Origin of the sequence: Dyadobacter sp. CY345 (genome assembly GCF_021502725.1) — a bacterium.
Classification (GTDB): domain Bacteria; phylum Bacteroidota; class Bacteroidia; order Cytophagales; family Spirosomataceae; genus Dyadobacter.
Genome location: NZ_JAKFFS010000004.1, coordinates 287,179 through 402,521, shown reverse-complemented (window position 1 = coordinate 402,521; position 115,343 = coordinate 287,179). Strand labels below are relative to the sequence as shown.

At 40.9% G+C, this 115,343-nt stretch carries 99 protein-coding genes and 1 riboswitch (2 of these 100 only partly in view); of the genes, 53 read left to right on the top strand and 46 right to left on the bottom strand.

All coding sequences use genetic code 11. The annotated features are described in order from the left end of the window. Window positions 1–403, bottom strand: the 5' portion of a protein-coding gene (locus L0657_RS19025; protein WP_235152338.1) for a TonB-dependent receptor. 1,058 nt of this gene lie to the left of the window's left edge; only the first 403 of its 1,461 coding nucleotides appear in the window; it begins with the start codon at window positions 401–403; the stop codon falls past the left edge of the window. Between the two features lie 149 nt (window positions 404–552). Between L0657_RS19025 and L0657_RS19020 the strand changes: the two genes are divergently transcribed. Further along, window positions 553–960, top strand: a complete 408-nt coding sequence (locus L0657_RS19020; protein ID WP_235152337.1) for a gamma-glutamylcyclotransferase — start codon at window positions 553–555, stop codon at window positions 958–960. A 20-nt stretch (window positions 961–980) separates the two neighbouring features. Here the strand turns inward: L0657_RS19020 and L0657_RS19015 are convergent, their stop codons facing one another. After that, window positions 981–1,751 (bottom strand): type III pantothenate kinase, encoded by a 771-nt coding sequence (locus L0657_RS19015; RefSeq protein ID WP_235152336.1) that lies wholly within the window; start codon window positions 1,749–1,751, stop codon window positions 981–983. 182 nt (window positions 1,752–1,933) lie between these two features. Here L0657_RS19015 and L0657_RS19010 point away from each other — a divergent pair, with 182 nt between their 5' ends. After that, on the top strand, window positions 1,934–5,374 hold the full coding sequence (locus L0657_RS19010) for a glycoside hydrolase family 2 TIM barrel-domain containing protein (protein ID WP_235152335.1): 3,441 nt from the start codon (window positions 1,934–1,936) through the stop codon (window positions 5,372–5,374). Window positions 5,375–5,393: 19 nt separating this feature from the next. Here the strand turns inward: L0657_RS19010 and L0657_RS19005 are convergent, their stop codons facing one another. The 5 genes from L0657_RS19005 to L0657_RS18985 all read right to left on the bottom strand — a co-directional run bounded on the left by L0657_RS19005 (window position 5,394) and on the right by L0657_RS18985 (window position 9,579). Continuing rightward, entirely contained in the window at window positions 5,394–5,960 is a 567-nt protein-coding gene (locus tag L0657_RS19005) for a YceI family protein (RefSeq protein ID WP_235152334.1), read from the bottom strand. 15 nt (window positions 5,961–5,975) lie between these two features. After that, window positions 5,976–6,875: a DUF5777 family beta-barrel protein gene (locus tag L0657_RS19000; protein ID WP_235152333.1), complete on the bottom strand. Its 900-nt coding sequence runs from the start codon at window positions 6,873–6,875 to the stop codon at window positions 5,976–5,978. An 11-nt stretch (window positions 6,876–6,886) separates the two neighbouring features. After that, window positions 6,887–7,405 carry a ubiquinol-cytochrome c reductase iron-sulfur subunit gene (locus tag L0657_RS18995; RefSeq protein ID WP_235152332.1) on the bottom strand — a complete coding sequence of 173 codons (519 nt, stop codon included), beginning with the start codon at window positions 7,403–7,405 and terminating at the stop codon, window positions 6,887–6,889. A 94-nt stretch (window positions 7,406–7,499) separates the two neighbouring features. Continuing rightward, entirely contained in the window at window positions 7,500–9,029 is a 1,530-nt protein-coding gene (locus L0657_RS18990; protein WP_235152331.1) for a PorT family protein, read from the bottom strand. After that, a complete protein-coding gene (locus L0657_RS18985; RefSeq protein WP_235152330.1) occupies window positions 9,010–9,579 on the bottom strand; it encodes an RNA polymerase sigma factor in 570 nt (189 codons plus the stop codon). The genes L0657_RS18990 and L0657_RS18985 overlap by 20 nt, the downstream gene beginning before the upstream one ends. 217 nt (window positions 9,580–9,796) lie before the next feature. On the opposite strand from L0657_RS18985, the gene L0657_RS18980 reads away from it, so the two are divergent. The 8 genes from L0657_RS18980 to L0657_RS18945 all read left to right on the top strand — a co-directional run bounded on the left by L0657_RS18980 (window position 9,797) and on the right by L0657_RS18945 (window position 20,681). Then, complete coding sequence (locus L0657_RS18980; RefSeq protein WP_235152329.1) at window positions 9,797–10,207, top strand: nucleotidyltransferase substrate binding protein; 411 nt, start codon at window positions 9,797–9,799, stop codon at window positions 10,205–10,207. A 1-nt stretch (window position 10,208) separates the two neighbouring features. Then, window positions 10,209–10,478 (top strand): nucleotidyltransferase domain-containing protein, encoded by a 270-nt coding sequence (locus tag L0657_RS18975; protein ID WP_235152328.1) that lies wholly within the window; start codon window positions 10,209–10,211, stop codon window positions 10,476–10,478. Window positions 10,479–10,709: 231 nt separating this feature from the next. Continuing rightward, window positions 10,710–12,527: an ABC transporter ATP-binding protein gene (locus L0657_RS18970; protein WP_235152327.1), complete on the top strand. Its 1,818-nt coding sequence runs from the start codon at window positions 10,710–10,712 to the stop codon at window positions 12,525–12,527. Continuing rightward, window positions 12,527–14,332 (top strand): MutS family DNA mismatch repair protein, encoded by a 1,806-nt coding sequence (locus L0657_RS18965; protein ID WP_235152326.1) that lies wholly within the window; start codon window positions 12,527–12,529, stop codon window positions 14,330–14,332. The genes L0657_RS18970 and L0657_RS18965 overlap by 1 nt, the downstream gene beginning before the upstream one ends. Window positions 14,333–14,536: 204 nt before the next feature. Continuing rightward, window positions 14,537–15,853 (top strand): RIP metalloprotease RseP, encoded by a 1,317-nt coding sequence (gene rseP, locus L0657_RS18960; RefSeq protein ID WP_235152325.1) that lies wholly within the window; start codon window positions 14,537–14,539, stop codon window positions 15,851–15,853. Further along, window positions 15,831–16,418: a DUF6702 family protein gene (locus L0657_RS18955; RefSeq protein ID WP_235152324.1), complete on the top strand. Its 588-nt coding sequence runs from the start codon at window positions 15,831–15,833 to the stop codon at window positions 16,416–16,418. Before rseP ends, L0657_RS18955 begins: the two co-directional genes overlap by 23 nt. Before the next feature lie 169 nt (window positions 16,419–16,587). Next, on the top strand, window positions 16,588–19,065 hold the full coding sequence (lon, locus tag L0657_RS18950; protein WP_235152323.1) for an endopeptidase La: 2,478 nt from the start codon (window positions 16,588–16,590) through the stop codon (window positions 19,063–19,065). A 125-nt stretch (window positions 19,066–19,190) separates the two neighbouring features. Further along, entirely contained in the window at window positions 19,191–20,681 is a 1,491-nt protein-coding gene (locus tag L0657_RS18945) for a tagaturonate reductase (RefSeq protein WP_235152322.1), read from the top strand. Window positions 20,682–20,749: 68 nt separating this feature from the next. Here the strand turns inward: L0657_RS18945 and L0657_RS18940 are convergent, their stop codons facing one another. The 3 genes from L0657_RS18940 to L0657_RS18930 all read right to left on the bottom strand — a co-directional run bounded on the left by L0657_RS18940 (window position 20,750) and on the right by L0657_RS18930 (window position 23,353). Further along, window positions 20,750–21,046 carry a hypothetical protein gene (locus L0657_RS18940; RefSeq protein WP_235152321.1) on the bottom strand — a complete coding sequence of 99 codons (297 nt, stop codon included), beginning with the start codon at window positions 21,044–21,046 and terminating at the stop codon, window positions 20,750–20,752. Window positions 21,047–21,121: 75 nt separating this feature from the next. Continuing rightward, complete coding sequence (locus L0657_RS18935) at window positions 21,122–21,841, bottom strand: DUF3784 domain-containing protein (protein ID WP_235152320.1); 720 nt, start codon at window positions 21,839–21,841, stop codon at window positions 21,122–21,124. A 111-nt stretch (window positions 21,842–21,952) separates the two neighbouring features. Further along, window positions 21,953–23,353 (bottom strand): S9 family peptidase, encoded by a 1,401-nt coding sequence (locus L0657_RS18930; RefSeq protein ID WP_235152319.1) that lies wholly within the window; start codon window positions 23,351–23,353, stop codon window positions 21,953–21,955. Between the two features lie 167 nt (window positions 23,354–23,520). Here L0657_RS18930 and L0657_RS28000 point away from each other — a divergent pair, with 167 nt between their 5' ends. Continuing rightward, window positions 23,521–25,962, top strand: coding sequence for a helix-turn-helix domain-containing protein (locus L0657_RS28000; RefSeq protein ID WP_304488740.1), 2,442 nt, complete (start codon window positions 23,521–23,523; stop codon window positions 25,960–25,962). Between the two features lie 57 nt (window positions 25,963–26,019). Then, window positions 26,020–26,601 carry a Uma2 family endonuclease gene (locus L0657_RS18910; RefSeq protein WP_235152318.1) on the top strand — a complete coding sequence of 194 codons (582 nt, stop codon included), beginning with the start codon at window positions 26,020–26,022 and terminating at the stop codon, window positions 26,599–26,601. Between the two features lie 85 nt (window positions 26,602–26,686). Here the strand turns inward: L0657_RS18910 and L0657_RS18905 are convergent, their stop codons facing one another. The 5 genes from L0657_RS18905 to L0657_RS18885 all read right to left on the bottom strand — a co-directional run bounded on the left by L0657_RS18905 (window position 26,687) and on the right by L0657_RS18885 (window position 32,227). After that, entirely contained in the window at window positions 26,687–27,361 is a 675-nt protein-coding gene (locus L0657_RS18905) for a bifunctional 4-hydroxy-2-oxoglutarate aldolase/2-dehydro-3-deoxy-phosphogluconate aldolase (RefSeq protein ID WP_255717913.1), read from the bottom strand. Between the two features lie 183 nt (window positions 27,362–27,544). After that, on the bottom strand, window positions 27,545–28,540 hold the full coding sequence (locus tag L0657_RS18900; RefSeq protein ID WP_235152317.1) for a sugar kinase: 996 nt from the start codon (window positions 28,538–28,540) through the stop codon (window positions 27,545–27,547). 164 nt (window positions 28,541–28,704) lie between these two features. Beyond that, window positions 28,705–30,132 (bottom strand): glucuronate isomerase, encoded by a 1,428-nt coding sequence (gene uxaC, locus L0657_RS18895; protein ID WP_235152316.1) that lies wholly within the window; start codon window positions 30,130–30,132, stop codon window positions 28,705–28,707. Between the two features lie 54 nt (window positions 30,133–30,186). Next, the gene (gene uxuA, locus L0657_RS18890; protein WP_235152315.1) at window positions 30,187–31,377 is read right to left on the bottom strand and encodes a mannonate dehydratase; all 1,191 of its coding nucleotides are present in this window, start codon (window positions 31,375–31,377) and stop codon (window positions 30,187–30,189) included. 238 nt (window positions 31,378–31,615) lie between these two features. Then, entirely contained in the window at window positions 31,616–32,227 is a 612-nt protein-coding gene (locus tag L0657_RS18885) for an RNA polymerase sigma-70 factor (RefSeq protein WP_235152314.1), read from the bottom strand. A 283-nt stretch (window positions 32,228–32,510) separates the two neighbouring features. Here L0657_RS18885 and L0657_RS18880 point away from each other — a divergent pair, with 283 nt between their 5' ends. After that, window positions 32,511–33,545, top strand: a complete 1,035-nt coding sequence (locus L0657_RS18880) for a LacI family DNA-binding transcriptional regulator (RefSeq protein WP_235152313.1) — start codon at window positions 32,511–32,513, stop codon at window positions 33,543–33,545. Here the strand turns inward: L0657_RS18880 and L0657_RS18875 are convergent. Further along, a complete protein-coding gene (locus L0657_RS18875) occupies window positions 33,531–34,811 on the bottom strand; it encodes a DUF349 domain-containing protein (RefSeq protein WP_235152312.1) in 1,281 nt (426 codons plus the stop codon). The two genes, L0657_RS18880 and L0657_RS18875, sit on opposite strands and share 15 nt — an antisense overlap. A gap of 71 nt (window positions 34,812–34,882) precedes the next feature. On the opposite strand from L0657_RS18875, the gene ettA reads away from it, so the two are divergent. The 7 genes from ettA (at window position 34,883) to L0657_RS18840 (ending at window position 45,103) form a co-directional block, all read left to right on the top strand. Next, complete coding sequence (ettA, locus tag L0657_RS18870; protein WP_235152311.1) at window positions 34,883–36,550, top strand: energy-dependent translational throttle protein EttA; 1,668 nt, start codon at window positions 34,883–34,885, stop codon at window positions 36,548–36,550. 364 nt (window positions 36,551–36,914) lie between these two features. Further along, window positions 36,915–39,176 (top strand): T9SS type A sorting domain-containing protein, encoded by a 2,262-nt coding sequence (locus L0657_RS18865; protein WP_235152310.1) that lies wholly within the window; start codon window positions 36,915–36,917, stop codon window positions 39,174–39,176. Window positions 39,177–39,308: 132 nt separating this feature from the next. Next, window positions 39,309–40,691: a UDP-N-acetylmuramate--L-alanine ligase gene (murC, locus tag L0657_RS18860; protein WP_235152309.1), complete on the top strand. Its 1,383-nt coding sequence runs from the start codon at window positions 39,309–39,311 to the stop codon at window positions 40,689–40,691. A gap of 39 nt (window positions 40,692–40,730) precedes the next feature. After that, window positions 40,731–41,333 carry a TIGR00730 family Rossman fold protein gene (locus tag L0657_RS18855; RefSeq protein WP_235152308.1) on the top strand — a complete coding sequence of 201 codons (603 nt, stop codon included), beginning with the start codon at window positions 40,731–40,733 and terminating at the stop codon, window positions 41,331–41,333. Window positions 41,334–41,378: 45 nt separating this feature from the next. After that, window positions 41,379–42,956, top strand: coding sequence for an OmpA family protein (locus L0657_RS18850; RefSeq protein WP_235152307.1), 1,578 nt, complete (start codon window positions 41,379–41,381; stop codon window positions 42,954–42,956). Window positions 42,957–42,994: 38 nt separating this feature from the next. Beyond that, entirely contained in the window at window positions 42,995–43,786 is a 792-nt protein-coding gene (locus L0657_RS18845; protein ID WP_235152306.1) for a Fic family protein, read from the top strand. A 105-nt stretch (window positions 43,787–43,891) separates the two neighbouring features. After that, window positions 43,892–45,103, top strand: coding sequence for a TCR/Tet family MFS transporter (locus L0657_RS18840; RefSeq protein ID WP_235152305.1), 1,212 nt, complete (start codon window positions 43,892–43,894; stop codon window positions 45,101–45,103). Here the strand turns inward: L0657_RS18840 and L0657_RS18835 are convergent. Beyond that, on the bottom strand, window positions 45,100–45,726 hold the full coding sequence (locus L0657_RS18835) for a cytochrome c oxidase subunit 3 (RefSeq protein ID WP_235152304.1): 627 nt from the start codon (window positions 45,724–45,726) through the stop codon (window positions 45,100–45,102). The genes L0657_RS18840 and L0657_RS18835 overlap by 4 nt on opposite strands. Before the next feature lie 100 nt (window positions 45,727–45,826). Further along, the gene (gene ispE, locus L0657_RS18830) at window positions 45,827–46,636 is read right to left on the bottom strand and encodes a 4-(cytidine 5'-diphospho)-2-C-methyl-D-erythritol kinase (RefSeq protein WP_235152303.1); all 810 of its coding nucleotides are present in this window, start codon (window positions 46,634–46,636) and stop codon (window positions 45,827–45,829) included. 122 nt (window positions 46,637–46,758) lie between these two features. Here ispE and L0657_RS18825 point away from each other — a divergent pair, with 122 nt between their 5' ends. Both L0657_RS18825 and L0657_RS18820 read left to right on the top strand, forming a co-directional pair. Continuing rightward, on the top strand, window positions 46,759–47,322 hold the full coding sequence (locus L0657_RS18825; RefSeq protein ID WP_235152302.1) for a Crp/Fnr family transcriptional regulator: 564 nt from the start codon (window positions 46,759–46,761) through the stop codon (window positions 47,320–47,322). A gap of 118 nt (window positions 47,323–47,440) precedes the next feature. After that, complete coding sequence (locus L0657_RS18820; protein WP_235152654.1) at window positions 47,441–47,758, top strand: multidrug efflux SMR transporter; 318 nt, start codon at window positions 47,441–47,443, stop codon at window positions 47,756–47,758. 25 nt (window positions 47,759–47,783) lie between these two features. Here L0657_RS18820 and L0657_RS18815 read toward each other — a convergent pair whose 3' ends face one another. After that, window positions 47,784–49,253 (bottom strand): M20/M25/M40 family metallo-hydrolase, encoded by a 1,470-nt coding sequence (locus L0657_RS18815; protein WP_235152301.1) that lies wholly within the window; start codon window positions 49,251–49,253, stop codon window positions 47,784–47,786. Window positions 49,254–49,568: 315 nt separating this feature from the next. Here L0657_RS18815 and L0657_RS18810 point away from each other — a divergent pair, with 315 nt between their 5' ends. The 3 genes from L0657_RS18810 to L0657_RS18800 all read left to right on the top strand — a co-directional run bounded on the left by L0657_RS18810 (window position 49,569) and on the right by L0657_RS18800 (window position 53,516). Next, window positions 49,569–51,050, top strand: coding sequence for a xylulokinase (locus tag L0657_RS18810; RefSeq protein ID WP_235152300.1), 1,482 nt, complete (start codon window positions 49,569–49,571; stop codon window positions 51,048–51,050). A 256-nt stretch (window positions 51,051–51,306) separates the two neighbouring features. After that, entirely contained in the window at window positions 51,307–52,452 is a 1,146-nt protein-coding gene (locus L0657_RS18805) for a T9SS type A sorting domain-containing protein (RefSeq protein ID WP_235152299.1), read from the top strand. 176 nt (window positions 52,453–52,628) lie between these two features. Then, on the top strand, window positions 52,629–53,516 hold the full coding sequence (locus tag L0657_RS18800; protein ID WP_235152298.1) for an aldo/keto reductase family oxidoreductase: 888 nt from the start codon (window positions 52,629–52,631) through the stop codon (window positions 53,514–53,516). A gap of 3 nt (window positions 53,517–53,519) precedes the next feature. Here L0657_RS18800 and L0657_RS18795 read toward each other — a convergent pair whose 3' ends face one another. Continuing rightward, window positions 53,520–53,933 carry a hypothetical protein gene (locus L0657_RS18795; RefSeq protein ID WP_235152297.1) on the bottom strand — a complete coding sequence of 138 codons (414 nt, stop codon included), beginning with the start codon at window positions 53,931–53,933 and terminating at the stop codon, window positions 53,520–53,522. 56 nt (window positions 53,934–53,989) lie between these two features. Between L0657_RS18795 and L0657_RS18790 the strand changes: the two genes are divergently transcribed. After that, a complete protein-coding gene (locus L0657_RS18790) occupies window positions 53,990–54,343 on the top strand; it encodes a hypothetical protein (protein WP_235152296.1) in 354 nt (117 codons plus the stop codon). 70 nt (window positions 54,344–54,413) lie between these two features. Here the strand turns inward: L0657_RS18790 and L0657_RS18785 are convergent, their stop codons facing one another. Then, window positions 54,414–55,346, bottom strand: a complete 933-nt coding sequence (locus L0657_RS18785) for an S-adenosyl-l-methionine hydroxide adenosyltransferase family protein (RefSeq protein ID WP_235152295.1) — start codon at window positions 55,344–55,346, stop codon at window positions 54,414–54,416. 137 nt (window positions 55,347–55,483) lie between these two features. Between L0657_RS18785 and L0657_RS18780 the strand changes: the two genes are divergently transcribed. After that, the gene (locus L0657_RS18780; RefSeq protein WP_235152294.1) at window positions 55,484–57,004 is read left to right on the top strand and encodes a GH3 auxin-responsive promoter family protein; all 1,521 of its coding nucleotides are present in this window, start codon (window positions 55,484–55,486) and stop codon (window positions 57,002–57,004) included. On the opposite strand, the gene L0657_RS18775 is transcribed toward L0657_RS18780, so the two are convergent. Beyond that, window positions 56,999–57,604: a hypothetical protein gene (locus tag L0657_RS18775; RefSeq protein ID WP_235152293.1), complete on the bottom strand. Its 606-nt coding sequence runs from the start codon at window positions 57,602–57,604 to the stop codon at window positions 56,999–57,001. The genes L0657_RS18780 and L0657_RS18775 overlap by 6 nt on opposite strands. Window positions 57,605–57,652: 48 nt before the next feature. Beyond that, a complete protein-coding gene (locus L0657_RS18770; RefSeq protein ID WP_235152292.1) occupies window positions 57,653–58,225 on the bottom strand; it encodes a hypothetical protein in 573 nt (190 codons plus the stop codon). Between the two features lie 204 nt (window positions 58,226–58,429). Between L0657_RS18770 and prfA the strand changes: the two genes are divergently transcribed. After that, a complete protein-coding gene (gene prfA, locus L0657_RS18765; RefSeq protein ID WP_235152291.1) occupies window positions 58,430–59,503 on the top strand; it encodes a peptide chain release factor 1 in 1,074 nt (357 codons plus the stop codon). Between the two features lie 108 nt (window positions 59,504–59,611). Here the strand turns inward: prfA and L0657_RS18760 are convergent, their stop codons facing one another. Further along, the gene (locus L0657_RS18760) at window positions 59,612–60,172 is read right to left on the bottom strand and encodes a DUF255 domain-containing protein (protein ID WP_235152290.1); all 561 of its coding nucleotides are present in this window, start codon (window positions 60,170–60,172) and stop codon (window positions 59,612–59,614) included. 141 nt (window positions 60,173–60,313) lie between these two features. Between L0657_RS18760 and L0657_RS18755 the strand changes: the two genes are divergently transcribed. After that, entirely contained in the window at window positions 60,314–60,679 is a 366-nt protein-coding gene (locus L0657_RS18755; protein ID WP_235152289.1) for a glyoxalase superfamily protein, read from the top strand. A 30-nt stretch (window positions 60,680–60,709) separates the two neighbouring features. Here L0657_RS18755 and L0657_RS18750 read toward each other — a convergent pair whose 3' ends face one another. Then, window positions 60,710–61,672 (bottom strand): DMT family transporter, encoded by a 963-nt coding sequence (locus L0657_RS18750; protein WP_235152288.1) that lies wholly within the window; start codon window positions 61,670–61,672, stop codon window positions 60,710–60,712. Between the two features lie 93 nt (window positions 61,673–61,765). Further along, window positions 61,766–61,968: riboswitch (cobalamin riboswitch) on the top strand. 42 nt (window positions 61,969–62,010) lie between these two features. Here L0657_RS18750 and L0657_RS18745 point away from each other — a divergent pair. Further along, window positions 62,011–63,951 (top strand): TonB-dependent siderophore receptor, encoded by a 1,941-nt coding sequence (locus L0657_RS18745; RefSeq protein ID WP_235152287.1) that lies wholly within the window; start codon window positions 62,011–62,013, stop codon window positions 63,949–63,951. Window positions 63,952–64,022: 71 nt separating this feature from the next. Next, on the top strand, window positions 64,023–65,093 hold the full coding sequence (locus L0657_RS18740) for a DUF5074 domain-containing protein (protein WP_235152286.1): 1,071 nt from the start codon (window positions 64,023–64,025) through the stop codon (window positions 65,091–65,093). Window positions 65,094–65,182: 89 nt separating this feature from the next. Here the strand turns inward: L0657_RS18740 and L0657_RS18735 are convergent, their stop codons facing one another. From L0657_RS18735 to L0657_RS18715, 5 genes are all read right to left on the bottom strand, one after another. Continuing rightward, window positions 65,183–65,923, bottom strand: a complete 741-nt coding sequence (locus L0657_RS18735) for a M48 family metallopeptidase (protein WP_235152285.1) — start codon at window positions 65,921–65,923, stop codon at window positions 65,183–65,185. A gap of 73 nt (window positions 65,924–65,996) precedes the next feature. Then, window positions 65,997–67,337 (bottom strand): DEAD/DEAH box helicase, encoded by a 1,341-nt coding sequence (locus L0657_RS18730; RefSeq protein ID WP_235152284.1) that lies wholly within the window; start codon window positions 67,335–67,337, stop codon window positions 65,997–65,999. Between the two features lie 38 nt (window positions 67,338–67,375). Continuing rightward, entirely contained in the window at window positions 67,376–68,371 is a 996-nt protein-coding gene (gene fbp / locus L0657_RS18725; RefSeq protein ID WP_235152283.1) for a class 1 fructose-bisphosphatase, read from the bottom strand. A gap of 398 nt (window positions 68,372–68,769) precedes the next feature. Next, window positions 68,770–71,400: a valine--tRNA ligase gene (locus L0657_RS18720; protein WP_235152282.1), complete on the bottom strand. Its 2,631-nt coding sequence runs from the start codon at window positions 71,398–71,400 to the stop codon at window positions 68,770–68,772. Between the two features lie 119 nt (window positions 71,401–71,519). Next, entirely contained in the window at window positions 71,520–73,346 is a 1,827-nt protein-coding gene (locus L0657_RS18715; RefSeq protein WP_235152281.1) for a sensor histidine kinase KdpD, read from the bottom strand. Window positions 73,347–73,528: 182 nt separating this feature from the next. On the opposite strand from L0657_RS18715, the gene L0657_RS18710 reads away from it, so the two are divergent. From L0657_RS18710 to L0657_RS18630, 17 genes are all read left to right on the top strand, one after another. Beyond that, window positions 73,529–74,305, top strand: a complete 777-nt coding sequence (locus tag L0657_RS18710; protein ID WP_235152280.1) for a T9SS type A sorting domain-containing protein — start codon at window positions 73,529–73,531, stop codon at window positions 74,303–74,305. Between the two features lie 155 nt (window positions 74,306–74,460). Further along, window positions 74,461–75,033, top strand: a complete 573-nt coding sequence (locus tag L0657_RS18705) for an adenylate kinase (protein ID WP_235152279.1) — start codon at window positions 74,461–74,463, stop codon at window positions 75,031–75,033. Window positions 75,034–75,160: 127 nt separating this feature from the next. Then, a complete protein-coding gene (gene obgE, locus L0657_RS18700; RefSeq protein ID WP_235152278.1) occupies window positions 75,161–76,168 on the top strand; it encodes a GTPase ObgE in 1,008 nt (335 codons plus the stop codon). Window positions 76,169–76,279: 111 nt separating this feature from the next. Continuing rightward, entirely contained in the window at window positions 76,280–79,444 is a 3,165-nt protein-coding gene (locus tag L0657_RS18695; protein ID WP_235152277.1) for a T9SS type A sorting domain-containing protein, read from the top strand. A 69-nt stretch (window positions 79,445–79,513) separates the two neighbouring features. After that, complete coding sequence (locus tag L0657_RS18690) at window positions 79,514–81,148, top strand: hypothetical protein (RefSeq protein ID WP_235152276.1); 1,635 nt, start codon at window positions 79,514–79,516, stop codon at window positions 81,146–81,148. A 171-nt stretch (window positions 81,149–81,319) separates the two neighbouring features. Next, a complete protein-coding gene (locus tag L0657_RS18685; protein WP_235152275.1) occupies window positions 81,320–83,446 on the top strand; it encodes a T9SS type A sorting domain-containing protein in 2,127 nt (708 codons plus the stop codon). Window positions 83,447–83,642: 196 nt separating this feature from the next. Then, window positions 83,643–84,017 carry an NADH-quinone oxidoreductase subunit A gene (locus L0657_RS18680; protein WP_235152274.1) on the top strand — a complete coding sequence of 125 codons (375 nt, stop codon included), beginning with the start codon at window positions 83,643–83,645 and terminating at the stop codon, window positions 84,015–84,017. A 28-nt stretch (window positions 84,018–84,045) separates the two neighbouring features. Continuing rightward, the gene (locus tag L0657_RS18675) at window positions 84,046–84,588 is read left to right on the top strand and encodes an NADH-quinone oxidoreductase subunit B (protein ID WP_235152273.1); all 543 of its coding nucleotides are present in this window, start codon (window positions 84,046–84,048) and stop codon (window positions 84,586–84,588) included. A gap of 7 nt (window positions 84,589–84,595) precedes the next feature. Then, window positions 84,596–85,096, top strand: coding sequence for an NADH-quinone oxidoreductase subunit C (locus L0657_RS18670; RefSeq protein ID WP_235152272.1), 501 nt, complete (start codon window positions 84,596–84,598; stop codon window positions 85,094–85,096). Between the two features lie 23 nt (window positions 85,097–85,119). After that, window positions 85,120–86,346 carry an NADH dehydrogenase (quinone) subunit D gene (nuoD, locus tag L0657_RS18665; protein WP_235152271.1) on the top strand — a complete coding sequence of 409 codons (1,227 nt, stop codon included), beginning with the start codon at window positions 85,120–85,122 and terminating at the stop codon, window positions 86,344–86,346. Window positions 86,347–86,390: 44 nt separating this feature from the next. Continuing rightward, entirely contained in the window at window positions 86,391–86,888 is a 498-nt protein-coding gene (gene nuoE, locus L0657_RS18660) for an NAD(P)H-dependent oxidoreductase subunit E (RefSeq protein ID WP_090337181.1), read from the top strand. 24 nt (window positions 86,889–86,912) lie between these two features. Continuing rightward, a complete protein-coding gene (nuoF, locus tag L0657_RS18655; protein WP_235152270.1) occupies window positions 86,913–88,250 on the top strand; it encodes an NADH-quinone oxidoreductase subunit NuoF in 1,338 nt (445 codons plus the stop codon). Between the two features lie 197 nt (window positions 88,251–88,447). After that, window positions 88,448–89,881, top strand: coding sequence for a glycosyltransferase family 39 protein (locus L0657_RS18650; RefSeq protein ID WP_235152269.1), 1,434 nt, complete (start codon window positions 88,448–88,450; stop codon window positions 89,879–89,881). Window positions 89,882–89,907: 26 nt separating this feature from the next. After that, window positions 89,908–91,026: a 2Fe-2S iron-sulfur cluster-binding protein gene (locus L0657_RS18645; RefSeq protein WP_235152268.1), complete on the top strand. Its 1,119-nt coding sequence runs from the start codon at window positions 89,908–89,910 to the stop codon at window positions 91,024–91,026. Window positions 91,027–91,060: 34 nt separating this feature from the next. Next, window positions 91,061–92,140, top strand: a complete 1,080-nt coding sequence (gene nuoH / locus L0657_RS18640) for an NADH-quinone oxidoreductase subunit NuoH (RefSeq protein WP_235152267.1) — start codon at window positions 91,061–91,063, stop codon at window positions 92,138–92,140. Between the two features lie 22 nt (window positions 92,141–92,162). Further along, window positions 92,163–92,756: an NADH-quinone oxidoreductase subunit I gene (locus L0657_RS18635; protein WP_235152266.1), complete on the top strand. Its 594-nt coding sequence runs from the start codon at window positions 92,163–92,165 to the stop codon at window positions 92,754–92,756. A 30-nt stretch (window positions 92,757–92,786) separates the two neighbouring features. Then, the gene (locus L0657_RS18630; protein WP_235152265.1) at window positions 92,787–93,305 is read left to right on the top strand and encodes an NADH-quinone oxidoreductase subunit J; all 519 of its coding nucleotides are present in this window, start codon (window positions 92,787–92,789) and stop codon (window positions 93,303–93,305) included. A gap of 332 nt (window positions 93,306–93,637) precedes the next feature. Here L0657_RS18630 and gcvP read toward each other — a convergent pair whose 3' ends face one another. From gcvP to L0657_RS18615, 3 genes are all read right to left on the bottom strand, one after another. After that, a complete protein-coding gene (gcvP, locus tag L0657_RS18625) occupies window positions 93,638–96,526 on the bottom strand; it encodes an aminomethyl-transferring glycine dehydrogenase (RefSeq protein ID WP_235152264.1) in 2,889 nt (962 codons plus the stop codon). Window positions 96,527–96,655: 129 nt separating this feature from the next. Next, window positions 96,656–96,862: a hypothetical protein gene (locus L0657_RS18620; RefSeq protein WP_235152263.1), complete on the bottom strand. Its 207-nt coding sequence runs from the start codon at window positions 96,860–96,862 to the stop codon at window positions 96,656–96,658. 108 nt (window positions 96,863–96,970) lie between these two features. Continuing rightward, window positions 96,971–98,233: a metallophosphoesterase gene (locus tag L0657_RS18615; RefSeq protein WP_235152262.1), complete on the bottom strand. Its 1,263-nt coding sequence runs from the start codon at window positions 98,231–98,233 to the stop codon at window positions 96,971–96,973. 177 nt (window positions 98,234–98,410) lie between these two features. On the opposite strand from L0657_RS18615, the gene L0657_RS18610 reads away from it, so the two are divergent. Then, window positions 98,411–98,629, top strand: coding sequence for a hypothetical protein (locus L0657_RS18610; RefSeq protein ID WP_235152261.1), 219 nt, complete (start codon window positions 98,411–98,413; stop codon window positions 98,627–98,629). A gap of 12 nt (window positions 98,630–98,641) precedes the next feature. On the opposite strand, the gene L0657_RS18605 is transcribed toward L0657_RS18610, so the two are convergent. After that, entirely contained in the window at window positions 98,642–99,202 is a 561-nt protein-coding gene (locus L0657_RS18605) for a YqgE/AlgH family protein (RefSeq protein ID WP_235152260.1), read from the bottom strand. Window positions 99,203–99,335: 133 nt separating this feature from the next. Here L0657_RS18605 and L0657_RS18600 point away from each other — a divergent pair, with 133 nt between their 5' ends. Further along, the gene (locus L0657_RS18600) at window positions 99,336–99,854 is read left to right on the top strand and encodes a gamma carbonic anhydrase family protein (protein WP_235152259.1); all 519 of its coding nucleotides are present in this window, start codon (window positions 99,336–99,338) and stop codon (window positions 99,852–99,854) included. A 23-nt stretch (window positions 99,855–99,877) separates the two neighbouring features. On the opposite strand, the gene L0657_RS18595 is transcribed toward L0657_RS18600, so the two are convergent. The 3 genes from L0657_RS18595 to L0657_RS18585 all read right to left on the bottom strand — a co-directional run bounded on the left by L0657_RS18595 (window position 99,878) and on the right by L0657_RS18585 (window position 102,973). Further along, complete coding sequence (locus L0657_RS18595; protein WP_235152258.1) at window positions 99,878–100,513, bottom strand: DedA family protein; 636 nt, start codon at window positions 100,511–100,513, stop codon at window positions 99,878–99,880. Window positions 100,514–100,744: 231 nt separating this feature from the next. Then, the gene (locus tag L0657_RS18590) at window positions 100,745–101,062 is read right to left on the bottom strand and encodes a nucleotidyltransferase domain-containing protein (protein WP_235152257.1); all 318 of its coding nucleotides are present in this window, start codon (window positions 101,060–101,062) and stop codon (window positions 100,745–100,747) included. Window positions 101,063–101,089: 27 nt separating this feature from the next. Next, window positions 101,090–102,973 carry an ABC-F family ATP-binding cassette domain-containing protein gene (locus L0657_RS18585; protein ID WP_235152256.1) on the bottom strand — a complete coding sequence of 628 codons (1,884 nt, stop codon included), beginning with the start codon at window positions 102,971–102,973 and terminating at the stop codon, window positions 101,090–101,092. A gap of 142 nt (window positions 102,974–103,115) precedes the next feature. On the opposite strand from L0657_RS18585, the gene L0657_RS18580 reads away from it, so the two are divergent. After that, window positions 103,116–104,102, top strand: coding sequence for an SUMF1/EgtB/PvdO family nonheme iron enzyme (locus L0657_RS18580; RefSeq protein ID WP_235152255.1), 987 nt, complete (start codon window positions 103,116–103,118; stop codon window positions 104,100–104,102). Between the two features lie 27 nt (window positions 104,103–104,129). After that, on the top strand, window positions 104,130–105,473 hold the full coding sequence (locus L0657_RS18575; RefSeq protein ID WP_235152254.1) for a Gfo/Idh/MocA family protein: 1,344 nt from the start codon (window positions 104,130–104,132) through the stop codon (window positions 105,471–105,473). Window positions 105,474–105,535: 62 nt separating this feature from the next. Here the strand turns inward: L0657_RS18575 and L0657_RS18570 are convergent, their stop codons facing one another. The 3 genes from L0657_RS18570 to L0657_RS18560 form a co-directional block, all read right to left on the bottom strand. Continuing rightward, a complete protein-coding gene (locus L0657_RS18570) occupies window positions 105,536–106,420 on the bottom strand; it encodes an FAD:protein FMN transferase (protein ID WP_235152253.1) in 885 nt (294 codons plus the stop codon). 330 nt (window positions 106,421–106,750) lie between these two features. After that, entirely contained in the window at window positions 106,751–107,830 is a 1,080-nt protein-coding gene (aroC, locus tag L0657_RS18565) for a chorismate synthase (RefSeq protein WP_235152252.1), read from the bottom strand. A 7-nt stretch (window positions 107,831–107,837) separates the two neighbouring features. Then, the gene (locus L0657_RS18560; protein WP_235152251.1) at window positions 107,838–109,229 is read right to left on the bottom strand and encodes a BatD family protein; all 1,392 of its coding nucleotides are present in this window, start codon (window positions 109,227–109,229) and stop codon (window positions 107,838–107,840) included. A 103-nt stretch (window positions 109,230–109,332) separates the two neighbouring features. On the opposite strand from L0657_RS18560, the gene L0657_RS18555 reads away from it, so the two are divergent. Further along, on the top strand, window positions 109,333–109,539 hold the full coding sequence (locus tag L0657_RS18555; protein WP_235152250.1) for a hypothetical protein: 207 nt from the start codon (window positions 109,333–109,335) through the stop codon (window positions 109,537–109,539). Between the two features lie 94 nt (window positions 109,540–109,633). Here the strand turns inward: L0657_RS18555 and L0657_RS18550 are convergent, their stop codons facing one another. From L0657_RS18550 to L0657_RS18525, 6 genes are all read right to left on the bottom strand, one after another. Continuing rightward, window positions 109,634–111,379, bottom strand: coding sequence for a tetratricopeptide repeat protein (locus tag L0657_RS18550; protein ID WP_235152249.1), 1,746 nt, complete (start codon window positions 111,377–111,379; stop codon window positions 109,634–109,636). Between the two features lie 90 nt (window positions 111,380–111,469). Further along, window positions 111,470–112,429 (bottom strand): PstS family phosphate ABC transporter substrate-binding protein, encoded by a 960-nt coding sequence (locus tag L0657_RS18545; RefSeq protein ID WP_235152248.1) that lies wholly within the window; start codon window positions 112,427–112,429, stop codon window positions 111,470–111,472. 224 nt (window positions 112,430–112,653) lie between these two features. After that, window positions 112,654–113,478 (bottom strand): energy transducer TonB, encoded by an 825-nt coding sequence (locus L0657_RS18540; RefSeq protein ID WP_235152247.1) that lies wholly within the window; start codon window positions 113,476–113,478, stop codon window positions 112,654–112,656. A 57-nt stretch (window positions 113,479–113,535) separates the two neighbouring features. Beyond that, window positions 113,536–114,102 carry a biopolymer transporter ExbD gene (locus L0657_RS18535; RefSeq protein ID WP_235152246.1) on the bottom strand — a complete coding sequence of 189 codons (567 nt, stop codon included), beginning with the start codon at window positions 114,100–114,102 and terminating at the stop codon, window positions 113,536–113,538. A 27-nt stretch (window positions 114,103–114,129) separates the two neighbouring features. Further along, entirely contained in the window at window positions 114,130–114,744 is a 615-nt protein-coding gene (locus L0657_RS18530) for a biopolymer transporter ExbD (protein WP_235152245.1), read from the bottom strand. 64 nt (window positions 114,745–114,808) lie between these two features. Further along, a protein-coding gene (locus L0657_RS18525) for a MotA/TolQ/ExbB proton channel family protein (protein WP_235152244.1) crosses the window boundary here: on the bottom strand, window positions 114,809–115,343 show its 3' portion. The gene runs 305 nt beyond the window's last position; 535 of the gene's 840 nt are visible here — the last part of the coding sequence; its start codon lies off the right edge, out of view — the gene reads right to left on this strand; its stop codon occupies window positions 114,809–114,811.

The window sequence follows — 115,343 nt, the reverse complement described above, 5'->3', positions numbered from 1 at the left end:
CAAGTGGGGCTAATTGAAATTGTAAACCGATCCAGCCATGAGATTCATTGGTTTTTTGAAAATTAAGCGCAACAACTGTATTAGCAAAAGCAAAAAATTGACTCTCCTCGCCTCTTTTCTCCTGAAGACGTTTTTCAACCAGGTTGTATTCCCGGTTAAGCATCTTCATCAATCTTGATTCTACGACATACCGCCCGCCTTCTTCCGTTCCATATATTGCATCGCTGAAAGTCATATCATAAGCCGACATCGTCTTCGCGATTGTACCTGATGCACCGCCTGATTTGAAAAAGAACGCCGCCGTTTCCTGCCCCGCACCAATTTCAGCAAATGAGCCATAAATTCGGCGGTCAAGATTAATTCGTAACGCCTTTTGTTTCGTACCGAGATTCTTTTCGTACATATCAATTCTGGGTTAGATGAAGAGCTCTACTCGTAAATATAAGAAAAATCCCATTCTTAATAGTTATTAAGAATTACGGATTCTATATTAGAACCGAAAAATTCTATATAATATTATTTTTACCGGATAGATTTAAATTATTAATTTATATGGCAGCTGATACCAAGTTCTTGTTTACCTACGGCACTTTAATGCGTGGATTTCCGAATCCGTTCGCTCAGCGGCTGCATAGCCTATCAACATTCGAAGGCTCAGGAACATTCCCAGGATTGCTATATAAAATCAGCTGGTATCCGGGCGCTATTTATGACGAAGACGCTGACAGCCAGGTCTATGGAGAAATTTACAGACTTGAAGAGAAAGAAATTTTATTAAAAGAACTGGACGAATACGAAGATGTCCTTGAAGACGAGATACTAAGTTTATATGTAAGAAAAATAATCCCCATCCGAATGCAGGACGGAACGCTAATATCCTGCTGGGTTTATCTTTACAATCAGGATTTAAGTAGCCTGCTAAAAATTGAAAGTGGAAATTTCAGGGATGTCAGTCATTAAGATTTAAAATAAATATAATATCAATTCTCATTTACTTTCTCTCCAATAATCCGTAATCCGTCGAGTGTAAGCTTTCTGTCTATTTCAACAAACTCATCCCGGAGCGTATCAATAATGGAAGACAAACCGCCTGTCGCCACAGCAATACATTCCCCACCCATTTCGGAACGGATCCGATGAATCAATGATTTCACCAAACCTTCATATCCAAGCAAGATCCCGGCTTGTATAGACTGAACTGTATTTTTCCCAATCGCTGATTCCGGGAGCTTTAAGGGTACTTCGGGAAGCTGGGCTGTATTTGCAAATAATGCTTTTACGGCTGTTACTAAACCCGGCAAAATTGCCACACCTAAAATCTCCCCATTTTTTGAAACAGTTGTAAAAGTCAGTGCTGTACCGAAATCAACAACCACGCAGTTTTGCTGATAACGGTTCATCACCGCCACGGCGTTGGCAATCAGATCAGCTCCTAATTCATGAGGATGATCAATTGCAATGCTTAATCCTGGATAAGTATTTGGCCCCACGGTGATGGTTTCAACCTGAAAAAGCGAACGTAACATTTTTTGAATAACCGGCGTAAGATCAGGGACAACGCTGCTTAAAACTACCGTATTGACCGCGTCAAACGATATACCAGCTTCCAGAAAATGGAGCATCAACTTCGATGCATAATGGGATTCACTTTCCTGACTAAGGGAACGCTCACGCCAGATATGCGACCAGGCGCCCATTTGATATAGTCCAAAAACAGTATCCGTATTACCAACATCGACAGCAAGCAGCATATTCAGATTTTTATATTAAGAGAACAAATAAAAGCATTATCGAAATAAAACCGCAACGAAGGCTATTTTTAAGCTTAGTTTCTTTTTTGTTTGATACTACATTTAATACTTTTACAAACAGCCAAAACTTCGCTTTCCTGTTACTTTGTAATAAGAAAATTTCATCCCGATTTAGTAAAAACATGTATCACTTGAATGATTGCCGGTTTCTAACATTCTTTATACTTCTCTTTTTAAATACATTATCAACGACTGCACAAACTGTTCCGGAATGGAAAGATCCTGAAATTATTAGTGTCAATACGGAAAAAGGACGTGCAGATTTTGTGCCTTATGCCAATGAAAAAAGTGCACTTCAGACTGATAAAAAATCTCCTTTTGTTCGCTCATTAAATGGCAGCTGGAAGTTCAAATGGGCTTCCCATCCTTCCAAAGCTCCTTCTGATTTTTTCAAACCCAGTGTTTCAACGAGTAATTGGGATGATATTCCTGTTCCTTCCAACTGGCAGGTTGTAGGCGCAAGAGAAGGCAGAGCGTACGACAAACCGGTTTTTACCAACATCAAACATCCGTTTAAAGCAAATCCGCCGAGCATTGACGCCGACACAAACGCAACTGGACTTTACCGCACAACGTTTAATGTATCCGAAAGCGACAAAGGCAAAACGTTTTTCCTTCAGTTCCAGGGTGTTCAGTCGGCTTGTTATGTATGGTTGAACGGCGAGGCAATTGGTTATCATGAGGATAGTATGACGCCTTTTGAATTCAATGTCACAGAAGATATTAAATCCGGGAACAATGACCTGGCGGTTGAAGTAGTTAATTGGTCGGACGGAAGTTATCTGGAAGATCAGGATTTCTGGCGGTTATCCGGGATTTTTCGTGACGTCAACCTGATTATGGTTCCGGATATTCATATCAACGATTTTTCTGTACGTACGGATCTGGATGCAAATTACCAAAATGCAACATTGAAGGTCAGCACGTTTGTAAAGAATTTTTCCAAACTGGCGGCAGCCGGAAATCAGCTGGTATTGACTTTATATGACGACAAAAAATCAGTCGTTGTTGCTCCAATGAATCATCTGATTGGCAATCTTGAATCAGGCGGCGAACTTCCGGTCCGTATTGATATTCCGGTTAGTAATCCTAAAAAATGGAGCGCAGAAGAACCTAATCTTTACACGCTTACCATACAAATTCTAAATTCAAACGGCCAGAAGATCGAGGCTGTAAGCCAGCGGGTAGGGTTCAGGGATATTAAAATAATGGCCGGTCAACTTTTGGTGAACGGAAAGGCAATTACGATTAAAGGCGTTAACCGCCACGAATTTGATCCAGAAACTGGTCGGGTGATAAGCCGGGAGTCGATGATCAGAGATATCACGCTGATGAAACAGCATAATATCAATGCCGTCAGAACTTCACACTACCCGAATATTCCTGAATGGTATGATCTCTGTGATGAATACGGCTTGTATGTGATGGATGAAGCCAATATCGAGAGCCACGAACTATGGCAGAAAAATATCATCCTGGCTGACAAACCACAATGGAAAGCTGCATTTTTGGCAAGGGGAACTGCCATGCTGGAACGCGACAAAAACCATCCGTCAATCATCATCTGGTCATTAGGAAATGAATCAGGCATGGGCGCAAATTTCACGGCGATGGCTGATTATATCCGTTTGTCAGATCCTACACGCCCGATTCATTACGAAGGAAGAAGCAATTACAAACCAACGACATTAAGCAGTTTTGATATTATTTCAGTGATGTATCCGTCGGTCAATGATATGATCGAATTGGTAAAAAAAGATAAAAACCGGCCCTTGATTGTCTGCGAATATGCACATGGAATGGGAAACAGCATTGGAAATTTCAAGGAGTATTGGGACGTTATTGAGAAATATCCCACCATGCAGGGCGGCTTTATCTGGGATTGGGTTGATCAGGGCTTGCAGCTCAAAACATCTGAGGGAACAGCTTACTGGGATTATTTTAATTATATCGACGGAGCAAATGCGGGTGACGGGCTCGTAAACCCAGACCGCATTCCACAGCCGGAAATCAATGAAGTAAAAAAGGTTTATCAGTATGTAAAATTTGAAACGCCTGATACGCTTCGCGCCGGTCAGCAGCAAATTACAATCAAAAATAACTATGATTTTATATCGCTGAAAGATTATGAACTGGTCTGGTCTTTGCAGCAAAATGGCAAATCTGTTGATGATGGGAAGTTGGAAGATTTTTCTGTTCTGCCAAAACAATCTCAACAGCTGACCATACCTTACAAAATCCCTGTTAGTAAAAAATCAGTTTCTAATGGTGGTTATGAATATTTTTTAAACCTCAGCCTACGTCTTAAAAAGCAAAATTCCTGGGCGCCTGCGGGTCATGAAATTGCTTCATACCAAGTGCCGGTACAAGTTGAGAGTGACGAGCCGAAAGATGTTGCCTATACACGAAGCCCGGCGTTAAGATTATCCCTTGTTCGGGGAAAGGGAGTGACCGTCAGCGGCCAGAATTTCTCGGTCAGTTTCAACAAGAAAAGCGGAACAATTTCTTCATTTATGTACAAAAAAGAAGAATTGCTGGAATCCGGATTAAATGCCAATTTCTGGCGCGTTCCGACGGATAATGATGAGGGGGGCGGAAAACAAAGTTTTGCCGCACAGTGGAGAAAGGCAAATCTGGATTCTTTGAAACTAACAGGAACTGATCTGCGTGTGGAAAAACTTAATCCCCATGTTTATAAAGTTACGTTAAAGAAAAGTCTGAGAAGCAGAGCAGGCGCCATGATCGTTAGTTCAGTTTATACCGTTTTTGCCTCCGGTGATATCCATGTACAAAATACATTTACCCCAACCGGCGAATGGCCTTCTTTGGCAAAAGTGGGTATGCAGTTCCAAATGCCGGTGAGCTACAATCAGGTGGAATGGTACGGAAACGGCCCGTTAGAAACTTATGCAGACCGGAAGACCAGTGGACAGATTAGATTATATGCTGGAAACGTATCTGACCAGCATTTTCCATACATCAGTCCACAGGAAAACGGAAATAAAACAGACGTTCGCTGGGCAAAAGTTACAAATGAAGATGGACTTGGACTAATCGCGATCAGTGATTCAGTGTTTAATTTCAATGTACATGATTATACAGACAAAGAATTACTTGCGGCCAAAGAACGTGCTTCGGTTTTCGCCAGAGGTAATTCAACAACCGTTAATATCGATCTTGCACAAATGGGATTAGGCGGTGACGACAGCTGGTCGCCTCGTGTACATGAGCAGTACCGACTGCCAGCAAAACCTTACTCCTATTCTTTCAGACTGAAAGGGATTGATAATGCTTCGAATATTGATCAGATCACACACTCAAAATTACCTACTATTTCTCCAAAAATTATTGAGCCCGTTGCATCAGAAAATGATGGTCAGGTGGAAGAAGGAGATGCGGAAGCTGCCGATGAAGAAGAAGTTATAAAACCAACAGCAAGAAAATATTCTTCAAAATATTCAAAAATAAAAAAGAAGAAACCGACCCGTAAAAAAAGGTCGGTTTCCAGAAAAAAATCTAAAAAGAAATCTGCTTCCAAAAAGAAAAGAAGGAGAAGAAGATAATTTCCGGATATGCCCTCTCCTACTTTTTATAAGGCGAGAGGGTATATTCTACTTTCACTTTTATGGATTGGGCAATTTTCACAAAAACGATCTGCGGCACATCGATTTTATGGTCTACCAAAGCCACTTCAAAATCGGAAGTCAGGCTAATTTTCCCACCGTCGATTTTTAGTTTTCCTTTTATAGTTCGGTTTTTACCGACACCATGAATGGTAAAACTACCCGTTGCCGACACATCATAAGATCCGTTTTTAGAAAAATCGATCACCTGATCCAACTTCCCGCTGAACGTTCCGGTCGGATATTTATCAGACTCGATGTAGTTTTCATTAAAATGTTCCTGCATCAGTTTATTTGGAAAAACAAAGTCCCGCATATTCATTCTGATGGCAATTTCATTCTTCGCCGTATTAAGCAAAACTTGCGTTTTTTTGTTCTCAGCGTTGATATTTTCCATCGGTGTTTCGGATGAAAATTTTGTATTTCCTGCCGCAGTAGCAAACATGCCGCCCTGGGCAAAAGTTATCCCCGATACTCCTGAAAACGTAAAAAGAAGAATCACGCTCAGGACTATATGATGTTTCATAAATGATCTGTTTAGTTATCTGGTCTGCTTGCTTTTCTTGTCAAAACTGAAAGTTCTGGAAATATTAAATCCGTAATGAACATCCCCTTTCCCCCAGCTTCCGGTCGTTTCTCCGATGAACTGCTTCTCAATCATACCAAGCGAATTGGTAAAATGAAGCTGAAAAACGTGTCCGCCGGTATCAATATCGACGCCAAGCGCCATGGAATCATAATATGGAAGTGTCGAGTTCTTATCCCGTGCTGCCCAGAAATATTCCGCATTGACGGAGACTCGTTTGCTCAGTTTAAGCCGTCCGCCTAAACCCAGGGAGAAAAGTGCTCGCTTATCTCCCTGCAATTCGGGCAGATTTCGATATAGATAGGTTGGTGTAATTTGCAGAGAAAGTTTTTCGCTAAATTTTCGGGCAACAAGTGCCTGATACACATAGGTAAGCTTATTTTGAAAACTTCGGGTCAGTTCTTCTTCTGTCACCGGACGAACCGTCCGGATGGCGGCGCTTCCAAAAAGTGTTACAGAAACCGGGATTTGCTTCGCTCCGGTAGATTGTTTAATCAGCCGGTATTTTCCAAAAAAATCAAACGCTTTTTGTTCCGTACTTCGTCCCACACCGATCATCAAGTCGTCGGTCAGGCCATATTCAAAACCCAGTCGTAAGGTTGCCTGGTCTAATCCGTATAGTTCATAAGAACCGGAATTTAATCTTCCAAAACGGTGTGAAATACGAAAATCCATATGATTTTTCTTCACCGTTTCTACCGAATGCCCGTTAATAATCCTTGTGGATTTAAAGGTTGCCTGTACTGGTGAAGTGCTGTTACTATCCAGTTTACTTAGTTCTCCAAGAAGGTCATCCTGTGCATGAAGTGTTGTTGCTGCAAAAGTAAAAATGATTGCGAGGCGGAGTGCTTTCATTGTTTTCGAAATTAAGCTGTTACCGTTAATGTATTTCCGTCCGCTGAGATGACGGCTTTGTATGCTTTGAGCGCTGCTGTTGCCGGCCCTTTATCCACTGTTCCCGTCAGCGTGAATTCCGATCCGTGGTTATCACAATAAATGTCATTTTCCCCGGATCTGTATTGCACTGTTGTTCCGGCATGTGTACAGGCTTTCGAAAGTGCTACATAGGCCGAAGCTGTCGAGAAGGCCACGATCAGATCACCAATAATTGCGAATGAACCAGCGGTTTTCAACTTGGTATAAGTAGCGTTTGTGAGGTCAACGGAAAAACTAATCGCACCCGCAGAAGTCGTAGCATTTCCGGTCACGCCCGAAGAAGTACCCGGCGTGGTCGGTGTGGTCGGCGTAGAAACCGGATCCATTTCTCCTGTGCTGCATGAAGTCAGCGAGCCAAGGCAGTAAACGGCCATGAGTGTGGATGTTCCAAGGCTGAGACTTCTAAGAAATTCTCCCCTTTTCATTGTTTCTTTTTGCGTAACGTTCATGATAAAATAATTAGGAATGAAAAAAATTGACACAAAGACTTCCTGTCCCTGGATTTTCAGGGAATGGCCATGATGTAAAAAAAAATGGTATTACTTATTTAAAATTAGGGGTGTATCGTATTGAGAACCAGATACCGGTCGTGAACAAATTAACTTTTCCATAACCCACTTTCTTGATCGGAACCCTGACATAAGGTTCTGCCAAAAGCGAGAGTTTGTTTGAAAAACGATATTCATATCCCGCCGAAGCATTCAAGTGGCTAAGCCAGTACCAGCCTGTTGCTGCATTTTGTTCGTAATATTTTGCATTGTAAGTATGTGGTGCATAATTGTATTCATACTTTTCATCTTGCATATAGTAAGAAGATGTTCCAGCTCCTACAAACCAGCGAGACCGATCACTTTGGGATATGTCATAACGTAAATTCAAAGGAACTTCAATGACCTTACAAATCGCATCAACGCTAGTTGGCCGCGCTTTCTGATCGTTCCAGTAACTTGGCCATTCATATTCTCCCGGTTTGGCATTATACCCTTTCGAGCTTCTCATCAATCCGGTTTGGAAGTACAATTTTGGTAGAAATGAATACTCAATCAATAGCGAAACCGCCGTTCCTGGTTTTGTAAAGTTTTTCAGACCAACCGAACTCAAATCCGGAGAAAAACCAAACCGAACTGCAAATTTTGGTGTCAGTTCTCTTTCTTCCTCAACTGCTTTGGTTGGTTCCGTAATTTTGGGCGTTTCAACTTTTTCAATTTCCGGTAACTTGTTTGATTTCTTAGTAACCAATGCTCTCGATTTTAGCAGATTCGCATTTATCTGCGATCTACTCTGCACAGCTTCTGAATTGAATTCAGTTGATATTTCAGATGTATTCTCGCCGTTAGCAACCGGAGAAACTGGTAATTTATTCTCTTCATCTTTTGAAGTTTTCAGATTATCTGAATTGGTTTCAGTATTCAGTTTACTGTTCCCAACTATCACATTCTCCTCGCTCGAAGAACTTTCTTTCTGACTTCGCGAAGTTTCCGAAGACTTATTTTTAGAATAAAATGCCCCGTCAACCCTTCTCCCAATAGAACGGTCAGGTTCTAAGTACACTCCGCCTGTCTTAGACCAGCGACGGGGCAGTATCTTCTTGCTTTCAGCTTTCCTGATTAATTTTTTATCAGAAGATTTATTGGTCAAAAATTCTTCATTCTGCTGTTCCCGGTTATTTTTAAGTATCTGATTCTTGTTATCAATTTCCTCATTTTCTACATCTAACTTCGTTTCCGAGCCTGATTCATTTAAAACAGTTTCATTCGAATCTTGAACAATCTGCTCGTTATAAATCTGTCTCGTTTTTTCTGACATCTTTTTCTCAACAGGAATAAGGCTCATATTCACTTTTCCGGTTTCTTCGTCTTTTGTCAACAAATAGGTCGTCAACCCTGCAATAAAAAGCAAAGCCAGCAAACCAATCGGCCACCATTTTTTGAATAATGCGCCAGGGGTTTTTCCATCCTGTTCATCTAACTTTCTCTTCAACGCATTCCAGTCGTCGGGGTCGAAAGTGGAATCAAGCTCTTCGGAAGACTTTCTGAAGAGCTTGTCCAGTTCGTCATCTGGAAACTCTTTCATAATTGTCTATATTTATCTTGGATAGCATAATTCTCAATTTCTCCCGTGCCCGCGACAAGTTTGACTTTGAAGCTCCTACGGAAATATTCAATTGTTCGGCAATTTCTTCGTGTGTGTATCCATCAATCACAGCCAGACTGAACACTAGCCGGTAAGCGGGTGTCAGATCCTGAATAAGGCTGATTATTTCTTCATGCGCCATTTTGTTGATAACTGTTTCATCTACAACCACCTGATCCGCAGCTTCCACATCATCCAAAACTTCATGACGAATTTCATGGCGGTAATGATCCAGTGCGGTGTTGATCATTATCCTGCTCAACCAGTTTTTAAAAGAACGGCTTTGATCGAAACTATCCAGCTTTGTGAAAATTTTCAGAAAGCCATCATTCAGTATCTCTTTTGCCTCTTCCCGGCTTCGTGTATAGCGCAAACAGATGCTCATAGCGTAGCCATAAAACTGTTTATACAACAGCTCCTGACTTCGGCGGTTCTTTTTCAAACAGCCGTCGAGTAGTTCATGAAGAACGGCGGAGTTATACTCGGGCATGTCTTTCTTTTTCTTACTATTACGAGGTTATCAGCATAGGGGTTGCGTGGCTAGGAAATCTTTTTTAATAATTTGTTTATTATGTGATTTTAGGCAAACCGTCCCGGCCGTTCTGTGTTCCTGATAAGGAATTCACCTGACCGGTTTCGCAGAATTTTAACTAATTTTAAACAAAAATAAGTGAATGAAAATTAAGCTAAGTAGCTGATTTTAAATTATGGAGCAAGATATTCTGTGGGTTCAAAGATTTCAAAATTTTAATAAAGCATTTTCAAAACTTGAAAGTGCAATTCAAGTCCAACAAAAAGAAGGCTTGTCCGAACTTGAAAGAGAGGGACTCATACAAAGATTTGAATATACCCATGAATTGGCCTGGAACGTCATGAAGGATTTTTTTGAAATGGAAGGAGATGCCACGATCATGGGATCCAGAAGCGCAACGCTCGAAGCTTTCAAAAAAGGGCTGATTACTTACGGAGAAAACTGGATGGATATGATCAATAGCCGGAATTTGACAACGCATACCTACAATGAAGAGGTTGTTGATGAAATAACGAAAAAGATTATTGCCTCATATTATCCTGCCTTTAAAGAATTTCAAATTAAAATGACAGAGTTTCTAATTTGATATGGAATACGGTTTAAAAGAAAATATTATTCAACGCATTCAATCTGTTTTATCAAATTTTCCGGAAATTGAGGAAGTTACTCTTTATGGATCAAGAGCAAAAGGAAACTACAAAAATGGTTCTGACATTGATCTAACATTGAAAGGTAAAAATCTTACACTGCTCATTTTAGGAAAAGTAGATGAACAGCTCGACGATCTTTTACTGCCTTACACTTTTGACTTGTCCATTTACCATCAAATAAATAGCCGGAGCTGTTGGACCACATGAACAGAGTTGGCAAGTTATTTTTCAGTAAAAAACCTGAGAACTAATTTTTTCCCAAACCATGACAAATCTCAATTGTCTGACTTCTTATTCTTGCCACTTAATTATCAATTATTCCGTACTTTTGCCATTCTGAATATAGATAAATGGTAATCAGTTGTTTGAGGTTAAAATCTCATGTTGAAGAATATTCAGGAATAAATTAAGTAAACGCGTGTCGAATTCCTTTTTGTAATGGCCAAAAGAAGAAATAGTGATGAAGGAGAAGGAGAATCTCCTTTTGCGGTAAGAAAAATTAGTTGGGAAGGACTCAAAAAAACATTCGCCCTTTTTCGTTACATACTTCCATATAAATGGATTTTCATCGTCGGGATGGTATTCCTGACACTTTCAACTTTTACTTCCCTTGCTTTTCCGAAACTTGTCGGAAGCATTGTTGAAGTTATTGAAGGTAAATCCAACTACACGATTAACCAGATAACCGGATTTTTAATCCTTGTTCTGGTCTTTCAATCCATATTTTCTTTCCTGCGAATATTTCTCTTTACCCGCGTGAGCGAAAGAGCAATGGCCGATTTGCGCCGTGATACGTATAGCAAAATCATTACGCTTCCCCTTGGATTTCTGGAACAACGCCGTGTTGGTGAGCTGACAAGCCGCGTAACTTCCGATGTTTCGCAGCTGGAAGGAGTTTTGTCATTTACGATTGCCGAGTTTTTCCGTCAGGTTGCTACGCTGGTCGTTGGGATCGCGATTATATCATATACTTCCTGGAAGCTGACATTGTTCATGATGGGTACTTTCCCCATTTTGGTCATTGCTGCTATGTTTTTTGGAAGATACATTCGTCGTCTTTCCAAAAAGGCGCAGGATGAATTAGCTGCGGCGAACGTAATCGTTGAAGAAACGCTTCAATCTGTTAATGTCGTAAAAGCATTTACGAATGAACATCTGGAAGTTAACCGTTATGAAACGGCTTTGGGACGTGTTGTAAAACTTGCACTTCACGCGGCAACCTTTCGCGGAGGATTTGTGTCGTTCATCATCTTCGCCATCTTCGGAGGTATCGTGGGTGTGATCTGGTTTGGAGCCGGACTGGTTCAATCAGGCGATATGTCGCTGTCAGACTTGTTTACATTTATTTTATATACAACATTTATTGGCGCTTCCATCGGCGGCATGGGCGACTTGTATGCCCAGATTAATAAAACGGTTGGTGCATCCGAAAGAATTTTCGAGCTGCTTCAGGAAACTTCTGAGGTCTCGGTTGAAGAATCTGCAAAAACCTCGGCAGTGCATATGGCCGGAGACATTTCCTATCAGAACGTACAGTTTTCGTACCCGTCAAGAGCTGATCTTCCTGTGTTGAAAGGAATTTCCTTTCATGTCAAAGCAGGAGAAAAAATCGCTTTGGTTGGGTATAGCGGTGCTGGAAAATCGACGATCATTCAATTGCTTATGCGGTTCTATGATCATCAGTCAGGAGATATTCTGATTGATGGAAAGTCAATAAATAGTTACGGAATTTCTGAGTTAAGGAAAAATATTGCGATCGTCCCGCAGGAAGTTATGCTTTTTGGAGGAACGATTTATGAGAATATAGCTTACGGAAAGCCATCAGCGACAAGAGAGGAAATTTTAGAGGCCGCCAAAAAGGCTTATGCCACGGAATTTATTGACACATTCCCTGAAAAATTTGATACGGTGGTTGGTGAGCGTGGTATTAAATTATCAGGCGGACAGCGTCAAAGAATAGCCATCGCCAGAGCAATTCTGAAAGACCCGAAAATTTTGATACTGGATGAAGCGACAAGTTCTCTGGACGCAGAATCAGAAAAACTTGTTCAGATAGCATTGAATGATCTGATGAAAAACCGTACGACGATCGTGATCGCACACCGCTTAGCAACCATCCGAATGGTCGATTCAATATACGTGATCAAAGAAGGCCAGATTGCGGAATCGGGTACGCATCAGGAATTATCGTTATTGAATAACGGCTTATATGCGAGCCTGATTAAATTACAATTCGAAACCGCTGAAAGCCATTGATGGATAATCAAAAGGAAATTAGGAACCCACACACATTTTTTGAAACTGAACTTCAAAAAGCAAAATTAGCAGAAACCGTTGCGCAGAAGCGTTTCAACTTGCTCGCAATTGGACGAATTACTGCTTTCCTTAGCATCTTTGGGACAGCATGGCTTTGGAATAATACCGGACAATCCAGTTGGGGAATTGGAACGGCCATTGCTACGATACTATTTCTGGCTTTAATGCGCCTTCAGCAAGCTGCCAAAACAAAACGTAACTTCCAACGCAATCTTCAGACGATCAACGATGATGAAATTGAGCGCCTTGTTTTCCGTTTTAAAAGAAAAGATACCGGAATTCATTTTCAGGAAAAAAATCATTCGTTTGCAACGGATCTGGATATTTTTGGCGACTACTCTTTATACCGTTTACTAAACCGGACAAGAACTTCGGAAGGTGCAAGAAGACTTGCAAACTGGCTAAAAAATCACGCACCATTGGAAGAAATCCTGATGCGCCAGGAAGCCGTTGAAGAATTTAAGATCAATCCAGAGCTCCGGCAATCCTGGGAAGCGACGGCGCTTTTACATGAGCACGCTGCCCAACAGGTTACTGCTTTTCGCGACTGGTCCACAGAAATATTACCAGATTCTTTGAAAAAATCGCTGAACTGGCGCTTTTTCCCATTGGTTACCCTGGCTATCGGAGGCTTGGTTTATGCGGGATTAATTCCTGCATGGCTATTGATTGTGAGCCTTGTCTGGCATCTGGTGATCCTTAAACGTTACCAGGAAGTTTTGCAAGGTCTGGTAAATCGCACCACTGCGCTGGGTTTCACACTGGCTGCTTATGCCGACTTGCTGGATATTGCTGACGCCGCCCCTTACCGTTCAAGATGGTGGAAACAACGCCAGACATTGATTCGCGGTTCTGCGCATTCTCTCAGAAAAGCCGGTGTTTTATTTGAAAGACTTGATTATAGAAATCACCCGTTTTTTGCCATTTTTATCGGGATTACCACCATGTGGGATATGCATTGTCTTGCTGGTCTTGAAAAATGGAAAACTGAAAATAAAGATCATTTGAACAGCTGGCTGGATGTGCTTGCAGACACAGAAGCAATGAATAGTCTGGCTGGAAATGCTTTTGCTTATCCGGAGCATACCATGCCGCAGGTAACCTGGCAAAAAGATGTTTACATAGAAACAACCCAAATGGGACATCCGCTTATTCCGAAAGAAAAACGGGTGAGCAATAATTTTAATATGAACGGATTGGGCCATACCATTTTGGTAACAGGCTCAAACATGTCTGGAAAAAGTACATTTTTGAGAACTATCGGTCTCAATCTGGTTCTGGCACAAATGGGAGCTGTTGTTTCTGCTGCAAAATTTTCGTGTGCGCCCGTTCGCGTGTTCAGCAGTATGCGTACCCAGGATTCTCTGGAAGAAAGCACTTCCTCTTTTTATGCCGAACTTAAACGTTTGCGCCAACTATTGGAACTGGCGGACGAAAAAACTGAATCTCCTGTTTTTTATCTTTTAGACGAAATTTTAAAAGGAACAAATTCAGCGGACCGCCACAAAGGCGCAGAAGCGTTGATTCGCCAATTGCACCAGAAGAATGCTGCCGGGCTAGTTTCGACACATGATCTGGAATTGGGAGAATGGGGAGCAAATGAAAATTACGTGCAAAATTTCCATTTCCGTTCAGACGTAGAAAACGGCCAGCTCAAATTTGATTACCATCTGCACCACGGCATTTGTAAATCGTTCAACGCTTCCGAATTAATGCGTATGATGGGTATTGATATAGAAGTGTAAATATGTGCCTAAGTACCGTTTGTAAAAGGTTTTTAAATGAAATTATCCTATTTACGTAACTTTACTGTTTGAGATTACGTTTATTTGTATTAGCAAGAAAAGTAAAAGTTTAATATTTGAAATCGTAAGTTGTAGATCACATAAGGTAGGCAGTTTATTTTTTCAATTTTCCATTATTTATTTTCAATTATTTCAAAGACCTGAATGGAAATCTTAATTATGGCCGGACAACTCATTTTGGGTTTGTCTATTTTGGTGGGATTGCATGAGTGGGGGCATATGTTTGCCGCTAAAATGTTTGGTATGCGTGTGGAAAAGTACTTTATCGGATTTCCTCCGAAAATATGGAGTATACAAAAAGGTGAAACAGAATATGGAATTGGCGCTATTCCACTGGGTGGATTTGTGAAAATATCGGGTATGATTGACGAGTCAATGGATACCGAAGCTATGAACAAAGAGCCTCAGCCATGGGAATTCCGTTCGAAACCAGCCTGGCAGCGACTGATAGTAATGCTTGGCGGTATTATCGTAAACGTTATTGTCGGTGTATTTATCTTTATCGTTATTGCTTACAAGGACGGCGAAAAGGTTCTTTCGAAAGAAGAAGTGAATAAATACGGTATTGTGGCAGGTGATCTTGCGAAACAGATTGGTCTGAAAACAGGAGATAAAATTGTTAAGGTCAACGGAAAATCTTTTACAGATTTCAATGATGTTATTGGCTCAGATGTATTTTTAGGCAGTAATAGTTCGTACACCGTAAACCGTAATGGACAGGAAATTGATATCGATATACCTAACAACTTTATCGAAAAACTATCAGATCCGGAAGAGAAAGGAAATTTCATTGGACCTGCAAGACCTTTTAAAATTGCAGAATTAGCCCCAGGCGAGCCAGCTGAAAAAGCCGGACTGGAAGTAGGCGACAAGATCGTGGCTATCAATGGCGCTCCAATTAACTTTTATCACGAATTACAAGCTCAGCTCCCAAGCCTGAAAAACCAGACTGCAAAATTTGTTATACTAAGGGATGGCAAACAGGAAGATGTAAATGTCAAAGTTTCGGCGGAAGGTACTATTGGTATAGGCATTGAAAGTCTTCTTTCGTTCACAACCGTGAATTATACATTGGGCCAGGCAATGGCTAAAGGTACGGAAAATGCTTTCGCCGTAGTTTTCAATAATGTTAAAGGTTTTGGTAAAATATTCCGTGGTGAGGTTTCGGCTTCAAAAGCATTAAGCGGTCCGATTGGTATTGCGCGAATGTTTGGCGGAGTTTGGGATTGGAGCCGTTTCTGGTATTTGACAGGGCTTCTTTCCATGGTTTTGGCATTTATGAATGCTTTACCAATTCCGGCACTTGATGGAGGTCACGCTGTAATTCTTTCCTATGAAATTATTTCAGGCCGTAAACCGTCAGATGCTTTTCTTGAAAATGCCCAAAAAGTGGGAATGGTATTATTGCTTGGCCTAATGGCATTCGCAATTTTCAACGATGTTTGGAAAGCTGTTTTCTAAAAATATTCCTAACCGGTCTCTCAAACAGAGGCCGGTTGTTTTAACAAATTTTACATCTTCTTATACGTTTGCATTGAAGATATTTTTTCTGCCATTTCTGATTGTTATCTTTTGTTTGTCAAGCGCGTTTGCTCCAAAACATGAATATCATGTAAGCGTTACGCAAATGCAATACGACAAACCTGGAAAATCTTTTCAAATCAGTATCCGTATTTTTACAGACGATCTTGAAAAGGGAATTTCAGAAGACAACAACAAAAAGATCTTTACGATCAAGAATAACGATCTGAATAATCCATTCGTTGAGCGGTACATCCGCAAACATTTTATTCTGACCAACGCGCAGAAAAAAGCAGAAGTCCAGTATCTTGGCAAAGAAGAAGAAGCCGACGCAACCTGGGTATACCTGGAAATTCCTTTCACTGATAATCCTGTCGGATGGAAACTTCAGAACAGCATTTTAATGGATGTATTTGACGATCAAGTCAATATGACCAACGTAAAATCCCTGGCAGGCCCGAAAACTTTTTTATTTAAAAAAGGACAAACAGTACAATCACTTTAAGCGAGTTACTTGCAGAACGGCCTGACAATAATTACATTGGCACGGCTATTTTGTTTTTGTTTTCCCTTTCTTTTGAAAGTCATTATTTATAAATTAGGAAAAGATTATCTGTCATTATGACAGAATGCCTATGAAATTTGAACCTTCTGACCTCTATAGTCGGCTACTCATGTCCGATTCGGATTTAGATAGCCTTGAAATTGTCCCCCTTGGTGGTCCTGAGGGCTCCGATGAACCATTTGAAGTACCTAATGAGCTTGCCATTTTGCCAATCAGGCAAACTGTACTTTTCCCGGGTATGGTAATTCCGGTTACCGTAGTACGCCAGAAAGCTATTCGTCTAGTAAAGAAAATATATCGGAATTCGGATATCAACATGCGGATTCTGGGTGCTGTCACGCAGGCAAAACCTAATAAAGAAGATCCTACGGCGGATGATCTGCATAAGATCGGGACGGTTGCGCATATCCTCAAAATGATCACATTGCCAGATGGCAACGTTACAATCATCGTTCAGGGGCGTCAGCGTTTTGAGATCAAAAAGATTTTAAGCGAAGACCCATACCTGACTGCTGAGGTAGAAGCTATTGAAGACTCCTTCGTTGCTCCTACCAAAAAAGAATCGAAAGCGCTGTTACAATCGCTTCGCGACGGTGCGCACAAGATTATGCGCCTGAATCCGGAAATTCCTCAGGAGGCAAGAATTGCACTTGATAATATTGAAAGTCCGGTTTTTCTGATTCATTTCCTGTCTTCAAATATTAATGTTGAAGTAGCCGATAAACAAAGATTGCTGGAAGAAAGAAACGGGCATAAACAAGCGACACTTTTGCTTCAGTATATGATGCGGGAGATCGAAATGCTTGAATTGAAACGTGAAATTCAGTCGAAAGCAAGTTCTGATATCGATCAGCAACAACGTGATTATTATCTGCGTCAGCAAATTAAAGTTTTGCATGATGAGTTAGGAATCGATAGTCCGGAGCGCGATATGGATGATATCCGTGCGAAAGCCAGCCAGAAAAAATGGTCGGATACGGTCCGTTTACATTTTGACAAGGAACTTGCCAAATTGCAACGCATTAACCCGATGGCCCCAGAATATCCGGTAACCTTAAATTATCTGGAAACGCTGGTTGACTTGCCTTGGGGTGAGTATACAAAAGACAATTTTGATCTTGTCCGTGCGCAAAAAGTGCTGGATGCTGATCACTTCGGTTTAGAAAAAGTAAAGGAACGGATTATTGAATACCTGGCGGTTTTGAAACTGAAAGGTAATTTGAAAGCCCCAATTCTTTGTTTGTATGGTCCTCCCGGCGTAGGTAAAACTTCTTTGGGAAAATCCATTGCGAAATCTTTGAACCGTGAATATATCCGCATGGCGCTCGGTGGTGTGCATGATGAAGCTGAAATACGCGGACATCGTAAAACCTATATCGGCGCAATGCCAGGTAAAATTGTCCAGAATATCAAAAAAGCGGGTTCTGCAAATCCGGTTTTTATTCTTGATGAAATTGATAAAGTAAGCTCCGATTACCGCGGCGATCCTGCTTCTGCACTGCTGGAAGTTTTGGATCCGGAACAAAATTCTTCTTTCACAGATAATTATCTTGAAGTTGAATATGACCTTTCGCGCGTACTATTTGTAGCAACGGCCAATGCACTGGATACTATCCATCCGGCACTTCGCGACCGTATGGAAATTATCGAGATGACGGGTTATACAATTGAAGAAAAATTGCAGATCGCGAAACGTTATCTTGTGCCAAAACAGCGTAAGGATCACGGTTTGAAAGCAACGGACATTAAATTTGACGATGCGGCACTTCTTCGCGTGATCGAAGGATATACCCGGGAATCAGGTGTACGTAATCTTGAACAAAAAGTAGGAACGCTTGTCCGTAAAATTGCGAAATCAGTTGCGATGGATCAGGAATATCCTAAGACAATCAAGATTGAACACGTTGAAAAATTCCTTGGTGCCGAAATTTTTGATAAAGATCTGTATCAGGATAACGATTTTGCAGGTGTGGTTACGGGCCTTGCGTGGACATCCGTTGGTGGTGAAATTCTATTCATCGAAACAAGTTTAAGTCGCGGAAAAGGTGGTTTGACACTTTCAGGACAGCTTGGCGATGTGATGAAGGAATCGGCCATCACGGCACTTTCTTATCTGAAAGCGCATTCCGACGAATTGGATATCGATTACCGCATATTTAACCACTACGATTTGCACGTGCACGTTCCTGCCGGAGCGGTTCCGAAAGATGGTCCTTCGGCTGGTATCACGATGGTAACGTCGATGGCTTCTATTTTTACGCAGCGTCGTATCCGTCCGTTCCTGGCCATGACAGGTGAAATTACGCTTCGTGGAAAAGTACTTCCTGTTGGCGGGATTAAAGAAAAAATTCTTGCTGCGAGAAGAGCTGGTGTGAAAGAGATTATCATGTGCGTGAAAAACCGCAAGGATGTTGAAGAAGTACCGGCAAACTATATCCAGGATTTGAAATTCCATTATGTGGATAAAGTTGATGAAGTGCTGGCTATTGCGCTTCTACCGGAAAAAGTGAACAAAGCAACAACTTTCGTTTTTCCTGATGAAAAGAAAGAGAAAGAAGAAAGCGGCTTTGTAACATTGAATGCTTAAAACAACTTTTCGCGATCTTATAGTTCTGAAATTATATAGTAAAAGAGGCATCCAAACGGTGCCTCTTTTTTTAGGGGTTTAATTCAAGAAACAACGTCATACTAACGAACAAGAAACTTATAAAAATGACTGCACCACAGCTTTCTCCCGAACTGATTGAAATAAGACCTGAATTATATCCTGACCATAAAAAACTGCTCGCTTTACCTGAAAAGATCATCCAGTTTGGTACCGGCGTTTTATTACGCGGCCTCCCCGACTTTTTCGTGAATAAAGCGAATCAGCAGAATATATTTAATGGACGTATTGTTGTTGTAAAATCAACTTCACAGGGTGGCGTTGACGCTTTTGGAACTCAGAAAAATATTTTTTCCCACAGTATTCGTGGTATCGAAAATGGAAAGCAGGTTGATGAGACGGTTATAAACAGTGCGATCAGCAGGACGCTTTCCGCGAGCAATCACTGGGCTGAGATTCTTGAATGCGCTCATAATCCTGAAATGCAGATTGCGATTTCGAATACAACCGAAGTCGGAATTCAGTTTGTTGAAGATAATTTAGAAGCTTCTCCTCCCGTTTCTTTTCCTGGAAAACTTACCGCCTTTTTGTTTGAACGCTTCAAAGCATTTTCAGGCTCGGCAGAATCCGGAATGGTCATCGTTCCGACTGAACTGATTGTTGGCAACGGTACTAAACTTCGTGAAATCGTTCTGAAACAAGCTGAACAGCATGCTTTGGGTGCTGATTTTATTAGTTGGCTGGAAAAACATAACCATTTCTGTAATTCTCTGGTTGACCGTATTGTTCCGGGAAAACCGGACGCGGAAACGGTTACTGAATTAAGGGAAAAGTCCGGTTATAAAGATGATTTGTTGATCGTTTCAGAGGTTTATAGTTTATGGGCGATAGAAGGCGGCGACCAAGTAAAATCGGTATTAAGTTTTGCCCAGGCAGACAAAGGTGTGGTGATCGAACCAAACATTGATCTTTTCCGCGAATTAAAATTACGCCTGCTGAACGGTACGCATACTCTTGCTTCGGGTTTATGTTTTTTAAGCGGACTTAATACCGTCCGGGAAAGTATGGAAAACCCGGAAACCGCTGATTTCATTGCGGGTGTGATGTTGAAAGAATTAGCGCCTGCAATCCCTTATGATGTTGATCCGGCACGTGCGCAGGAATTCGGAAATCAGGTTTTGGACCGGTTCAGAAATCCATTCATTCGTCATCAATTAATTGATATCACCGTTCAGTATACTGCTAAAATGAAAATGCGTAATATTCCTACGCTGTTAAATCATTATCAACAATCCAGTGAAGTTCCGGCGCTTTTTGCCAAAGGATTCGCTGCATTTCTACTATTCATGAAGCCTGTGCAACTGGTTGAAGGAATTTATTCCGGTGATAGAAACGGTGAATTATATCCAATCCGCTGTGATTCTGCAGCTTATTTCGCAGAAAAATGGGAAAATGCAAAGTCTCCAACCGAGCTCGTTAACGCAGTATTAAGTGATCAAAATTTATGGGGAGCTGATCTTTCTGCACTCTCAGGATTTAACGATGCTGTTACCGAAAATTTAAAATTACTTTCAAAAAAAGAGACGATTATAAATTAAATTTTCTTTTTCTCAGATAAAACGATCCCGTCAATTATTCTGAAGGGGTCGTTTTTTGTTGGAGAACATTACGTTGTAGCTCTTGTCTGATATGCCTGATCTTTAATTAATTTCAGATGGTTTAGCTCAGGAACCGCAATCAAACAGTCGGATGGAATTACGCCGCGTGTGATCCAGTTATGTACTCTGGCGATTGCCAGGCCATTATTTTTTGCATAATCCGAAGTCGTGATCCATTCAGATAAATGATATTCTTTATCTGCGATAATGAGTTTACTTTTAGTAATCTCGGTCATCATTTTTTCAAGTTTGTCAAAACGTTCATCGAGTTCCGTTAATGACATTTTCTTTCGGTTAGTGCTCATATTGATCAGTGTGTGTTTAGCAAACATAACAACGGTGTAGTTTATACACAATATATTTTGCAAAATAATAATCAATTAAGGCTTCTTCCATTTCTCAATCCTGCCCATTAAATCCTCCGAAGACTGAATAGTTGAGCTAAAATATATTTCCCCTTCCCCGGTATTAAGCATAAGAAACGGCTTTTCAGTATTATTGACAATTAGTTTTACTGTTTTCCCGTCTTTCGTCCTGAAATCTCCTTTCCTGAAATCACCCGCAGAAAAGCCGTTTGACCGGATTTTTATTTCCGGTAATTCAGAAACCAGCTTTGTTCCAAGGATTTTATCCCGATCAATTTTCTCGCCATACATTCCCGTAATTTCGAGATTATCAGCGTTTAACTGAATTTCGCTATTCTTCAACCCATTGAAAAACAAGTATCCCACACCACCTACTGCAAAAATCAAAACAGCAACAACGATCACATTTCCAACTTTTTGATTTTTAACTTCTGAAAAATATTTTTGGCTTTTTACAATGAAATAGAGGTAGGCCAGCAACGGATACATACCAAGAAAAACCCCAGCCAGGTTTTTATCAACCATCTCCAACAGCAGCATCCCTGCTAAAACAGACAAACCTAAAAACAAATGGAATTGCTTATAAAATTTCAGATATGCGTCAATATCGACGAAAGCTCTCTGCGCTTCTGACATGGTATTGTAACCGGAAAGAATGAATTTGGCATTACTTTTTGTAACAATAAAAGCCATCGAGCTAAATACTACTGAAAGGATGAGGGCGGGAATCAGCATTTTTCTAGTATATCAATTAAAATTTCCAGAACATTTTGCCAACAGAAAAATACAAAAATCCCGGATTTTACACAAAATAAAATCCGGGATAAAATGTACGATCGGGAACAATTACTTAACACTCTGACCAATCCAGTTTGTTATTTCAGTCAAAGCGGCTGGTGAAAAAGTCTGCTCTATTGTTGCATACTCACTTGGCGCGCCGGTCTTGCTTTCCTGAAAAAGATGGTTCAAATTTGGTAATTCCTTTGTTGTGAAACTTTTGTTTCCCCCTTTTTCAAGTGCAATTTTAATGGCTTCAAGATTTTCTTGGGGTGGTACCTGTAAATCCTTTTCACCATTTAAAGCTAATACCGGGCATTTTACCTTTTCCAGCGCCTTGGCCGGGTCATAAGTCATGAAAAACTGAGTCCATGGAGATACAATTGAATTGACCATTCTGGAAATTACCGCCTCCATGTCACTATCAGAAAGTTTCTGGTCTGCTGGTGCATTGTTATGATCTTCTTCCAAAAGTACTTTAATCTGCTTTTTTGTCTCAGCAAGATCTAATTTTTGTTTTAAAACTGCATAAATCTTTTTGTTCATCTGCTCTGATTTATCCAGGGCTTGATCCGGCATACCACCAGCCTTTCCAAGCAGACGATTTTGTTTAGTCATTATCTGATCCCCGGGAATTCCTGGCCCTGCAAGCAAAATGATAAAAGCTACATCCTTAGAATCCGCTGCGACCATCGGGGCGATCAGTCCACCCTCACTATGGCCGATTAAGCCAATCTTTTTTAGATTAATTTCCTTTCTTGTTTTTAAATAAGATATGGCGGATTCTACGTCAGTCGCAAAGTTTTCGGAAGTCGCCACATTAAAATCTCCGGTCGACTGCCCTGCTCCACGGTCATCATATCTTAAAACAGCTATCCCGTTTTTGGTTAAATGATCTGCGATGACCAGAAATGGTTTATGCCCCGCAATTTCTTCGTCCCGGTTTTGAGGACCGCTGCCAGAAATTAGAATTACAACCGGAAAATTTCCCGTTTTTGAAGGCAAACTGAGCGTACCGGCCAGCGTAATTTTCTCCTTTTGATTTTCAAATTTAACGTCCTCAGTATAGTATGCATAAGGCTTAGCCGGCTCTTGCGGACGTAGAACTTTGGGACCTTCCAGAACTTCGCGGCCGAGCTCCAATGGGTATGTCATGCCATTTTGTTTGAACATACCTTTAATTCTATTTCCAGCGTCCAGTGTTCCCTGATATTCCGCATTGATATTGGAAAAAGTAGTAGTCAAAGTCATATTGGAATATTCCACGCCGCTGGCCGGAATTCCCTTTGCACCCTGATCCGGGCTGTCTAATGTTGCTGTGTAGGTATTGTTGTTTTTGGTTAAATTAAGTACCAGTCTCAGTTGAGCACCCGGAAGTATCAGGACTCCATACCACTGTCCGGAAATATCTTGAGCACGTGCGACAAAAGATATGAGTAAAAGGAATGTAAATAGTAATGTGTTTTTCATTGTGATATATTTGTGAAGCGTAAAATGATTTGTCACCGGGATACTACGGCATGCAAAAAACCAAAAAGATCGCGGAAAACAAATAAAAAATGGATGAGCGGAAAGTCTGTTTCCAACATTTACTTTATCAACCGAAAGCAAAATTCTGCGGTAAATAACCCACTGTCATGGAGCAAAACACACAACTGGAATTAGCGGCTCAATTCGTTCATTATACCAATAAAAATATTTTCCTGACTGGGAAAGCCGGAACTGGAAAAACCACTTTTTTACATAATCTCAAAAAGACTTTAAGTAAAAGAATGGCGATTGTGGCGCCGACCGGCGTGGCAGCCATAAACGCTGGCGGAGTTACCATCCATTCTTTTTTTCAACTTCCCTTCGGCCCGTATATTCCTGAAAGTAATACAAACGAACAACGATATAGCCGCTTCAATACTGAGAAAATCAACCTGATCAAAGGACTTGATCTGCTGGTAATTGATGAGATAAGTATGGTCCGGGCAGATACTTTGGATGGGATTGATGAGGTTTTAAGAAGATACAAAGACAGAGGAAAACCTTTTGGCGGTACACAACTACTGATGATTGGTGATTTACATCAGCTTTCGCCCGTTGTAAGAGATCAGGAATGGAGTATGCTTAAACCTTACTACGATACTTTTTATTTTTTTAGTAGTAATGCTTTAAAACAAACGGCACCGGTACGCATAGAATTAAAACATATTTACCGCCAGTCAGATACTTTTTTTATTGATATATTAAACCGAATCCGTGAAAATAATCTGGATAAGGCGACTTTGGAGGCTTTAAACCAGCGTTATATACCGAACTTCAAACCTGCTGATGACGAGGGATATATTACGCTTACTTCCCATAACCAGTCTGCCCAAGAGATTAATATCAGTAAACTTGCCGATCTGAAAGGAAAATCAAGATTTTTTGAGGCCAGGGTTGTTGATAACTTTGTCAAAGAAACATTTCCAACCGAACAAAGTCTGGAGCTGAAAATCGGTGCTCAGGTGATGTTTGTTAAAAATGATTCGTCGCGGGATAAGTTGTATTACAATGGGAAGATCGGAACGATTACACGTTTTGAAGATGATACGATTTATGTAAAATGCAAAGGAGATTATACCGAGATTGACGTCCATAAGGCTGAATGGCAGAATATTAAATATGCACTGAATCCACAGACGAAAGAAATTGATGAGCAGGTTATCGGCAGTTTCACTCAATATCCGCTTAAACTGGCCTGGGCGATAACCATTCATAAAAGTCAGGGATTAACTTTTGAAAAGGCGATTATCGACGCCAATAATTCATTTGCTCACGGCCAGGTTTACGTTGCACTTAGCCGCTGCAAAAGTTTTGAGGGAATGGTTTTGCGAACACCAATTTCTCTAAACAGTGTAAAAACCGACGGAACTGTCGCTGCTTATGTTAAAGAAGCGAGCGCAAACGAACCGGATACGGATCAACTAACCGACTCAAAAATTGTTTTCCAACGATCGCTACTGTTAGAATTATTTGATTTCAGCGAGGTGAAAAATGCCGCTTTCAGGCTCAATCGGGTGTTGGACGAGCATGAGAATATTATCAATAAATCGGCCAACACGACAATGAAACTGATTAAGGCTGCGGCGGATCAGGAAATCTTCAATGTTGCAGACAAATTCAGAAATCAGTTGAACCAGTTTTTTGCAGAGCCAGGTTTGCCGGAAGACAATGAAGTTTTATGCGATCGTGTACAAAAAGGGGCTGTCTACTTTTTTGATAAAATTGATCAGTCAATATATCAGGAAAGCAGATCTATTGATATTGAAACTGACAATACTGCCGTAAAAAAGATGGCGGATCAGGCGCTGGAAAACTTCCAGAAAGCTATTTTCATGAAACGTGCCGTGATGCTGGCAAGTAAGGAGACATTCAATACTTCTCATTATCTGAGAGCCAAGTCGAATGCTGAAATTGATTTTAAGGTAAGTACAAAAAGTCCTGTTGCGGCTAAAACAGCGACACCGGTTTCAAAAGACATTCCAAATCCTGAGCTTTATAAAACGATAAAAAACTGGCGGAACAATGTTGCTACGGAACATGATGTTTTTGTCTACATGATTTTACCTCAGAAAGCCATGGAGGAATTGGTTAAAAAGCTGCCAACTTCTTTGCCGGAACTTGAAAGTGTAAAAGGTATTGGTAAAGCAAAAGTGAAACAGTTCGGAAAAGAATTGGTCGAAATGGTTATTGCTTACTGCGAACAAAACCAGATTGATAAGGGAACCATAGAGATTCCGCTTAAAAAGGAAAAAGTTGAGAGCAGGAAAATCAGTTTTGATATGTTTCACGAAGGGAAGAATATTGAGGAAATTGCGGAAGAAAGAGGTTATGGAGTTGCAACAATTGAAATACACCTGGCACACTATATCGGAACGGGAGAGCTGGAAATTTTTGATATCTTCCCGAAAGAAAAAATAAATAAGGTCATCGATTATTTTATCGAAAATAAGCAAGTAACCCTGAATGAAGCAAAAGCAGCCTTACCGGATGACGTCACCTATGCAGAATTACGCGCGGCATTGAAACATCTGGAATTTTTGGGAGCCTAAGGATTTAGTGATAGTGAGGCACATTTATTATATTTGATAAAACAAAAAAAGACGGTTATGATCATTCCATTGAATATTCCGGCCCTTGGATCTTTTACAGATGATGAATTGGTTGCATTTAGCGTCGCCAATCCCGATCTGTTTGTAGAACGTGATGAACAAGGTCAATTATTCATAAATATGACACCAACTTTTGCGCTAAGCAGCTCTAACAACAGTGAGCTTATCACTGAATTAGGACTTTGGAATAGAAGAAAAAAACTTGGAAAAGTATTGGAATCGAACGGTGGTTTCTTTTTGTCAGATTCCTCGATGCGTGTTCCCGACGCTGCCTGGATCAGAATTGAACGCTGGAATGCACTTTCCATGTCTGAGAAAAAATCTTTCCCGTATCTAGTTCCCGACTTTATTATTGAGTTAAAATCAGAAACGGATAGCTTGATGGATCTGAAAGCGAAGATGCAAAAATGGATCGATAACGGGGTCAGACTTGCCTGGCTTGTTTCCACCGAAAAGCAGATTACATATGTTTATCAGCCTGGGAAGGAAATCATGACATATTCTTTCGACGAAGTTTTAACTGGTGATGATGTACTTGAAGATTTTTCGGTAAGATTGAGCGATATTCTTGAATACTAATCTGACCATTTCTTTGCTCCGCTCTAAAAACAAAAGCTCAACAGACGATATGGCCTATTGAGCTTTTTATCATGACAATCTAATCTTAAACATTTGCTCTAAACTCCTTAATTAAAGCAATACTTTCAGCAACTTTCGCTTCGATCCAGGCATAATTTCCTTCACTGATTACATTTTTCGGGAATAGATTTGACCCCATTCCGACACCATAAGCGCCGGCACCAAACCATTCTTCGATGCTTTCTTTTGTTGGAGAAACGCCGCCTGTTACCACGATTTTCACATGAGGCATTGGTCCCTTTACTGCTTTAACAAAAGCAGAACCAACCACTTCACCCGGAAAAAGTTTTACTACTTCTGCACCACCTTTTAGAGCGTGAAAAATTTCAGTTAACGTGGCAATTCCTGGTATCCAGGGAATATTTGCTTTTTTACAAACTTCTCCGACTTCCGGATTCGTGAAAGGCGCCACTACGAAATCTGCACCTGCATCAATGTATTTCTGCGCAGTTTCTCCGTCATATACTGTACCAATTCCCAAAGCCAACCCGGGTAGGTTGTCAAGCGCATAGGCGATAAGCTCAACAAAAACCTCATAAGCATTTGCACCGCGATTAGTAAACTCAAATGCTCTGGCACCGCCATTATAACTTGCGGTTAAAACCTTTTTTGCGATCTCAAAATCTGCATGGTAAAAAAGCGGTAATATTCCGGTTTCATTCAATAATATGATCGTGGTATCTTTATCTATTGTTGCCATAATTTATTTTCAAATTTTCGACATTCGTGTTTTATTACGGTGCGCTGCACCTAAATCACCAGATTTCCCTGACTATGGTGCTACAATTATTTTGGTGCGCTGCACCTTTTTCCAAAAATTTCCAGATCCTGTTTGGATCGTGCTGCAAACCATAATTGTTTTATTGCTATATACATTCAGTTATTATCTCCTGATTCGTCCGGAAGTTTCGCCCTGACGAATTGCTTCCACTTCCGCAACCGTTGAAATCAGCGCATCACCTTCGATCGTATGTTTCAATGCGGATGCAGCAACACCGAATTCAAGTGCCTTTTGTTCATCATTGAAAGAGATCAAACCGTGAATAAGGCCAGCGATGAAAGCATCTCCTCCCCCAACCCGGTCGACAATTGGATTAATATCAATGTCCGGCGTTTCCAAAACACTTGTTCCATTCCAAAGATATGCTCTGAGCAGATTATGCGTTGCACTCAACGAAGTCCGTTTGGTATCTACAACTCTGCTAACCTGCGGAAAAGCTTTCTTTAAATTGACACAGGATTCAATAAAATCGTTTCCGTCAATACCAAATATTTCCTTGATGTTTTCACGATTGGCAATGACAATATCCGTTCCGGCAGTCAGGACAGGAAGTATTTCAGAAGGCTTTTTACCATACTTCCATAAATTGGCACGGTAAAAAATATCTCCTGAAACTGTTATTCCTTTTCTGCGCGCAGCCTCAATCCCGGCAAGACAGGCGTCCGCAGCTCCCTGGGAAAGTGCCGGAGTTATACCAGCCCAGTGGAACCAGGTGGCATCTTTCAATATTTCATCCCAGTTTAGCTCATTCGGATCGATGGTCGCAAGCGATGAATTTACCCGGTCGTAAACGATCTGGCTAGCACGTAAAGCGGCACCTGTTTCTAAAAAATAAACGGCCATTCTAGGCCCTCCATACAAAATATTTGAAATGTCAACACCGTGAAAATGAAGATATTGAGCCGCTGCGCGACCAATTGGAGAATCAGGAAAGCGGGTGACGTGAGCGGTATGATGCCCCCAATATGCCAGTGCCGAGGCAACATTTGCTTCTCCGCCTGCATAGGTAACGTCAAGTTGTCGCGCCTGTTCGAAACGTGAAAAACCCGGCGTCGACAAACGCATTAATACTTCTCCGAATGTTACTATTTTAGACATAATTACTTATTCAATTTAATCTGAACTGGTTAAGATAGCATTCCTTTTTTTTAAATGCCGGAATAGGATTAAAGTACTAACTGCTAAGTTATACCAAAAGCCGGCCGATTTGCAAAATCAGACCGGCTTTCTACAAGAAGGTTTTCAAAAACAATTCGCAGCCATCAGAACCCGAAGTAATTTTTAGCGTTGTGGTAAGAAATATCCTGTACCATTTTCCCTAACCACGGAATATCTTTCGGCAGCTCGCCATTTTCAACGTCATTCCCAATCAGGTTACAAAGAATTCTGCGGAAATATTCGTGACGCGGATAAGAAAGAAAACTTCTCGAATCGGTAAGCATACCTACAAAACGGCTCAAAAGCCCCATATTAGAAAGAGCATTCATCTGTTTTTCCATACCGTCTTTCTGGTCAAGAAACCACCAGCCGGAGCCAAATTGCATTTTTCCGGGTATCGTTCCGTCGTTGAAATTTCCGGTCATTGTTGCCAAAACTTCGTTATCACCCGGATTCAGGTTATATAAAACTGTTTTGGCAAGCTGATCCGTTGAATCAAGTTTATTCAGAAATCTCGACAAGGCCTGCGACTGGCTGTAATCGCCAATAGAATCCCAGCCCGTATCAGGTCCCAGATTATTAAGCATCCGGGAATTATTGTTTCTCAGTGCACCAAGGTGAAACTGTTGCGCCCATTCTTTGCTATGATCCATCTTAGCAAGATCATAAAGCAGAACCGACTTGAAAGCGGTACGTAATTCAACTGAACTTGTCTTGCCCGACAAAGTTTCTGATAGTGCAGTACGTGCAGCAGATTCGTCAAATGAAGCATAAATATGTTCGAGGCCATGGTCAGACAAGCGGCCACCCATTTCCGCAAAAAAGTCGTGACGATTTTTAAGCGCAGCCTGCAAATCTTCGTAAGTACTGCCATTCGATACGCCTGCAACCTGAAATAATTTATTCAGATATTCCTGAAAATCAGCAGGAGAATCGATTAGTAACATCGCCTTATCCGGGCGGAAAGTTGGCAAAACCTTTATATCAAAACCGCTGTCCCTGATTTGCTTATGATATTGTAGTGAATCCGTAGGGTCATCGGTTGTACAGATTACTTTTACATTCATACGTTTTAACAAACCACGTACGCTGAAATCTTTCTGCTTCAACTTTGCAGAGCATTCATCGTAAATCTCGCGGGCCGTATCTTTATTCAGGATAATATCAATATCAAAATATCTTAGTAATTCCAGATGCGTCCAGTGATATAACGGGTTACGCATGGTATATGGAACTGTGGCCGCCCATTGCTCAAACTTTTCCCAGTCGTCCGCATTTCCGGTGCAATATTTTTCATTGATTCCATTCGCACGCATCGCACGCCATTTGTAATGGTCGCCATATAACCAGATCTGCGTCAGGTTTTCGAACTGCTTATCCTCTGCAATCTGATCTGGCGGAAGGTGGCAGTGATAATCGATAATTGGCATTTCCTTCGCATAGTCATGGTATAATATGCGTGCTGTTTCAGAGCGTAAGAGAAAATCCTCGTCAATAAACGTCTTCTGGGCGGTCGTGTTTGTATTGATCATTGCTGAATTTTTACGTCGGCTGTCGGCTTTCAGCTTTCAGTCTTTTTTGATATTTTATTCCAAACTTCTTTTGATTCCCATTTCCAAACCACGCAATTCTGCAAGTCCGCGTAACCGGCCAATGGCAGTATAACCGGGATTCATTCGCTTCGTTGCGGAAAGATCGTCCAGCATTCTGTGGCCATGATCCGGACGGAATGGCATTCTTAAATCTTTTCTTCCTTCGGAAATTCTTCTTTTTTGCTCAATGATCAGCGCATGCATAACACTGTACATATCAACATCTCCATTCAAATGATCCGCTTCGTAAAAACTTCCGTCCGGTTCACGTCTGGTTGCTCTTAAATGGATAAAATTAATTTTGTGTCCCAAACGGTTTACCATTCCCGAAAGATCATTATCAGCGCGAACGCCATAAGAACCAGTGCAAAAACACAATCCGTTTGATTTGCTGTCATATGCATCCAGCAAAAGAGTGGCATCATTTTCGGTGCTGACAACCCGCGGTAAACCTAAAATCGGATAAGGAGGATCGTCGGGATGAATAGCCAGATTTATACCTGCCTGCTCTGCAACTGGTGCGATGGCCTGAATAAATTGATACAGGTGCGTGCGTAATTCCAGATCACCGACATGCTTGTAAGTATCCAGAACCTTACGAAATTCTTCAATCGTAAAACTTTCTTCCGAACCTGGCAAACCGGCAATAATATTTCTGGTCAGCTTATTTACATCATCGCCGCTTGCCTTTTCCAGCCAGCTTAACGCAGCAGATTTTTGCTCTTCACTATATTGACTTCCTGCCTCGTCTCTCCTTAAAATATATAAGTCAAACGCAGCAAATTGCGTTGCATCAAATCTCAAACCTGTTGAACCGTCATGCATAGGAGCATCAAGGTCGGTTCTGGTCCAATCCAGAATCGGCATGAAATTGTAACAAACCGTGTCAATTCCACATTTTCCTAAATTGATCAATGATTGTTGATAATTTCGGATGTATTTTTCAAAATCACCCGTCCGCGTTTTTATTGCTTCATGTACGGGCACACTTTCTACAACAGACCAGGTCAACCCTGCCTCTTCTATTATATTTTTTCGATTCAAAATCTCGTCGATTTCCCAGACAACTCCGTTTGGGATATGGTGCAATGCGGATACAATACCCGTGGCTCCCGCCTGACGAATATCCTGTAACGAAACAGGATCATTTGGGCCAAACCAGCGCCAAGTTTGTTCTAATGACATATGTTAATGGCTGTCGGCAGTCGGCTTTCGGCAATCAACGCCGAGGCTTCCCGCTTTAACAGATTTAGTTATAACAATTAATTGAACTACATATACCTTAGTGTCTCACTTTCGGTATGCCAATATAGCCCCTACACTGCTATGTTCTACGATATTTCCTCAATTATAAACGTTGTTTTCTTATAGCAATTTTAAAAATCGACCAACTGAAAGCCGATAGCTGACAGCCGAAGTCAAACTACGCGACCAACCGATGTTCCGGAACTCTTTCACGCAATACTTTCAGTGCGCGGCTCATTTGCGTTTCGACTGTTTTCACAGAAATCTGTAAGCGCTCCGCGATATCGCGGTAGCGTAAACCTTCTTCACGGCTCAGCCTGAAAATAATCTGGCATTGTCTTGGTAAATCCTGTATGCAACCTTCAACACGCTCGTAGAATTCATTAAAAGCCATTTCTTCAACCGGCGTGTAATGATCGGCATGGGTAAGATTCCATTGAACCGAGTCAAGTGACTCCCGTTCATACTGGCGGTGGATACGTAATTTTAAATAATCAAGCGCCTGATTCCTTACTGCTCTGTATATGTATGCCTGGAAAGATGTATGGACTTCTATTTGCTCCCGGTTCTTCCAAAGTTTTACAAAAACATCTGAAACCACCTCCTCAGCAATTTCCCGGGTCACGACAACGCGCATGGCATAATTACAAAGGGATCTGTAATGATGTGTAAACAACTCACGAAAAGCATAATAATCTCCATTAGCGACAACTTTACCAAAAAGATTCTCCAAAATACTTTTCTGAGAATACGCAGCCGGCAGTGTATTAGTAAGTGATTTCGTTTCCATCAAACTTGGATAGGTTAATATAGAAAAATTCCTTGATTATCGCACGCACCAGTCAGTGCAACTCATGCAATCATTCGTCTAGTTTAATGATTGGTTCGTTGATATACAAAAATTAATCTTGAAAAAAATCAATATATTTACGCAACCGTTCCCGAAACCGTTCCCGTATAGGGAATTTTTCCCGGAACAGATCTAAATCAGGTTACTTAACTCTTTACTTTGGCATTAGTTCATTTCAATGAATTAATATCACGATTGCATTATTTTAATATAAACCCGGTTTATGAGAAAAGCTTCGATTACGATTAAAGAAATTGCGCGTCAACTGGATGTTTCGAAATCAACAGTGTCCCGGGCACTTCGCGATAGTTCTGAAATTAGTGAAGAGACTAAAAAAAGAGTAATCGAACTGGCAGAATCTTTAAATTATTCGCCTAATCCTATTGCGCTAAGTTTACTCAGAAATCGCACGCAAACATTAGGTATCATCGTCCCTGATATTGCGAATCCATTTTTTTCAACTGCTATTGGCGGAGTTGAAGATATTGCATACAGTCGCGGTTATCATACCATGATTTATCAAAGTCATGAATCCTATGAAAGAGAACTGGCCGACACCAGGCACATTGCCATGCGCCGCGTGGATGGGTTAATCGTTTCAATTTCCAGCCAGACCGAAAATCATGATCATTTTATAGCATTGCAGGAACAAGGAATCCCGGTTGTGTTTTTTGACCGCGTAAGTGAATCGACACCCAGCCATAAGGTTCGTGTAGACGATTACAAGGGAGCTTTCGAAGCAACGGAGCATTTAATTAGCCGCGGGTGCAGACGTATTGCACACATTGCCGGGCCAGCCAATCTTTCGATAAGCCGTAACAGATTGAGAGGTTATCAGGACGCATTAACAAAACATGGAATTGAATTTCATGATGAATGGGTAGTCAGCAGTGAGTACAATCAAGCTGGCGGCACCGAACGTGCTTATCAATTAATGGCTTTAAAAAACAGGCCCGATGCGATTTTCGCGGCAAGTGACAGAATTGCAATCGGCGTACACTGGGCTTTGCGCCAATTGGGATACCGTATGCCTGACGACATTGCCCTGGTCGGTTTTTCAGATCTTTCCATTTCCTCGCTTCTCGACCCGCCTTTGAGTTCAGTTGCACAGCCTTCTTTTGAAATGGGGCAATTGGCTGCTACCCTATTACTGGATCTTATTGAAAGCAAAAGCACCCCGATCGCTTTTGAGACCAGGGTGCTTACTTCGAACCTTATTATAAGACAATCTTCTATGAAAGAATTAGTTGGTAATTGACTTCAACTTTCTCTCAAACTCAGATAAAATTCTTTCTTTCATTGCCACTTTACGCTTCTGGATATTGATCCGTCCCTGCGCTTGTTTATCTTGCTCAGGGTCGCCGGTAGCTGTTCTGTCAAACTCAATAATAGCAAATTCAAGATCGCTTTTTTCACGTTTGGCAAGCCATTCCAGTTCTCTCAGTTTTGTGCGAAGCTGTTCTTCTTCGCTTTTCATTTCAAAAGCAGGGTATTTACGGCTGATCACACGAGCCAGATAACTTAACTCAAAAATCTTGTCACAAACAGAACGGAAACGTTCAGCAAGTTCTTTGTCGGCAAGTTTGAAAGGAATTTTAATTTCTTTCCATTTGCTCAACAACACTTTCGCTTCCTGCGATGCTTCTACAATATCCTTTTGTCTCAACAAAGTCTCAGCGCGGGCCAATAATGCCTGTTGTTCAACAATTCTTGGGTCAACGCGAACCTTTGGTTCAATCCCCTTAGCGAGATTATACTTATCATAAAATAATTTAAGGAAATGGCGGTAGGCCTTGTTAACCTTAAAGAATCTTTTTGGAGGAACTTCTCCCACATTATTCCAAGCCACACGTACTTCACGCGCTTTGTTGTAAGCGTCATCAAGATCCCGTGAGTAACTTAATGTTTTTGTAATTTTAATCAGGCGTTCATATTCATCGATACGTTCCTGATTAATCTTGTTTTGTTCGTCAAAATAATCGCGACGTCTTTGGAAGAAATTATCAAGAATTTCCTGGAAAGTAATTTCAACTTCATCCTGGAATTCCTTTTCAACCGGACCTGTGCGAATCCATTTTGCTTTGATCTCTTGAATTTGATCTGTTGCCACAGCATAATCCTCAATAGCTGCTGCTTCCTTCACATCTTCAATCAGTGCGCGTTTGATCTCAAGGTTCTTCAATTGATTAATTTCAATCAATCCTCTGAGATACTCTTCCTTTTCCTGGAGCCTTTCCAACAAGGGGACAAAATCCCCAAGTGCGTCAAAACTTACCAGCTTACGTTGCAACTGTATAAGTTTTGTTAAGTAAGAACCTTTGTTAAGCGCTTCATCAATTTCCGTTTCCAGTTGCTCTACTTTGTTCAAGACAATCGAAAATCGGTTTTTAAAGTAGTCAATCGCTTCCTGTTCTGTACGTTTTACTTCTCCAATTTGCCTGTCTGGGTACTCCAGATACCCTTTTAAAAATACTTTGCTGTCTTTAACATAGCCGTATTCATCATTCAATGTGGCATTTTCCATTCTTTCAAGTTTTTTATCTGCTAAGTGTAGGGATATATAACGATATTTGCTAAGCACAAATTAACTAAAAAATGAGTAACGAAACCATTATTTTCTCAATGTCGGGAGTTAACAAAATCATTCCCCCTAACCGACATATCATAAAAAATATTTATTTATCCTTTTTTTATGGAGCTAAAATTGGTGTACTAGGGTTAAATGGCTCTGGTAAATCTACACTTTTACGCGTCATTGCAGGTATAGATAAAGATATTCAGGGGGACGTTGTGTTTTCTCCTGGCTATTCTGTCGGTATGCTGGAACAGGAACCAAAGCTTGATCCGACCAAAACCGTTCGCGAAGTTGTTGAAGAAGGTGTTCAGGAAATTGTAGATCTTTTAAAAGAATACGACAAAATTAACGAAGCATTCGGCGATGAAGACGCAGATTTTGACAAATTATTAGCAAGACAAGGTGAAGTTCAGGAAAGACTGGACGCAACCGATGCCTGGAATCTTGATAACCGTCTAGAAATTGCCATGGATGCATTACGCTGTGCACCTTCGGATACATTGGTTTCTACTTTATCAGGTGGTGAAAAACGGCGTGTTGCCTTGTGCAGGTTATTGCTACGTCAGCCGGACGTCTTGTTACTGGATGAACCTACCAACCACTTGGATGCTGAATCGGTACTTTGGCTGGAAGAACATTTAAGACAATATAAAGGAACTGTAATCGCAGTTACCCACGACAGGTACTTCCTGGATAACGTAGCAGGCTGGATTCTTGAACTGGATCGCGGCGAGGGTATTCCGTTTAAAGGGAATTATTCATCGTGGCTGGAACAAAAACAAGAACGTCTGCAGAAGGAAGAAAAAACTGAATCTAAACGTCAGAAAACTTTACAGCGCGAACTTGAATGGGTTCGTATGGGCACAAAAGGCCGTCAGGCTAAATCCAAAGCACGATTGGGCGCTTATGAAAAATTATTAGGACAAGAAGGAAAAGAGAAAGAAGATAAATTGGAAATCTTCATCCCAGCCGGTCCGAGATTAGGAAATAAAGTGATTGAGGCGCATAATGTATCAATGGGATTTGGCGATCGTTTGCTTTATGAAAATCTGAATTTTGCCTTGCCGCCAAATGGAATTGTTGGTATTATCGGACCAAACGGTGCTGGTAAAACAACACTTTTCAAACTGATCACAGGAGAACTGAAACCGTTGAATGGACATTTCGACGTAGGAGATACGGTTCAACTGGCTTATGTGGATCAGGAACACGATAATCTTGACGCTAATAAAACGGTATATCAAAGTATCGCGGACGGAAATGACTGGATCATGATGGCTGGAAAACAGTCGAACGCCCGGGCATATGTAAGCAGGTTCAACTTTGGCGGAGGTGATCAGGAAAAGAAAGTCGGCACACTTTCGGGCGGGGAACGTAACCGTGTCCATTTAGCAATGACCTTGAAAGAAGGTGGAAACCTACTTTTATTAGATGAGCCGACCAACGATCTTGATATCAATACGCTTCGTGCATTAGAAGAAGGTCTGGAAAATTTTGCGGGTTGTGCCGTTATTATTTCCCACGACCGGTGGTTCCTTGACCGTGTTGCAACACATATCCTTGCCTTCGAAGGTGATTCACAGGTTTATTGGTTTGAAGGAAATTTCTCTGAATACGAAGAAAACCGTAAGAAGAGACTTGGCAACGAAGCTACACCAACCCGAATCAAGTACAAAAAACTGGCTTAGTTATTCTGATAAAATAGTTATTGAAAAAATGGCGGCTCACTAAAAGTGTAGTCGCCTTTTTTTATTACAGCAACTTTTTCAAAAAAATATTTCATAATAAAATTTCTATCAAAAATTTTACCGTTTAATAACATTTACTCTGTACAGCTCTACCAGCAGAAATAGAAATAATTTATTCAATAAACTATATAATTTTAACTATAAAACCTGACTATCTCAGCGCAAATACATTTTTAAAATCTCCCAAAATTAACCAATGCCTTTGCAACTGGTTACATGTTCTATAAGGACATAGTATTTATTCTACGATTATATAGTATGTTTAGAATTGAAACACAAATGATCAATACTAAACTCTTGCTATATGGACAGAAAAAAAAACTTCATAAAGCCACTTTCTACGTCCATATTTTTTAAGAAATATTATCTTATTCTTCTTTTTTTCATTTTGCTGGGAACAGATTTGTTCGCCCAAACGGAGCTTATCATCAACACGACAGGTTACGGTTTTAACAAAAGCGAAGCCAATGGAATTAATACAGAGCAATGGGATTACATTAAAAAATTTGTAAACATTTCCCACAACGGACAGGATGCAAGTGTTACCGCCGTTCGTCTGCATATAGAATGGCACCAATACGAACCGACTCCCGGAAATTATCAGCGAAAACAAATTGTTGAAGCCGTAAAAGCCATTATAGCTTTAAAACCCGGGATGAAATTTGCACTGCATTTTCCCTATCAACGGCCAGGATATTGGAATGACAGTTATTTTTCAACAAACGATATCGCCCAAACAAGATTGGGAGCTTTTGTCAGGAATGAAATTGCATATGCGTGCCCTTCCATGTATTCCGATTATGCCACGACCCGGTTTTATGCCTTCGTCGATGACGTTTTGACTCAGATTTCAGCATACTACCCACAGCTATTATATGTGCAAATGGGCAACAGTCCTGCTGAGGAATTTGCAATGCCTTTCAATAACGGAAATCCGGAGCCGGGTTTATATGAACAAGCAGCTGTAAAAGCCTGGCGGGAGAAGTTTCTTCCCTTACGTTTTCCAAACAAAACAACGGCGAAATGGGGAAACCAGGAGTATGTTATACAAAATGCACCTCAACCGATGGATGGAAACTGGACATCGGACATGGGAAAAGATCTTCACCGTTTTGCAGGTTGGGGGCTTTTAAAGAAATTTGAAGGCTTTTACCGGATTGTGAAAAACCACAGCCAATCCATTAAAGTTTTGTATTTTATTTCTGATTTCGGATCTCAGCAAGGAAACCTCAGACACCTTCACAACAGTACTATTCCGCTTGCGCTTCAGCTTGCTGATGGTATTTATAGCTCAGACGGGACAAATCCCTGGGACCTTTGGAGAAAAATTTCTGTGCCGGATATCATAAAAGGGACCGACCCGAATAAAATTGCCGCGGTTGAATTTGATCCGGAAGATTTAGGAGAGCCACGTGGAGGAAACGGAATAGAAGGAAACATTCCGATGGAGTGGTTCCCCCGAGCATACAAACACGGCACGAACTATGTGCATATTGCTATGCATTTTACAGATCTGGAAATTGCACAGCTTAAACCTGCGCTCGCAAAATGCCGTGCGGAGTTTGTAAATAATGCATATATAGCCCCAATCCGCACTACGACGACGCCTGTTAATATTTATCCGAATGTTTTCACAGAGGCCTATTTATTTGAAGAATGGCGAAATGGCGGACTGGATTGGGGAACGACGGATGTAAGACCGAAATCTATAAAAATGTCTGATGACGGTTATTGGGATAATCTTTGGGATTCGTATAATTTATTGCCTTGTACATTTACAATAAGCGCAACTATTGTTGATAATAAGCCAAAACCGGGAGCAAAAACCACCTTGTCCGTTTCGTGTGCGGGGAGAGAATGCGACGGAGCGAGATTTACATGGAATGGACAGGGTATTGTGAACGCAGCGGGAAGTTCAGTTGAAATTACAGCACCTTCTAATCCAGGCACTTATGCTTATACAGTAAAGTCCAGCCGTAGCGGATGTATGCCAAAAACTGCTACTGCTACTTTACTAAGCGAAAACCCGTTACCAGTTACATTGGTTAATTTTGCAGCAACCAAAGAAAATAAAGTTTCGCAATTAACATGGCAAACGACTTCTGAAACAAACAGCGACCGATTTGAAATCGAACGTAGCATGGATGGTAAAGTATGGAACAAGATTGGTTTCGTAAAATCAAATGGAGATACTTATCAATCCGTTTCCAATTACTCCTTTTCAGATAACAATCCAGTTAACGGGGAAAATCTTTACAGGTTAAAAATGATTGACAGAGACGAAACTTTTGCTTTCAGTGCTATTCGCAGTGTGACGTTTAAGAATGAAGCCTCCATTGCAGTATATCCAAATCCGGTGAGTAACAAATTGATGATAACCTCTGAAAACTGGCCGGATATTAAAAAAGTACAGATTATAGAGACGACAGGGAATTTGTTATATGATTCCGGAAATAAACCGGAGCCGGAAATTGACGTCACTTCATTCAACCAAGGCATTTATTTGATTCGACTAATCTCATCGGACGGCTCCTCTGAAACGCTGAAATTTGTAAAGAAAGGATAAAGCAGTCTCAAAATAAACTGACTGTCTTTATCTCGTCCGATTGACTACTTTTGTAAAAGCGATGTCCTCCACATTTGCCCAAAGATCAATTCTTGTTAACTTCGCTTCGAATCAGTCATTCCGATTAGCATAATGAGTCAAAATTCCCAATCCCGAAAAATACATTTTATATCCATAGGCGGCAGTGTAATGCACAACCTCGCCATCGAATTACAACAAAAAGGTTTCACAATAACGGGATCTGACGACGAAATTTACGAGCCATCGGTAAGTCGTTTAAAAAAGCATGGTCTGCTTCCAGACGAAATGGGCTGGTTTCCTGAAAAAGTTACGACGGATCTGGAAGCGGTTATTTTAGGTATGCATGCCAGGGAAGATAATCCGGAATTGAAAAAAGCACAGGAACTTGGCATCAAAGTTTATTCTTATCCCGAATATATTTTTGAACAAAGCGAAGACAAACAACGTGTGGTGATTGCCGGAAGTCATGGGAAAACTACGATTACTTCCATGGTTTTGCATGTGCTTAATTTCAACAAACGTGTTTTCAACTATCTCGTTGGTGCGCAGATTGAAGGATTTGAAAACATGGTAAAACTGTCAGATGAGGCTCCGGTAATCGTCATCGAAGGTGATGAATATTTCACATCTCCATTGGACAAAACACCAAAATTCATGCATTATCAACCACATATTGCGCTGATCAGCGGTATTGCCTGGGATCATTTTAACGTTTTCCCGACCTGGGAATCTTACGTTAAACAATTTGAATTACTGGCTGATTCTATTCCAAAAGCAGGCGCTATCATATTTGATCAGACGGATGACATGCTGGATGTTATTGGTCAAAAAGAACGTCCGGATGTTGTGAGCGTTCCTTACGAGGCTCATCCATATAAAATTGAAGATGGTAAAACATTGCTCATAACGGCAGAACAGGGCGAAGTACCGGTTCTGGTTTTTGGAGAGCATAATATGAAAAACATCAGTGGAGCCAAAGAGGTTTGCGAGCGATTGGGTATCATTGATGAAAATTTCTATGCTGCAATTCAAACGTTTAAAGGAGCTTCAAAACGTATGGAATTGCTTGGAAGCAACGATGAAATTAATATTTACCGTGATTTCGCACATGCTCCATCCAAAGTTGAAGCAACGACGTCCGCTGTTAAAGCGCAATTTCCGGACAGAACGCTGGTGGCCGTAGCAGAACTTCATACGTTCAGCAGCCTTAACAAGACTTTTCTGAAACAATATCGTCGTAAATTAAATGCTGCGGATGTTGCGGTGGTTTACTACAATCCATTGACGGTAGAACATAAAAGATTGGAACCGATTTCGGAATCGGATATTCGTGAAGCTTTCAAACGTGAAGATTTAAATGTTTTCACCGATAGCAACGAAATGCTTAATTTCCTAAAAAATCAGGATTGGAACCAGGCTAACTTGCTATTAATGAGCTCAGGAACTTTCGGAGATCTCAATTTGAAGGGATTGGTTGATGAAGTCATTAAATGAAAATTTCAAAATTCAGACGAAATAATTAATACATACTAAATGAAGTCCATCGTAGTTTATTGCGGATCAAATTTTGGATTCAAGCCGGTTTACAGCGAAGCGGCTTACGAATTAGGCGCTGCGTTAGCAAAAAACAATATCAAGCTCATATACGGCGGCGGCAATATGGGACTTATGGGCCGTGTATCCGACGGCGTTATGGAAAATAATGGTTCGGCGACCGGCATCATCACTAACTTCCTGGCGAAACTGGAAGTCGCGCAAAAAAATCTTACTGAGCTCCATTTTGTAGAAACCATGCATGAAAGAAAGGCCAAAATGGTTTCGCTTTCTGACGGCGTGATTGCTTTGCCTGGTGGATTTGGAACGCTGGATGAATTATTTGAAATTCTGACCTGGTCGCAACTCAAGATTTTTCACGGCCCAATCGGGCTGCTGAATATCAATGGTTTTTATGATCACCTGATCGCACATTTAGATAAGACCGTTGACGAAGGTTTTTTGCATATGGAAAAAAAAGATCTTTTGATCGTCTCAGATAACGTCACCGAACTTTTGGAAAAAATGCAGGCATATCACGTGAGCGAAAAAGAAAATAAGCCGCTTGATACATCGTTGTATGTAAAAAATATAGAAAAGTAAATTTCGTTTTCTATTAGCATAACACACCTTATCCTCTGACATAAAATGCGTTTCGTTCTGTTATTTGCTTTTTGTACATTAATAACTTCTCCGCTTTGGGCGCAGCTTGAAAATCTTGGAAAAACGGTTAATACCGAATTTAACGAAATAGCTCCGATCATTTCACCAGATGGAAAGACGGTATATTTTTCCAGAATCAGCCATCCGCAAAATACAAACGGCACCAAGGGAAGCCAGGATATATGGTTTTCCGAGTTAAAAAATGAGCAATGGACAGCAGCGCGCAGACTGCCTTCTCCGCTAAATAAGGAACAATATAACAGTTTACACAGCATCACGCCGGACGGAAATACGCTCCTACTTAAAGGCGCTTATAAAAACGGAGTATATGAAACCCGCGGTTTTTCTCTAAGCAAAAAGACGGCGAGGGGATGGTCTGTTCCTAATAAAATTGAGATTCCGGGATACGCAAAAACGAGCAAGGGACAATTCGACTGCGGTTATTTATCCACTGACGGAAAGGTGCTGGTGATGTCTTTTAGTGAAAAGAAAGACAGTAAGGTTGATGATCTTTATGTGAGTTTCAAACAAAAAGACGGGAGCTGGACGAAGCCAATGAATCTGGGGAAAGAAATTAACACAGAAGAATTTACCGAAACAACGCCGTTTCTGGCTCCGGATGGTGTAACATTATATTTCTCGACAGATCGAAAAGGCGGACAAGGAAGCAATGACATTTATTATAGCAAACGCATTGATAAATCCTGGAAAAGGTGGAGCCGGCCGGTTAATCTGGGATCGGCGATCAATACGGATGGATATGATGCCTATTACACAATTTCTGCTGCTGGCGATTATGCTTATATGGTTTCCTTCAAAGGTACCGAAGGAAAAGGTGATGTGGTCAGATATAATTTACAGCCAAAAGTAGAGCCTGGTGATACGGCCACTATTCAACCAGTTGTTCCTACATCCGATCCGGTAGTTATGATTAGCGGACGTGTCATTGATTCAAAAACCGGAAAACCGATTGAAGCAACAATTATCTATGAAACATTGCCGGATGGTGAGGAAGCGGGAACTGCCACCACAAATCCGACGACGGGAGAATATAAAATTGTACTTCCATATGGCCAGAAATATAGTATGCGCGCCGTTGCCCCTGACTTTATTGCAGAAGGAGAAAGTATAGATTTAACCGACTCGACCAGCGACGGAAAAGGTAAAAATTATAAAGAAATTACCAATAAATCCTTAAAACTGATCCCTATCGAAGAAGGTCAGATTGTTCGTCTGAATAATATTTTCTTTGCTTTCGGCAAGGCAACTTTAAGTAAGGAATCCTCCCCGGAACTTGACAGGATTAGTATTACGATGAATGACAATAAGAAATTATTTATCGAAATCGGGGGACACACGGATAATATCGGCGGGAACGAAGCCAACCTGAAACTTTCACAAGACCGTGCAGATGCGGTTCGGGAATATCTGATCGGCAAAGGAATTGAACCTGACCGGGTTCAGAGCAAGGGATATGGAGAAACAGTGCCAGTTGCTAAAAATGATACGCCGGAAGGTCAGCAAACTAACAGACGCGTGGAGTTCAAAATTTTGAAAAAGTAACAGATCGGTTGGTCGAAGAAATTTTTTGAAATTAAGCAATGAAGAAATTAAAATTCAATATTCTGAATTCAGACTTGCTGGTAAAATTTTGTGATGTCATCGGCCTGAGTAACTTAGGAAGCCAATTCAATAACCTAACCGAAAGTGAGCTTTCGGCCGGAACTTTCAGTTTCTATACCTCAGTTTCAGCTGTTTATTCTTCTAAAATTGAAGGAGAAAATATCGAGCTGGACTCTTTTATCAAACATAAAAAATTTGGTATTGAATATTTGCCTGATTACACTCAAAAAATTGATGATTTATATACTGCCTATCAATTTGCACAAGCATCAGATCTCAACGAGGAGAATATTCTAATTGCACATCGCCTTTTATCTAAACATCTGCTTCCGGAAAATAGACAAGGACAATATAGAAAAGGGAACATGTATGTTACTACCCCGGACGGTAAAATAGAATACGTGGCAGCGAGTCCATTTGTAGTAAAAGAGGAATTGAATAAATTTTATCGCGATATCGAATCCTTGTTAAAAAACGATCTCGACATGAATGAGGTATTTTACTTTGCCTCACTTATTCACTTGATTTTTGCCAAGATTCATCCTTTTGACGATGGAAACGGAAGGTCATCCAGACTTATTGAAAAATGGTTTTTGGCAACAAAACTTGGTCCCAAAGCCTGGCTTATTGAATCTGAAAAAAATTATTATTCGCAACATCAGACCTATTACCGCAACATTCGCCTACTGGGTTTAGAGTATGATCTTTTAGATTATACCCAATCCCTGCCTTTTCTTCTGATGTTACCAAATTCTCTGATTGCCAAATAATAGTAGAAAACGAAGCATGACCTTTTAGGGAAATCCAATTTACTAACCATTTTTTAATCCGACCGCCTTAATTTTAGCTGTACATTTGGCGAATAATTATTCCTTATGACTTCGAAGAAATCTCCGGCAATCGGGTTTATATTTATTACGCTGCTAATTGATGTGATGGGCCTGGGAATTATCATTCCCGTCATGCCAAAATTGATCAGTGAACTTGTTGGCGGCAGTTTGAGCGATGCTGCACGATATGGTGGCTGGATCCTGTTTTCCTATTCCTTTGTCCAGTTTATATGTGCACCTATTGTTGGCGGATTAAGTGACCAATTTGGACGCAGACCGGTATTACTGGCGTCGCTGCTTGGCTTTGCTCTGGATTATATGTTCGTTGCTTATGCACCAAGTATACTGTGGCTATTCGTTGGCCGGATTATTGCCGGCGTTATGGGAGCAAGTTTCACAACCGGCGCTGCTTACATTGCTGACGTCAGCACACCTGAAAAACGTGCGCAAAACTTCGGATTAATAGGCGCCGCCTTCGGATTAGGATTTATAATCGGGCCTGTACTGGGTGGATTATTAGGACAATACGGCTCGCGCGTTCCATTTTTAGCTGCGGCCGGCTTATCCATGCTCAATTTCCTGTATGGTTTATTTATTTTACCTGAATCCCTTAAACCGGAAAATCACCGAAAATTCAGCTGGAAACGTGCAAGTCCAATTGGTGCTTTAAAACACCTGCAAAAATATCCTGTCATTTCCGGTTTGATCGTTTCTCTGGCTTTGCTTTATGTTGCGATGCATGCCGTGCAAAGTAACTGGTCGTATTATACCATGGAGAAATTTCAGTGGAATGAAAGAATGATCGGGTATTCGCTTGGCGCAATGGGCTTGCTCGGTGCCATTGTTCAGGGAGGACTGATAAGACTGATTATCCCAAAATTAGGTCAAAAAAGCGGCGTTTATGTCGGCTTGTTTTTGTATTCTCTGGGATTTGTGCTTTTTGCCTTTGCACGTGAAACCTGGATGATGTTTGCTTTTATGGTACCCTATATTCTGGGAGGAATCGCCGGTCCGTCATTACAAGGAGTCATATCCACGCAGGTTCCATCAAATGAGCAGGGTGAATTGCAGGGAGCATTGACAAGTTTGATGAGCCTCACCTCTATCATTGGTCCACCGCTTATGAGTAATTTATTTTACTTTTTCACCAAATCAGAAGCACCAGTTTATTTCCCGGGCGCACCTATGCTGATGGCAGCGGCACTTACCTTATTGAGCGCTTTTCTAGCCAGAAGAAGCCTGAAAGGCAATTTTTAGTAACTATTAAGATAACTTAGGCAAAGCATAAAAAGGAAAACGATCACCCAAAGTACATCGACAAAATGCCAATAACGGGTGATAAGTTTGAGCTGTAACCGATTGGGAGGATTGACACTATAAACAAAAGAATCAACATAAGTCCTGTTTTTCAACGCTTTACGAAAAACAACACCTAAATAAATTACACCAATCAAAATATGCAGCATATGCAGTCCGGTCAGTAAATAGATAAACCCGGAAGAAGAATTTATGTTGTTGAAACTCCCATTTTCGATCATTTCAATCCAGCCGCCACCTTGCAATAACATAAAGGTGATACCCAAGGTAAGCGTAGCCGCCAGAAAAATTCTGTAATGCAGAAAACGCTCCTGAACAAAGGCCAGGTTGGCTTCATGAAGTGTAATGCTACTGAAAAGAATGACCAGCGTGCTGAGCCAGAACATATCAGGAAGTGCAACAAAACGCCAATTGGCACCCTCCATGCGAAGGAAATATTCAATGAAAATAACGGCAAACAAAAGCGAACTACCAATAACCCCAAGCCAGAGCATGAAGCCAAAAGGCTCTCTTCGCTTAGTAAAAGGGTTCTCTTTATCTTTGGTAGAGTGTTTCGGACTCATTATTTCTATTTTCTTAACAACAAAGTAGGAAGATTAAGCGAGACTATAAGTTTTTACAACGAGATTTTTTTATCTTTTTATACAAAAACAGCCATAAATATTATTTCAAATATCCCTGCCAGATTTTGTACTCTTTAAAAATCAATGACAGATCTGTTTCTTCTTCAAAAATACCATACAATGTTGACCCTGATCCGCTCATGGCTGCATAAACAGCACCTTTTTCATAGAGTTTTTCTTTGATCTTTTTCAAGACGGAAAATTTCGGAAATAGTGATTCTTCAAAATCATTCTTTACCGTCTGCTTCCATTCTGACAACGGCTGCTTTAATAATGCTCTGAGATCTACCTCCGAGTGACGGGGCTTGACGCCCGAGTATGCCTCAAACGTTGATATATGCAATCCGGGATTTACTAAAACAATCCATTTACCAGCTAGTGTTAGACTGATTTCTTCAAACCGGTCACCCTTTTCAAAACAATACAAGGGTTTATTTTCAATAAAAAAGGCACAGTCACTCCCTAATCTACGCGCATATTCCAACTGTTTTTCCAAAGAAATTTTCAGAGAGAACAAATCGTTTAATGCTTTGATCGTAAAAGCAGCATCGGAAGATCCTCCGCCAAGCCCGGCCCCGATAGGAACAGCCTTGAGTAAATGGATATTTACGGGTGTAAAAGTATAATCCGCAGCTAGCATCTGATACGCTTTCGCACAAAGATTATTTGAAGCATCACCTGGAATATCAATACCATCAGACTGGAATCCGTACTCCTTGGCAGGCAGTATTTCCAAAGCATCAGACCAGCCCACCGGATAAAAACAGGATTCGATGTTATGAAAACCGTCCTGCCTTTTTTCAACGATATTAAGTCCGATATTGATTTTTGCGTTTGGAAATACAAGCATAAAATTTAAAAGTTAGCGCACAAATATCCATAGTAATCATGCTAACTTGAAAGTCTATTTAAAAATAAGTACTAAAAATTAGCAACCGCAAGTTCATATTGCTTTCATAAAAAGATTAACGCTTGGAAAACACGATCAAAAAAATTCTGGCGCTCGGTTTAAGAGAGGAATCTCTTCCCAAATTACTTCCCTTATTCGAAAAGATTATGCTCCCGAAAGGGCATATGCTGATCAAAGCTGAGCGACTAGAACGTTTTGTCTATTTCATTGAGGAAGGAATCGCCCGCGCCTTTTGCCATAAAGATGGCAAGGAAATTACTTTTTGGTTTGGCTCCGAGTCAGACATTTTGCTTTCCTATAACAGCCTTTTTTTAAATAAACCGGGATATGAAAATATAGAATTATTAAAAAGTTCAGTCTTATACAAACTGCCACATTCGGCGCTTCAAAATTTATATGGCACTGATTTGGAATGGGCAAACTGGGGAAGAAAACTGGCTGAATCGGAACTAATAAAACTGGAAGAATTTTTCATTGCCCGGCAGTTTAAAACAGCCAAAATGTGTTATGAAGATTTCATGAAGTCCAGTCCTGACATTCTCCAACGCGTACAGCTCGGCCATATCGCTTCTTATCTCGGTATCAGTCAGGTGACTTTGAGCCGCATAAGAGCTGAAATTAAATAGCTTTCTTTTTTAACAATTGTAAAATTTTATCTTAAAAATCCAGGCGACCTTTGTGATAATATTGACGGATTAATAATTCATCAGTCATAATATTCACTTTAATAAAATAGCCAAAATGATCTCCTGGATACTTCTTTTTATAGCCGGCGCCTTTGAAGTCGGATTTACAACCAGCCTGAAATTTTCAGATAATTTCACAAATCTGAAATGGAGCGCGGCGTTTTTCGTATGTGTTATTTGCAGCTTTTTGCTTTTGAACAAAGCAATTCAAACCATTCCATTAGGTACTGCCTACGCAGTCTGGACGGGAATCGGGGCGGTGGGGACGGTGTTGATGGGAATCTTTTTTTATAAAGAACCAGCAGATTTCTGGCGATTATTCTTTGTCTTTTTATTGATCGGATCGATCGTTGGATTAAAAATGGTATCGAAATAACTTCCGATACCATTTTTATTAATAGCTATTTGGCGTCTCCCCATCTCCACTCCTGGCCTATCACGAGTTCCTGTTTCAGGCCTTGTGAGATCAGATAATCCCGGGTTTTCGTATCCGAAAGTTTCTGTCCTTCAAGCTTTTTAGCATCTGAAAGCGCAAACAGACACATCGAAGCAATCCTTACAGTATTTTCAAGTTGCTCTTTATTTACTAGGTCGAAATTATCACAGTCTGCGTGGTAACATTGGATCACATCAGGTGCCAGAGTTCCGGACAAACCGGCAACCGGAATTCCTTCCAGCATAAAAGGCTGATGATCGCTGTGTAAACCAGCTCTGTTCGCATGTTCGTTTTTATAAGTCGGGTCAATATTATGGATTGCATCACCAACACCTTTGAAAAAATCAGTCATTTCAGCCTTGCCAAAAGCATTGATACCTTTCGGGTTATTGGTCATATCCAGATTCATCATATAACCAACTTTGTCAACCGCTCCGGTACGTTTCAACTCACTTACGAAATGTTTTGAACCTAAAAGTCCCTGCTCCTCGCCCATGAACAAAACAAACTGAATCGTACGCTCTGGTTTAATTTTTAGTGCCTTAAAAGCCCGCGCGATATCCATCACGGCAAAAGACCCGATTCCATTGTCAATAGCGCCGGTCGCGAGATCCCAGGAATCCAAATGCCCGCCGATGATTACCTTTTCGTCCGATTTTCCTTTAAGTGTAGCAATTACATTCCTGGCTTTGATTTTCTTAGAAATGTTATGCATTTCGATATGTGCCTGTAATGGTCCCTCATCCTTCAGCCAGCCACGGATTTCTTTTCCGCTATCGCTGGAAACACAAACCGCAGGAATCGAAATTATTACACCGGTTACAGAAGCAGTTCCTGTCAGCAAGATTTTGCCGGGAGCCTGGTTTACCATCACAATTCCGTCCGCACCATATTTAATTGCAAGTGCTGTCTTCTCAGAACGGTGAAGATTTTTCTTACCCGTTACACCCACAAGACCGATATTAGCTAGGACAATTTTGCCTTTGATCTTATCTTTAAGTGCTTCAAAATCCTCCTCCAGCCCATTCCCCACATCCACAATTTCACCTTTCAGATTTGCTTCCACGGGCGAATGCGCCAGAGAAACAACCGGCACTTCACGGAAATTATCACTGCTGGACGGAACGATACTCAACGTTACCGTATCCCGCATCCAAGCCTCAACTTCGAAAGGCTGGTATGTCACATCCGAAAATCCGTAGCTTTTTAGCAAATTGTAAGCATATTCCTCGGCCTTCTCGCCATTGGCGCTTCCGGTCAAACGATGTCCGATCGTTTTGGTAGCTTCGCCAAGCGTTTCGTATGCTTTACTGTTTTTTCTTACTTCAGTGTCAAAACGTGTAAAAGTTTTCTCCCATTTCTTATCCTCTGAATTGAATCCGGCGGCTAAAAAGAATAATCCGCCGGCTAATGTAACTAATATAATTTTTTTCATAATTTCCTTAAAAAGGACGATGTAGATTTACAGAATCTAAGTTAGCAAAGAATTTCATTTTTATTATCTCAGGGAAATAACTTACGCTCAGTTTTGGATTCTTATACAAAGAACAAGCTTTCTCCAATCATTTAAAAGTGCATAAATCAAATTTGATAGCAGCTATAAAAATAATTGAAAATTCATTAAAAGTGTAATATATACACTTAATAATTTGTTGTAATCTGAGACAAATTCAACATTTTTGTATTTCGGATATTTGTCTGTTAATAATTATAATTTTTCTATCAAACCGACTAACGCAAAATAATAAATATGTATTTCCTGGGATTCGATTTAGGCAGTTCATCCATCAAAGCTTGTCTTTTACAAGCAGATACCGGGCAGGTGGTTGCCTCGGCTTTTTATCCTGAAAAAGAAATGGCAATAGCCGCTCCAAAACCAGGTTTCGCTGAGCAGCAGCCGGAGCAATGGTGGGAGAATGCATGCCTCGCCTCCCAGGCAGTCATGAAAAAATCAGGCATTTCAGCAGATGCCGTTGGTGCAATTGGTATATCTTATCAAATGCATGGTTTGGTGGTTGTCGATAAAGACTTGAATGTATTGCGTCCCTCCATTATCTGGTGCGATAGCCGTGCGGTTGAGATTGGAAATAAGGCGATGGAATCTATTGGGAAAAATACAGTATTGCCCCATTTACTTAATTCTCCGGGTAATTTCACAGCTTCCAAATTGGGTTGGGTAAAACAAAATGAGCCTGAGGTATTCGCGAAAGTTCACAAATTTATGCTTCCCGGCGATTATCTGGCGGCTAAAATGACTAACGAAGTTGTAACTACGCCATCAGGATTATCAGAAGGTATTTTCTGGGATTTTGTGGAAGAGAAACCGGCTGATTTTCTTTTGGATTATTTCGGATTTGATAAAGATCTGATCGCAAAAGTTTTGCCTACATTTTCTGAGCAAGGCCGCCTAACCGTCGAAGCTGCTGCGTCACTTGGACTTAAAGCCGGAACTCCTATTACCTATCGTGCAGGTGATCAGCCGAATAATGCTTTTTCTCTGAATGTTTTGGAACCAGGAGAAGTTGCCGCGACGGCAGGTACTTCGGGTGTGGTTTATGGTGTCAGCGAGCAAGTCAAGTTTGACGAAAAATCAATGGTTAATACCTTTTTGCACGTAAACCATACTGTTGAGGCTCCGCGTTATGGCGTTTTACTTTGTGTTAATGGAACTGGTAGTTTGAATAGCTGGCTGCGGAATACGTTATTGCAGGGAAATATTTCTTACCCGGAAATCAACGAACTGGCTGCAAAAGCGCCGGTTGGTTCTGATGGATTGATTTGCCTTCCGTTTGGAAATGGCGCTGAAAGAATGCTGGAAAATCAGGATACGGGCGCCAATTTCCAGGGACTTCAATTTAGCCGTCACGGAATTAGTCACTGGACACGCGCTGCTCAGGAAGGAATTGTTTTTGCCTTGTACTATGGTATGGAAGTAATGGAAACGCTTGGTGTTTCTTTGAAAAATATCAGAGCTGGTGAAGCTAATATGTTTTTAAGTCCGGTTTTCCGCGAAACATTTGCTAACATTTCAGGTGCTACTGTTGAACTTTTCAATACTGACGGAGCACAAGGTGCCGCGCGTGCTGCCGGGCTTGGACTTGGTTATTACAAAAGCCGTGATGAAGCTTTTATCGGCTTATCAGCGTTGCGTACAATCGAGCCGAATACTTCACTGACAGAAGCGACAAAAGAAGCTTACGGTAAATGGAAAGAGGCTTTGATCAACGGATAAATTTGTTTCAAAAAATATAGTGTAACTGTAAAGAGGAAGGAGCAGCTGACAAGCCGGCTCCTTTCTTTTTGTTAAAATTGATAAAAAAGTCTACTTCTCAGGTCCTATTTCAACGACTAATTCGCTTAAAAATTAACCGTTGAGAATATGGTAATCGAATATTGAATATACTATTAAATAATTCATTACTAATAGCTTCAGATATTTTCTTTTACGTATTTTTAGTCAGTTCTCTTCATCAACATACACACTGAATATGAAAAATATCTACCTGAAAGGGCTGTTGCTTTTACTGCTATCCGGGATTTTCACTACTGAAACGACCGCCCAAATTTATTATAATGATTTCATGGGTACCTCCGCCTGCCCAACTCCCGGTAACCTTCCAACCGTAGCCACAAATGCTTCCGGAACTGTTGTTACGAGAAATACGATGACCTGTATGGCAGCTGCTAATGTTTTAAATTCATCAACATTAAATAATACTGCGGCCATTAATGAAAATTCTTATATCGAATTTTCCGTGACGCCAGACGTCGGGTATCAGTTAAATGTAACCTCATTAAGCTTTTTCATACAGGGCAGTATCACTTCTCCTAATCAACTGGAAGTTCGTTACAGTACAGATGGCTTTGCAACTTCTACAAGCTGGGGGGCTGCTCCCAATACAACAACCTCACCAGGAGCCACGAATGTGTGGGATTTTAATGATTTCTCAACGACTTCGGGCGAGACAGTAACATTTAGATTTTATCCTTACGGGACACAGCGTTCGGATCTGGGCACCACCAGAGCATCAGCGAGCGGCACAATAAGATTTGACAGGATTACCCTGAATGGAACTGTCATCAACCCCATGCCTGTCAAACTGATTTCATTTGAGGGAAGTTATGAGCAAAATACAATTCTTTTAAAATGGCAAACTGCCTGGGAAGAACAAAATGAAGGGTTTGAAATAGAGCAAAGTGAAGATGCCGTAAATTTCGAAAATGTAGGATTCGTAAAAGGAAACGCAACGACTAAGTCCAGTTCTGATTATGAATTTAGTTATCCTGCACCGGTTTTGGGAAAGATCAATTATTTCCGTTTGAAACAGATCGATATCGACGGGCATTTTGAATATTCCAGGATTATTTCGCTGAAATCCATTCATTCTTTACGGGACCAGTATTTTGTTTTTCCGAATCCCAATAACGGAAACTTTATCTTGTCATCCCCGAAAACTACTTCGGACGATATAAAACTTTTTGATAAAACGGGAAGAGAAATCGATTTACAATTCCTCAAAACGGATGATCATGACACTTTTGAAATAAGAACGAAAGATGCACATCAGCCTGGTTTATATCATCTGCGGATAAGTGGAAAAGAAACTTCTATCAAGGTTTTAATTGAACATTAAACCAACTAACCGACTACCCTTAATCTGAAGCTCCGAAGTTCTGCAAAGAATCAGGAGCTTCATTTTTATGATTTAAAAAGTATCAGGTTGAATCGATCACTACACATTCTTAAAATTTGGATTGCAATTTTTAAAATTAGGCTATTTTTGCACCTATATCCAACCAACGCCACCGAATGAAAAAAGTTAGTTTAAGTGATTCTGGCCCAAAAGTATCTGAGGCAATATATGGTTTCTGGAGATGGAAAGATGAAGGTGCAGCAACAACTTCGTCCATTGAAAAAACCATAAATCTGTGTCTTGAACTTGGAATAAATACATTTGACCATGCCGATACATATGGTGACTTCACCATAGAAGAGCATTTTGGAAAAGTCATTAAAAGCAAATCGTTTAAAAGGGAAGATATTGTATTGTTCAGCAAATGTGGAATCCGCAAGTCTGATAATGGTAATTTCAGCTATTATGATACTTCAAAAGAACATATTATAAACAGTGTCAACGGATCTCTGAAAAGACTGAACTCGGATTACCTCGATATTTTCCTTTTACAGCAAGCCGATTTCCTGGCTGACCCAGAAGAAACGGCAGGCGCTTTGGCGGAAGTCGTAAAATCCGGAAAAGTAAAACACATCGGTGTCGCCAATTTCTCTGTTTTTCAGCATCAGCTTCTGGCATCTTTCCTTCGTATTCCGATTGTGACCAACCATATTGAGCTGAACTTGATGAACACAACAGCAATTGAAGATGGCCGGATTGACTTTATCAAACAATGTTTCAGTAAGCCGCTGGCCTGGGCGCCTTTGGCTGGTGGAAGAATTTTGGATGGTACGGATGAAAAAGCAGTTGCATCACGTGCTAAACTGGAAGAGATTGGTAAAAAATATAATGCAAATGTAGAGCAGACGGCCGTTGCATGGCTGATGAAATTGGGTACCTTACCAATCATTGGGTCACTTTCAGAATCCAGAATACGAAATGCAGCAAGTGCATCTGATATAAAATTGACACATCAGGACTGGTACGAAATCTATCAGGCAACTGGAAAAGTAAAGCAGGATTAAACATTATTTCCAATACGAGATATACAATCCTAGCCAGGTAAAACGCCAGATTACAACCAATGACATAATTATCAGAAAGCCAAGAAAGGCTTTATCTGCATTGAAATTCCGATATGGGTCCATGTAGGCATGATACCTGGCGCTATACCGAACAGTTGTAAGAGAATCAATATTGGCTTGCCGGAACCACTTTTTTCCGGCATATACATAAATCGGGACCAGGCCATGTCTGATCCCGATTTTATTTTTACCCTTTCCGATCCTTACTCTTTTGTCTATCACCCTCACCTCGATCAACTGACTCGTTGCCTTAACTTTCTTATCTGTCTGATATGATTGATAAAACAAATTAGTACCGAAGACAAGCCCAATAAATAAGGGAATCCAGGTCCAGAATTCTTTTTTTTCTTCTTTCATATAAAAACATAGAAAAGTGGCTCATTTTAATCGAAATGGGAATAAATATTATCTTAATGGATAAACTTATCCCAGGAATTCGTCGTTTTCATGGCAGTATATCACTATCTGAAAACACACAAAACAACATGAAAAAATTATTTGTTTTTGCTGCTTTATTATTAACGGTGACAACGGTTTCTTTTGCTCAGGATTCTGATTCAACAAAAACCCAAAAAGCAGTCGCTGCCACAAAATCTACCGCTAAAAAAGTAGGAAAAGAAATCAAGAAAGATGCCAAGATTGTAGGAAAAGGAGTTAAGAAAGGCGCGGAGAAAGTTGGCGAAGGTGCTGAAAAGGCGTACGACGGAACTAAAAAAGTAGCCAAGAAAGTTGGTAACGGCGTAAAAAAAGAAGCCAAAAAACTTTAATATTTGACATAAACCGAAACAAAAAACCTGCCTCCAACGAAGCAGGTTTTTTGTTTGTATATTGAGTATTTCATTTTTTACTCAGTACAATACTCCAGGTATTTCCACTGAAGACTTTATATTTTTCCGAAAAACTGGCCATGTTGATTCCCAGAGAAAAATTGAGCAGGCTGTTGAAGTACCCAACATCAACGCCTTCTTTAACTTCACCGAAAGTGTTTACATATTTAACGCTCCCTTCATAAACTTTCGCTTTGTCATTGAAAACCTGCACGTGAATGTCATCCCCAACTTTAATCCCTAACTTGGCAAAAAGTTTTTTGTCAATATCTGTCCAGACATTTCCGTACTGGATATCTAGAATTGGTATTGTCCCCTTCACTTTCCCTTGATCAAATGAAGGTTCCTGATATGGAATTGAAACAATTTCGTTAGGCAGTTTTGGACCAACCTGTTCAAAGGTGATCTGTTTTGAAGCAAGTTTGGCGCCTGTAAAAGCATACACATCCCGACCGTGGAATGTATACGATTCGTTAGAATTCTTTCTTCGGTTTTTCACTTCGTCAATTTCCCGAACCTCACGAATACCCAGTTGCTCCGCGATGAGTGTTAATGTTCCGTTGTCAGGCGTTACAAAATAATGTCCCGATTTAGTCAGCAAAACCACTGATTTTCTTTGTGTTCCTACTCCCGGATCACAAACGGAAACGAAAACAGTTCCTTCCGGCCAATATGGAGCAGTCTGCACCAACCGATAAGATGCCTCCCAAATGTTATAAGCAGGAATTTCATGTGTTATGTCAAACAATTTCAAGCCTGGTGAGACGCCCATTGCCACACCTTTCATCGCAGAAACGGCTCCGTCTTTTAACCCAAAATCAGATTGGAAAACGAGAATATTATTTTGTGAATATCCGCGAAGGAAAACCACCATTAACATCGCAAGAATCTGACCTTTTCGCCTTATGTTTTTAATAAAAGAAAAACAGGAAAGTAGTTTCATATATATCAAAATTTGAAAAAACGTTAATTGAAATGGGCCTCGTAAAATTATAAAAGTCATCCCAGAAATCTTCACTGGCACAATGATTTTAACCACAAACATCAATTACTTTACTCACTTCATAAACTAAAAAATTCATGGCAGTTATCGGCGAGCTGATTAAAAAAGCAATTGATCTTTCTGGTTATATAATGAGCGATCCAGATCCGGTCAAGGAGCAGAGGGACATTTTAAAGATGCTTCTTGAAAAAGCCAAATTTACAGCATTCGGTAAAAAATATAATTTTAAAGAAATCCTGGAAAGCGAAGATATTATCTCTTCATTTCAGACAAATGTCCCTGTTCATGATTATGATAAAATGAATGCAGATTGGTGGCATTATCTTCTTGAAGGTCATCAAAATGTTACCTGGCCTGGGGGACAAAAATATTTTGCACTGAGCAGTGGGACGACAAGCCATAGCAAACATATTCCCGTGACTGATGATATGGTCGAGGCGATCAGGAAGAGCGGTATTCAGGAAATAATGAACCTAAAAGCATTTGATCTCAGCTCGAATTTTTTCGAAAAACAGATTCTTATGCTGGGTAGCAGCACCAATCTGATAGAAAAAGATGACCATTTGGAAGGCGAAATCAGCGGAATCAGTGCTAGCAATATCCCCAGTTGGTTTGGTGGATATTACAAACCTGGCCGCGAAATTGCTGATATTAAAGACTGGGATGAACGTGTTAAAAAAATTGCTGAACAAGCCGCTGACTGGGATATCGGATGTTTATCGGGTATTCCAGCCTGGATTGAATTGATGTTAAAAGAAATTATCAAGTATCATAAACTGGATAACATCCATCAGATCTGGCCGAATCTGCAAGTATATACCACAGGCGGCGTTGCATTTGAACCATACCGGAAAAGTCTGGAAAAATTGCTGGCTCATCCGCTCATCTATATTGACACGTATCTGGCTTCAGAAGGTTTTATTGCTATTCAAAAACGGCCTGAAACTTCTTCCATGGCACTTTTTACCAACAGTGGAATTTTCTTTGAGTTTGTGCCAATGGACGGAGAAAATATTGATGACGACGGTTTGGTGAAAGAAGGAGCCAAAATATTGCCATTTGAAGAAACGCAAGAAAATGAAAATTATGTTTTGTTAATTTCTACGGTTTCCGGTGCCTGGCGGTATATGATCGGTGATACGGTCATGATTACGGATAAATCAAGAGCTGAAATTAAAATTACCGGCCGAACAAAACATTACCTCAATGTTGTTGGAGAGCAGCTTTCTGTGAACCAGATGAATGATGCGATCAGGATTTTAGAGAAAGATTACGACGTAGTCATGACGGAGTTTATCGCGGCGGCCATCAACAGGGACAATGAATTTATTCTGAAATGGTATATCAGCTCGGATAAATTCCCGGATTGTGCACTAGTGTCGGAAACGCTGGACAATGCTTTACAAAACAGCAATAAAAACTACAAAGTGGCACGCGGAAAGGCATTAAAGGGAATTGAAGTCGTGCTGATTCCTGAATCGACTTTTCACAAATGGAGCGAGGCAACTAAAAAACTTGGCGGACAAGTAAAAATTCCGCGTGTCATGAAAGAGGAAGATTTTTTCGAATTTGAGGCCTTTGTCAATTCAAATTCATAATGCAGGCTTTTGCGCTTCCAACAACCTGACCTGCTCAACGATGTCGTCTGGCGAAAGATATAAACGGGCTATTTTCTGTTTATATCTTTCTGGCAGTTCAGCATGATTCAGGATAAAATTTTTGGTTTCGATAATATAAAAAGCAAGACCATGGGTAACAGCGAAAGTATCGGCTGTTTTTTCGGCTTGCTGGATATATTTCGTAGAAAAAAGATACCCAAAACCAAAACGGACCATACCAAAAATAGATCGGTTATGATAATCCATGATATGCCCGAGCTCATGACCGATCCAACCTACCAAAATGTCTTCCGGTATCTGGTGAATTGGAATTGCTGTTTTCGTGAGTTTAAATAATGCGCTTATATTGATTTGATAAGCCCAGTTTTTACGGGAAGAAAACATTGTTTCAATTTTTGGCTGCGCCTGCATTACCGATTTTTTTATGTTTTGTTTAAACACAAAATCAATCGGAACACTCTGCAATTCAGGATAAAATGACAGTGCCTTTAAAACTTCATTTTCTATGACCTTCGGTATTTTCTTTTTTTCACGAAAGCGATCCAGGCTTTCGCTCATCTCCATATCTGAGTTATTCATAAATATTATTTCAACAGGTTACTGACTCAGATATAAAAACTGAACCACTCAATCTTTCAGCTTTTTGACATCCACTTTTCTCAAAATTTCCTTTTTGTCAAACAACAATCTCCATAAGGCAAATGACGGAGCCTTGTCACCTAGACATGTTTTGCAGATTTGAAGATCGGCCGGAACATTGTAAACCACCGTGGTATCATTTATCGGCTGAACGTTATCGCTTAGTGATGCATTGCTCTTCGCACTATACAAATAAGCCTGCAGAAGCTCCTGTTCTTTTTTATTCAGATTTATATTGCTTGTGTCCTTGGCACTCAAAAGTGATATTTTGACGCCATATTCTTTCTGCAAAGCACCGATTATCGCTACTTTGGAAGGATCTGCGCAGAGTTCAGAAGCATTTTCCGGATTTTTGGCCAGCGCTTCCAGAAGAGATTTTTGAGACAATTTGGAAATCTTTTTGCCCCATTCATCCACAGTATAGATCAGCTGTGTGTTAGTGACCCGTACGATTTTAGAAGCTTTAATTTCAGTAGCCAGCTCTTTTGTGTTATCCAGGCGTTTGTTGTTGCAGTTGTAAAAGCACAAACTTAAAGCGATACAGAATATAATTCGGTTCATTAGTAGTTAAAGTAAGTTATGGCGGCGAGTAAAACTTTGGCTTCTAATCTGAGAATGCTGATCGCTTTTTCCCCGCATATTTAATCAACATCATTTACAACTTTGTAATTCAAAACAGACAACGAACGTACGAAAAACATTCTTCAACCTAAAATGCGTATCTTTGTCGCCCGAATATGCAATGCCAAAAGACATTAACGCGATATGCTAGATAAATTAGAAGCCATAAAAGAACGTTTCGAAGAAGTTTCGCAACAAATTATACAACCTGAAATCGTTTCCGATTCCAACAAATATTCCAAGTTAAGTAAGGAATACAAGGATTTGGGCAAGATCGTGGAGCAATACGAGATCTACCAAAAACTACAAAAAGACATTGCCGGCACGAAAGAAATGATCGCGACGGAAAAAGACGAAGAACTTCGTCAGATGGCAAAAGAAGAGTTGGATGAATTGCTTCCGAAAATGGAAGAAATGGATCTGATCATTAAAGAATTGCTTATCCCAAAAGATCCGAATGACAGCCGTAACATAATCCTTGAAGTAAGAGGTGGAACGGGCGGCGACGAAGCTTCTATTTTCGCAGGAGATTTGTTCCGTATGTATCAGCGTTTCTTTGAGAAAATGGGATGGAGAGCCTCCATTATGGATTTTACGGAAGGAACAAATGGTGGATATAAGGAGATTATCTGTAAAGTTGAAGGCGATGATGTATATGGAAAAATGAAATTTGAATCTGGCGTTCACCGTGTTCAGCGCGTTCCGCAAACAGAATCGCAAGGAAGAATTCATACTTCTGCGGCATCGGTTGCAGTGTTGCCGGAAGCGGAAGAAGTTGATGTTCAGATCAATATGAACGACGTTCGGATTGATACATTCATGTCGTCCGGTGCTGGTGGACAGTCAGTTAACACAACATATTCAGCGGTGCGTTTAACCCACATTCCCTCAGGATTGGTTGTTAGCTGCCAGGATGAACGTTCTCAATTAAAAAATAAAGAAAGAGCTTTGGGCGTTTTGCGCTCACGTCTTTATGAGATCAAATTAAAGGAGCATAATGACGCGGTAAGTTCTCAAAGAAAATCCATGGTCGGAAGCGGAGACAGGTCGGACAAAATCCGGACATATAATTATCCGCAAAGCCGTATCACAGATCACCGTATCGGTTACACCGTGTATAATTTGCCGGCAGTAATGGAGGGTGATATCGCTGAGTTCATCGAGCGTCTGCGTATTGCTGAAAATGCAGAAAGAATGCAGGAAGGCGATTCTTATTAATTATTGACCGACGGGATTACTTCAAGAATTCATTTATTAGAAAAACATAAAAATGGGCAGCCTATTATTGATTTCAATCGGCTGCCCATTTATTTTTCTCTCTTAACATTACTTACCGGTATAAATCTTCTTATAAGTCTTTGCTTTGTAGTCTTCGAATGATACTTTTTTGTGAAAGTTATCACCAAAAAAAGTTATCACTTCATGGAATTCCTTCGCTTTCATATACCCTGGCAACGGCTGGATCATTTGAAACTTATCATCCAGAAAGACAGTCGTCGGATAACTTGGCTGATTATTGGTCAAAGCCATCGCAATCTGATGGACTCCTTTTTTTCCCTGTGGCATAAATTCAAACTTCTGATCACCAATCGTTATTGGTTCAGTTTGTTCTGCGTCTAATTTTACGGCGTAGAATTTTTTATTGATATAATCGATCACATCTGGATTTTTGTAGGTTTCACGATCCATCACTTTACACCAGCCACACCAATCGGTATAAATATCAACCAATATTTTTCTAGGCTCTTTTTGATTTTTAGCATAAGCCTGCTCAATTGTCAGCCATTGAATTTCGTTCGCCTTTTCAGCGGTCCGATCAGTGCGAAAAGCGGTTAATCCTGTTATTAAAATACAGAAAAAAATAATTGGGTAAGTCAGTCGTTTCATTAATGGTCAGGTGCGTTCAGGTATAAAACGAATATTCTATATAAATAATTTTTTCGTCCGCATTATTGAGCGAATTTAAAATAAACACGGTTCAGGTTTAAGCTAATTCTCAAATCCAAATTCAATTAATTGCGAAAATTTATGGAGGCAAGTAAAGTTATTCCGCTGATACGAATTTTTGATGAAGCCAAAGCTTTGGAATTTTACGTGGATTGGCTCGGCTTTACGATCGACTGGACGCATCGGTTTGGCGATAATTTTCCGCTATATCTTCAGGTGTCTAGAGATGGAATAGTCCTTCATTTGACGGAACATCACGGAGATTGCACACCTGGCAGCAAAGTTTTTATCGAATGTACCGGATTGACCGAATATCACACGGAGTTACTGGAAATGAATTATCGGTTCAACCGTCCAGGACTGGAAGATGCGCCGTGGAATGCAAAAACGATGGAAGTTATTGATCCGTTTGGAAATAAATTACTTTTCAACGAATCGAAAGGATAATTTTTCTTGCCACGAATGCACGAATTTCCACTAATCATTCGTGAAAATTTGTGTATTCGTGGCCGGTTTATTTTTTGTTTTATCTTTTGAAAGTGACACTAATAAGCCTCCGCCGATAATTAATACCATTCCGATCATCATTGGAATCGTTGGAACCGCCTCTCCCAGCCAAAGCCCAAAAAACAAGGCGAACAAAATATTGGAATAACCTACCGCCGCTATCCTGCCGGCTTTATCGAAAGTGAATGACTGTGTCATCATAATCTGGCCGATCATGGCCGTAATTCCCAAAGCAAGAAATCCCAACCACTGAGCCAGGCTGGACGGCCATTTGAAAGTTCCAATCAAAAAATCCAGTCCTTCGTGTGGAAAATAGGTGCCAATAATCATAGAGAAAATGGGCAGTACAATACCGCTGAGCATAAATGATAATACGATTGCCCGCGTATCATAAACCTGTCCGAGCTGGCGAATGGCCAGATAAGCAACAGCAGTCAGCAGTGCGTTTCCCAAACCGATAATATGATTTCTCAAAGACATCGATAAATCGGGCTGGAAGACAAATAATATCCCGCCAAAACCAAGCAAGATTGCTATCCACTCTTTTGTGCTGAGTTTTTCTCCAAGGAACAGCCACGAAAGAAAGGCGAGAAAAATCGGATAAGTATATTGGTAAGTCGACGCTCTTCCCAGGCCAAGTGTTTTGATGGCGTAAAAAAGTAGATAAAGAGAAAGCGTCCCGACTACGCCTCTGAATATCAGCAGGCCGAGTTTTCCACCTTTCTGGATCATTGGCCGTTGCAGAATACTGCCGCCAATGAACAACACACCGATTATATTTCTGAAAAATACAAGTTGTACAATATGAAAATCCTTGCTCAGCCATTTTGAAATGGCGGACATCAACGCAAAGAAAAAGGAGGCGCCCAGCATCAAAAGAATCCCTTTTTGCGGTGCGGAAAGTACTAAACGGTTTGCGGTGCGGGTCGACAAGATGATCAAAATTTTGCACAAAGATAAGACATCCGATTTTGTAAGGCGACTTTTACTTCATGACCAGAGTATGTTCCCGCCGCATTAATTACTTATCTTTGTAAAGTTTTTGGTGCCAGAAGTTAGTTTAACGCTACTGAATGGCTTAAAAGGGAATCCCGCGAAAAACGGGAGCTGTCCCCGCAACTGTGAGTTTTATCAAAAATTGATCTGAATCTGCATTACCACTGTTCACACGGGAAGGTATTTGATCAATAAAACGAGCCAGGAGACCTGCCTGAAATAATTCAACGTTTTGATTTTCGGAGGAAAAATCACAAAACTGTTTTCTATGATTTATGTATACTTTTCAGGTGTTTGACAGACAAAATCTTCGTTGTCTGTTTCTTGCAACGCTGTCATTTTTGGCATTGAATCAGCATGCTGCCGCCCAAAAAGATTCTATTTCCTTGTCGCCAATGACTGTATATGGCTTCGCGCCGGAGAAGTTTATGAGCGGATTAAAAATTCAAAAGATTGATTCCGTCACGCTTGAACAGTTTCGTTTCAGAAATATCGCCGACTTACTTTCTTTAAACACACCGGTCATTTTTAAAAATTACGGCCCCGGACAATTATCCACCGTTGCATTTCGAGGAACATCACCTAACCATACCGCTGTACTTTGGAATGGATTGAATATCAACCTTCCGACGTTAGGACAAACTGATTTTTCAACCATCCCGGTTGCAGGATTTGACCAGTTATCTGTTCAGTATGGCGCTTCGGCAAGCGTTGTCGGAACCGATGCTGTTGGCGGAAGTATTTTGCTTGGAAGTTTAAAACCTCAGGCTGGTTTGCAGGTTATGGTTGGACGGCAACAGGAAAGTTTTCGAAACAGTCAGACACAAGCGACGATCAAATATGGAACACGCCTTGATAACAACTGGAATTTTTCAGGAAAAACAGCTGCTTATGATGGAAGCATGAATAATGATTATCGCCATCCTGAGAGGAATGGTGAGGCAATAAGTCCCGCTACAACTTTTCAAAAGGGTTTGGTTCAGGATTTATTTTTTACAAAAAACGAGCATGAAGTGTCCGCACACATTTGGGTGACGGATAATAAGCTGACCACCAATCCTGAAAACCTGGCCGGCCGACAAATGACCAGAATTAAATCGTACAGGTCGATGCTTCGTTATCAATTTGAAGGGTGGACGGTGCGAACTTCCTGGATACGGGATATTATTGATTATGCCGTCGGTGATTATTCAAAACTGGATCATGCCGTCACGGACCGCTATGGAGTTCATGCAGAACGCACATTTAATTGGAAAATCGGAAAGTCGGGCAGCTCAATCCAAATGCAGACAGGCGGAGAATTTACGCATTATAAAACGCAGGTTGAAAACTACGAGCGGCCTGTTATCACAGAAAATCGCGGTGATGTTTTTGTGTTAACACGTTGGCAGGCAACTCCGCAATTTTTGATTTCTGCTAATTTAAGACAGGCATTTGTAACCGGTTACAATCCTCCGTTCACGCCATCTTTGGGAGCGGAATACAGGCTAATACAAAACCGTCCTTACACCATAAAATTGAGAGGTTCTCTTGGCAGAAGTTATCGCGTTCCAACTTTAAACGAGCGCTATTGGAAGGATTTGGGAAATCCGGATATCAAACCTGAAAACGGATTTAACAAAGAACTCGGTGCGGAATCGGTTTATGCTTTTAACACAAATCACACCTTTTCAGCAAATTTAAGTGTTTATCATAACCGCATTGACAACTGGGCCTATTGGAATCCGACAAACAATTTTCGTGTCGAGAATTTACAATTAGTCATAGCCCGTGGTATTGAGGCGCAATTTGGCTGGAAAGGAAACTGGGAATATTGGAAATTTGGAAGCACAGTGAATTACGCGCTGACCAATACTTCGCAGGAAAAAATTTACGATGCGTATGCCTCCGATATCATTGGAAAGCAGTTGCCGCATATACCTTTGCATAGTGGAAACGCCAACGCATTCATGCAGTATAAAAATCTTCGTCTGACAAATCAGCTACAAATCATCTCTAAAAGGTTTACAACCGCTGACCACAGCCAATCCACACCAGCTTATTTGCTGGAAAATTTTATCCTTGAAACCAACTTTGACCGGCCTCATTTCGGAGCCTCTTTTCAAGCCAGAATTAATAACATTTATAATACTTTTTACCAAACCATTAACGGAAATCCTATGCCTGGCCGTAATTTTGCTGTCAGCTTATTACTTTCGGCAAAAACAACCCGATAATATCGGACGACTTTTTATTCCAATAATTAACGCTAACAAAACATTTTAACGACTACTTTAATACCAAAACAATGAAAAAACAACTTAGCAGAATTTTTACTGTAACTCTTATATCGGCCATTGCGTGGTCTTGTAACCAAAGCGATCCGGCACCGGAAGGGACTTACGTACAAGGCGTTTTTGTAATCAATGAAGGTAATTTTTCTCAAAACAATGGTAATATTTCTTTCCTTACAAGAGAAAAAAATATTGCAGATTCTGATATATTTTCGATTGTAAACGGAAGCACGCTGAAAGGCGGTATGCAGGGATATGCCGTTGCCGGTGATCACGGGATAATATTGGTTGACAACTCAAATCCCGGATCTGACAAAGTAGAAATTGTTGATGCGAATAAATTTACAACGACAGGCTCAATCGGTGCGCCTGACATCGAAAATCCTCGTGAAGTTGTTGCCATAGGGAGCACAAAAGCTTACGTGACAAACTGGGGTACTTTAAATTCCAATTCTACTTATCCGGCAGGATATATTGCAGTTGTTGATCTTGCTACGAAAAAAGTAGTTAAAAAAATCACTACGGATAAAGGCCCTGAAAATATGGTTTTGCATAACAACAAATTATTTGTTGGTAATTATGATTATAGCGAGGGCAAAAATCTGACGGTCATCAATACAACTTCTGATGAGGTTACCAATGCTATCCCTTTCACTGACGAACCAAATCCAATCGGAGTGGATGCAAATGGCAAATTGTGGGTGCAGGCCGGACTTGATCTGATTCGTGTGAATCCGGATACTTATGAAAAAGAAGCTACGATAAAAATCAGTGCTGATATGTCCAAATCGGCTATGAATTTTGCGATGAGTCCTGATCTTAGAACAATCTATTTCGTCCTTGGTGATTTTACTCGTGGAGAGACTTACAAGTTTCAGATCACAGACACGGCCGTTAATTTGGCTACACCTTTCGCCAAAAGAATGTTTTCAGGTTTAGCAGTTGATCCAAGACAAGGGTTGATTTATGCTGGTGTAACACCATCTTATACGCAATCCGGATATGCGCTTCGTTACCGCTCAGACGGAACTTTGGTTGATTCTGTGAAAGTGGGTATCGCTCCAACCGGATTCTATTTCAGATAGTATTGTTTCTCATTTCTGAAAGCAAAAAAGAGGTCAGGTTTTAAAAACCTGACCTCTTTGGCTACTTGCTAACTTGACTATGTACTATCTTATTTGAAAAACCCCTGCGGATCAGGAAGTTTTGCTTTTAATAATTCTACGAATTCAAAATTGATCTGATTAAAATCCAGGTTTCTTCCTTTATGAAGGTGCTCCCAGGATTTTTCAGGTTCATTCCGGTTGTAATGCACAAGAGCCAGATTATATTGTCCCAGGGCATAAGTGGAATCCAGCGCAACAGCGTCTTCCAATAATTTAAACGCCTCATCCAATTCTTCCTGTCCTTTATTCATTGCATAAAGTTTCAGGTCAACGGTCGAAAGATCTACTAATAAAGGCACATTATTAGACTGAAGATTTACCCCACGGCTAAGCATACGTTTTGCATCTACCCAATTTTCTCGTTGGTAACATACCACTCCCAAGCCCCAATATGCTTCGACATTTTTGTCATTTAGCAAATGGGCAAGATTGAAACGATAACATGCGGTATCCAGAGAACCTTCCTGTAAATACTCCCAGGCACGGGCTGAAAAGAAACTACTAGCTTCTGGCCTGCTGCTAAAAGATTTGTCGCAATCACTCAAGAAGCGTATTTCTTCATCAATCTGTTCCGAGCTTTTACTCTCCTCTCCGAACAACGGCACTACACGTCTCTCCTTTAATTCCAGTGGCCTTTTTTGCGAAATATTAGTGTCTGAAACTGGTGACGCACTTGCCAAATGTTTTTCCTGAGCGAACCCAAGAGCAGGAATTAAAAGAGCAAACCAAATAACAATGGATTCTTTCATAGATTAAAAAATAGAGAAACAGGTTTTTCTATTGTCCAAGTTAAACGGAAATATTGGATATCGTATTGTATTGTTATCGTTTACTTCGCTTTGTAGCTGTCTTTCGACGACCTGTATCTTTGCTCTTCGAAGTAGTTTTAGCCTTGAACAAATGTGCATTCTTTTTTTCATGAAAAGCACCCAGAAACGTCGGATCCTCTTTTCTCTTCTGATTATCAATTTCTCTCAGCATCATTTGACGCTCGTCAACCGGCGTTTTCATAATGTCCAGATCTTCCGGTAATTTTTCGCGTGGAATTTCCATACGGATCATTTTTTCGATCTTCGCTATATGGTATTCATCGGCGGCAGTCATAAATGTGATCGCCTGCCCGACGGTATTCGCCCGGCCGGTTCTTCCAATTCTGTGCACATAGTCTTCATAGATCAAAGGAACGTCGAAATTGATCACATGACTTACTTCGGTAATATCAATTCCCCGAGCAACAACGTCTGTGGCAACCATAACACGAACAGCACCTTCACGGAAAGCATCCATCGCATTTGTTCTGGTGTTCTGTCCTTTGTTCGCATGAATTACCCGAAGTGCTTCCTCTTTGACAACGGTATTCAACAAATAACTATGCACTTGCCCAGCCACCTCACGGCTACGGGTAAATATCAAAACGCGGATAAATTTCTCCTCGTCTTTTAATAAATGTGTAAGCAGATTTATTTTTGTACGGAAATTCGGCAGTTCGTAAAGTACCTGCGTCACCATTTCCGCTGTCGTCGCTTGTGGCGTAACTTCTATACGTGTCGGATACTCTAAAAACTCGAAAGAAAGACGTTCAACCTTGTCAGAAAAAGTGGCAGAAAAAAGCATATTCTGACGTTTGCGGGGAAGGATTTCCAGAAAACGACGGATCTGCGGCATGAAACCCATATCCATCATTTTGTCCGCCTCATCCAGCACCATGCAGTTGATATGTTTCACCACGATCTCCTCTTTCAGATACAGATCCATGAACCTTCCTGGTGTGGCAACAATAATATCAACGCCTCTACGGATTGCATCGATCTGTGCTTTGGGGCCAATTCCCCCGAAGAGAACGACGGTCCTTATGTCTGTATATTTACTGAGCTGAATAATGGCATCCGAGATCTGCATGGCCAGCTCACGTGTTGGTGCCAGAATCAGGGCACGCGGATGCTCTCCCTGCGCGTATTTTATGCGCATAAGTAATGGCAATGTGTAAGCCGCAGTCTTTCCTGTTCCTGTCTGTGCTATGCCTAAAATATCCTGTCCGGCTAGTGCAAGAGGGATTGCCTGCTCTTGAATCGGTGTAGGCTCCGCGTAGCCTGCTTCTTCAATGGCATTGAGTAATTGACGGTTAAGCTTAAATAGCTCAAATTTATTTTGCGTAGTTTGCATCGCGCAAAGGTACGAAAACAAAAATGAGCTTCCATAACTTACGCCTTTATAGCTTCATCGACCATGGTGACCGAGCCTACATAAATTGGAGAACGCTGATGAAAATCAGACGGGACAATATCCAGAATATCCCTGAAACCATCACTTGCTTTGCCGCCTGATTTCTCAGCAATAAAAGCCAGGGGATAACATTCGTAAAGTAAACGCAGCTTTCCTTTTGGATCTTTTGCTGTGGCCGGATACAAATAAATTCCTCCTTTTAAAAGATTCCGGTGGAAATCACCGACAAGCGAGCCGATATATCTTGCGCTGTAACATTTTCTTTTACAGTCGGTTATGTAGTTCTGTGTTGATGCAGAATAGCTGTTATAATTTCCTTCGTTTACAGAATAAATCGTACCATTCGCAGGAGAAATAATATTTTTGTGGGAAAGGATAAACTCACCGAGCGAGTGATCATAGGTAAATCCATTTACACCGTCCCCTGTTGAATAAACCAGCATCGTGGAAGAGCCGTAAAGAATATAACCGGCCGCTATCTGTTTGCGTCCGCCTTGTAAAAAATCATCCATTGTTGCAGGAGAATTAATCGGAGTGACACGCCGGTATATCGAAAAAATTGTACCAATTGATACATTGACATCAATATTAGACGAACCATCGAGTGGGTCCATGGCTACGACATATTTTCCATGGTCATTACCGGTATGGATAATATGTTCGTCTTCCTCGGAAAGGATTGCGCAGACTTCTCCGCCATTTTTCAATGCTCGTATAAAACGAATGTTGGCGATGATATCCAGTTTCTGCTGATTTTCACCCTGAATATTTTCTGTTCCGTTTGCACCGGTTACGTCTATCAGACCAGCCTTATTTACTTCGCGATTGATGATTTTTCCTGCCAGTGCGATATCCCTGAGCAATTGCGAAAGCTCCCCAGTGGCATAAGGAAAAGCACTCTGGCTGTGCATAATATACCGATCCAGCGTCACCCCTACCGGCAACGCAAGCTCCTGTTCAATTTTTGTTTCCATGACACCCCAATTTTAATACGAACAAGTTATTGATACCTAAATTCCAGCTCTGGTGTATCAAATTTCAAATACTTTTCGGACAAATCAGCAAGCGAAAGGATATATTTTTCAAGTAGAAATTTACCATTATACGTCGTTCAGGGTGAATCATTTATTAATTCGTCGGAGATTTTTTCACGATGAATTTTAAAATTATTTCAAGGAAACGCATGACATAAATCAGAAGTTTCTGCAAAATCAAGAGCCCTTCTGTTAATTAATTTTCTCTGGAAATTTATCTAACGGAAATAATTTTAACCACGTGGTAATATCACCTTATAAATAAATAGACCAATAAAAATGGCGCTGAAAACAAATCGTTTCCTGCGCCATTTTTTCAATATTATGAAGCCCGATAATTATCCCAATCGGACCAAAGCTTCTTTCAAGGTCACAATTTTCGCCTCGGCATCTGCCATTTTTTGTCTTTCCTTTTCAACAACTTCGGCATTTGCATTTTGAACAAAACGTTCATTAGAGAGTTTTTTAGCAACAGAATTCAGGAAGCCTTCGGTATAAGCCAGCTCTTTGGTGAGATTTTCACGCTCTGCCTCTACGTCAATCTCTCCTTCAAGATTAATGAAAAATTCGTCAGAACGGATCAGGAAGGACATACCGGGTGCTTGCTCAGTTACAAAATTAATTTCAGCCACATTCGCAAGTTTTCTTACCAATGCTTCCAATCCTTTATAAAGATCAGGCTGGTCACTTTTGACTGCCAGTGGAAGTTCTACTTTCGGGCTGATGTTTTTCGTATTTCTTAGATTTCTTACAGCAGAGATCAGTTCAAAAAGAACCTCAAAATTAGCCAGAAGCGAAATGTCAACAGCACCTGCTGCCGGGAACTCCGCCACGCAGATACTTTCCTTTTCCTGACGCTCACGAATATTCTGCCAGATTTCCTCGGTGATAAACGGCATATACGGATGAGCAAGGCGCATCAGTTTATCAAAAAATTCCAGCGTAGCTTCGAAGGTTTCTGCATCAATCGGCTGTTCAAAACCCGGTTTGATCATTTCCAGATACTGCGCGCAGAAATCATCCCAGATCAATTTATAAACCGAATTCAACGAATCCGAGATACGGAATTTTGTAAAATGATCCTGCACTTCTGCCAGTGTCTGGTTTAGTTTGCTCTCAAACCACTTGACAGCCAACGCAGAGCCTTCCGGCGTCGGAAGCGATGAATCTACGGTCCATCCTTTTACCAGACGGAATGCATTCCATATTTTGTTACAAAAATTTCTTCCCTGTTCAACCAGTTTTTCATCATAAGGCAAATCGTTTCCGGCAGGAGAGCTAAAAAGCATACCTGTACGGATTCCATCTGCGCCATACTGGTCAATCAGATCAATCGGATCAGGAGAATTTCCCAGCGATTTCGACATTTTTCTCCCCTGCTTATCCCGAACAATACCGGTCAGATATACATTTTTGAATGGAAAAGTTCCTCTGTATTCGTAACCGGCGATGATCATACGCGCTACCCAGAAGAACAAAATTTCCGGCGCTGTAACCAAGTCGTTTGTTGGATAATAATAATTTACCTCCTCATTTTCAGGCTCTTTGATCCCGTCAAAAACAGAAATAGGCCATAACCAGGAAGAAAACCAGGTATCCAAAACATCGGCATCCTGCGTCAAATCTTCTTCCGTTAAGGCAAAAAGCTGATATTCGTGCTGGGCAATATGCAGTGCTTCATTTTTTGTTTTGGCAACGATAACTGTTCCGTCCTGCAAGTAAAAAGCAGGAATACGGTGGCCCCACCAAAGCTGGCGACTGATGTTCCAGTCGCGCACGTTTTCCATCCAGTGACGGTACGTATTTTTGAATTTTGGTGGAATCAGCTGAATGGTATCATTCATCACATTTTCCAAAGCTGGCTCGCTCAACCGGCTCATTTTCAAAAACCATTGCTCCGAAATCGTTGGCTCAATCACCGCATTGGTACGCTCCGAATGACCAACATTCGACTTATATTCCTCACTTTTAACCAGATTCCCTGATTCTTCGAGCAATTTTATAATTTTCTTACGAGCCACAAAACGGTCTTCGCCAACAAGAATCTGCGCTTTTTCATTGAGCGTTCCATCTTCATTTAAAAGATCGATGATCGCCAGATTATGTTTTTTACCTAATTCATAGTCATTGGTATCATGCGCAGGCGTAACTTTCAGCGCACCGGTACCAAATTCCATTTCAACGTATTCGTCAGCAATTACATCAATTGCGCGATTGATCAACGGAATTGTAACCTGTTTTCCTATCAGATTTTGATAACGTTCGTCATTAGGATTGACACAGATCGCAGCATCCGCCATAATCGTTTCCGGGCGCGTTGTCGCGATAATAATCCCTTCTCCCTCTGCTCCGCCAACCAGGTCATACCGGATATAAACCAGTTTCTGGTTAACCTCTTTTGTAATTACCTCTTCATCTGAAACCGTCGTACGTGCCTGCGGATCCCAGTTCACCATCCGGTGACCACGATAAATATCTCCTTTTTTATATAAATCAATAAATACATCGATCACAGAATCATAAAGATCCGGATCCATAGTGAAAGCTGTACGATCCCAGTCGCAGGAAGCACCCAGCTTACGTAATTGCTGCAAAATGATACCTCCGTATTTGTGCGTCCATTCCCAGCAATATTCTAAAAATTCATCGCGGGAAAGATCACGTTTGGCGATACCGCGTTCTTTCAGCATCGCAACAACTTTCGCTTCGGTAGCAATCGAGGCGTGATCAGTACCGGGAACCCAGCAAGCTTCCTTACCTTCCATCCGCGCCTTACGGATCAGAATATCCTGGATTGTGTTGTTGAGCATATGTCCCATGTGCAAAACACCCGTCACATTTGGCGGTGGAATTACGATGGTGTAAGGCTCTTTATCAGGATTTGGCTTTGAACTAAAAAACTTATTTTCGATCCAGTAGCTATACCATTTATCTTCTATCTCTTGCGGCGCGTAGGTTTTCGAGATCATTCTTTTTTGTAAAATATGGGCGTTGTAAACAATTGCAGTCTTAAAAAGACGGCAAGTTATCACTTGAAAGCGAGATTTTCACGTGAACGCTAGGAGATTAATACCTGACCGGGAAATATTTATTGTTCTGAAGGAGCTGCCGGAAGCCACAGGATAAAGGTACTACCATGGCCCGGACGACTTTGAACGCTAACGGTTCCCTCATGCGCTTCCACCATTTTTTTGACATAACTCAGGCCCAGACCAAAACCTTTCACGTCGTGCACATTACCCGTTGGTACTCGATAAAAAGTATCAAAAATCCGGTGTATCTGATCTTTGCTCATCCCCAGACCTTGATCGGTTATGGAAATGGTAACACCATTATTTTCATTTTCCGTCCTGACAGTCAGCTGTAATTTTTCAGGGGAATATTTAATGGCATTATCCAACAGGTTGTTCAGAATATTGGAAATGTGAAGTTCATCGCAGGAAATAATCTCGTCTACCGCTTCAAATTCCAGTTCCAGTTCTCCACCTTTCTGCTCGATCTGAACACTCAGGCTGTTCAATACTTTTTCAATCAGATCGTGAATATTGGCATCACTTCGTTTCAGTTTCACATGACCTTTGTCGAGAAGTGCCATTTGCAAAACTTTTTCAACATGCGCACCAAGCCGTTTATTTTCTTCCCGGATAATCCCGAGATAACGCGTCATTCGCGGAGAAGCCTCATTTCCTGCCGACCTTGAATTTTCCTGCGCCATATCAGCAGCCAGCGCGATCGTCGAAATCGGCGTTTTAAATTCGTGGGTCATGTTGTTGATAAAATCATTCTTGATATCAGAAAGTTTTTTCTGATGCAGAATGGTAGAAACGGCCATGTAAAAACAAGCCATTATTACTACGATCAAGATACCGGAGCCGCCGAACATCACGCCCATATCATTCAGAATATATTTCTGCTGATCAGGAAAAAACACAAATAGCAGGTTATTTCCCTGTAAAGTTTCGTTCGGAAAAAGGGAAGCTTTATAAGAGCGTTGCTGCCATTCGTTGGATTTTAAACTTGCAGTGGAGAAGATCATTCCGTTGTTCGCGTTCGCCTGGACGGCAAATTCAAAAGGTAGAGTTATACCTTTTTCAGTAAGTTCTTTTCTCAACAGAGTATCAAGTAAAAAACGGTTGACGCGTTCCTGGATCGGCCTTTTGGTATACATCAGATCCTTCATTACCTCTCGAAGCAAATCTGCACGATCGAGATCTTTTGACTTGCCGTTGATCAGCGGTTTTGTTCCAGCCAGACTAGAAGATTTTTTAACTGCTGGATTTGCCTTGTAATATTCAACGCTGTTATTTGAAGATTCGCTGTTACCCTGATTTTGATTCTTTACAGCATTTTTCTGATTTGGAAAAACCTCCTGAAAAGCAGTTCCTAACTTCTTTTCATCTTCAAGTCGTCTGCGCATGAATTCATCCATTCCTTCTGCGCCGAAACGTTGCGCCTGAAAAAATTCTTCGATAATTTGCTGCTGATGATCCATCATGACCCTGAAATTCGGACTTAGAACATCTGATGGAGCAGCTTCCGCAAGCACCTGATAGTGAATTTCTTCACCATTAGGAGCAATAAAAACCTGAATACTTGGTGGCACAGAAACTGCCGAAACCTGTTTTTTCGAATTGGCTCTCGGTGCAGTTCTTTTGACCGGCATTTCCCTTAACTGGGTAATCCGGTTCAATTTATCTTTTTGCTGTTCTGTTTCAATACGTTGCTGAAGCAGATACATCATTTCCTGTTTTTCCAACCGGTGCACAACTTCCTGCACAGACTCTGCAACCTTATTGTTAAATTGTTCATTCTTGATCGCAATCGCTTCACGTATCCAGTACCACTGAAAACCAATCAGACCAATAAGCGCCAGGCACATTAAACCAATAATAATCTGAATTTTCCGCTTCGTCATTTACTTCTGAATCTTTTGCTCACTTACCGGTGCAACGTTGCATTTTTTATTGCGACTTTATAACGCAAAACAAATTTAACTTATCCTGAGCAGCCGTTCCTGATTTTAACAAAATTTAACAGCTCTTCATTTATAGTATAATTAAATTTGTAATCATCTAAAAAACAAACCAATAGAATACTATGACGCCAGGCATCCTATCGAAAATCGCACTATCGGCGCTCGTCGCCGGTACACTTTCCCTTACTAACGAAACATTCGCACAGTCGAAGAAGGGAGATCAGAATAAAACATCCATCCGTATCAAGGTTACGGAAGATAAAGATGGCAAAAGAAATACCGTCGAGAAAAACTATGAATTGCCCGAAATGTCGAACTCCGACCGGGAAGAGTTTGTCGATAAAGCACTTGATTCACTAAAAATCGATTCAAAAGGAAAAAGCCAGGTCACGATAAGTGTTGACGATGGGAAAGGAAATACAAGTGAGCGGAGACGTCGCATGAAAGATCATAATAAATCCGAGGATGCTGATGTCTTCGCATATAATTTCAATCATGATTTCAATTTTGATGAATTAAGGGACAAGACAAGGAGTATCGAAAGAGAATTCAGGCCGAAGGCGAAAATCATGATGCGGGACATGGAAAACTTTGGAAATCGCATGGGTGATTTCTGGAATAGCGAAGTCGCAAAAGCCTCAACCGTAAGGGAATTATCTGCTTATCCGAACAATCCTGACAACGGCACACTTAACCTTCGATTCTTCGTTCCTCAGAAAGGCGATGTGAATATTATAATTTCTGATACAAAAGGAAAGGAAGTTGGCAGGAAAGAAATCAAAGATTTCAGCGGCAATTTTGTAGGACAAATTGATATAAAGAAAAATTCAAAAGGCACTCTGTTTGTGACAGTTACACAAAATGAAGACGGTGCTGTCAAGCGCATTGTTATAGAATAATTTTTTGACCTTTTTCATGGTAGTCCTCTTGATTAGTAATAATTAAGAGGATTTTTTATTGGAAAAATCTTGACAATAGCACTGACATGTATTAAGTAATTGTAAATTTGCACCCAAACCATCAATTTGTCCAAAATTTGTTTCATTAAGCAACTATGCTGAATCTTATACTATTTGGTCCTCCGGGCGCTGGAAAAGGCACTCAAAGTGAGAAAATTATAGCAAAATACAAACTCATTCACCTTTCTACCGGCGACTTGCTTCGTTCAGAAATTCAGGGAGGAACCGAATTAGGACTTAGGGCAAAAACCTTAATGGATCAGGGATTATTGGTTCCTGATGAAGTTGTGATCGGGATGATCGACAACAAATTGAAGGAACACAAAGGAGCTCCGGGATTTATTTTTGATGGTTTTCCAAGAACTGTTGCACAGTCAGAAGCACTGGATGCTTTGCTGGCAAGTTATAACGAGAGCATTTCAGTAATGGTGGCACTTGTTGTTGACGATAATGAATTACTTGCCCGTCTGCTGAACCGTGGAAAAACTTCCGGCAGACCGGACGATCAGAACGAAGCGCTGATCAGCAAACGTATCCATGAATACAACAGTAAAACAAAACCGGTGGCTGACTATTATCAGGCACAAGGAAAATATATAGCGATCAACGGTATCGGCGAAATCGAAACGATCTTCGAGGGTATCACAGGTGCGATTGAACAGGCATAACAACGTTTTGAAAAAGGTGTGGATAGGGAGGTTTTTTGAGCCTGATTTCTGCACCTTTTTGCTGTAAAAACAACAATGTAAATTACACTTCGCAATTTTTAATTTAAGCATAAATCGGTAGCAGGGTATGGCATCTTCCAACTTTATAGATTACGTAAAAATAAATGTTCGTTCCGGCGCAGGTGGCGCAGGAGCTTTACACTTTCGTCGTGAAAAACACGTTGAAAAAGGTGGTCCCGATGGTGGGGACGGCGGTCGTGGCGGTCACGTTATTTTGAAAGGCACAACACAGGTCTGGACACTTTTACACTTGAAATATACGAAACACATTCGTGCTTTTGACGGTAAAGGCGGAGAAGGCGGAAGAAGGAAAGGTGCTGACGGAAAGGACATTATCCTGGAAGTCCCTTTGGGAACGATCGCCAGAGACGTAGAAACCGGGGAGCAAATTCTTGAAATTACGGAAGATGGCCAGGAAGTAATCCTGATGAAAGGCGGAAGAGGCGGTTTGGGAAATGATCATTTCAAATCTGCCACAAACCAGACTCCCCAACATGCCCAAACCGGTGATCCTTCTCTGGAATCGTGGATTATTCTTGAATTGAAAGTGCTGGCTGATGTAGGTTTGGTTGGTTTTCCGAATGCAGGAAAATCTACTTTGCTCTCTGTTGTGTCAGCGGCTCGTCCTGAAATTGCAGACTATCCGTTTACAACCCTTGTTCCAAATCTTGGTGTAGTTTCTTATCGTGATTACAGATCTTTTGTAATGGCGGATATACCGGGAATTATTGAAGGTGCGTCTCAGGGAAAAGGCCTTGGATTACGGTTCCTTCGCCATATCGAGAGAAATTCGATACTTCTTTTCATGGTTCCGGCAGACAGCGAAGATATTGAAGCAGAGTATAATACGCTGGTTAATGAATTACAATTATATAATCCGTCACTTTTGGACAAACATCGTCTGCTTGCGATTTCAAAAGTAGATATGCTGATGGATGAAGAACGCGAAGAACTGGCTAAAAAACTGCCGAAGGATATTTCTACGACCTTCATTTCATCCATGACTCAGGAAGGAATTGATCAGTTAAAAGACAATATCTGGACTCTGTTAAGCGAGGCTAATCCAGTTGTATAATTCGAATATTATCCCAATGGATAAAATTTGAGGTATTTATTTTAAGATTGCAACCATTTGTCAGTTTTTAGAGTCTAAGAAGTTAATCTACAATCGAGTTCTCTCCATTTCATGAAACACAGTTTATTGCATTTTTTCAGCACCACACTATTTATATGCCTGGGAATTTTTCCTGCTTTTGGACAAGTTAATATTGATTACCCTTCCAACAGAGCTGTTTTTCAGCGGGACAAAAATAATAACGCCACGGTCTATATTGCAGGCAGTTATACCAAAATCATTGATCGCGTCGAGGCTCGGCTGAACGCTGTTAATGGCGGCTCGTCAACAAACTGGGTGACGATTCAGGCCAATTTACAAGGCGGTGTTTATTCCGGAAGTATTGACGCCACAGGTGGCTGGTATGAGCTGCAGGTAAGAGGCTGGAATGGAGACCAACTCGTGGGTTCAGCACAAATATCAAAGGTCGGAATTGGCGAAGTATTTCTGATCAGTGGACAGTCCAACGCTCAGGGATACAAGAATTATGGCGGGCCCGGAGCAGGAGACGACCGCGTAAACTGTATCAATTCATATTACAACAACCGACCAAATAATGACCTGGATTATCCCGAATTTTCACACCTGGATTCCGATTCTTACATCGCGCCGAGAGGTAACTCCGCGTGGTCATGGGGGAAACTGGGAGATTTACTAGTAAGCCGTTTCGGCGTTCCTGTTCTCTTTTATAATGTAGGATGGTATGGTTCGGCAGTAAAAAACTGGCGTGAAAGTATCGATGGAACCGCTCACTCAGTTTACAATGGCGAAGCATTTTATCCTAATGGAGCACCTTACAGTTTTTTAAGATCCGCATTACAGACATATGTACCCATGACCGGTATCAGAGCTGTCTTATGGTTTCAGGGTGAAGCTGAGTCTACAGATCAAAGCAGCACTATGGCGTCATATATTAGTGATCTGACCAAAGTCATTCAAACTTCAAGAAATGAATCAGGAAAAAATGTTTCCTGGATGGTCAGTCTGACAACTTATAGTTCTGAAAAAGGAGCAAATCCTCGTATCATTGAAGCACAAAAACAGGTGATTGCAAGAGTGCCAAATGTTTTTACAGGACCAAACACAGACCTTATCCAAATTCCCCGCGTTGACGGCGTTCATTTCCAGAATGAAGGATTGACACAGTTGGCCGAGGCCTGGAATACGCAGTTAAACGATAATTTTTTCGCAAGTTCTGAACCGTATAAGGCGGTAAGTCCTATGAAAATAGCTGCTTCATGTGCAGGAAATAATAATTTAAATCTTTCAGTAAGCGCTGCCGGCATATCATCTGTAAGCTGGAATAATGGACAACAATCTGCCAACATTCAGGTTGGGAACGGAAACTATCGGGCCAGAGGAAGAGATGGAAACGGAAATATTATTTTCTCTCCGGAAATAAAAATTAATCAGTCCATTCAACCTGCTCAGCCTGTCTTGACTCTGGAGGGTAGTAATCCAGTTTGTAAAGGCAATACCGCAACATTAATTTCCAATACCTCAGAAAATTTGAAATGGAATACCGGGCAAACGAGTGACAGATTAACAATCACAACAGGCGGCGAGTATTTTGTCACGACCAAAAACGCATATGGGTGCGAATCCGCATCTGCGAAAATGGCGATTACCGTGCTTACTTCTCCCCTGCCCGACAAGCCAAGTATTGCCGTTACAGGCCCGTTAACCTTTTGTGACGGAGGAACTGTTAGTTTAAGATCCAGTTCAAACGTCAAAAGTGTCTGGTCAAACGGAGCCACTGACGCCACGATTGCTGTAAAAATCTCAGGAGATTTTCGTGTTAGAGCCGTGGATAATTTCGGATGTTTTTCCCCCGATTCTGATCCTGTGACTGTAAAAGTTAATGCATTACCAGCCAAACCGGTCATCGGCCTAAGTCGCTCAGCAATTTTTTGTGAAGGTGAAAATGTGGTAATGACATCAAATTACGATACAGGAAATATCTGGACTACAAATGCTACTTCAAAAGCAATCACGATTACGACAGCAGGAACATTCAGCTTAAAACAACGTGACGGAAATGGTTGCGAGTCTACATCTGATCCCGTTACGACGAAGGTAAATCCGTTACCAGCAACGCCGACTCTTGCTGCTTTAAGGCCGACGACTTTTTGTGACAGGGACTATACAACTTTGCAAAGCAGTCAAACATATGCTTATCAATGGAGCAACGGCGGAACGGGCCGGGAAGTTGAAATCCGGAGTTCAGGAAATTATTTTGTATCTGCGAAGGATGCCACTGGATGTTTATCTGTTCCGACACCAAGTATTAAGGTAACAGTAAATCCGTTACCTCCAAAACCGGTTATTACGGCAGGCGGACCGACAACTTTCTGCGCCGATGCAAGCGTTAATTTGCAGTCTAACGACGCCGCAAAATATGTGTGGAGTAATGGAGCTGAAACCAAATCGGTCAATATCAATACGTCAGGAGATTATTTTGTTAAAACCATAAATGAGTTTACGTGTTATTCAGATCCTTCAAACGCTGTAAGAGTTAATGTACTTGCTCTTCCTCCCTCGCCTACGGTTCAGGCTTTGGGGCCAGTGTCTTTCTGCGATGGCGACGAAGTGACTTTGCAGGCTTCTAACGGAGCTACATTTTTCTGGAATACAGGCGAGCAAAAAAATTTGCTGGTTGTAAGTAATTCGGGAAGTTATAAGGCACGCGTTCAGGACACGCAAGGCTGTTTTTCTCCATATTCAAAAGAGATAATCGTTGATGTAAAACCGTTACCATCCAAACCTGAAATTCGCCAGGTTGGGACTTATACATTAATGGCGGAAAATAATATCAATGACGGAAACCATGTTTGGCAGCTTAATGGTGCAAACCTGACTGAAAATGGCGTTACACTCAAAGCCATTAAATCCGGAAGTTACGTTGTGAATAATACCGTTATTTACAGTCCGACATTGACTTGCTTTTCAGACTTCTCTGATCCTTTTATTTTTACACTGGATGTTACCGGCGGCGAATTAAGTGTTTACCCAAATCCAAGCAATGACGGAGCCTTTACCGTGGAAACAATTGCGGACCTGGATAATGCGACAGTAAAGGTTTTTGATCTGAACGGCAGACTTTTACGTACATATCCGTCGCTGAATTTTAATGAAAGAAAGTTTATTAATTTGTCTCTGCTAGCAAACGGCATGTATATATTATCTGTACAGGCAGGTGATTATAAGAAAACAAAGAAAATTATCATTGTTCAATAAATTTTAGCGCCAATTCAGTATGCCTTTTACGTAGAAAAAATCCGGTTACCACAAACTGTACTCATCGTTATGGAAAGTCAATTACGCGTTAACCGGCTGGTTATAGCTGGTTATTTTACAGTTTGGTTTTTTATAGGAATTTTTATAGTAAAAGACTACGGAGTCACATGGGACGAACCCATCATGAGGTTACTCGGGCTGGTGGGTCTAAAATATGTAAATGAAGTATTCGGGAGTCCATTGGTGATTCCGATCAGCAATCAAATTGAGGATTTCAGTACTTTTATCAATCATGAATACGGCAGCCTTTTTGAAATAATCCTTGCCGGTGCAGAATTCGCATTCATTAAGCCTTTTGTTTTTGACCACCTCGAAATGGATAGCTCGGCTTACTATCTTCGACATGTTATTACCTGGCTGGTGTTCTGGCTTTCAAGCATCTTCTTTTACAAACTCGTCCGGCTACGAATTGATAGTGTTTTCATTTGTCTGCTCGGAACCTCGATTTATATCTTATCTCCCCGAATTTTTGCAGACTCATTTTATAATTCAAAAGACACGATTTTTCTGGCGTTTTTTGTAATAAACACGTATACACTCTCACTTCTCTTTTCAAAGTTCACCTACAAAAATGCCGTTTTTCACGGAATTTCAACCGGATTTCTAATAGCCATTCGTTTGATGGGTATTATTTCTGTTGCGCTGTCGATGGTATTTATCCTCACTTATATATTTGTCGCAGCTGAAAGAACGGCGCTGAAAAGAAATTTACTGATCATAGGGACTTACCTTTTTACCGCATGCATTTTCACGTATATTCTGTGGCCATTTTTGTGGGAAAGCCCGTTTTCAAGATTTATTGAAGCGCTAAAACTTATGGCGCATTTCGTCAGGCAAGATAGCCCTATGTTGTATCGCGGCGAATTTATCGACAGAGATCAGATTCCGTGGCATTATGTACCGGTTTGGCTGCTGATTACTATTCCACCTTTTTATCTGGCACTTAGCTATGTCGGAGGGGTTGTGGTAGTCTTTAATTTTCTAAAAAAGTTTATTCAAAAAAATACTGTAAAGATTCACTTTATCGATTTATATACGATCGCTTCGCTGATACTCCCGATTGCGTCGATCATCATTTTACATTCGATTATCTACGATGGCTGGCGGCACCTTTTTTACCTATATGTCTTCATTTCATACCTGGCAACCTTAGGCGGCTATTTTATCATCAAGGCTTTTCCAAAAAAATATTCGTTATATCCTAAGTTGGCCTGGGCAGCCGGACTGCTATTTTATGTCGGTGTGATAATCAAAATGCATCCGCAACAACAGGTTTATTTTACGTTGTTCAACAAAAATCCACAAACAACTTACGAACTTGATTACTGGGGACAATCCTATAAGCAATCGCTGGAATGGCTTTGCAGGAATTCTGATAAAGACACGATTAAAATCGCTTACATCAGAATTGGAAATCAACCAATGACAATGAACAGACAAATCCTACCGGCCAAAGACCGAGACCGAATTGTATTTAAATCGTCATTAAGAGAAAGTGACTACTACATAACGAATTACAAATTTGTCGATCATGATCTTCTCGAAGGGATAAGGATTGATATCAGTGATAGTCTCGACAAAGAATTATATAATATTGCGCCGCTTGGATATAAAATAAATACTGTTTTTTCCGTTAAGAAATAACCGAATTATCCAAGTTATAAGTCACGTGTTACTACTAAAATACAACATCCAAAAAAAGAAGTATATCAAAACCAGAACTAATCTTTAAATTTGCAAGAATTTCCTGACAGCTTCTTAGTTGTTTTAATTGCAAGATTGTTACACAAGAAATATTCTTTTAATCACATTCTAATGCTTGATAAAATTTTTACCTTTTGTTTTCTGAGAATCTGGCTACTTCTTTTTTTGCTTCCATTAGGATTAAGTGCCCAAATTAGGATTACGACACCCGTTGAGCGGGCCATTTATCAACGAAATAACACGGGACAGGCAACTGTTTCTGTGACTGGAAATTATACAGTACCCGTTGATAAAATTGAAATCCGGGCTCTGCCGGCAATTGACGGCCAGGGACTTCCAACCGCATGGGCTCCGCTTCAGACAAATCCGACAGGCGGATTGTTCAGTGGGACCATCACGCTTTTTCAGGGCTGGTATACGCTCGAAGTAAGAGGATCGCTGAATGGAGCGATTGTTGGACAAACGTCAGTGGTTTCGCGTATGGGAGTGGGAGAAGTTTTCGTGATAGCTGGCCAGTCCAATGCGCAAGGTGTTGATTATGAATTTCCTAACAAACCTGTTGCTACTGACGACCGTGTTAATTATATCAATTACAACAATTCTGTAAATTCCCTTAACGATCCTCCATACCCCATTTTTGAGCGTATGAATGCAGTAAATATCACTGTGGGACCAAGGGGGAAAACACCATGGTGCTGGGGAATTTTAGGAGATTTACTCACGCAGAAACTAAACGTTCCCGTTCTTTTTATAAACGCCGCGTGGGAAGGCACGTCGATTGGTAACTGGAGTGAAAGCGCGCAGGGGAGAAGGACACAAAATTCTTTTGGTTTCTTTTACCCGGATCAAATGCCTTATGCCAATCTTCGGTTGTCGATGCAGCATTATGCAAAAGAGTTTGGCGTAAGATCGATTCTTTGGATGCAGGGTGAAACGGATACCTATCCGCTGGCAACTGATTACGAAACATACAGAAGCAGACTTCAATTCGTACTCGACAAACTTGGCTCGGATATTAATGGCCGGGTTACCTGGGTGATTTCCCGTACTTCAAGAATTCAGAATGCAAATCTTCAGTCAGTAACAAGCCCGGCAGTTATTGGCGCTCAAAACGCTGTAATTGATGGGCTTTTCAGCTCTGCTTATCCTGGACCCGAAACTGATCCACTGTATCCGCAAAGATTTGACGGCACCCACTTTTCCGGCACTACAGGGCTTACCATTCTCGCAAATGCCTGGAACAATACGTTGAACACAGCATTTTTCTCAAATGTCAGTCCGCTTCTGCCAGCAGCAGTACCTAAAATTACCAGCATTTGTGCGCCAAATAATACTTCGTTGACCCTTACACTTCCTGAGGGTTATGCATCGTATACCTGGTTGCCGAGCGGTGCCACTAGTAGGACCATCACGGTTACATCTCCGGGAGAATATAGTGCGCGGGTTAAAGATGCATCCGGCAACACTGTTCACAGCCAAAAACTTATTGTTACATCTTCGATCAAACCTGAAACACCAACCATCGTTCAGTCAGGGTCTCAGCAGGCATGCGCTGATTCGGCTTTTGTCTTTTCATTGACTTCGAGTAATGACGCTTACAGTTGGTTCAAACAAGGAACAACAAACGTTTTGGCAACAACGCCGACATTTGCTGTCGAGGAAGCTGGTACTTATCAGGTCAGAAGTCAGAATGTTTTTGGTTGCACCTCTGACGTATCTGCTGCTGCTTCGCTGCTTATCCGACCAGAAGTACCGGAGCCAACGGTTGCAAAATCAGGACCGTTTACCATTATGGCGAGCATTCCGGAAGGTACTATGAATGAGCAGTATGACTGGAAAAGAGATGAGCGAATACTCGCACTACACTCAAATATTATAAAGACAGATACATCAGGACAATATTCTGCGCGCACGAAAGTCAACTATACACTTGGCAACAATCTGCTGACCTGTTATTCTTCGTTCTCAGGAACACAGGAAGTAATTACCGATACGCAAAATGATGTCGTAATTTTTCCAAATCCAGGTGCCGCTGATGACTTATACATAGAGTCGCGCGACAACATGAGGAATGCAGAAATCACGGTTTACGATATGTTTGGGCGTGTTGTAATTACGCAAACTCAGGATCTTACGAGCCGTGTAAAAATACTTACAAAAAATCTTCCGTCAGGTAAATATGTCATCAGAATCAAGTCTGCAGATGTTGATCTAACGAAACAAGTTATAGTTAGATAACTATTTTTTCTTAAAAAATCACTAAATAAGCCGCGAGCAATCGTGGCTTATTTAGTATGATACTAATTAGGTAAAAGAAGACTTAAAGAATTTGATTGATAAATTTGCAAAGGCTAATTTTGACAGTAATAAAGTTTTCCTTGGCGTAAAACCCTTTGGATTCTAATAGCAGAACATATATTGAAATTAAAAATCAATGAATAATAACTATCTTCCTTCTGACTATTTGCCAATTATCGTTCAGTTTCTTCTGGCTGCCGGTTTTATCGGAGGCACGATGATTGTAACGCACATGATAGGACCAAGCCGTAAAAGCAAATTAAAGGATGATCCTTTTGAATGCGGAATTGAGTCTGTTGGTGACGCCAGGACACCGATTTCAGTTAAATATTTCTTAGTAGCTATTCTCTTTGTTCTTTTCGATGTCGAAGTAATATTTATGTATCCCTGGGCTGTCAATTTTAAAGAATTGGGAATGTTTGGGTTTGTAGAAATGTTATTGTTTATGGCACTACTTCTTTCCGGATTTTACTATATCATCCGCAAAGGCGTTTTGAATTGGGAAGACTAGATTATAAAACATTATAATCCGATAGATTATGAAAGCAGTAACGATAGCGGAAGCACCAGAAGGACATAGCGGTTCAGGATTTTTTGCAACTTCATTCGATGAAGCAATTGGTCTTGCAAGAAGTTATTCACTTTGGCCTTTACCATTTGCAACATCTTGCTGTGGTATTGAATTCATGGCAACCATGGGTGCTCATTATGATATATCACGTTTCGGATCGGAACGTCCAAGTTTCTCACCACGCCAGGCTGATTTGCTGATGGTGATGGGAACAATTGCAAAGAAAATGGCACCTGTTGTAAAACAGGTTTATCTTCAGATGGCAGAACCACGCTGGGTTTTGGCGGTTGGAGCTTGCGCATCAAGCGGCGGAATTTTCGATACATACAGCGTTTTGCAGGGTATCGACCGCATTATTCCGGTTGATATCTACGTACCAGGATGTCCTCCCCGCCCGGAACAAATTATCGATGGGTTGATGGGAATACAGAAACTGGCGCAAAACGAAAAACTTCGTCGCAGAAATACCGACGAATATCAGGAACTTCTAGCATCCTATAATATTCAATAAGTACCCTATGCTAAGCAATCAGGAGGTAGCCGAAGAGCTACTTGGGAAATTTGGTGATCAGGTATTTGATTTTGAAGAACCTTACGGTTTTTTAACACTCTCCACAACACGTGAAGAGATTATTTCAATGCTGGAATTTTTAAATCAGCACAAAACATATCAGATTAATTTCCTTACAGACATTACAGGAGTTCACTACCCTGATAATGAGGGAAAAGAATTTGCTGTGGTTTATCACCTGCATAGCTTCATTCACAATTTCAGGATCCGTATAAAAGTATTTATTTCCGAAGCAGATATCCATATTCCTACTGCGACTGGGCTATATGCTAGTGCAAACTGGATGGAGCGTGAGACTTACGACTTTTACGGCATTCTTTTTGACGGACATCCGAACCTTGTCCGTATTCTGAATATTGAGGAAATGGATTATTTTCCAATGCGTAAGGAATATGCTTTGGAAGATGCTACGCGCGAAGATAAAATTGATGCGCTTTTTGGTCGTTGATCCTATAAGGAAAAGAGTAAGTTATGGCAGATATCGAATTATTACCTCATAATGTTCCTTCCCAATCAGAATTACCTGAACTGATCGAGGAACTTACTACCCTAAACCTTGGCCCTACCCACCCGGCGACCCACGGTATTTTTCAGAACATCCTTCAGATGGATGGTGAAAAAATCGTTTCCGGTGAGCAAACCATAGGTTACATACACAGAGCTTTCGAAAAAATTGCTGAAAGGCGTCCATTTTACCAGATTACGACGCTTACAGATCGTATGAATTATTGCTCCTCACCGATCAATAATTTCGGCTGGCATATGACGATGGAGAAGTTTCTGCAGATCCAGGTTCCAAAACGTGCGCAATATATCCGCGTCATTATGATGGAACTTGCAAGAATTTCTGACCACTTGATCTGCAACAGTATTTTGGGTGTGGATTCAGGCGCGTTTTCAGGTTTCCTTTACGTAATGCAAAAACGTGAGGATATATATGAAATCTACGAAGAAGTCTGTGGAGCGCGATTAACTACAAACATGGGCCGTATCGGTGGTATGGAGCGTGATTTGTCGTCGACAGCACTTCGCAAAATCCGTGAATTCATAAAAACGTTCCCGCCAGTTCTTCGTGAGTTTGAAAAACTGATGAGCCGTAACCGTATTTTTATGGATAGGGTTATTAACGTGGGACCAATTTCACTAGAACGTGCACTTTCCTATGGTTTTACTGGTCCTAACTTGCGTGCAGCTGGTCTGGATTATGATGTGCGTGTAATGGAGCCATATTCTTCGTATGAAGATTTTGATTTCAGCATTCCAGTGGGACAAAGCGGTGATACATTTGACCGTTACAATGTTCGTATGGAAGAAATGTGGCAGAGTCTGAAAATTGTTGAGCAGGCTTTGGAAAATCTTCCCGAAGGACCATATTATGCCGATACCCCAGAATATTATCTTCCTCCCAAAAAAGAGGTTTATAATAACATGGAGGCACTTATCTACCATTTCAAAATTGTGATGGGAGAAATAGATGCGCCGATCGGTGAAGTTTATCATGCTGTTGAAGGCGGTAACGGAGAGCTGGGTTTTTACCTGATCAGCGATGGCGGACGAGCACCGTATCGTCTGCATTTCCGTCGCCCAAGTTTTATATATTATCAGGCCTTTCCTGAAATGTGCAAAGGAAGCACGCTTTCAGATGCTATTCTTACCATGAGTAGCCTGAACGTTATTGCAGGAGAATTGGACGCATAAAATCAGATTGATTGTTTGATTTTTCAAAAGATCGTATTAAAGAAATGACTGAAACACCGAATCCCGTTGCGTTTACTCCGGAACGACTGGCGAAAGTAAAAGAAATCATTGCACGTTATCCTGAGGGCCGTCAAAAGTCGGCTCTTCTGCCTGTTCTACACGTTGCCCAGGAACAATGGGGATGGGTTAGCAGTGAAGTGATGGATCATGTTGCAGAATTACTAAGTATTGAACCGGTTGAAGTATATGAGGTAGCTACATTTTACACCATGTATCACCTTGACGCGGTTGGAAAACACGTGATCGAATATTGTCGTACAGGTCCTTGCTGTCTTATGGGCGGTGAAGAAATATATGATTATCTGAAACAAAAACTTGGTATTCAGGCCGGGCAAACGACGCCTGACGGTTTGTTTACCTTGAAAGAAGTTGAATGCCTTGCTGCTTGCGGCTGGGGCCCGGTTTTCCAGATTCGTGAGAAGTTTTACATGAATCTGACACGCGAGCGCGTTGATGAGATCATCGAAGAATTAAGCAAATAAGCCTTTTAAAAATCGTATCCCGAAATGGCTATAAAAATATTAACGGAGCACATTAACGTCCCAGGTATTGAAACCTTTGAGGTTTACCGCAAACAGGGAGGTTATTCAGCTGTTGAAAAAGTAATAAAAACCATGACTCCTGAGGAAGTTGTGGAAGAAGCAAAAAAATCCGGAATCCGCGGACGTGGAGGTGCTGGATTTCCAATGGGAATGAAATGGGGCTTTTTGGCAAAACCAGAGGGCGTTCCGCGTTACTTGGTTTGCAACGCAGATGAGTCTGAGCCTGGTACTTTCAAAGACCACCATTTGATGAAATGCATTCCTCACCTGCTTATTGAAGGAATGATCGTTTCCAGCTTTGCTTTGGGCGCTAACAAGTCGTTCATATATGTGCGCGGTGAGCTTATGTATGTGATCCGTATCCTCGAAAAAGCCATTGAGGAAGCGAAAGCAAATGGTTTTCTTGGTAAAAATATATTAGGAAGCGGTTACGATCTTGAACTTGTGGTACAGCCAGGTGGCGGTGCCTACATCTGCGGAGAAGAAACTGCTTTGTTGGAATCTTTGGAAGGAAAAAGAGGAAATCCTCGTAATAAACCACCATTCCCAGCTGTAAAAGGACTTTATCAAAGTCCTACTGTGGTAAATAATGTAGAGTCAATTTCCAATATGCCATGGGTAATCAACAATGGAGGTGATGCCTATGCAGCGATAGGAATCGGGCGTAGCACGGGAACAAAACTTATTTCTGCCTCAGGCCATATTCAGAAACCTGGTGTTTATGAAATTGAACTGGGCGTAAGTGTTGATGAATTTCTTAATTCCGATGAATACTGTGGCGGGGTACGGAAAGGACATTATTTAAAAGCACTGGTTGCAGGTGGTTCGTCTGTTCCTATTCTTCCAGCGCATTTAATTACCAAGACTGCTGCCGGCGAGGATCGTCTGATGAGTTATGAATCCTTGTCAGACGGAGGTTTTGCAACGGGTACTATGCTGGGTTCAGGAGGTTTTATCGTTTTTGATGAAACTGCCTGTATCGTCCGTAACACATGGAATTTTTCTCGTTTTTATCATCATGAATCATGCGGACAGTGCAGTCCTTGCCGTGAAGGAACGGGATGGATGGAAAAAGTGCTTCACCGCATCGAACATGGCCACGGAAGTATGCATGACATCGATCTGCTTGTTGATGTTGCCAAAAAAATAGAAGGAAATACAATTTGTCCGTTGGGCGATGCAGCTGCCTGGCCAGTTGCCAGCGCAATCCGTCATTTCCGTGATGAATTTGAATGGCATATCACCAACCCGCATGAAGCTTCCCAACCAGGAGCTGTATTTATGGGTGCAGTTTTAGCCTGACAGGTATTTTAGTTAACCTAGAAAGAATTATTATACACCATAAACTGATTCTCTGATACCTTGGTGAGTCGGGCCGGAATGTTCCGGATGATGTGAAAATTTCCAATATGCAATTATTTATAAGGCCGGTTTACAATTTTATAAGGAATAACGCGTACCCTTTAACTTTTGCATTTTGTATTGTCTGTACTGTTATAATGCTCTATATCAAAGGAGTATTTATATTAAGTTATCACCCGGACATATCAGGTAGTGAACGGGGTACAACTTTTGGAATTCAAATTGTAGCGGATAATCAGCCACTTTACAGAAATCCTGAGGTTCCGCCTTTTTGGATTGTACAGTACGCGCCTTTATATTATTACCTTGTTGGCAAGACATATCAGTTGCTAAATTGGGATCCTACGGATATTTACAGGATACAATTTTTAAGCCGGTTTATATCTTTTGTTCTTGTTTCTATTTCCATGATCGTTGCCTATTTCACGGTCAGGAGATTTATAAAAGTTTCGAAGTTACTGAGTGTCATTTTTTGTTGTCTGCTCTTTGGCCAGCTTCAGGAGTGGCATCTCACCAATTCCAGAATAGATAGTCTGCTGTTCCTGTTTACCGTTTTATATATTCATGTAATATTTAAAGCACTTGAACAGAAAGAGGAATGGAATAAATATTTTGTGCTGGCCGCCTTTTTGGCTGTTGTTGCATTTTTTACAAAACAAAGCGCACTGATCCATAGCATCGTATTGCTGGGATATTTCTTTTATAGATTCCAGTGGGCGTCATTGGTTAAAATTGCAGGAACATTAGCATTATTGTTCACTGTATTTACATTAATTTTCAGCCAGTTAGAGTTTAAAGTATTTTACGACAATTTGTTTGGAAGTTTGCAGCTTCCAATCGTTCCTGGATGGTTTTACGCCTATACCTACCGCTATGTAGTTCCGGCGATGAGCCTGTTTATTACAGTTAGTTTTGTAATTAACTTAAAATGGCTGGTATACGCCGCAGACCCTAAAAGAATATTTCTGTCACTTTCGACATTTCTGTTCTTCGGCTTTGCAACAGCAACAGCATTTAAACACGGGGCCGCAGTCGGATATTATCATGAGTATGCATACGTAGGGTTACTAGGGATATTTTATTACTTTTATAATGAAAACCTGGCTGTAACAAAGTCGTCGTTAGCAAATTATTTATTCCCTGCCATGGTCGGTATGACAATGTTATATTTCACCGGCCAGCAAATGGAGAAGTATTATAATACTAATCTGGAAAAATATAAATCAGATTATATGCAGCAGAACGATGTAAAAAAATACGTCCTTGCTCATATTGGAAAAGATGAAAAAGTTGTGATTTCGGGCGGTGAAGATTTCCGCGGATGGCTTTTACAACACATGCTTTTTAAGCATTTACTGGCTTATCAGGATACGGAAGTACGCTTTTTGCATGAGGCCAAAAGATTTGATTTCAGCGGCTTTTATGATTTAGTGAAAGAGAAAAAAATACGGTATTTGGTACTCGATAAAAATAGTCCCCCATATCTGTACGCCTTTGACTACACATTTAATCTGAACGATTACATGTTGGAAAAAGACATTCACGGATATAAGGTTTATAGATTAAAATAACGAAGACGATTTAGAGAAGTCTTGATATGGAAGAAGTAAAACCACAGTTAATTAAAATAACCTTCGACGGTATAGAAGTTGAAGTTGAACCTGGAACGACCATCATGCAGGCTGCTCGTAAAATCGCGGAAGCTGACGAAAGCCAGGGGCATTTGGTACCGCCTGCCATGTGTTATTACAAACCACTTCCGACTTCGGGCGGTAAGTGTCGTGCATGTCTGGTACGCGTAGCCGCTGGTTCTGCAAAAGATCCGCGTCCTATGCCGAAGCTTGTTCCATCCTGTATCACACAGGTGCAGGAAGGTATGATTGTTGAAAATACGACGAATCCGGCTGTTCTGGATACACGTAAAAGTATCGTTGAGTTTTTGCTGATCAACCATCCTCTTGATTGCCCCGTTTGTGACCAGGCAGGAGAATGTCATTTACAGGATTTTTCTTTTGAGCATGGTTCTGCAAAAACACGTTACGAAGAGGATCGCAGAACTTTCGACAAAATAGATATTGGTCCTTTTGTTCAGCTTCACATGACGCGTTGCATACTTTGCTACCGGTGTGTTTATACTGCTGATCAAATCACCAACAAACGTGTGCATGGCGTGATGAACCGCGGCGATGCTTCTGAGATCAGTACCTATATCGAAAAAGCAATCGATAATGACTTTTCAGGAAATGTAATTGACGTTTGCCCGGTAGGTGCTTTGACAGACAAAACATATCGTTTCAAGAGCCGCGTATGGTTCTCAAAACCGGTAGACGCGCATTGCGACTGTGATAAATGCAGTGGAAAAGTTACGCTTTGGTATCGCGGTGATGAAGTGATCCGTGTCACTGCCCGCAAGAATATGTGGGGAGAAGTGAACGAGTTTATTTGCAACACATGTCGTTTTGAAAGGAAGAAAACAAGCGACTGGACAATTGAAGGGCCAACAAAAGTGAAACGCAGTTCAGTAATTTCTGCCAATAAATATCCGAAGGATCTTATTGCGAAACCGGACTTTGCACTTAAACTTGCTGCAACCCAGTTTAAACCAATTGACGACGACCGCGATTACACAACAGATGCTGAAACGGTCCGTCATCAGAGCATAGAAAATAACGATAAAGCAAATCATCGTTCGCTATTAACAGATAACAGAAAGTAATTTCTGCCATCAATATTTAACTGTGAAGTAAAAAATGGAATTAACGGAGTTTATTATCAAGACAATAACAATTCTGGTTGTTTTTGTATTAACGCTGGTGATTGCGATGTACTCTACCTGGGGCGAGCGCAAAGTTGCCGGTTTTATCCAGGACCGGATGGGGCCTAACAGAGCGGGACCGGGCGGATTATTGCAGCCTCTTGCAGATGCGGGTAAAATGTTTTTTAAAGAAGATTTTATTCCGGCTCTTGCCAGCAAATGGCTTTTTATAGCAGGGCCAAGTTTGGCTATGCTTACAGCGCTACTGGCCAGTGCGGTTATTCCATTTGGCAGCACAATTCGGTATGATGGCGTTGAAGTCGTACTTCAGGGCGTCGAGTCAAATATTGGTATTCTATACGTTTTTGGCGTAGTTGCCCTTGGTGTTTACGGTATTATGATTGGTGGCTGGGCTTCTAATAATAAATTCTCTTTGCTTGGTGCAATCCGTGCAGCATCTCAGAATATTAGCTATGAGGTAGCTATGGGGCTTTCCCTGATAGCAATTTTAATGATGAGCAGTTCTCTATCGCTTGGCGAAATCGTGTCGCAGCAGCATGGTGGAAACTGGAACATTTTTTATCAGCCGCTTGGTTTCATTATTTTCCTTACCTGCTCTTTTGCAGAATGTAACCGTGTTCCTTTCGACCTTCCGGAATGCGAAACGGAATTGGTAGGCGGATACCACACCGAGTACGGAAGTATGAAACTTGGATTTTATCTGTTCGCGGAATACATCAACATGTTCGTTTCCTCCGCGATTATTTCAACACTTTATTTTGGAGGTTATAATTACCCTGGAATGGATTGGGTTTACAATCAGCTGACGGCTTCCCTGGGATCGACAACAGGCCATAATATTGCGACCTTAATTGGTACCGGTGTATTCTTTGGAAAAGCTTTGTTCTTTATCTTCTTTTACATGTGGGTAAGGTGGACGCTTCCACGTTTCCGCTATGACCAGTTGATGAATCTGGGCTGGAAGAAACTTATTCCTTTGGCTATTATTAATATTATCATCACCGGAGCAAGTGTGCTTTTCTTAAAGCCATTTATTACTTCTCTGTTGAACTAAGTAACAAAAAACTAGTATTGCCATGCAATTGACCAATCGCTCGAAGCAAGTAAGCAATAAAGAAATGACGCTGATGGAGCGCGCCTACCTACCCGCTATCGCGACCGGTATGGCAATTACTCTAAAGCACTTTTTCAAGAAGAAAGTAACCATTGAATATCCTGAGGTAAAGAGATATCTCGGCCCGGTATTTCGTGGACGACATATACTAAAACGTGATGCAGAAGGGCGTGAACGTTGTACAGCTTGCGGCCTTTGTGCTGTGGCCTGCCCGGCGGAGGCGATATCCATGATTGCAGCAGAACGTGAAAAAGGCGAGGAAACACTTTACAGAGAAGAAAAATACGCTGCTGTTTATGAGGTAAATATGCTGCGTTGCATCTTTTGTGGATTGTGTGAAGAAGCTTGTCCAAAACAGGCAGTATATTTGCGCCATGATGAATTTATTCCGGTTTTCAATGATCGCAACCAGGTGATCTGGGGGAAAGATTTATTGGTTGAAGACATGAACAATCGTTACACACGTGAAGCATGGACTAAGGAAGAAGCTCGCTTATTGGACATGAAAAGGGCGAATGGCGAAGCAACCAATGTTGTACCAAGAGCTATTCCTTGATTTTAACTTTATTTTTGATCCGCAAGCATTATGAATCCGACGCTATCATTCTTTTATTTTTTGTCTTTTTTGACTGTGCTTAGTGCGCTGATGGTTATTCTGTCTAAAAACCCTATCCACAGTGTTCTTTACTTGATCCTGACGTTTTTCACGCTTTCAGGTCATTATATTTTATTGAATGCCCAATTTCTTGCAGCAGTGAATATCATCGTTTATGCTGGTGCAATTATGGTGCTATTTTTGTTCGTGATTATGTTCCTTAACGTGAAGGATGTTCATGAGGAGGCTAAGAACAGTCTTACGAAAATTGCGGCAGCGATTGTCGGCGGAACTGTTTTTGTAATTCTTTTTGGCGCTTATCGCAAAACGATCATCGCACCGGCAGATCCGAACAACTTCGACTCTCAGGTTGGTATGATCGAAAGCCTTGGGAAGCTGCTTTTCCGTGAATATTTACTTCCTTTCGAATTAGCCTCCATTTTGCTTTTGGTAGCGATGGTAGGTGCGGTAATGTTAGGTAAGAGAGAAATTGGAGAAAGACACTTTTAGGAAATTTCAAGATATTATTTTTGTAGAAAGCGGATCGTAATTGATTCGCTTTTTTTGTTTTCAGGGCTTCCTGTTTTCGTCATAAAAATCAGTTTAAAATTTGATAACCGCTCGTTAGAGCATCCTGTTTATAGGAAAGAAATACTCCAAGCCTCATGTAGAAATCTGTAAGAGTTTCCTAATTTATAGCTCAAACAAGGAGGCTCCTATGGAGCCCAGATAAACCCATCCCTGATGATTGCTATAAAAAGGATGCTCCCAAGGAGCAAAACAAAAGGAGCCACTTCTACCGAAATGACTCCCTCCAACAAATAATATTAATTGACTATCTCCTACTCCACCTCAGCATAAGCCTCGACAGGTATACAAGAACAAATCAAATTTCTGTCTCCATAGGCACTATCAACGCGGCTAACACTTGGCCAGAACTTGTTGAAACGTAAATGCGGTAATGGAAAAGCTGCTTTTTCACGACCGTAAGCATGTGTCCAGTTTTCTGCAAGAACAACACGCGAAGTGTGTGGAGCGTTTTTAAGAACATTATCCACCCGATCAGCTATACCTTCTTCAACCTCACGAACTTCATTTCTGATCGCGATCATGGTATCACAGAAACGATCAAGTTCTGCTTTCGACTCAGATTCTGTGGGTTCGATCATCAACGTTCCGGCTACCGGGAAAGATAACGTTGGCGCATGGAAACCATAATCCATTAGGCGTTTTGCCAAGTCCTCTGCTTCAACGCCAGCTGCCTTAAACGGACGGCAATCCAGAATCATTTCGTGCGCACATCGGCCATTTGTTCCTGTATAAAGAACTTCATAATGACCATTCAAGCGTTCTTTGATATAATTCGCATTAAGGATTGCAAATTTTGTCGCATTTGTAAGTCCTTCCCCGCCCATCATGGCGATGTACGCGTAAGAAATCGTAAGAATACTGGCACTACCATAAGGCGCAGCTGAAACTGCTCCTGCCTGTCCGGCTTCCAAGTGCTCAGACTGTTTTCCTAAATTAACATGGCCTGGAAGGAACGGAATCAAATGTTCTGCAACACCAATCGGTCCAACACCGGGACCGCCTCCGCCGTGAGGAATACAGAATGTTTTATGCAAGTTCAAGTGACAAACATCCGCTCCAATCGAAGCTGGACTAGTCAGACCAACCTGGGCATTCATATTAGCACCATCCATATAAACCTGTCCGCCAAAAGAATGGATCATCGAACAAATCTCAATAATACTTTCTTCATACACACCGTGCGTCGACGGATATGTTACTAACAGGCACGATAATTCGTCTTTATATTGTTCAGCTTTTGCTCTTAAATCAGCAACATCGATATTTCCACGGTCATCACATTTCGTAACAACCACTTTCATACCTGCCATAACTGCGGAAGCCGGGTTTGTTCCATGCGCCGATGAAGGAATTAGTGCCACATTACGGTGATGATCACCTCTGCTCTCGTGGTAACCGCGAATTGCCATAAGACCAGCATACTCACCCTGCGCTCCCGAATTCGGCTGCATTGACATTGCAGCAAAACCTGTAATTTCACATAACCACGCACTCAACTCTGCCACCAATTGTCCATATCCTAATGCCTGATTCGCTGGAACAAAAGGATGTATTGCTCCAAATTCCGGCCAGGTCAAGGGGATCATTTCAGCAGTTGCATTCAATTTCATGGTACAGCTCCCAAGAGAAATCATGGAATGTACCAAAGAAAGATCTTTACTTTCAAGCGTTTTCAGGTAACGCAGCATTTCATGTTCTGTGTGGTAAGAACTGAAAACCGGATGTGTCAGGTAAGAAGATGTACGGGCAAGATTTTCTTCAATCGTAAAATCCATTTCCTCGTCAATCACCATTTCGCCCTGAAAACCAGAAACCTCTGCAAAAAGATTTAACAGCGCAATGACATCATCAAAAGTTTTAGCTTCGTCAAATGATACCCCAACGCTTCCATCTTTATTGTAACGAAGGTTAATACCCCATTTCAGTGCATTTTCTCTAAGTTTGCTACCCAGAGTAGTTTTAATCGTAACTGTATCGAAGAAATTTGTGGTTACAACGTCATAATTAAATTTCTTGATTGTATCAACAAACAAACGTGTCAAACCGTGTACGCGGGAAGCAATATTCTTGATTCCCTCTGGTCCATGGTAAACACTGTATGCGCCTGCAATTACCGCAAGTAAAACCTGTGCTGTACAAATATTTGAAGTAGCTTTTTCGCGACGGATATGCTGCTCACGCGTTTGTAACGCCATTCTCAGTGCGCGATTTCCTTCGGCATCAACCGAAACTCCGATGATTCGCCCAGGAATGTTACGTTTGAAAGAGTCCTTCGTAGCAAAAAATGCAGCATGAGGCCCACCATAACCCATAGGAACGCCAAAACGCTGGGATGATCCAACCACAACATCCGCACCCATTTCACCCGGAGCCTTCAATAAAGTAAGCGCCAACAAATCAGCTGCAACTGCCACTGTGATGTTCACATCATGCGCAGCAGCAATAAAATCAGTATAGTCAATCACTTCACCGTTTGTCGCAGGATATTGTACCAAAATACCGTATAGATTTTCATCTGTTAAATCTACGGTCGCGTGGTTTCCAACAATTACCTTAATTCCAATCGGATTAGCTCTTGTATAAATCAAATCAATGGTTTGTGGATGGCAAAGCTCAGAAACGAAAAATGTGTCTGCTTTTTTCTTTGCTCCCGGACGAAGGCTGTAAAGCATCGTCATCGCTTCTGCCGCTGCTGTCGCTTCATCTAAAAGAGAAGCGTTGGCAATTTCCATTCCTGTAAGATCAGTGATCACGGTTTGAAAATTCAAAAGCATTTCCAATCTTCCCTGTGCGATCTCTGCCTGATAAGGTGTGTATGCTGTATACCAGGCTGGATTTTCAAGAATATTTCTTAGAATTACGTTAGGCGTTACAGTATCGTAATATCCTGTTCCGATATACGTTTTCAAGATCGCGTTCTTACGAGCCAGTTTCTTGATTCCGTCCAAAAACTCCTGCTCCGATTTCGGGCGAGGTAAATCCAAAGGCTTTTGCAGGCGAATGGCTGCAGGAAGCGTTTGTTCTATCAATTCATCCAGAGAAGATGCTCCAACCGTGCGCAACATTTCCTGTAATTCCTGCTCATTCTTACCGTGATGACGGTTTTCGAATTTATCCTGGCTTCGAAGATTGATTTTCATTATTTGGGCTAACGAGACCGTTATATAGTTGGTTATAAAATACAAAAGTAAGCAAATCCGAGGAAATCTCTGAGAGAAAATCGGGAATGCTTACTCTTGAATATGTTCAAATTTAATATTTTTTTCGTTTTAATGTTTCGGACAACCACAATCCGTTTTTCGCTTGAATATTCCAAGGATTTTTTTGGATTTCGGTTTTTGATATCCGCGATTTTTCTTTCTTTTGTTCAATAACATTTCTGACTGAACATCCTTCGAATTAGCACTCACGGGCTGAATCCCGGAAAAGCCCAGCACAATGCCTGACAAAAGAATTGTTGCAACAAATTTTTTCATAACTATTGTGTTTAAAAACCGCAGAAGTCTAAATATCAAACGTCCCGACTCCGGCTCTAAGTATATCTTAAACAATTTAATACCTCGTATTTACAATGAATAAATCCGCTACGCGCTCACCAGCTCAATGATTGTTATTTCCGGAAGAATACCAACACGACCCGGATAACCCAAATAGCCAAAACCACGGTTAACATAAAGATATTGGTCATTTTCCTTATATAATCCGGCCCATTCTTTATACCGATACTGAACCGGACTCCATTTAATGCCTGCAAGTTCAACACCGAACTGCATTCCATGTGTATGTCCGGCAAAAGCCAGATCGATATCATCATATTTTGGAAGCACCTGAGCACGCCAATGGCTGGGATCATGGGATAATAATATCTTCACAGGAAATTGATCCGTCCCTTGGTATGCCTTTTCCAGATTACCATATTTTGCAAAATTTCCCGCACCCCAATTCTGAATACCAATTAAACCGATCTCCTCATTGTCAACACGGATTGCGCGATTTTCGTCCAGCATCAGATTCCAGCCAAGCAACTGATGCGCTTTCTTCAAATCAGCCAGATTCTGGTTTTTCTCTTGCTGAGATCCCCATTGGAAATAATCCCCATAATCATGATTTCCCAAAGTTGAGTGTACACCTAGCGGCGCCTTAACCTTATCAAAAATATTGATGTAATCCTTTACTTCCAATGCACGGTCGTTTACCAGATCGCCGGTAAAAAATGCGATATCCGGTTTTTCTTTCATCAACATTTCCACGCCGCCTTTTACCGCCGTTTTATTGAAAAAACTGCCTGAATGAATATCCGAAAGCTGGGCGATCTTCATTCCATGAAATGCTTTTGGCAGATTTTTCAACGCAACCTTTACTCTTCTGATACGGTAATCATGCGCTCCGGATAATATCCCGAAGGCAAAAGTCCCCATCAAAGCCGATCCGGCAATAAGAGCAGTCGTTTCCAGAAATTCTGATCTTGGAATTTTTGTTTCTGAAGGATTATTAGGATCAATAGCAGGCGCTGCAGACGGTACAAAATAGCTGATTATCCATTGCAGCAGACGGCGTGCATCATCAATCAATAAAAACAAAACAACCAGCAATTTCGACAGGTAAGGAATCGCTATTCCGGCGATAATAAATGTTCTTGTAATACGGTTAAAAAAGTCTGCGGGAAGAAATTGCATCATCACGTAGGCAAACAATGTCAGCGAAGTGAAGCCCCAATATACCCAGGTTATCCATTTTTGAGTTGGCTGGGAAAAATTTCTGATTACAAATCGTAACGCCTGCCAGACGTACCAGTCAATACCAAATAATACGACGGTAAGTAATATAAAAAAAAGAGTGCGGTTCATTCCAGTTAAATGTATTTATATCAGGGGTTAACATCGCGATTGTTTTTCTCGTTCGTGAGCTTGGGTCAAAAAGCTTATAAAAACGATTTAATGGAAAAATTTCCAACCTGAACGGTCAAGTTATTCTCATGAAAGGTTTATTTCTTTATTTTTGCCCGACAACGAAATAAAAGAAAAATGCCAGAATTTGATTTTAAGCGATTCCATATCCGATCGATGAATGCTACCGATGAGGAACGGGCAGCAATTAATCAGGAGTTAAAAGATATGTATGCTGCTTTGCCAGAAGAAGACAAAGCAGATTTTAATGCTCAGCTCCAAAAATTTTTAGTAAAAGAGGTAGCCAGAGTAAAATCCGATTACGATTCTATTCGCGGGCTTAACAACCCAAACTAAGAACCAACTGCATTAGTTTAAACTTGGATCTGTTGGATAATGTGCTATTGAGCGATATTCTCCTCCCATATTTTTCAGTATTTCTCTCCAAAAGTCCTTTGCTGGTGTAGTAAAAAGGAAGTTTGATTTTGTTTGTGTAATAATCCAGGAACCTTCTTTCATTTCGTTCTCCAATTGTCCCCCACCCCAGCCTGAATAACCTATAAAAAACCGAACATCATCTGCTGTCAGGCTGTTGATGTTTAGTAACGTACGAACCTGTTCAAAATCTCCACCCCAAAAAACATTTGGCATAATTTCTGCTCCGCCGGCAATCATATCGGGGCGACGGTGAATGAAATGCAACGTATTTTTCTCAACCGGCCCACCCAGATGAAGAGGAATATCCTGATAAATTGTGTCTTCCAGTACGTCTCCTAAAAACAAGTCAGTTACCTGGTTAAGTACAAAACCGAAACTTCCAAGATCGGTATACTCACAAAGCAGAATGACGCCCCGCTCGAAATTCGGGTCGCCCAAAAACGGTTTGGCGATCAATAAAGCTCCCTTTGACAAATTTCCGGAAAGTGGCATAACGAGGCAGATTTAATATTCAAAAAACGAAATATATTTATTTTTCAGTAACATTACCTGAATTTTATACATTTCGTTACTAAACGAAAAAAGTAAATTTTATTTCAGAAATACAAGATTTACTCAATTTTATATGGCACTTATCAGATCTGTTCGGGGAAAAAACCCTCAATTCGGTGAAAATTGCTGGCTAGCGGAAAATGCGACTGTTGTCGGAGACGTTGTGATGGGAGAGCATTGCACAGTCTGGTTTAACGCTGTTGTTCGTGGAGATGTTAACAGTATCAGGATCGGGAAATATTCAAATGTCCAGGATGGCGCAGTGATACACTGTACTTATCAAAAAAATGGCACTTACATTGGCGATTATGTTTCCATTGCTCACAACGCAATCGTCCACGGTTGTACCATTGAAGATCATGTTTTGATAGGTATGGGATCTATCGTAATGGATGGGGCCGTGATCGGGACTGGTGCGATTGTGGCAGCCGGAGCAATCGTAACGCAGAATACCAAAGTACCGCCAGGAACCATATATGCAGGAAATCCGGCAAAATATCTGAAAGATGTTTCGCCGGATCTCAATGCCGCAATTGACAGGACTGCAAATAATTATATAACATATTCTGGTTGGTTCAAGGATGAGGAATAAAATTATATTCCTGCAACCAAAGTCTATTCCTCGACCATTCCTTTTCTTGCGTTGAAGTATCCTTTGATTACAGTAAACGTTGTGATAGCCAGGAAAAATAAAATAATGTAATGGACGTAATCTACAATCCAGGGAAATCTTTCTCCGAAAAGGAAGCCACCACCTGTCAATGCACCGATCCATACAGCTCCTCCCACCACATTATTCAATAAAAAGGATGGGAAAGACATTTTTGCAACGCCTGCCAGTATCGGCGCAAAAGTCCGGACAATAGGAAGAAACCTGCTGACAATCAATGTTCTGCTGCCATATTTATCAAAATATTTGCGGGTTGTGGACAAATGTTTTTTCTTGAAAAAGAAAGAGTCCGGACGGTTCTCAAACATGTCTCCAAAATATTTCCCAAATAAATAACCTGTTAACGAACCCAGTACCGCAGCAGCAAACATGCACAACAACAAAATACCTATCGGAACCTGTAAAATTCCTGTCCCGCAAAAAACACCGGCCAAGAACACCAAATAATCTCCCGGGAGGAAAAACGCAAAGAAAAGTCCGTTTTCTGCAAAAATGATAAAGGTGATAACCAGTAAACCACCCGTGCGGATTAATTCTTCGGAATTTAGCAAATACTGAAAAAACTCGACAATAGAATTCATATTGATTTACTATAAATATCCATTACTCTTTAAATAATGAATGACTGTATTAACGAATAGGCGGGCTTTTTCCAGAGTTTCTACTGCTTCTTCAAAAACGATTTCAGAATCAATATCATAATCACCCATTTGTCGTTGATTAAATGTCGCTGCTAAATGATTCCCCTTCTAAATTGTAAGCTGCATTTTCAATACTATCTTCAGCCTTACTAATGATTGAGTTGATATCACTCATATCTCAATTCCCTCTTCTCGAATATTTCTATAAAGTGGCATTGTGCTAACCTCGTATTTCTTACGACTAGTTGGAACAACGCTGAACACCTTGTGATAGTGACTTAAAAATTCCCCTAAAACAGGGGAAATTCTTGTAATCTCAGTAAATGGACGAATATCATCCTTATTTAACACCACTAAAAAGTCAACGTCAGAATCATCACGAAAATCATTACGGGCAAAAGAACCGAATAAAATTACCTTGTAAAGTGCGTCACCATACAAGCTTACCATTTCGTCTTTAAATTCTTTTGAAACCGTTTTGATATTCATGTCTATCATTGATTATTTTTTTCAAAACTAAACATTTTCCGACAGTTCCAACCAACGCATTTCTTTGTCCGATTGCGCCTGCGTAATTTCCTCGATTTGCAATGCCCAGGAGGTTACCTCGACATGAGAGCCACCATTTTCAAGTTTTTCGAGCAACTGCGCTTTTTTCTTTTCCAATGCTGCCATTTCGCCTTCAAGCATTTCAAACTCTCGTTGTTCCTTAAAACTTAACTTTTTCTTCGGAGCTGCCGGGGTAACTACAACTTCCTTAACAGGCGCTGGTGCAGCAATCTGCGGACTCTTCCCGGAAGCTATATTTTTTTTCTCAGCTTCAACCTCGTCCTGATAATCACGAAGTTCAGTATAATTTCCAGGGAAATCGCTGATCTTGCCTTCTCCTTCAAACACAAAAATATGTTCAACCAAACGGTCAAGGAAGTATCTATCGTGGGATACGATCATGATACAACCTGGGAAATTCATTAAAAAATCTTCCAGAACGTTCAAACTCGCAATATCCAGATCGTTCGTAGGCTCATCGAGAATCAGGAAGTTTGGCTGCTTTATTAGAATCAGAAGAAGCTGTAATCTTCTTTTTTCTCCTCCGCTCAGTTTTGATATAAAATCATATTGTTTGGAAGGGGAAAACAAAAATGCCTGTAACAAATGTCCAACCGTAACTGTTTCGCCAGTTCCTAACTGCACTACTTCGGCAACATCTTTAACGATATCAATAACACGTTGCGTTTCGTCAAAAACAAGATCTGTTTGTTTGTAATAACCAAACTGAACCGTTTCTCCTTTTACTATTTTACCGCTATCCGGTTCCAGTTCTCCGGTGATCATGTTCAGCAAGGTAGATTTTCCCATACCATTCTGACCAACGATTCCGATCCGGTCACCTTTACGGAAAGTATATTCAAAGTTTTTGATCAGCTGACGCTCACCAAATCCTTTACTTACATTTTCCATTTCAATGATCTTGCTTCCCAAACGCGCCGTGCGTACGTTAAGCTCCATCTGCGTATCGAATTTTTTCTGGCTGGCTCTTTCTTTTAATTCTTCAAAAGCATCTACACGGTATTTTGCTTTGGTACCACGCGCTTTCGGCTGCTTTCTGATCCAGTCGAGTTCCTTACGCATAAGGTTTCTTGCTTTATCAATTCCTGCCGCCTCGGACTCTTCTCGTTCTGCTTTCTTTTCCAGGAAATAGGAATAATTTCCTTTGTAAGAATAAGCCGAACCATGATCAAGTTCCAGTACCTGATTACACACCGTATCTAGGAAATATCTATCATGGGTTACAACCAGGAGCGTAGTATTTTGTGTATTCAGATATTTTTCAAGCCATTCAACCGTATCGAGATCCAAATGGTTGGTAGGCTCATCGAGGATCAGCAATTCAGGATCTTCCAAAAGAATCTTTGCCAGAGCGACGCGTTTTTTCTGCCCCCCGGAAAGATTACCGTATAAATTCTCAGTATTATGAATCCCTAAACGCCCCAAAACTTCCTTCACTTTATATTCAAAATCCCATGCCTTGTAGGTATCCATATCCTCCATAGCCGTAGCCAGGGCATCATGATTATCCGTCTCGATAGCGTGTTCATACTTTTTAACAGCTATGGCAACGGGATTATTTGAAGAGAAAATTACTTCTAAAACCGGCAACGTTACATCAAAGGAAGGACTTTGATCCAGGTAACCAACACGGATGTCTTTACGAATACTAACAGATCCTTCCTGTGGGGGAATTTTACCCGTCAGGATATTAAGGAAAGTTGTTTTCCCGGTGCCGTTAGTGCCGATAAGTGCCACTTTATCACCACGACTGATCCCGAAATTGATATTTTTAAAAAGCCATTGGTCTCCAAAAGACTTCGCAATATTTTCTGCTGAAAGGTAATTCATAGGTAAAATTTGGATTCTATAACTACAAAGGTAGGATAGATATTAGAGAAGAAAGAAAAAATTCGTTTTCATAGGGTAAATACCATAATATTGCTACTTATTCTTTGTTATATGGTTCAATGCGAACACATTTTTAAAAATTATGTACAAAAAAATCTTAAACCTAATCCCTGTAATTTTTCTTTGTTTAAATGCTTCTGCCCAAGACAGTAATTTCAAAAGTTACACACAAAAAATCGGGGGAAGTGCACAAGTTTATGACATGGTTGCCATTCCGGGCGGCGAGTTTCTAATGGGAAGTCCTGCTTCTGAGAAAGGAAGACGAGAAGATGAAGGCCCTCAGCACAAGGTTAAAATCGAACCTTTCTGGATGGGAAAACACGAAGTAGTATGGGATATTTATGATCTGTACGCCTTCAAAAATATGGAAAAGGAAATGGCTTTGCGTAATCCTGATCCAGAGAAAAGCGTAGCAAAAACAGACGCCAGTACGCGACCAAGTCCTCCTTACGTGGATATGTCCTTTGGCATGGGCCGCGCCGGATATCCTGCAATTAATATGACGCAGTATGCGGCGATTCTTTTTTGCAAATGGATTTACGAAAAAACAGGTGTATTCTATCGTTTGCCAACAGAAGCGGAGTGGGAATATGCATGCCGTGCCGGATCTAAAACTGCTTACTCATTCGGAGATGATGCTTCAAAAATTGATGAGTATGCCTGGTACCGCAAAAACAGCAACTCGGCTTATAAAAAAATTGGCACAAAAAAGCCGAATGCGTGGGGATTACACGATATGCACGGAAATGTTATGGAATGGACGCTTGACCAATATATTCCTGATTATTACGCAAAACAACCGGCCGGCGAAGCTTTTGCTCCGGTTAAAGAACTTTACCCGACGGCAGTTCGCGGAGGGTCATGGGACGATGAACCAACAGATTTGAGAAGTGCGGCACGTATACCTTCAAAACCTGAATGGAAAGTACTAGATCCACAGCTTCCAAAAAGTGAATGGTGGATGACAAGTGCATCTTTTGTAGGTTTCAGATTGGTAAGACCTGTAAAAACGCCTTCGGCAGAGGAAATAGCTAAATATTATAGTCCTGCATTAATAGAAGATTACTGATATATAAACTCTTAATACAAAACTTAAATGGAAAATAACAGACGCGAATTCCTTAAAGCCTCTGGTCTGATTGCTGGCGGTGTTATCCTAAGTCCTCTTGCAGGTTACGGATACAACAGCGCAGTTGGCGACACCATCAAGGTGGCTCTGATTGGTTGCGGTGGACGCGGAACGGGTGCTGCTGCGCAGGCGTTGAGTACGAGCCAGAATGTCCAGATTGTGGCAATGGCTGATGCTTTCAAAGACAGACTTGATGAATCTTACAAAAACCTTACTGCCAAAAAATACAAAAATGCGGCAGGTACTGTTGTGGATATCAAAACAAAAGTAGACGTTCCTGATGACCGTAAATTTGTTGGATTTGACGCTTTCAAAAAGGCTATTGCTTTAAAAGACGTGGATGTTGTTATTCTTGCAACGCCTCCGGGATTCCGTCCTTCTCATTTTGAAGAGGCAGTAAAAAATGACAAGCATATCTTTATGGAAAAACCGGTTGCAACTGACGCACCTGGTATCCGTAAAGTTCTGGCTCTTGCAGAAGAAGCCAAAAAGAAAAAACTAAACGTTGTTGTAGGTCTTCAGCGCCATTACCAGCGCAATTATCTTGAAGCAATCAAAAGAATTCATGACGGTGCTTTGGGAGACATCGTTGGCGGACAAGTTTACTGGGTTGGAAGCAGCCCATGGATGAAAGAACGTCAGCCAAACCAAACTGAAATGGAATACCAAATGCGAAACTGGTACTATTTCAACTGGCTTTGCGGTGATCACATCAATGAGCAACATGTGCATAATATTGATGTGGCGAACTGGGTGAAAAATGCTTATCCTACGCAAATCCAGGGAACAGGTGGACGTGAAGTTCGTACAGGAAAACAGTATGGAGAAATTTTTGATCACCATACGCTTGACCTTGTTTATGCAGATGGAACAACCATTTCAAGCCAATGCCGCCAGTTTGAGGGTACCTGGAATAAAGTTGACGAAGCATTCGTAGGAACAAAAGGACGTATTGACAGCTTTGATGGAAAGAAAACAATTCTGAAAGATTATAAAGGAGGCGTTATTTATCAGCACGATGATAAGGGTGATATTAATCCGTATCAGGTTGAACATGACGATTTGTTTGCAGCCGTAGCCAAAGGTGAATACAAATTTGCTGATGCAGAAAACGGCGCAAAAAGTACTATGACTGCCATTATGGGTCGTATGGCTACTTATTCAGGAAAATTGATCAAGTGGGATGAAGCCTTAAATTCTGATATTAATCTGTTCCCGGATAAATTGGCATGGGATGCAAATCCTAAGATTATGCCAGGACCAGACGGACTATATCCGGTTGCAGTACCAGGAAAAACGATCGTCATTTAATTTACGTTTTGTATAGAAAAGGAAAGCTGCGTTTTTAAGTTGCAGCTTTCCTTTTCTATAATCTACTTCAAAATTGTATTCCAGGTTTTGATTTTATCTCCTTTGGTTTCTACCAACCAGACCTTATTATTTGGAAAACGTTTCAAATATTTCTTTCCTTCCTTTATTCCCGAAACACTGAAAGCTGTTGCCAATGCATCTGCCTCCGTAGCATTTGGGGAAATTACCGTTGTTCTGACATGATGTTCCAGCCCTATGCCGGTTTTCGGATTTACTATGTGAGAATATCTTTTTCCATTATATTCCAGATAACGGTAGGTTGGCCCGGAAGTAGCAATTCCGACATTGGAATATTCAATGATTTCTATTGAATCTCTTCCAGATGAAATAACAATCTTCCAGCCCTTTTCTCCGGGCGGCGGATCCATCAATGCTAACTTTCCGCCGGCGTCAATCATAGCCGATTTTATGCCAAAAGATTTCAAAATTTTCACGGCCTCGTCTGCTGCATAACCTTTCCCTAACCCACCAATATCAAGTCGCATTCCTTTTTCTTTAAGCTGGATACTGTGTGAGGAAGCCTCGAATTTGATTTTCTTATATCCGGTTCTGCTTAATGCCCCAGCTATTAATTGTTTGTCAGGAAAATATCCCTTACGCGTAGCACGGCGCCACTCCTGCACAATCGGACCCAGTGTCGCGTCAAAAGCGCCGCCGGTCTTTTTACTGATATCGTCAGAGACAAAAAGAATATCGAATAAATCCCTGCTTACCGGAATCCATTTATCGGTACCGGATTGCGCCGAAACCGCATTGATTTCGCTATCATCACGGTAATCGCTTAACGCTGCATTTAAATCCTCAATACGGTTAAAAGCTGCCCTGGCAGAAATGTTTGCCAAGGAATCATTGTCAGCATAAATAATCAGCCGAAAAGGAGATCCCATCAAACCTTTTTCAAATGTATAGCGCTTGTCCTGAGCAAACAATTGAGAGGGAAAATAGCAAAACAGAAATAGAATCGTTAAATTCGAATTACAGTAAAGCTTTGAATGAGAGTTTTTTATATTGTGGAACGAACGATATAATCGGGTGAAACTAAATTTATTAAACGCTATTATCATTTTATCGGCAGGTCTGCTTGTCATTGCTACGGGTGCTTTCATAAAGCCAACCCATATTCAATATAGCAATCCCACTATGTTAAGTGGTCTTGCTATTGAATTTTTAGGAACTATTTGGCTGGTATTAAGTCTGAACCAGAGGCGAAAGAAAAGTTAAAGTTTACTGGCTTTATTTCTCAAATAAAAGTCTGCCAAAACCAACGCGGCCATTGCCTCGACGATCGGAACAGCACGTGGAACCACACAAGGATCATGACGCCCCTTACCTTGAACAATTGCGATATCTCCTTTCTCATCTACACTTTCCTGATCCTGCATAATGGTAGCGACAGGCTTAAATGCCACTCGGAAATAAATATCTTCTCCGTTGGAAATCCCACCCTGAATACCGCCTGAATGGTTGGATCTGGTATGGACATTGCCCTTTTCATTAATAAAAAAAGCATCATTGTGCTCCGATCCGAGCATTGCTACCCCATCAAAGCCGCTTCCATATTCAAAACCTTTCACCGCATTGATGCTCAACATGGCTTTACCAAGTTCTGCATGAAGTTTGTCAAAAACGGGTTCGCCCCATCCGGCAGGTGCTCCTTTTATGACACAATTAACTACCCCACCGATGGAATCACCTTTCTTACGAACATCATCGATATAAGTAAACATCTGCTCAGCCATTTCCGGATCCGGGCATCGTACTGCATTATTTTCTGTTTGTGTTAAATCAAGCTCAGTGTAGGATTTATCAAGCTTCATTCCGCCAACCTGAGAAACATATGCCTGAATGTTTACCCCGAAATTGGCTAAAAGTAGTTTCGCAAGGGCTCCCGCAGCAACCCGCGCAGCAGTTTCTCTTGCAGAGCTTCTTCCACCACCACGGTAATCACGAACGCCATATTTTGCCTGATAAGTATAATCCGCGTGAGATGGGCGATAGTGGGATGAAATATGAGAATAGTCCTTGCTTCGCTGATCTTCATTACGAATAATTAACGCGATGGGTGTTCCTGTTGTCTTTCCCTCAAAAACGCCAGACAAAACTTCAAATTCATCTGCTTCCTTGCGCTGCGTTGTGATCCGTGACTGCCCTGGTTTACGACGAGTTAATTCACTTTGAATAAAATCTGTATCAAAATTTACCCCCGCCGGACATCCTTCTATCACAACACCTATTCCAACTCCGTGTGATTCTCCAAACGTGGAAATCTTAAATATTTTTCCGTATGTACTGCCCATTGAAAGATTATTTTCTGAATATCCAAAGCATCGTAATCAAAAGTAAGATTACGATCGCATTCGTTATTTCTTTTAGTATTTGTTTAAAATCAAAATATTCCTTGCTGCTGTCCAGACGTTCCAGGTTATCATATAAGCCAGCTGATCCATACAAGGAAATGTTGCCTAACTTATAATCTTCCCCTTTTACCTGTAATGTTTGCTGAGAAATTAAGGTATCGTATTTTGCTGTCTTAGGATTAAAATAAATCCATTGAAAATAGCGGCCTAACGGAAATGTACCGTCCTGCCGCGGCACAACAAAGTAATCAAAACTTTCTTCTCCGGTAACATACTGGCTGCTTCTCTTTATAACCCTGCTAACATCCGGTGGATAGAAATCAAAGGCTGAGTTATTGGCAATTTCCGGCGCTGGTATTGCAGCAATATTACCCTTACCTTCAATCCTGAAAAGGTATCTGATACTCTCTCCCGGATAAACCAGCTTACTGGAAAGGCGCTCTACCAATTTGTACTCGCCAACAGCAATCTGGTCTTTCATCGGATGAGGAGGAAGCGGTCTTACCTTCATTTTGATAGCCTTCGATCGAAATTGTTGTATACTCTTCTCCGTTTTTTCTGCTCCTGCAACCAACATCTCCAAAGTTACCGATGGAAATACAATATCTTGTAAAGTCATCGGAAATAACTGAGCCTGATATAAATTGTATTCCGTATATTTTCGTCCGCCGATAGTTACACGACGCTTGATAATTTCTTCAATACCTACATTTTCCTCCCAGCACCCGACCGGACGTAATTTTTTAAGTATTGCCTGTAACTGAGTACCCACCTGATAAAAATCCATTTGAACAGGGGCATTTTCCGCAACATACAATGAAATTCCTAATGCGAATCCCTCGCGAATGAATACACTTTTTTTATTTGTACCAACGGAAAGAAATATATCCTCTCCATTATTCTCCGATTCAGGAACAAGTTCAAATTCTTCTGGTCCTATAAAATTGCCGTGGGCTAGCGCACCAGAGCTATATTCAACAGTCGCTCCCTCGGATTTTATCTTCAACCCATTTATTGTAATTGTAAATGGTTCAATTTCATACTTGCCTTCTTTCAAAGCAAAATATTGCTGACTTATGGTCTGTACAACAATCTTTTTACCACCAACGGTGTTAATAGCACTGGTAGCTGATTTGCTGCGCTTTTCAAGTCCTGGAATTTCTGGAAACGTAACAGACGGACGATTTTCCTCATCCGGAATGATCACCGAAATTATAAACGGCTCGTCCATTTTGAGGTTTTTCGGTCCAAATTCAATCGCTGGATCATTATTTACACCTTGCGCACGAATAGTACAAGAAAAACACAAAATTATGCTTAAAATTACATATAATTTCATGGAAAATATTCGTTACACATATTAGTGACTGTGGTGGGACTAAATTCCCTCAGGCTTTTACTAATGTTCTGTCTTTACCTAAACCACAAAACTACATAATACTATGGCCTCTATGCTTGAATACATTAAAATTATTCTGCAAAAGGTTAGTTTCGACCGCAGGTTGTTTGAAAAAGAATTGAGAAAAGCAATCCGCATGTTAATGCCCGCTGAAATAAAACGTTTAAGGAATTGGTGCTATGAGAATTACGGTGCCGTACATTTAACTGTACTTAATAATTGCTTTCCGCTGCCATCTACACTTGGCTGATCTATTGAAATACAGAATTGATTTATTACTTGGATAAAACGAAAAATGCCAGTCGAATATTTCGACTGGCATTTTTCGTTTTATTTTTTACTACTTATTTCTTCTTAGTAGCTGGTTTTTTAACAGCGGCAGCTTTTGGCTGTGCAGTACCAGTCGAGTCAGCGGCGGGAGCCATACCAAGTGCTTCTTTAGCGGCAGCACTTGTAGGATCAACTGCTAACAACTTGGTCCAATATTCCTTCGATTTTGCTTCATCTTTTAATGTAGTCTGACTATAAAAAGCTAAATAGTTATACGCCAGTTTCAGATAAGACTTGTATTTCGATGGATCCGGATCTTTTTCAGCCAATTCAGCCAGTTTCATATAATAAGGAGCTGAAATGCCCTTATCAATATTTTCCTGCTTATCATATGCATTGTAAAGCGCACTTGCTCTCCAATAATAACCGTATGGCCAGTCTGGAAGTTTTTGCGTAACAATTGCAAATGTAGAATCAGCGGATAAATACATCGCTTGTTTGTTAGCCGCAATTTGCGCGCTATCACCAGCAGTGTTATTCAACGCACCAAGCGCACCAGCAGACTGGAACTTAGAAAGACCTAAATAATAATAATCATTAGCAGAAGCTTTCGCAGTATCCAGATTAATACCTTTGTAATACGTTGTTGCAGCATTTGGGAAATCCTTTGCAGCATAGTACAAGGCACCAACTTCTTTATAAGTAGTAGCTGCTTCTGCTTTACTAGTATCCATATCAGCGCCTTTCAAGATGTAAAGAACACCAGTTGAATCATAACCTTTTCCGTCAGTCACCTTTGCGTTGTATGCACGTCCAAGATATTTGTAGTCATCACCGATAACTTTATCAGGAGCAACCTTGATAAACTCATTCAAACTTTCAATTGCCTTATCAGGATTGTTGGTTTTAGAATAAGACCAACCGTACATACGAAGTGTGATAGGGTTGTTAATCTTTCCTTTCATTTCGTCAAGAATCTGCAAAGATTTAGCATAATCATCAGCTGTAAATGCAAACTGTGCAGCACGAAGTTTAGTCTCAGGATCAACATTTCCACTTTTTTGCATATAAATGTCATAGTTCTCAGCGGCTTGTTTCCATTTCTGTGCGAAGAAATAAAGCTCTGCAAGATCTTTGTAAGCTGGTGCAAAGTTAGGATCAGCCTCGATTGCCTTTTTATAATTTTCAAGAGCAAGGTTATAATTCTTTCCTCTTAGATAAATTGAGCCAATACGGTTATGAGCAACGGCGTAGTTAGGTTTTGCAGTTAACGCATATTCATAAGCCGTCACAGCAGCACCACCTTCGTTACGTAACATCAAGGCATCACCCTTAGCAATGTAAGCATCGGCAAGATTTTTATCTCTCTTCACAGCCTCATCCAAAAGTCTGATCGCCTCTGCAGGGTCATTCGATTTCTCGAATAAAGTATAAGCTTCTCCAATACGGAACAATACTTCTGCATCTTTGCCTTTTTTCTTTTCTGCAAGGTCAAAAAGCTCCTTAGATTTGGCACGATCTCCTTTACCCAACGCCACCGTTCCTAGTCCTACCTGATTAAGATATGACTTGTCGTCAAGCTCTAGACCCTTTTGAAAAGCCTTTTGCGCCTCATCCAACTGTTTAGTGATTACATAATAGTAACCAAGATAATATTGATTATCAGCTGACGGAGTTCCCGTTGCCAATTTGGTAAACACGTCACCCGCTTCCTTATTACGCTCTGCGTGCAATAAAGCCAAACCGTCCTGTACTGTTTGTGCGTGTACCTTTACCAAAGAAAATACGCATAATACCAGCGCTGCTAACTTCATTCTCATGTTTCTGTTCATTTTTACCCGGTTAATATAATGACAAAAAATTTGGCCTTTAATAAACAAGTTCCAAATGTAATAAATTGTATAAGAACACTAAAAATTTTGTCCGGTCCTTATTTCGAGCTCTCTTGGATACACCACCGTTGGAATCAATCCCATTTTCTGAATAATAAGACCTCCAACATCCCTTGCTATATAATTCAACATACCCCCGCCAAGTCCGGGATATCCTTCCCTTATGATGATATAAACATCTCGGGAAAGGGGATAATTCTTTAATTCTAATCCATTTTGAAATGGTTGATAATAGTCTGCGATTGAAGAGGGATTGGGTTTATTAGAAACTCCTAAAACTCTTATCCCCTCCGAAAGCTCTCTTGCCAACTTCTCGTGCCCATCACTAATCCAGTTCACACCAATAAAACCCAGACTTAATGGATTCTTTTTTATTTCATCGACAACATTTTTATTCGAGCCAGCAGATTTGATTCGCAACTTTTGAATGCTTTTCAAATCAAATTTGCTCATTATAAAATTAAGATTACTCGAATTGGCATTGTCAAATACCAAAGTGATTGGACCACTCTGGCTACTTCCTTTTAACTGAGACCAATCTGTAATTTTACCTTCAACAATTGATTTCAATTCATCCATTGTAATCAGACTATCCTTATTCGTCTGACTCACAACAAGCGCTAACCCGTCCAATGCGATATGATGCGCTTTTTGAATTCCATCCTGCTGTTTGACCATAGAAATTTCTTTCTCTCCCAGCTGCCTGGTAGTAAAGACCAATCTTACACTATCTTCAAGCAATTCCAGAATAGCTTCCTGTTCTGGCTTATATACTACATTAAAGTGAGCCCGCGGATAAATTCCTGTGTATGCTTTAGTGAGTGCATCTACGAGTGGCTTGAAGGATTCATCAGCAGCAATCGAAATTGTACCCTGAACAGGATTATCTCTCTGAGTCTCCGAAGATTTCGAGCATCCGGAAAAGGTAAGAGACATCAATACAATACTTCCAATTACTGTTTTAACGAAATATTTCATGCTACTTTGACGATAACTCATTTCTTCCAAGCCCTGTAACCACGGTAACAACCATATAAAATAAGTATGCCAGCAAAGGCAATCCTTTGAATGCTGCCGACCGGAAGCAAACTAAAAGATAAGGAGGAGGAGATCAAATAGATCCCTCCTCCTATGTATACCAGAGCCATTAACAAAGAAGCAAGACCAATGATCTTCTCATGCAATGGTTTTTCCTTCATGAGTTACTCAAGTTGGAAATTGATAGGCAAGTTATATTTAACCCTAACTGCACGTCCTGATTGCTTACCTGGTTTCCACTTCGGCATTGCTTTCACAACACGGATAGCTTCTTCATCGCAACCAAAACCTAAACCTTTCAATACCGCAACATCCTGGATACTTCCATCCGTATTTACAACGAATGACATAAATACTCTCCCTGATACGTTGGCACGAGAAGCAGCACTTGGGTATTTAATGTTTTTACCTAAATACTTATACATTTCAGAAGTTCCGCCTGGAAATTCTGGCTGTTGTTCTACCACAGTGAAGACTTTTTCCTCAGCAGGAGCCGCTTCAACTACTGTTCCCTTACTTGGGGCAGCAACTTGTTCCGGCGCCACGATCACCTCGTCAGCATTTGGATCACCTTCAACCGTTTTATCTGCAATAACAGCTTCCTTCAAATCCTCTACTGTTGGTGGAGGTGTTTCCTCAGGAACCTTTTCATCCATTTTTACCTCAGGAGGCAAAAACTTTACCGTTGCTACCTTAGGCTGCTCGATTGGCGGCGGTGGTGGCGGTGGCGGCTCCGTCGGGTCAATTGGCGGTGGCGGCAAGTTCATTAAATCCACATTAACCATTACTTCTTCTTTTTCTTCCTCGCCTTTAAATGCATCTATCAATGCAGGAGAAAACATTGCGAAAACAAAAAGAGCAGCGCCGATCAAAGTTGACTTGGTAATATCTGCACGATATCCCTTTCTCAGTGAAAATGCACCATACGCCTTATTACGATTGGCAAACACTATATCATCCAGTGTTGCATTCGGGCTAACTTCTGCCATGGCGTTTAAATTATAATGTTAAAAAATTATCTTACTTAAAAAACCTCAGGTCTGTCCTTATGGTTTTACTTTGTCTCCAAGTAACTTCTTTTCCGAATCGGTAAGGTTGTCTACGAGCGCATACTTCTTAGACTTGGTGATGGCCATTTCGTCTAGCACATCCACCATGTTCTTATAAGTAGACACAACCGTAGGCTTGATTACAACAACAAATGCTCCGTATCCTTTTTCATCTTTTGCGTTTGCTGCATTGATACGAGTAGCTGATTGGAAAATCACACTTCTCAGATCAGAACCAAATCGAGTCGTCTTTAAAGATTCTTCGGCCTTTGGATCATCTGCTGCAACACCATCAAGATAGTAGACATCGTCATTTTTACCCAGGAAAAGTGTCAGTACTTTTGACGCTTTTAGCGGTTCAGTTTCATCATTCTTTTCCGTTTTGTCAGGCACGTTCAATGTCATCGACGTAGGTTTCGACATTGTTGTTGCAAGCATAAAGAACGTAATAAGCAAGAAGCCCAAATCCACCATCGGTGTCATATCAACATTGGTGGACAATTTCTTGCCGCGAACTTTACCGTCGCCTTTACCACCACCACCGGTTTCTACTATTGCTGACATATTAGTCTTTTATTTCAAGTGAAATACTTAATCCATTTTGAATCCGGCAGGAGCATCTTCGCTACCTGTGATCAAATTGAATCGGTTAATGTTCTGCGACTGAAGATTTCCTAGCACATCCTTGAAAACAGGGAATTTAGCCAGATTATCTCCTTTCAAAGCGATTCTCAATCCCGGATCAGCTTTTCTTGCAGCATATACCCAGTCAGCCAACTCACTTGTTCCCGATGAATCCACAGGGATACCTGGTTGTTTAATCTGAGACATCTGCGCTTCCGGCGTGTTCAAAAAGGCTTTCAACTGGTTCAAAGGGAATCCAAAGCTTGACTGAAGCGAGAATTTCTTTTTTTCCAAATCTGTGAAAGTAACCCCTTTAGTTTGAGCGATGTTATCCAACATAGAAATTCTTGTTGTCTGAGCATCCACACCAAAGAAAACTTTTCCTGTTTTGTCAATACTAATGATCATAATTTTATCATCCGGCACTTTAATCGTCGATACCGAACTTGGAGTTGTTACCTCCGCGTCATTGGTCTTAAACGTCGCCGTCATAATAAAGAATGTCAGTAGCAAGAACGCCAAATCCACCATGGGCGTCATATCCATATGAGGTGGATGTTTCTTGGGCTTAACTATTGCCATAACTTTACAAATATATAAGTTTTTTTAATATTAACGAAAATTATATATCAATAGTATATTACTATTAATAATGAGCTGCAAAATTTTGCTGAATGCTCAAACCAATTTCGTCAATACTGTAAGTAAGGTCATCAACACGACTGTTCAAATATGCATAAGAAACAGTTGCAATCGCGGATGTACCGATACCAATCGCTGTGTTGATAAGGGCCTCAGAGATACCCGCAGCAAGTGCGCCAGAATCAGCAGAACCAGATGCACCAAGAGCAGCAAATGCTTTAATCATACCAAGTACCGTTCCAAGAAGGGCGATAAGTGTAGAAGCACCGGCAAGGGTTGCAATGATTGTAAGGTTTTTCTGCAACATAGGAAGTTCAAGCGTAGTTGCTTCGTCAATTTCTTTCTGCAAAGCCGCAAGTTTTTGTTCTTTGTCAAGAGCACCATCAATAGCAAGTTGTTTGTATTTAACCAAACCAGCTTTGATAACATTACCAACTGATCCTTTTTGCTTATCACATTCTTTGATAGCCTCGTCAATTTGGTTTTTGTCAAGAAGAGCTTTCACTTTACGAACGAATGAATCGATGCTACCAGTTCCG

Excerpts from the sequence above, each read along its gene's own strand:
- L0657_RS19020 (WP_235152337.1), top strand. The coding sequence starts at position 553 with ATGGCAGCTGATACCAAGTTCTTGTTTACCTACGGCACTTTAATGCGT.
- L0657_RS19015 (WP_235152336.1), bottom strand. The coding sequence starts at position 1,751 with ATGCTGCTTGCTGTCGATGTTGGTAATACGGATACTGTTTTTGGACTA.
- L0657_RS19010 (WP_235152335.1), top strand. The coding sequence starts at position 1,934 with ATGTATCACTTGAATGATTGCCGGTTTCTAACATTCTTTATACTTCTC.
- L0657_RS19005 (WP_235152334.1), bottom strand. The coding sequence starts at position 5,960 with ATGAAACATCATATAGTCCTGAGCGTGATTCTTCTTTTTACGTTTTCA.
- L0657_RS19000 (WP_235152333.1), bottom strand. The coding sequence starts at position 6,875 with ATGAAAGCACTCCGCCTCGCAATCATTTTTACTTTTGCAGCAACAACA.
- L0657_RS18995 (WP_235152332.1), bottom strand. The coding sequence starts at position 7,405 with ATGAACGTTACGCAAAAAGAAACAATGAAAAGGGGAGAATTTCTTAGA.
- L0657_RS18990 (WP_235152331.1), bottom strand. The coding sequence starts at position 9,029 with ATGAAAGAGTTTCCAGATGACGAACTGGACAAGCTCTTCAGAAAGTCT.
- L0657_RS18985 (WP_235152330.1), bottom strand. The coding sequence starts at position 9,579 with ATGCCCGAGTATAACTCCGCCGTTCTTCATGAACTACTCGACGGCTGT.
- L0657_RS18980 (WP_235152329.1), top strand. The coding sequence starts at position 9,797 with ATGGAGCAAGATATTCTGTGGGTTCAAAGATTTCAAAATTTTAATAAA.
- L0657_RS18975 (WP_235152328.1), top strand. The coding sequence starts at position 10,209 with ATGGAATACGGTTTAAAAGAAAATATTATTCAACGCATTCAATCTGTT.
- L0657_RS18970 (WP_235152327.1), top strand. The coding sequence starts at position 10,710 with ATGGCCAAAAGAAGAAATAGTGATGAAGGAGAAGGAGAATCTCCTTTT.
- L0657_RS18965 (WP_235152326.1), top strand. The coding sequence starts at position 12,527 with ATGGATAATCAAAAGGAAATTAGGAACCCACACACATTTTTTGAAACT.
- rseP (WP_235152325.1), top strand. The coding sequence starts at position 14,537 with ATGGAAATCTTAATTATGGCCGGACAACTCATTTTGGGTTTGTCTATT.
- L0657_RS18955 (WP_235152324.1), top strand. The coding sequence starts at position 15,831 with ATGTTTGGAAAGCTGTTTTCTAAAAATATTCCTAACCGGTCTCTCAAA.
- lon (WP_235152323.1), top strand. The coding sequence starts at position 16,588 with ATGTCCGATTCGGATTTAGATAGCCTTGAAATTGTCCCCCTTGGTGGT.
- L0657_RS18945 (WP_235152322.1), top strand. The coding sequence starts at position 19,191 with ATGACTGCACCACAGCTTTCTCCCGAACTGATTGAAATAAGACCTGAA.
- L0657_RS18940 (WP_235152321.1), bottom strand. The coding sequence starts at position 21,046 with ATGAGCACTAACCGAAAGAAAATGTCATTAACGGAACTCGATGAACGT.
- L0657_RS18935 (WP_235152320.1), bottom strand. The coding sequence starts at position 21,841 with ATGCTGATTCCCGCCCTCATCCTTTCAGTAGTATTTAGCTCGATGGCT.
- L0657_RS18930 (WP_235152319.1), bottom strand. The coding sequence starts at position 23,353 with ATGAAAAACACATTACTATTTACATTCCTTTTACTCATATCTTTTGTC.
- L0657_RS28000 (WP_304488740.1), top strand. The coding sequence starts at position 23,521 with ATGGAGCAAAACACACAACTGGAATTAGCGGCTCAATTCGTTCATTAT.
- L0657_RS18910 (WP_235152318.1), top strand. The coding sequence starts at position 26,020 with ATGATCATTCCATTGAATATTCCGGCCCTTGGATCTTTTACAGATGAT.
- L0657_RS18905 (WP_255717913.1), bottom strand. The coding sequence starts at position 27,361 with ATGGCAACAATAGATAAAGATACCACGATCATATTATTGAATGAAACC.
- L0657_RS18900 (WP_235152317.1), bottom strand. The coding sequence starts at position 28,540 with ATGTCTAAAATAGTAACATTCGGAGAAGTATTAATGCGTTTGTCGACG.
- uxaC (WP_235152316.1), bottom strand. The coding sequence starts at position 30,132 with ATGATCAATACAAACACGACCGCCCAGAAGACGTTTATTGACGAGGAT.
- uxuA (WP_235152315.1), bottom strand. The coding sequence starts at position 31,377 with ATGTCATTAGAACAAACTTGGCGCTGGTTTGGCCCAAATGATCCTGTT.
- L0657_RS18885 (WP_235152314.1), bottom strand. The coding sequence starts at position 32,227 with ATGGAAACGAAATCACTTACTAATACACTGCCGGCTGCGTATTCTCAG.
- L0657_RS18880 (WP_235152313.1), top strand. The coding sequence starts at position 32,511 with ATGAGAAAAGCTTCGATTACGATTAAAGAAATTGCGCGTCAACTGGAT.
- L0657_RS18875 (WP_235152312.1), bottom strand. The coding sequence starts at position 34,811 with ATGGAAAATGCCACATTGAATGATGAATACGGCTATGTTAAAGACAGC.
- ettA (WP_235152311.1), top strand. The coding sequence starts at position 34,883 with ATGAGTAACGAAACCATTATTTTCTCAATGTCGGGAGTTAACAAAATC.
- L0657_RS18865 (WP_235152310.1), top strand. The coding sequence starts at position 36,915 with ATGGACAGAAAAAAAAACTTCATAAAGCCACTTTCTACGTCCATATTT.
- murC (WP_235152309.1), top strand. The coding sequence starts at position 39,309 with ATGAGTCAAAATTCCCAATCCCGAAAAATACATTTTATATCCATAGGC.
- L0657_RS18855 (WP_235152308.1), top strand. The coding sequence starts at position 40,731 with ATGAAGTCCATCGTAGTTTATTGCGGATCAAATTTTGGATTCAAGCCG.
- L0657_RS18850 (WP_235152307.1), top strand. The coding sequence starts at position 41,379 with ATGCGTTTCGTTCTGTTATTTGCTTTTTGTACATTAATAACTTCTCCG.
- L0657_RS18845 (WP_235152306.1), top strand. The coding sequence starts at position 42,995 with ATGAAGAAATTAAAATTCAATATTCTGAATTCAGACTTGCTGGTAAAA.
- L0657_RS18840 (WP_235152305.1), top strand. The coding sequence starts at position 43,892 with ATGACTTCGAAGAAATCTCCGGCAATCGGGTTTATATTTATTACGCTG.
- L0657_RS18835 (WP_235152304.1), bottom strand. The coding sequence starts at position 45,726 with ATGAGTCCGAAACACTCTACCAAAGATAAAGAGAACCCTTTTACTAAG.
- ispE (WP_235152303.1), bottom strand. The coding sequence starts at position 46,636 with ATGCTTGTATTTCCAAACGCAAAAATCAATATCGGACTTAATATCGTT.
- L0657_RS18815 (WP_235152301.1), bottom strand. The coding sequence starts at position 49,253 with ATGAAAAAAATTATATTAGTTACATTAGCCGGCGGATTATTCTTTTTA.
- L0657_RS18810 (WP_235152300.1), top strand. The coding sequence starts at position 49,569 with ATGTATTTCCTGGGATTCGATTTAGGCAGTTCATCCATCAAAGCTTGT.
- L0657_RS18805 (WP_235152299.1), top strand. The coding sequence starts at position 51,307 with ATGAAAAATATCTACCTGAAAGGGCTGTTGCTTTTACTGCTATCCGGG.
- L0657_RS18800 (WP_235152298.1), top strand. The coding sequence starts at position 52,629 with ATGAAAAAAGTTAGTTTAAGTGATTCTGGCCCAAAAGTATCTGAGGCA.
- L0657_RS18795 (WP_235152297.1), bottom strand. The coding sequence starts at position 53,933 with ATGAAAGAAGAAAAAAAAGAATTCTGGACCTGGATTCCCTTATTTATT.
- L0657_RS18790 (WP_235152296.1), top strand. The coding sequence starts at position 53,990 with ATGGATAAACTTATCCCAGGAATTCGTCGTTTTCATGGCAGTATATCA.
- L0657_RS18785 (WP_235152295.1), bottom strand. The coding sequence starts at position 55,346 with ATGAAACTACTTTCCTGTTTTTCTTTTATTAAAAACATAAGGCGAAAA.
- L0657_RS18780 (WP_235152294.1), top strand. The coding sequence starts at position 55,484 with ATGGCAGTTATCGGCGAGCTGATTAAAAAAGCAATTGATCTTTCTGGT.
- L0657_RS18775 (WP_235152293.1), bottom strand. The coding sequence starts at position 57,604 with ATGAATAACTCAGATATGGAGATGAGCGAAAGCCTGGATCGCTTTCGT.
- L0657_RS18770 (WP_235152292.1), bottom strand. The coding sequence starts at position 58,225 with ATGAACCGAATTATATTCTGTATCGCTTTAAGTTTGTGCTTTTACAAC.
- prfA (WP_235152291.1), top strand. The coding sequence starts at position 58,430 with ATGCTAGATAAATTAGAAGCCATAAAAGAACGTTTCGAAGAAGTTTCG.
- L0657_RS18760 (WP_235152290.1), bottom strand. The coding sequence starts at position 60,172 with ATGAAACGACTGACTTACCCAATTATTTTTTTCTGTATTTTAATAACA.
- L0657_RS18755 (WP_235152289.1), top strand. The coding sequence starts at position 60,314 with ATGGAGGCAAGTAAAGTTATTCCGCTGATACGAATTTTTGATGAAGCC.
- L0657_RS18745 (WP_235152287.1), top strand. The coding sequence starts at position 62,011 with ATGTATACTTTTCAGGTGTTTGACAGACAAAATCTTCGTTGTCTGTTT.
- L0657_RS18740 (WP_235152286.1), top strand. The coding sequence starts at position 64,023 with ATGAAAAAACAACTTAGCAGAATTTTTACTGTAACTCTTATATCGGCC.
- L0657_RS18735 (WP_235152285.1), bottom strand. The coding sequence starts at position 65,923 with ATGAAAGAATCCATTGTTATTTGGTTTGCTCTTTTAATTCCTGCTCTT.
- L0657_RS18730 (WP_235152284.1), bottom strand. The coding sequence starts at position 67,337 with ATGCAAACTACGCAAAATAAATTTGAGCTATTTAAGCTTAACCGTCAA.
- fbp (WP_235152283.1), bottom strand. The coding sequence starts at position 68,371 with ATGGAAACAAAAATTGAACAGGAGCTTGCGTTGCCGGTAGGGGTGACG.
- L0657_RS18720 (WP_235152282.1), bottom strand. The coding sequence starts at position 71,400 with ATGATCTCGAAAACCTACGCGCCGCAAGAGATAGAAGATAAATGGTAT.
- L0657_RS18715 (WP_235152281.1), bottom strand. The coding sequence starts at position 73,346 with ATGACGAAGCGGAAAATTCAGATTATTATTGGTTTAATGTGCCTGGCG.
- L0657_RS18710 (WP_235152280.1), top strand. The coding sequence starts at position 73,529 with ATGACGCCAGGCATCCTATCGAAAATCGCACTATCGGCGCTCGTCGCC.
- L0657_RS18705 (WP_235152279.1), top strand. The coding sequence starts at position 74,461 with ATGCTGAATCTTATACTATTTGGTCCTCCGGGCGCTGGAAAAGGCACT.
- obgE (WP_235152278.1), top strand. The coding sequence starts at position 75,161 with ATGGCATCTTCCAACTTTATAGATTACGTAAAAATAAATGTTCGTTCC.
- L0657_RS18695 (WP_235152277.1), top strand. The coding sequence starts at position 76,280 with ATGAAACACAGTTTATTGCATTTTTTCAGCACCACACTATTTATATGC.
- L0657_RS18690 (WP_235152276.1), top strand. The coding sequence starts at position 79,514 with ATGGAAAGTCAATTACGCGTTAACCGGCTGGTTATAGCTGGTTATTTT.
- L0657_RS18685 (WP_235152275.1), top strand. The coding sequence starts at position 81,320 with ATGCTTGATAAAATTTTTACCTTTTGTTTTCTGAGAATCTGGCTACTT.
- L0657_RS18680 (WP_235152274.1), top strand. The coding sequence starts at position 83,643 with ATGAATAATAACTATCTTCCTTCTGACTATTTGCCAATTATCGTTCAG.
- L0657_RS18675 (WP_235152273.1), top strand. The coding sequence starts at position 84,046 with ATGAAAGCAGTAACGATAGCGGAAGCACCAGAAGGACATAGCGGTTCA.
- L0657_RS18670 (WP_235152272.1), top strand. The coding sequence starts at position 84,596 with ATGCTAAGCAATCAGGAGGTAGCCGAAGAGCTACTTGGGAAATTTGGT.
- nuoD (WP_235152271.1), top strand. The coding sequence starts at position 85,120 with ATGGCAGATATCGAATTATTACCTCATAATGTTCCTTCCCAATCAGAA.
- nuoE (WP_090337181.1), top strand. The coding sequence starts at position 86,391 with ATGACTGAAACACCGAATCCCGTTGCGTTTACTCCGGAACGACTGGCG.
- nuoF (WP_235152270.1), top strand. The coding sequence starts at position 86,913 with ATGGCTATAAAAATATTAACGGAGCACATTAACGTCCCAGGTATTGAA.
- L0657_RS18650 (WP_235152269.1), top strand. The coding sequence starts at position 88,448 with ATGCTCTATATCAAAGGAGTATTTATATTAAGTTATCACCCGGACATA.
- L0657_RS18645 (WP_235152268.1), top strand. The coding sequence starts at position 89,908 with ATGGAAGAAGTAAAACCACAGTTAATTAAAATAACCTTCGACGGTATA.
- nuoH (WP_235152267.1), top strand. The coding sequence starts at position 91,061 with ATGGAATTAACGGAGTTTATTATCAAGACAATAACAATTCTGGTTGTT.
- L0657_RS18635 (WP_235152266.1), top strand. The coding sequence starts at position 92,163 with ATGCAATTGACCAATCGCTCGAAGCAAGTAAGCAATAAAGAAATGACG.
- L0657_RS18630 (WP_235152265.1), top strand. The coding sequence starts at position 92,787 with ATGAATCCGACGCTATCATTCTTTTATTTTTTGTCTTTTTTGACTGTG.
- gcvP (WP_235152264.1), bottom strand. The coding sequence starts at position 96,526 with ATGAAAATCAATCTTCGAAGCCAGGATAAATTCGAAAACCGTCATCAC.
- L0657_RS18620 (WP_235152263.1), bottom strand. The coding sequence starts at position 96,862 with ATGAAAAAATTTGTTGCAACAATTCTTTTGTCAGGCATTGTGCTGGGC.
- L0657_RS18615 (WP_235152262.1), bottom strand. The coding sequence starts at position 98,233 with ATGAACCGCACTCTTTTTTTTATATTACTTACCGTCGTATTATTTGGT.
- L0657_RS18610 (WP_235152261.1), top strand. The coding sequence starts at position 98,411 with ATGCCAGAATTTGATTTTAAGCGATTCCATATCCGATCGATGAATGCT.
- L0657_RS18605 (WP_235152260.1), bottom strand. The coding sequence starts at position 99,202 with ATGCCACTTTCCGGAAATTTGTCAAAGGGAGCTTTATTGATCGCCAAA.
- L0657_RS18600 (WP_235152259.1), top strand. The coding sequence starts at position 99,336 with ATGGCACTTATCAGATCTGTTCGGGGAAAAAACCCTCAATTCGGTGAA.
- L0657_RS18595 (WP_235152258.1), bottom strand. The coding sequence starts at position 100,513 with ATGAATTCTATTGTCGAGTTTTTTCAGTATTTGCTAAATTCCGAAGAA.
- L0657_RS18590 (WP_235152257.1), bottom strand. The coding sequence starts at position 101,062 with ATGAATATCAAAACGGTTTCAAAAGAATTTAAAGACGAAATGGTAAGC.
- L0657_RS18585 (WP_235152256.1), bottom strand. The coding sequence starts at position 102,973 with ATGAATTACCTTTCAGCAGAAAATATTGCGAAGTCTTTTGGAGACCAA.
- L0657_RS18580 (WP_235152255.1), top strand. The coding sequence starts at position 103,116 with ATGTACAAAAAAATCTTAAACCTAATCCCTGTAATTTTTCTTTGTTTA.
- L0657_RS18575 (WP_235152254.1), top strand. The coding sequence starts at position 104,130 with ATGGAAAATAACAGACGCGAATTCCTTAAAGCCTCTGGTCTGATTGCT.
- L0657_RS18570 (WP_235152253.1), bottom strand. The coding sequence starts at position 106,420 with ATGGGATCTCCTTTTCGGCTGATTATTTATGCTGACAATGATTCCTTG.
- aroC (WP_235152252.1), bottom strand. The coding sequence starts at position 107,830 with ATGGGCAGTACATACGGAAAAATATTTAAGATTTCCACGTTTGGAGAA.
- L0657_RS18560 (WP_235152251.1), bottom strand. The coding sequence starts at position 109,229 with ATGAAATTATATGTAATTTTAAGCATAATTTTGTGTTTTTCTTGTACT.
- L0657_RS18555 (WP_235152250.1), top strand. The coding sequence starts at position 109,333 with ATGGCCTCTATGCTTGAATACATTAAAATTATTCTGCAAAAGGTTAGT.
- L0657_RS18550 (WP_235152249.1), bottom strand. The coding sequence starts at position 111,379 with ATGAGAATGAAGTTAGCAGCGCTGGTATTATGCGTATTTTCTTTGGTA.
- L0657_RS18545 (WP_235152248.1), bottom strand. The coding sequence starts at position 112,429 with ATGAAATATTTCGTTAAAACAGTAATTGGAAGTATTGTATTGATGTCT.
- L0657_RS18540 (WP_235152247.1), bottom strand. The coding sequence starts at position 113,478 with ATGGCAGAAGTTAGCCCGAATGCAACACTGGATGATATAGTGTTTGCC.
- L0657_RS18535 (WP_235152246.1), bottom strand. The coding sequence starts at position 114,102 with ATGTCAGCAATAGTAGAAACCGGTGGTGGTGGTAAAGGCGACGGTAAA.
- L0657_RS18530 (WP_235152245.1), bottom strand. The coding sequence starts at position 114,744 with ATGGCAATAGTTAAGCCCAAGAAACATCCACCTCATATGGATATGACG.